We start from the raw sequence: 115,343 nt of genomic DNA on the forward strand, positions 1-115,343 counted from the left end.
AAAAGCGGTATTAAGACGCCGAGTTCAAGAAGCACCAGGCGCGCCTTCACTTGAAGAAAATATCGTCACCTTTGGTGACTACCAACTCAATCTGGCAACGCGTGAAATGCGAAATGGCGATACCAATATGCCATTAACTAGCGGTGAATTTGCCGTTTTAAAAGCACTTGTTCAACATCCGCGTGAACCTTTATCTCGTGATAAGTTAATGAACCTTGCACGCGGCCGTGATTATTCTGCCCTAGAACGCAGTATCGACGTTCAAGTGTCGCGTTTGCGAAGAATGTTAGAAGACGATCCTGCCAAACCACGCTACATACAAACGGTTTGGGGTTTGGGTTATGTGTTTGTTCCTGACGGGCAAAAAGTGGCATAGTTGAGCCAGTATTTTAATAAGGTATCCTGATGAAGTTAATGCCGCGCAGTGCATTTGGCCAAACTGTATCGTTAATCGGTGTGTTGTTGTTGGTCAATCAAATTGTCGCTTATGCCTCGATGGCTATTTACATCATTCAACCGAGCTCACAGCAAATTAACCAGTTACTGGCAAAACAAATTCGCGTCGTTTTTATTGATATTAAAGACGTGGTGATGAGCCCGCAAATGGCGCAGGCATTTCATCGAGAAACGGGTATTGGTGTTTATCGCGAACACGAAGCTATGCAGTTGGGGTTAGCCAATGCTGACTATTACCCTTATCGCTCGATGGAAATGAGTAAACTACTCAATGGCCCTGCCGAAGTGCGGATTTCTCAAGGCGAAGAATACCTGTTTTGGATCAGACCGCCACAAGCGCCATCACTCTGGGTAAAAATACCATTATCTGGGCTAGAAGAAGCAAACCTGTTGCCATTGATTGTGGTCTTGATGGTGATCGGTGGTATGAGTGTGGTCGGTGGTTGGCTGTTTGTTCGGCAACTCAATAGGCCTTTGCGGGCACTTCAGCGGGCGGCAAATCAAGTGGGTAGAGGTGAATTTCCCGAGCCTCTAGAAGCACAGGGAACGAGTGAAGTTGTTGCCGTGACGCATGCGTTTAATCATATGTCTAAGGGCATTAAACGCTTGGAAGAAGATCGCAACTTATTAATGGCGGGGATTTCTCATGATTTGCGAACGCCGCTCACGAGAATTCGTCTTGCAACAGAAATGATGTCCGATCAAGAGTCCTTCTTAAAGGAAGGTATCGAAAGCGATATCGAGGATATGAATAATATTATCGATCAGTTTATTGATTATATCCGCCACGATACACTAGACAAACGCGAGCTTGCCAATGTTAATGAACTCGTCGATGAAGTGGTGCTAGCTGAGCGTATTTCAGGTCGTGAGTTTGTTGTAAATCTGGCGCAAACCCCGTTGGTGCCAATCAAGTACATCGCTATCAAACGCGCTTTAGTCAACTTAGTACAAAATGCACTGCGTTATACTCAAGGTACCATCTATATCTCTACCCGTTATGATAAAGTAGCCAAAATGGTCGCGATCGATGTCGAAGATGAAGGCGAGGGCATGAACCCAGAGGATATTGAGCTGTTATTTAAACCGTTTACCCAAGGTGACAAAGCGCGCGGTACAGAAGGTTCAGGTTTGGGTTTGGCAATTATCAAACGTATTGTTGATTCTCACGGTGGCCAAATTACGCTAGCCAATCGCCAACAAGGTGGCTTACAAGCGACAATAAAACTGCCGATAAAATAGTTAGTAGACAGAGTCGCGAGTTTAACTAGAAACAAAAAAGCCGCATAATGCGGCTTTTTGTCTTTAACAGGTGTGTCTTATAACTGAGGGCCAGCAGACACTAATGATTGACCGTGCTGCGTATCAGTAAACTTCTCAAAGTTATTAACGAAACGCCCTGCTAAGTCTTTAGCTTTGCTTTCCCAATCTGCCGCGTTGTCATAAGTGTTACGCGGATCAAGAATGTTGCTATCACAGTCGTGTAATGCTGTAGGTACGCTTAAGTTAAACATTGGCAGTTCAACCATTTCGGCATGCTCGATTGAACCGTCTAAAATGGCATCGATAATAGCGCGGGTATCTTTAATTGAGATACGTTTGCCTGAGCCATTCCAACCAGTATTTACTAAGTATGCTTCTGCACCAGCCGCTTCCATACGCTTGCGTAGAACGTCAGCGTATTGTGTTGGATGTAAGCTTAAGAACGCCGCACCGAAACAGCTAGAAAATGTTGGTGTCGGTTCAGTAATACCGCGCTCAGTACCGGCTAATTTAGCCGTGAAGCCAGATAAGAAATAGTACTCAGTTTGCTCAGGTGTTAGCTTGGCAACTGGCGGTAACACACCGAAGGCATCGGCTGTTAAGAAGATTACTTTCTTGGCATGGCCGGCGCGAGATACTGGCTTAACAATGTTTTCAATGTGGTGAATTGGGTAAGAAACACGGGTGTTTTCTGTTTTTGAGTTGTCGTCAAAATCAATTTTGCCGTTTTCATCTACTGTCACGTTTTCTAGTAACGCATCGCGACGAATAGCGTTGTAAATGTCTGGCTCGTTTTCTTTTGAAAGATTGATTGTTTTTGCGTAACAACCACCTTCAAAATTGAATACGCCATTGTCGTCCCAACCGTGCTCATCATCACCAATTAATTCGCGCTTAGGATCGGTAGAAAGTGTCGTTTTACCCGTACCTGATAAACCGAAGAATACGGCTACATCGCCATCTTTACCTACGTTTGCACTACAGTGCATTGAGGCAATACCTTTCAGTGGTAACAAGTAGTTCATCATTGAGAACATACCTTTTTTCATCTCACCACCGTACCACGTACCACCGATTAACTGCATTTTTTCAGTTAAGTTAAACGCAACAAAGTTTTCTGAGTTTAAGCCTTGTTCTTGCCAGTTAGGGTTCGTTGTTTTGGCACCATTCATAACAACGAAGTCTGGCTCGTAGTTTTCTAACTCTGCGTCAGTTGGGCGAATGAACATATTTTTTACGAAGTGAGCTTGCCAAGCAACCTCAGTGATAAAGCGAACTTTTAAACGCGTATCTTCGTTTGCGCCACAGAAAGTATCAACAACGAATAAACGCTTGCCAGATAATTGAGTAACCACTAAATCTTTTAAACTAGCCCAAGTTTCAGGTGTCATTGGCTTGTTATCGTTTTTGCCTTGATCTGCCCACCATACTGTGTCGCGTGTTACGTCATCGCGAACAATGTATTTATCTTTTGGTGAGCGACCAGTAAAAATACCGGTGTCAACTGAAACAGCGCCGAGCTCTGTAACATAACCTTTGTCATAACCTTCGAGGCTAGATTTCGTTTCTTCTTCAAACAATAAATCGTAAGACGGATTGTAAACAACCTCAGATACGTTGGTGATGCCGTATTGAGTTAAATCAATCGTTTTTGCCACAGTTGACATAGTTCATACTCTCCAATGGGTATAAATAAAAGTAATGGTTATGTTCCAGAGATTTCTAATCTCTCTGAGGGCGCCAATTCTAGGGGATTATTTGTTAAAAAAAAAGCAATAATTTTTTGTGACTGAAAGTTTTCATCTTTTACAACAAAGTTTGCTTGATTTGCATATTTTTGTATGTAAAAAAACTACAAACTGAATAATTTTACTTGAAATTCTAATTTCAGAAAGTGCTCAAATGACAAGGCTTGAGAAATAAAAAAGGACGCAAAAAGCGCCCTTTATGCAAAATGAGTGAATAACTAATGTTTTTTGTCACTAAAGTATTGAGCAAAGTGGCTTTGATCAAAACGATAAGTTGTTAAACAAAAGTCACAGTTTGTCGTGATTTCGCCTTGTTCAGCTAAGATATCTGCGATCTCTTCTTGACCGAGTTGACTGATCGCCGTTAAGACCTTTTCTTCAGAACAAGAGCAGCGGAACTTAACCGTTTGTGGTTCAAAGATTCGCACTTCTTCTTGATGATATAAGCGATAAAGTAACTCGTGCGCCTCTAGTGAGAAAATTTCATCTTGCTTAATGGTTTGAGTTAACTGACACAAGTGGTTGTAATCAGCTAACTGTTGTTCTTTATCTTCGCTATCGGGTAATAGCTGCACTAATGCGCCCGCAGCTTTGCCCTGCTCAATATCGGTAAATAACCACACAGACGTAGGAATTTGATCTGAGGTTTCAAAATAATTCGCTAAGCAATCGGCTAAGGTATCTTTTTCTAATGCGACAATCCCCTGATATGGCTCACCCGCTTTCGGGCGAATGGTGATCACCATAGTGCCTTTGCCTATCAGCGCCTTTAAGCCTGTGGCTTGAGTTGTTTGTGCTAGCTTGGCAACACCGCGCATATTTTGTTGGTCATCGCCATTGATCGCTAAATAACTTACTGGCCCATCACCTTGTAACTGCACAGTAATTTCACCTTCAAATTTTAAGGTTGCGGTGAGTAAACAGGTTGCCGATAACATTTCACCTAACAAGGCTTTTACACCCGCAGGATAGTTGTGGTCTGCAATAATGTCTTGATAGGTCTTTTCTAATTGCACTAGCTCGCCACGAGCGTGCATGTTGTCGAATAAATAACGGTGTAAAACGTCTTGCGTTGACATAACGGCTATATCCTGTCTTTCAATTGTCGAATTTGTCGACGTTGCTTTTTATCGGGTTTGGTTTCACTTGCGGGGCTAAATAATATCCCCTGTTTGCGAGCAAGTGCGTTATCTTCTCGCGTTTTTATACTTGCGTCAGTTTCTTGGTATAAGGTTTGGGCAAATGTTGCATTACTTCGCTTATCGGCGAGTGCAACGATGATCACTTCTCTTTCATCATAGCCTTGGCGTATTCTTACTTTGTCGCCAATCGCTACGTTTTTGCCTGATTTAGTGCGTTGGCCATTATAAAACACTTTACCGCCATCGATCATTTGTTTGGCAATCGCACGGGTTTTATAAAACCGCGCTGCCCACAACCATTTATCGAGGCGAGTCGGTGTATTTTCAATGGCGTTATTGGGATTATTTTTAGCCATAAATCCTCATGTCGAAATTTGTTAATATTGCTGTCACTTTGTTTTGATACACTCGAAATAATCGTTAATAGGTGCTTGTTGATACGTAAAACGTCAAGTATTATCAAAGCGGCATAAAGACAATAAATATGAACTATTATAAGAAATGTCACTCCAACAAACCATTAAACCTTTATTATCTGCATTTGAAAAAGTGCCACAGAAAACACTTGCTAATGTCATTAGTGGTGCCTTGTTGGTCTACATTGCTTTTGTCTTTGCCAAAATGACTTGGCAGTTGGTGCCAAATGACACTACCACTAATCAATTGCCCGTAGCCAAATCATATAGCACTGCACAGTCGTCTGATGCTGCTGTCGATGTTGGTAGTATTAAAGCGCTAAACTTGTTTGGTCAATTTAATCGCCAAGATGAAAAGCCGAAAGTGGTTGAAGTACAAGATGCACCGCAAACTCGCCTCAATTTAACCCTTACAGGCGTGGTTGCCAGTAGTGATGAGCGTTATGCCTCAGCAATAATTGAAAGCGGTGGTAGTCAATATACTTATGGCATCGGCGATAAAATTGAAAAAACAAGGGCAACTTTAGAGCAAGTATACAGTGATCGAGTTTTGATTAAACAGTCGGGCACACTGGAAACACTGATGCTCGATGGTGTTAAATACAACAAAACGCCGGCGTCAGCAACACGCCCATCAGCGCCAGTTCGCAAACCATCAAGGCAAGCAGGCCAAGTCATTGATCAACGTGAGAATCAAGCACTCGCCGAACAAGCAACGGTGTTAAAGCAAGACTTAACAAAAGATCCTGCAAAAATTGTCGACTATTTGACCATTGCACCACAGCGCCAAGGTGGCCAATTACTTGGCTATCGTTTGAATCCAGGGAAAAACCCTGAATTTTTTAAATCATCAGGCCTGCGCCCAGGTGATATTGCCGTACAGATGAACGGCTTAGACTTAACCTCGCCACAAGAAGCGAGTGATGCTTTAAAAGCATTGAGAACAGAATCAGAAATCACCTTGCTCGTCGACCGAGGCGGTGAATTAACTGAAATTCTATTTAGTATTAATTGATTTCAAGAAAAGGATTAGATCAATGCGCACAGCTAATCGCGCAAGTTTGTTAAAAGCTATGGCCTGTTCGGCACTGACTGCAATTTCAGTAAGTGCGGTATCATTGAGTTTGCCGTTACAAGCAGCAGAGCCGACCACGTTTTCGCCAAACTTTAGAAATACCAAAATAACTGAATTTATTAATACCGTTGGCAAAAACTTGCAAAAAACCATGATCGTCGACCCACAAGTTAAAGGGACGGTCAATGTTCGCAGTTATGATTTACTGACCGAAGAGCAATATTACCAGTTTTTCCTTAATGTCCTTGAAGTCCACGGTTTCTCTGCTGTCGAAATGGACAACAATATCGTTAAAATCATTCGCCAAAAAGATGCCAAAAGTTCATCAATACCGGTTGTTGATGAAGTTAATGCCGGCATGGGTGATGAAATGATCACGCGTGTGGTTGAAGTGAAAAATGTTACCGTGCGTGAACTAGTGCCATTGCTGCGTCAGTTAAATGACCAAGCCAGTGGTGGTAACGTGACCAACTACGACCCAGCTAATGTCATTATGATCACAGGCACAGCTGCTGTGGTTAATCGCATCGTTAAAATCATTGAAAAAGTTGACAAAGCCGGTGACCAAGACGTCCAGATTATTCGCTTACAGCATGCCTCTGCTGGCGATATGGTACGCATTATTGAATCGATGAATAAGGTTACTGCAAGTAAAGCGGCTTCAACGCCGACTTTCCTGATCCCAAAAATTGTCGCGGACGACAGAACAAATAGCGTCATTATTTCTGGTGAAGTGAAAGCGCGTGATCGCGTGGTTAAATTGGTTCAGCGTTTAGACGCTGAACTTGAAACTAACGGCAACACCCGCGTCTATTATTTAAAGTATGCCAAAGCTGAAGATATAGTGCCCGTTTTAAAAGGCGTTAGTGAGTCAATTGAGGCTGATGAAAATGCCAGTAAGTCAACCACTAGTCGTTCGGGTAAAAAGCGCAATATTTCAATCGAAGCACATGCTGATACCAATACTGTCGTCATTACTGCCCAGCAAGACATGTTGCGTTCACTAGAAGCGGTTATTCGTCAATTAGACGTTAGACGTGCTCAGGTATTAGTTGAAGCGATTATCGTCGAAGTCTTCGAAGCAGATGGCATCAACTTAGGTGTTCAGTGGTATACCGAAGAGGGTGGCTTTACTCAGTTTAATAATGGTCCTGCAACCATCTCACAAGTTGCCGCAGGTGTTGAGGCTGCTCAGTCTACCCCAGGTAAATACACGCCACCCGTTTTACACCCAGATACCGGTAATATTATTTCTCCAGGTGTCCAAGAGCCTGATATTAAAGGTGATTACTCATTGTTAGCCCAAGCGTTAGGCTCTGTTAGTGGTATGATGTTTGGTATTATGAAAGACGATTGGGGCGCTATAATTCAAGCGGTCAGCACTGACACCAATTCAAACATCTTAGCAACACCAAGTATTACAACGTTAGATAACGAAGAAGCCTACTTTATTGTCGGTCAAGAAGTACCAATCATTACTGGCTCAACAACGGGGAATAATAACGACAACCCGTTTCAAACCGTTGATCGACAAGAAGTTGGTATTAAGCTCAAAGTAACCCCGCAAGTCAATGAAGGCTCTGGTGTTCAACTAACCATTGAGCAAGAGGTTTCATCGGTTAGCGGTGCCACGGGAGTTGATATTGCAATCAACAAACGCGAAATAAAAACAACCGTTATGGCTGATCACGGCGATACTGTAATTTTAGGTGGTTTAATTGACGAAGACGTTCAAGAAAGTCAGCAAAAAGTGCCGTTATTAGGTGATATTCCACTTATTGGTCATCTGTTTAAATCGACCGGTAACACTGTCCGCAAACGCAATTTAATGGTGTTCTTACGTCCAACAATTCTTCGTGATGGCGACAGCATGAATGAAGTGACTAAGAACAAATACAACTTCATGCGAGCGCAGGAAATTTTGCAGCGTGAAAAAGGGCTGTCTTTAATGGATGACGAAAAGCTACCATTACTCCAAAAGTGGGAAGAGCAAGATAAACTGACCTTGCCACCGTCGTTTGACGAATATATGGAAGACAAAGCGCAAGAAAAAGCCGCAGATAAGAAAAAGCAATAGGTGTTGAGATATGAGTGATACATCACAGCCAACACCTGATGAAGAGTTAGCAGCGATTGAGCAAAGTGTTGAGGCCTTTAGCGATGATGGCGAATTTTCTGAGTCAGTCGAGCTAGCAGATGCTCATCAGATTACCTATCGTTTGCCGTTTGGTTTTGCCAAACGAAATAGTGTTTTGGTTAAACAGCAAGCAACAGGGTTTGAAGTCTACTGTTTGGCGCAAACAAAAGTCAACGTGCTCAATGAAGTGCGTCGCGTGTTAAAGCAGCCTTTTGTTATCCACTATTTGTCAGCTGATGAGTTTGAGGCAATGTTGACACAGGCTTACCAACGAGACTCTTCTGAAGCACAGCAAATGATGGAAGATATTGGCAATGAAGTCGATTTGTATTCATTAGCCGACGAAGTAGGCGAAACGCAAGACTTATTGGAAAATGAGGATGATGCCCCGATCATCAAAATGATCAATGCTATGCTCTCAGAAGCGATAAAAGAGAACGCCTCTGATATTCATATTGAAACCTTTGAATCGAGCTTGCAAATTCGTTTCCGCGTAGATGGTGTCTTACGTGAAGTCCTTAAACCGAATCGCAAATTGGCGTCTTTATTGGTCTCGCGTATCAAGGTTATGGCCAAGCTCGATATTGCCGAAAAGCGCATTCCACAAGATGGTCGTATTTCGTTGCGAATTGCTGGTCGCGCGGTAGATGTTCGTGTATCAACTATGCCTACAGGGCACGGTGAGCGTGTAGTGCTGCGTTTGTTAGACAAAAATGCTGCGCGCCTAGATTTACAAGATTTAGGTATGACGGATAAAAACCGCGCCTTATTCTCAGAACTCATCGACAAGCCTCACGGTATTATTTTGGTAACCGGCCCAACGGGCTCGGGTAAATCAACCACCTTGTATGCTGGCTTGAGCCAAATTGATTCGCGCGAGCGCAATGTTTTAACCGTTGAAGATCCCATTGAATTTGCCATTGAAGGCATTGGTCAAACGCAAGTAAACACGAAAGTAGATATGACTTTTGCGCGTGGCTTACGCGCGATACTACGTCAAGATCCCGATGTTGTTATGGTCGGTGAAATTCGTGACTTAGAAACGGCGCAAATAGGTGTGCAGGCCAGTTTAACGGGGCACTTAGTGTTATCAACGCTACATACCAATACCGCCGCCGGTGCGATTACTCGCATGGAAGATATGGGCGTTGAGCCATTCTTACTCTCCTCGAGTTTACTCGGTGTGTTAGCGCAACGTCTTGTTCGTACCTTGTGCCCTGAGTGTCGAGAAAGCCATCAGCCTGATAGTGAAGAGCGCAAACTTCTGCAGTTAGCAGATAATGATCAACGACCCATCTATCGTGCCACAGGTTGCAGTGAGTGCAACTTTAAAGGGTTTAAAGGTCGAACCGGTATCCATGAATTACTGGTTGTCGACGATAGAGCGAGAGAGCTGATTCACAATGGGCAAGGTGAGCAAGCGATAGAAAAACACATTCGCAAAACCACGCCAAGTATTCGTCAAGACGGCTTTGAAAAAGTGATGGCGGGTATAACCACCATCGAAGAAGTTTTGCGCGTCACTCGAGAAGATTAACCGTACGTTATGGCAGCATTCGATTACCAAGCGGTTGATAGTCGCGGGAAAAATAAAAAAGGCGTATTGGAAGGCGATAGCGCGAAACAAGTGCGCGGCTTATTGCGAGAGCAGGGGTTAATCCCGCTTGAAGTAACTCCAGTACTTGATAAAGCCAAAACCAGTGATACCAAAACACGCTTTAGCCGTGGCAAAATATCGGCTAGTGACTTAGCCTTGATCACCCGTCAATTATCAACGTTAGTTGAATCGGGCTTACCCATTGAAGAATCCTTGGTTGCTGTTGCGCAGCAGTGCGACAAAAATAGAATAAAAAGTATGATCATGGCGGTCCGAACTAAGGTCACCGAAGGTTATAGTTTGGCGGAAAGTATGGCGGAATATCCGCAAATTTTTAATCGTTTGTTCCGCGCCATGGTAGCCGCCGGTGAAAAGTCAGGTCATCTCGATAAAGTGCTCAGTCGCTTAGCGGATTACACCGAGCAGCGTCAGCAAATGCGTTCTGCGTTAATCCAAGCGCTAGTCTATCCGATTATTATGACGGTGATCGCCATTTCAGTTATTGCCATATTACTCACCTATGTGGTGCCAGATATCGTTGGCCAGTTTGAGCATATGGGGCAGAATCTGCCGAGTACGACTCAGTTTTTGATCGCATCAAGTGACTTCTTACGCGATTATGGCTTAGTCATAATACTGCTGATCTTCGCGAGTATTTTCGTCTTTGGGCAACTCATGAAAAAGCCAACAATTCGATTAAAAGTACACGAAAAACTGCTTACCTTGCCGTTTGTTGGTCGAGTTGCTAAAGGGATCAACACTGCCCGATTTGCGCGGACACTGAGTATTTTAACGGCCTCGGCAGTGCCGCTATTAGAGAGTATGCGTATTGCGGGTGAAGTGTTAGACAATTTATATATTAAACAAAAAATCAAAGAAGCAGGCGATAAGGTCCGCGAAGGTACGAGTTTGCGCGTTTCTTTAGAGCAAACGAAATTATTTCCGCCCATGATGTTACATATGATAGCTAGTGGTGAAAAAAGCGGACAGCTCGAGCATATGCTTGGTCGTGCTGCCGATAACCAAGATCGAGACTTTGAAGCCTTGGTCAATATTTCGTTAAAGGCGTTTGAGCCAGCATTGATGGTCACGATGGCCGGTATCGTACTATTTATTGTACTGGCGATTTTACAACCAATCTTACAATTAAATACTATGATCGGCGGCTAATAACTTGCTAATTTAGTTAAGCCTTATAAATCAGACATAGTGATTAAAGATTTACTAGCATAGAGGATGTTATGAAAGTTAAAAACTCTCCGAAAAAAGTCCAAGGTTTTACCTTGTTAGAAGTGATGGTCGTTATCGTTATCTTAGGTATTTTAGCTAGCTTAGTCGTACCTAATTTAATGGGTAGCCAAGAGCGTGCAAATATTCAAAAAGCAGTGTCTGATATCACTGCCTTAGAAACCTCGCTGAGCATGTACAAAATGGATAATTACAACTACCCAACGACTGAGCAAGGTTTAGAAGCATTGGTGTCTCAAACCGATGTTGATCCTGTGCCTCGCCGTTTTCCTGAAGGTGGTTATGTCAAGCGTTTACCGAAAGATCCATGGGGTAATGATTACCAATTACTAAATCCAGGTGAGCGCGGTACAATTGACGTATTTTCTGTCGGCCCAGACGGCGAAGCAGGCACTGACGACGATATCGGCAACTGGAATTTAGGTGATTACCAGTAATGCGCAAGAGACAATCACAATCTAAATCAACGGGGTTTACTCTGATTGAAGTCATGCTTGTGATTGTCTTAATTGGCATTTTTGTTACCACTGTCCAATTTAACTTCTTATCTAATAAGCCTGAAAAGCAACTCGAGCAGCAGGCGCAAAAGTTCTACGCCTTGTTCACACTCGCTGCTGAATACGCTTTGCTGAACAATATCGAATTGGGCATTCTCTTTACCAAAAATAGTTATCAATTCGTCGGTTTTGACGGCAGCGACTGGGTTGCTATCCCCGAGCAAGAGCAACTGCGCTTGATTGAGCTACCAGAAGAAATGCAGTTAACACTCAAGCTCGATGATTTGCCGCTTGACGATGGTCCATTGTTATTTGATCCCAAAGCCTTAATGCCAGAAGAAGATGATTTTCGAGCACAGGAAAAACCACCAACACCTCAGGTTTTTATCTTATCTGGTGGCGATATTAGCCCTTTTGCACTGACCTTTGCTTTTGATCCGACTGCCGATATTGATTTTGAGCCATACTACCGTGTAACAGGCTTATACAGTTTACCTATTACGCTTGAGGGGCCATTGACCAATGATGGCTAAATCCTCAGGCTTTACCCTAATCGAAGTGTTATTAGCGATGGCGCTGTTTGCTATTGCCGGCGTTGCCTTGCTAGGTACTGCAGGTAACAGTAGTGGAAATTTGCTGTATCTACAGCAGAAAACCTATGCTAATTGGGTCGCATCAAACCAATTGACGGAAGCTGTACTCAGTGAGCAATGGCCACCACAAAATAATAAGAAGGGTAAGCTAGAATTAGCCAAGCGCGATTGGTTTTGGCAACAAAAAGTCTTAAAGACCACGGATAATAATTTACGCGCGATTATTATCGAAGTTCGTTTAAAAGAAAACGACGAACTACCCAGTGCTAGCATGATGACCTACGTAGCGAAGCCAAGCAAATGAAGCTAGCGTATTATCAATCCACAGGTCAAGCACAACGCAGAGGCCAACGAGGTTTTACTTTACTTGAATTGTTGCTAGCGATGGCAATTTTCGCCTTGGTGAGTTTAGCCGGCTTGTCGGTGTTCGATACCGTGCGCAATTCTGATGAACTCACCAAGCGATCATTAAAAGAGTTAAATCAGCTGCAAACACTGTTCTTGTTAATGGAGCGGGATTTTACCCAAATAGCGCGCCGCCACGTGCGATTAGATGGCAACGAGTCGAGCGAAAACTTTATTCACACCCAATCGCTGAACTTCGCAAGCCAAACCGATGCGATTGCGTTTGTCCGTCATGGCTGGACTAACCCAAACCTTGTGATTGCCCGCAGTTCACTGCAGTCGGTCGCTTACCGCGTTGAAAATAGCACGCTTGAGCGTTTGTACTTTAACCATGTCGATGCAGTACCGGGTGAAGTGCCTAAAGTTCGTCAGTTACTCAGTGATGTTTCCGACCTGCGGTTTAAGTTTTACTATCAAAACAAATGGCAAGAAAGTGCACCTAAAGGCAGTTTACCTAAAGCTATTGAGGTCGAGATTGTTAGTGAACAACTAGGCACTATTAGCCGAAAATTTTTAGTCGCTGGCGATGAGAGCAGCACGAGTAGCGGGGAGGATAACTAATGTCAGCCCCTGCCTTTAAGCGCCAACAAGGTGTCGTGTTAATTTCTGTGTTGTTGATTATCGCGCTGGCGACCATTGTCGCTAGTCAAATGAGCAATCGCATTATGGGGCAACTTCAAAGGGCATCGAATATCGAGGTTAACCAGCAGGCCTATTGGTATGCGATGGGCGCAGAAGCATTTGCTAAACGAGTTATTGAAACCGTGGTTGATCAAGATCCTGATTTTATCAACTTGTCGCAAATTTGGGCGCAAGGAGAGACCACTTATCCGGTAGACAATGGTCAAATTGTCGGTGAAATTAGTGATCTACAGGCATGCTTTAACTTAAACGCCTTGCGTCCTTTAGCTGATGATAGTGATAATAATGAAAAGTCAGTCCAGCGTTTGGGGTTTGAGCGCCTATTAGTGAATTTAGCCATGGAAGATGTCGATCAATTTACTGCCGAATATATGGTCGATGCACTGATTGATTGGCTAGATGAAAACTCGAGTATTGTGAGCGCTGGCGGCGCAGAAGATAATGACTATGCTGGTCGTGAATTTCCATATTTAGCAGCCAATCATTATTTAGCCGATATTTCTGAGTTACGCGTTATTGAGCACTTTACGATGTCGGCTATCAATCAATTAAAAGATTATGTCTGCGTATTGCCCAATACTAATTTACACAAGCTCAATGTGAATACGATTAGCGAAGAACACGCTGTGCTGCTGCAATCATTCTTGGATATTTCATTAGAAGATGCCCAAGAGATCATTAGCGAGCGCGGTGAATCAGGTTTTGAAAAAATTGATGATGTGTTAGCGTTGCAGGTACTAACTAACGCAAAGTTAACAAGCCAAGAGAAAGAGCAACTCACGGTCGATAGTGATTACTTTCAATTATCTAGTCGTGCCAGTTTTAATAATAGCTTCTTTACGTTAGTGTCTACCTTAAAAGTTGAAAACAATAAACGGGTCGATGTGATACGAAGAAGTGTAGGGAAAAATTAATAGTGGAAACCTTATATATCAGATTGGGGAGTCAGGTACAGGACTCGATATCTTGGTTGGTTTACTCAACCCGTGAACAAGCCATTATTGCCAGTGGCGAACTGCCAGATGCCAATGCTTTGCATGAACTATCACCTAAAGCAGCCGAGCGCAAAGTGGTGGTTTTTGTCAACGCAAGTGATGTCAGTTTGCACGCGCTTAAAGTACCAGCAAAATCACAAAGAGCTATGCACCAAGCTGCGCCATATATGGTTGAAGAGTTATTAGCACAAGACGTTGAAACCATGTTTTTTGCTTATGGTCAGTTGCCTGACGATGCAGCGGGACACAATTGTTATCTCGCCGGTGTTGCTCGCAGCCAAATGGCGCTTTGGCAAACTTGGTTATCTGCGGCAGAAATCACTACTGATACTATGATACCCGACGCCCTTGCCTTACCTTTTGAGCAAGACAAGTGGAGCTTGATCAGCATTGGCGAACAAGTGTTAATTAAACAAAGCGCTTGGCAGGCAATGACACTAGATCAGCAAACTTTTGATCACGCTTTAAGCCTATGGCAGCAAGATGAGAGTTTAACGCTAGCAACTTATTCACCGTTTGCTTTTACCGAGCAAGCAACAGCGTGTGCAATTGAGCCTCAGCAAGAGGAGTTACCGTTAGCATTACTAGCTCAACATGCTAACCATGCCGCTGTAAACTTATTACAAGGCGAATATCAAGTTAAATTGAAAAAGTCGAATAGCAAGCAGCACTGGTTGATTGCTGCGAGCTTAGCTGGTGTCGCGCTTATCGCTCACCTTTCGTATACCGCGATCACGTTATACCAAGTACAGCAAGAGCAACAAGCAACTGAGCAAACGATTATTGCGACCTACAAAAAAGCGTTTCCAGAAGCCAAACGAGTTAGCGTGGCAACCGTTCGTTCACAAATGAATCGCAAATTGGCAGAGCTCGGTGAAGGTGGTCAGGATGCGAGCTTTTTAAGGTTACTCGATAAAATTGAACCGGCGTTCGCCCGAGTACCTCAAATCAAGCCTGAATCTGTTAAATACGACGGCAAGCGCAACGAGTTGCGATTAACCGCTGTGGCACAAAATTATCAAGCCTTCGATCAGTTTAAGGCGGCTTTGGAAGCACTTAACTTGGAGGTTGACATTGGTTCTCAAAACAACCAAGGTCAGCAAGTCGTTGGCTCAATGAGTATTAAGGGATAACGATGAAAGAAAAATGGCAGGCACTACAGCCTCGGGAGCAACAATTAGTTGCCTTAATGACGATCGTTATGGCGATATTTTTATTTGTCACATTAATTTGGCAACCATTGCACAACAATTTAGCACAGAGCCAACAGAAGTTATCTCGTCAACAAGAGTTACTGGTGTGGCTACAAGATAAAACGGCACTTTATCAGCAAAGTATTGGACAAAGTAGCAATCGCCCTTCAACCGGCAGTTTATCGAGTATTACAAACCGCAGCGCGGCAAAGTTTCAAATTACCATAACGCGAATCCAACCAACAGGTGATGATTTACAAGTATGGATAGATGAAGTGAGCTTTGACAGTTTAATGGATTGGTTAGCTACGTTGTCGGCTTCTGAAGGTATCCGTGTCAAAGGCATAGACCTTGCCAATAGTGATACCAGTGGTGTTGTTAAAGTGCGCAGATTACAATTAGGGAAGCGTTAACAGAGATGAAAAAGTGGTTGGGATTTAGTCTTATTTTTATTGTTTGTTATCTTGCTTTCCTGTTAGCTACAGCACCGGCGAGTTTGATTTTAAATCAGGTGAAGTTACCCAGTAATGTGGTTATTCAAGGGGTCTCTGGCTCGATTTGGCACGCGAAAGCGAAAACGGTTTACGCGCAAAATGTGGTGATTCATCAAGTGAGTGCCAAACTTGATTGGCTTTCACTATTGAGTTTTAATCCGCGTCTTAATGTCAGTTTTGGCGACGACTTATTACCCGGCCCCGAAGGCTACTTAACGATGACTATGCAAGGTGGTTTGCTTCATATCGATAATGCCAACGCGATGTTATCGGCAGATATTATCGCACAGCAACTGCCTTTGCCGATTCCGATGACGGCTCAAGGTATCGTTGAATTAGATATCGTTAATTATCAGCAGGGTGCACCATTGTGCCAAGCACTCACGGGCCAAGTGACTTGGCGTCAAGCAAAAATCAATGCCTTAGATGAAAACGTTACCTTAGGTCGCATCAATGGTGACTTGAGATGTGATCAAGGTGCAATCGCGTTAGAGATCAAGCCAGATAATCAACTGGGGCTGTCATATAACGCTTTTGTTGGTGCAAACTTAAAAGTATCGGGCAATGGTTATTTGCAACCGGGTGATAACTTTCCAGCACAATTGCGCGGTGTTTTACCTTTCTTAGGTTCGCCAGATCGCCAAGGTCGCTATCGTTTAAGGCTGTAGCTTAAGATACGGGATTAGCGTTCACCTGATCTAATAATACTGAAAAATCATCAATAGCCGGAAACTGACTAATCTTCCGGCTATTTTTTTTGCTATCAGGATTGGCAACCGCGAGTAAATGCTTAATACCAAAGGTTTTGGCAGAGCGAAGGATCTCGAGGTTGTCATCGACAAATAAAGTACTCTCGCAATCAAATGGTTGCTTTGCTTGCAATCTTTGCCACAAGACTTGTTGCTCTTTGGTCGCGCCAAAATCGTGAGTTGAATAAAGCTTATCAAAATAGCGATCAAGCGACGTGCGTTCAATTTTTAACGACAGGCTTTGGGGATGAGCATTGGTCACTAAAATGACTTCGCGACCAGTATTTCGCAAGCTAGTAAGAAAGTCGTGAGCATCGTCACGCAATTGAATTAAGTGCTGTACTTCGCGTTTGAGTTCGGTAATCGGCAATTGCGTTTGTTCAGCCCAGTAGTCTAAGCAATACCAAGCGATAGTCCCCGATACTTGCTCATAGTGAGCGGTTAATTCAGTTTGGGCTTGTTCAAAGGAAATCTGCTTTTGCTCGGCATAGCGTTTGGGTAAATGTTCTAGCCAAAAATGATTGTCATAATGCAAATCGAGTATTGTGCCATCCATATCGAGTAACACAGTTTTGATTTCTGACCATTCAAGCATAGATTTATTCCTAAAAAACAATTTATGATAGACATTATATCGAACATGTTCATTGAGTGTGGCATATTCTTATAAGAACAGATCATTAGCTGGATGTTATGACGAAAAATAAAACACTGCCAACCATTACCGATACCGAACAACTTGTGCAAACACGGTTTTTCGCTGTTGAGCAACTCGCTCTGACTTTTTCTAATGGCGAGAAACGCCTTTATGAGCGAATGAAAGGGGGTGGCCGAGGTGCAGTTATGGTTGTGCCTTTTAAAGATCCTGAAACCGTTTATCTCGTTAGAGAGTATTGTGCAGGTACCCATAGCTATGAGCTAGGTTTTCCAAAAGGATTGATCGATCCGGGCGAGCTCGCTGAAGAATCGGCAAACCGAGAACTCAAAGAAGAAATTGGTTATGGTGCTAAAGCATTTGAACATATCCAGCAGGTCATGTTAGCGCCGGCATTTTTTAACGCTAAAATGGATATATTTATTGCCAATCAGCTTTATCCGGAGCAGTTAGTTGGCGATGAACCAGAGCCTTTAGAGTTAGTCGAGTGGCCGATTGCTGATTACCACGCTTTATTGGCACAACCCGATTTTAACGAAGCCAGAAGTATAGCCGCACTAATGCTCGTCGTTGATCGGCTAAGGGGGGCTAATGAGTAACGAAAAATACCTAACGATAGCCATTGAAACCGCGAAAAAAGCCGGCAAGGAAATCTTAGGCTACTACAACAAAGGCGACTTTACTGCAGAAATCAAAGATGACAATAGCCCGGTAACAAGTGCTGATATTGCGGCAAACAACACCATTATCGATTGTTTGAAGACATTAACGCCTGATATTCCTATTGTCTCGGAAGAAACCTCTGCTGCCGACATAGCTAAACGCAAGCATTGGACTAAATATTGGTTACTTGACCCGATTGATGGCACAGGCGAATTTATTTTGGGTAGTGGCGACTTTGCGGTAAATATTGCTTTAGTGGAAAATAATTGGCCAACCATTGGCGTGATCCACGCACCCGATCACCAATTAACTTATTTTAGTCAAAAAGGAGCTGGCGCCTATAAAGAAAACACGGAATCGGCAAAGCAAATTTTTGTTAATCCCTATCAAGTGGATAAACCAATCAAGGTGGCGATTAGCCGCCGCCAAGAGCTGAGCTTGATGGGCCAATATTTAAATAAAGCCTACAATTATGAATATGTCGCCTTAGGTAGTTGCTCACTAAAAAACTGCCTGATTGCAGAAGGTGGTGCCGATTGCTACTTGCGCATAGGCCCTACGGGTGAATGGGATACCGGTGCTAGCCAAAGTATTTTAGAAGAAGCCGGTGGTACCATTGTTAGTAGTAACTTTGAGTCGCTTAGCTATAATCAGCGTGACACCCTAATGAATCCCGATTTTATTGGTTTAGGCGATCAACAATTTCCATGGCGTGACATCGTAATCCCACATGTTGCTAGCCGAAAATTATAAGGACATATGATGCGTTTAAAATTTGTTATGACGAAGTTAATAACGACAAGCTTGTTTATTTCCCACTTATTTTTTGCCAATACGGCTTTGGCTAACTGGCAGGTAGATCAAGATAAATCTGATTTGCACTTTGTTTCGGTAAAGAAAAATACCATAGGTGAAGTGCACCATTTTGACCAGTTTTCAGGTATGGTTTCAACTCAAGGCGATGTTAAATTTGACGTTGCACTGGCAAGTGTTAATACCGGCATTGCTATTCGCGATGAGCGTATGCAGGTGTTTTTATTCGAAACAGATAAGTTTAGCCAAGCGAGCTTTAGCGGTAAGGTTGATGCTAAAGCATTAGCTAATCTGACTGCAGGTGGTGCAGGCAAGCTAGCACTGAGTGGTGAGTTGTCGCTACACGGTCAGTCACAAGCGTTTAATCTGATGGTCAACGTAGTTAAGTTAAATAACGGTGATCTGATGGTCAGCAATATAGCGCCTATGGTGATCCAAGCAGAGCAGTTCGCGCTCACCAATGGCATCCTCAAATTGCAGGAGCTAGCCGGTCTGCCAAGCATAAGTACTGTGGTACCCGTTAACTTTAGTTTTTACCTGAGTAACCTGAACTAGTCACTTATTTTATTACTGCGCTTGCGCTTGAATTTGCTGGTATTTATCAGCTGGCACTATATTAACGGTTTCGTGCAGTTGCGAATAAACTAGAATCGCCGTTTTGTCCTTGAGTTGTCGCTTTACCGCGGCAACTTTCTCTTCGAGGCTAACATCGTATAAGCCATAGTCGGTGCCTTCTTGTAATACGTGAGCTTCAACGATGTTATTGAGGATATCTTCTGATAACGTCTCTAATGGAATGATCATAAATGTTCCGATAAAAAGGCTGGAATGCGTTGCTCTAACCAAAAAATAGGTTTTAAAGGATTATTACCACTAATAAAACCGACATGCCCGCCTTTTTTACTGACTTCAAAGCGAATGTTTTTCGGCAGGTTTTCAGGGATATCAACAATATCGCGATGGCTTAAAAACGGGTCGTCTTGCGCGTGGATGATTAAACAAGGCTTGGTGATTTTGGCCAAAAATTGCTTGCCACTTGATTGTTGATAGTAATCTATTGCGTTTTTAAAGCCGTTAATCGGGCCGGTGACATAATCGTCAAATTGCCAAATCGAACGCAGTGATTTTATTTTATCGACACAAAGTTCGGGTAATTTTTTTGCTTGCACTTTCGCTATAGTGCTGTTTTTAAGCATGTTGAGTAGATAGTTCTCGTAGACTTTGGAAAAACCACTACTGATACGCTTGCTGCAACTTGCTAAATCAAGTGGTGCACAAATAACACTTGCTGCCTTATATGGCGAGCAATTGGTTTCTCCCAAGTATTTTACCGTGACATTACCGCCGAGCGAAAAGCCAATAAGTGCTTTTGGGTTCAATGGGTAAGTTTGTCCAAGCCACTGACTAAAGCTATGAATGTCTTTAGTATCGCCACTGTGGTACGAAGCGCCGAAACGATTTTGCTGCTCGCCACAGCCGCGAAAATGCATCAGGACACCGTGCCAACCTTTGGCAGCAATGGCTTGCAGCATCCCTTTGGCGTAATGGCTGTCTTTTGACCCTTCAAGGCCATGTAAAATAACAATAATCGGCGTGTTGGACTGAACTGCAGGTTTACTAGTCCAGGCGAGCTCGACAAAGTCGCCATCTGGCGTGGGAAACTGTTCGCTGATCAATGAAATTTGCTGATGGCGTTTGAAATACTTCGCTAACATAGTTTGGCTATGGGCGTTGGGTAGCCACCATGCGGGCTTAAATTGACTAGCTGAAATCACAATCGGTAATGTTGGAATAATGTTGATCAGTGTTGTCGATATTATCTAGTAATTTGGCGGGCTTAAACAAGTAAAATTACTCATCTAGACCAATTGATTAATAAATAATCCCTTGCGTGCTTCCTCTTCTTTTTTGGTGGTAATCGTTGTTTGCAGTAACGTATCGAGCTTAGCTTGCTCACTAACTGCTTGTGCGATATCAGTATCTAAAATTCTCGAACGCGAATCTGAAAGATTTACGACAGATGTTTGATAAGTAGACACTTGGCTAGCCAAAGCATTGCTTGCTGCGCCGGTTTCACTTGCCGAGGTTGACACTGTTGATAGCGCCGATTCAATGGCCGCTTGGCTCGCGGCAGGATCGCTGGCATCTAAGCCAGTTAAAAAGTCGTCTTGGCCGAGCGCTTCACTGGCAAGGGCATTTACCTCGTTTGCTATTTGGCTAAACTCGTCCTGTATCGCACCTTGATCGGCGAGGGGATTGCCTGCTTGAACGGCGAGCACACTGGCGCGTTGCAAGCTATCGGTAATCGAAGAAAACTGAGCGCTTTGGACATTGTTGAGGTTGATTTGATCTTGTGCGTTAACACTTAACTGGGTGTTACCATTAATCTGGCTTGTTAAGCGATTGGTAATTTGCAGGCCGGCAGGGTCGTCGGCAGCGTCGTTAATTCGCTTACCTGAGGCGAGTTGCTCTTGCTTTTCATCTTTCTTCTCAGTTAAGCGATTAAGCGTGTTAATGCTTGAAGAAGAGGTGTTGATTGTTAATGGCATCATTAGCTCCTGCGACAACAAATGTTTAGTCGTGCTATTGAGTATAGCAAAAGTGTTGTCGCACGTAGCTGATGAGTAGGTTGCTTAACCTAAGTTACTAATAACTAAAACAGTTGTATGTTTATTAATTGTTTTCTTCAATGTTTTTCATGAAGAAATAAACGTAGTAAGCACAAATTAACAAGACAATTGCTAAACCGCCGAAAGAAAATAAAACGACAGGATCATTTAATAGCATTTGAAAAAAGTTCATGAGAAAGCTCCTTATTTACTAACTACAAACATTGTAAATAAGGAGCAAATTAAGAAGTGTGATACAGATCAAATAGTCGTGAATAAGGTGCTAAATATTCTATAGTGCGCGCTGGGCTTTTAGCTCTTGTTGGTGCTTGATCTGGCGGCGCTTACGCTCAACATCTTCACGTACTTGCTTGATTTGGCTTTCATTGAGCTGGCGTTGATCCATTTCGGCACTGGTTATTGCATCTTTATAGCCACTATGTGCGGCCATTAAATTCCAGAAATAAGACATTTTTACATCGCGTGGTACGCCTTTGCCCTCGTAGTACATCAAGGCTAAATTAAATTGAGCTAACACGTAGTTTTCATTGGCTGCTTGCTCATACCACCAAACCGCTTTAGCTTCGTTTTTACGCACGCCTTCACCGTTGGCGTACATCACACCTAAATTAAATTTAGCAGCGACTAAGCCTTTGTTGGCGGCGCGCTCCATTAATTTAAATGCGGTGGTTAGATCTTTTTGGGTCATTTTCCCTTCAGAGTACATCAATGACAGCTGAAACAATGAATCAGGGTAGTTTTGTTCTGCAGCTAAGGTGAATAACTCAAAGGCCTTACCCGCATCTTTTGGTACTCCCCAGCCATTGAGGTATATTTCCCCCATCTGATGCTGTGCAGGCGCATAGCCTTCAGCAACCAAGGGCTCAAATTCAGCAATTGCTTGGTGAAATTGACCTTTGTTGAGTTTTGATACGCCGGCCTCATAATCGGCAGCGTGCAGTGGGCTTGTTACCATAGCGAGTAACAGCAATGATTTTATAAGTGTTTTCATAATCAGCCTCGACAGCTAGTTTCTTGTTGTTAGTTTAGCAAGTGTTTGCTAAATACACCGAATTTGTTTGTAAATCCTTATGTCCCAGACATGATGTCTTCAATTTGCTCGGCGAGTTCTAGCCACAGCATTTCGTGCTCTTCTATATCGGCTTTTAAACTTGCTTGTTGTTTTAGTAGTTTACTGAGTTTTTCTTTATTTTCAGCATTATAGAGAGAAGTGTCGCTTAGTGATAGCTCTATTTCGGCTAATTCATTTTGCCACTTTTGGGTCTCTTTCTCGAGCTTGTCGGCCTGCTTTTTCAGCGGTGCTGCTTGTTGTCTTAACTGGGCTTGAGCTTGGCGCTGGGCTTTTTTATCAACACTAACTGACGTTTCTTTTTTATTGCTTTGTAGCGCCGTTTTTTTATCGTCGTTCAACCATTGTTGATAATCATCAATATCGCCTGAAAAAGGCGCTGCTTGACCATTGGCGACAATATAGAACTCGTCGACACACGATTCTAATAAATAGCGATCATGCGCTATCAGGATAATCGCACCATTAAATTCTTGTAGGGCTAAAACCAATGCTTGACGCATCTCTAAATCTAAATGGTTGGTTGGCTCATCGAGCAACAAAAGTTGCGGTTTTTCAAGCACAATTAGCGCTAATACCAAGCGGGCTTTTTCACCGCCAGACATGGTGGCGACATCGCTAAGTGCTTGCTCGCCTTGAAAACCAAAACTGCCTAAATGGGTTCTCGCTTGTAATTCCGTCATATCTTTGTGAACGCGCAAAATATGCTCAACACCATTGGAACCGTGATGAAGTTGCTCAAGTTGATGCTGAGAAAAGTAACCAATTTTGAGCTCTTGTGCCTGATGACGAGTACCACAAAGGATTGGAATATCACCGGCAAGTGACTTAATTAGTGTTGACTTACCTGCGCCGTTTCGGCCGAGTAAACCAATTCGGCTGCCTGGAACTAAGGTTAACTTAGCCTTCTCGATGATCACAGTATCGCTACCATAGCCGCAGTCAGCTTCGTCAATCGACAATAACGGATAGGGCATGTGGTCAGGTTGTTTGAAATGAAAAGTAAACTGACTATCGACATGTGCCGGTGCCAAGTCAGGCAGTTTTTGTAAACGTTTTAAGCGACTTTGCGCCTGTTTGGCTTTACTGGCTTTAGCGCGAAAACGATCAACAAATGCTGTGAGGTGAGCAACTTCTTTTTGTTGTTTTTGATATTGCGCTTCTTGCTGCGCTAATTGCTCAGCACGTTGGCGCTCAAAACTCGTGTAATTACCTGCGTATAATTTGGCTTTTTGATGCTCGAAGTGAAGAATTTGGCCAACAACATCGTCGAGAAAATCACGATCGTGGGAAATTAACACCAAAGTACCATCAAAGCGTTTTAGCCAGCGTTGTAGCCAAATAACGGCATCTAAATCCAAGTGGTTTGTCGGCTCGTCGAGTAGCAAAAGATCAGCACGTGAAATGAGTGCTTGGGCTAAGTTTAGCCGCATCCGCCAACCACCTGAAAAGTCTTTAACCGGTGTCGCAAGTTGATGCTGTTCAAACCCTAAACCATGGAGTAATTCGCCAGCTCTTGCTGGCAAGCTATAACCGTTAATCGTATCGATTTGATTGATGATTAACGCTTCTTTACTGCCGTTGTTGAGTTCACGCGCTTGGGCTAATTCGTTTTCAAGTTGACGAAATTCAACATCGCCGTCGATAACATAATCGAGTGCTGATTGCTCTAGCGCTGGGGTTTCTTGTTTAACTGTTGCTATTTTCCACTGGCTTGGCAGCGTAAGATCGCCAGCTTCTGGTTGTAGTTGACCCAAAAGTGCAGCAAAAAATGAGGATTTACCACAGCCATTAGCGCCAACTAAGCCAACCTTGTGTTTTGGGTGGATAGTGAAGCTTGCATCGGTGATCAGATTTTTGGTACCGCGATCAAGCGTGAGTTGGCTAGCATTAATCAATGGATTTCCTTAAAAAAGCTATTTCAATTGGTATTAATACTATTGTCGCTTTTACCCGTAGGGTTATTCAAGGTAAAATCGACACTCTGGCAAATTAATTACCAGTTTCAAAAGACGAAAGAGACAATTGTGAAAAAACGATTTATTGCAGGCGCCATCTGCCCAAAATGTAAAGCGATGGACACCATGGCTTTAACCAAAGAAAACAATATTGAAAAAGTAACGTGTGTCAGTTGCGGAGAGCAAATGGTGCAGCCTGAAGCACACGTAGAAAAAGCAACCCGTGAAAATGAGCAAATGATCGGTATTTTTACGCCAGAGTAGCGAAAAAATCGCCACTGCCGAACGGTGGTATCGGGGATCTCCCAAAGGCGACTCAGGCTTAAATAACTCGTCATTCCCGAATGTTGTTATCGGGAATCTGCTGAAAGTGGCGAAAGGCTATTGATTAGAAAGAAAATCGAGGCTAATCTCATCCAGCTTTCCAGCTTTCCAGCTTTCCAGCTTTCCAGCTTTCCAACCTTCCAACCTTCCAACTTTCAAACATACCAAGATTAATAATGTGGCGGTGGTGGCTCGTCTTCTGGGCGCGCCATAATACTACTGTTGCTATTCGACTTAATCCGCTGAGCAATGAGTTTCATATGCTCTTTTAACTCTGCAATATCTTTCTGATGTACGGCAAGCTCATGATTTAATTGCTCTATTACATCATCTTGAAACGCGTTACGCGCTTCTAAAGCATCAATTCGCGCTTCGAGCTGCGCTATGTGGTCTAAGTGGTTGGTCATTAGGTGTATGTTCGTCTGTGAGTGGCAGCGCTTAGGGTTCAAATAACCAGCGTTCTGCATAGCCTGCCGAGCTTTCGGTAATAATCACATTATTATCGCTAAAAGCGGCGGCGTAAACAACAGCGCCAGCTGGGCGAATGTCTTTTCTCGGCGTTACTCGCCATGAGCTCAATCGCTTACCACTAGCGATATCCCAAACACTTACCTTGCGCGAAGGCGCACCAGTAAGTAACTGCTTACCATCAGGGGAGAAGCTAATAGTACTAAAGATCTCTTGGCGGTTAGTATATTTCAATGAGCTGATTTTCTCGCCGGTTTTTAAGTCCCAAATATGGGCATCTTTTTTACTATCTGCGCTAAAAGCAAAGCGACCTTTTGGATCTAGTGCCACTTTCGTCACGCGTGAAGGATGATTGAAACGATAAATAACTTGGCCTGATAGTGTGTCCCAGACATAAGCAACAAAGTCATTTGAGCCCGACATAGCGACACGACCATTAGGTAGCATGTCTACCGAGTTGATTTTTTCTTGATGGCCTAAAAACTCTAGGCGACGACCGCTTGCAAGCGTAATGTGGACAACTTTATTGTTCGATTGGCCAACCAATAGATAGTTACCATTGTTGGCAATGGCAACGTCGCGAATATTAGATTCACTAATCTGCCAAAAGCCTTCAGATTGCCCGGTGGCTAAGTTCCAAAGCGAAAAGTTCTCCCGGCTTGCGGTGATTGCATGTGAATTATTGTCGGCAATATCAATGGCTAACACGAGGTTGTCACTAGAGTTTTGCTGTTGTGACCAAGTGTACTTTAACGCGTTGTTTTTAAGATCCCAGACACTAATGCCATGATGGATTGATGAGACAACAGACAGCGAAGCATCGTTTGAGATGTCTGCGTCATAAGCGCCTTCAACAGCGTGTTGCCATTGAGTGAGTGGCTGCTTGTTAACATCTTGGCAGGCGAGTAAAAGTGATGAAATAATCACCAGTTTTAATGTTCTGAAACACTTATTGCGAAAGCACAACATATTAATACTTTTTTATCCTTTTGTTTCTCGTTAGTATAAGGTGTTTTTCACTATATAGATCAAGATATTTATCGTGATACTTGAGGAATTTCTTCAAGCAAGCGGTTTAAACGGAGAATTCGATGAAATTATTAAAACCTACCCTAGTTGCGGTAGCTCTTGTATCAGTTTTAGGCTGTCAGCAGGAAGCAAAGCAAGAAGCACCTGCTAAAGTTGTGCTAGAAACTGAAATTCAAAAACAAGCTTACGGCTTAGGTGCGTCAATCGGTATGTACATGGAGCGTAACTTAGAAGAGCACCAACGTTTAGGCTTAGCGCTTGATAAGCAGTTGATCATCGATGGTTTTGTTGAAAGCATCAATGGCGAGTCACAAATCGCAAAAGAAGATATTCAAGGTTTGTTAATGGCTTTAGACCAAGAAATGAAAGCCAAGCAAACAGAAATGGCACAAGTTGAAGCGGAAAAGAGCTTAGCAGAAGGCCAAAAATACTTAGATGAAAATGCTAAGCGCGAGGGCGTTCAAGTAACTGATTCTGGTATTCAGTACGAAGTGTTAGTCGCAGCAGAAGGTGATAAGCCGCTAGCAGAAGATACCGTTGTAGTGCACTACAAAGGTACTTTCTTAAACGGTGAAACGTTTGATAGCTCATACGAGCGAGGCCAACCAGCGGTATTCCCATTAAATCGCGTCATTCCAGGTTGGACTGAAGGTGTGCAATTAATGTCAGTTGGTTCTAAGTACAAGTTTACAATTCCTTCAGACTTAGCATACGGCCCACAAGGTAACCCACCGCGTATCCCGGGTAACTCAGTATTAGAGTTTGAAATTGAATTATTAGAAATCCAAAAAGCACAAGCGCCTGTTGAAGTAGGTGCAGGCGAATAATTATTTATTCTTAAGCTAGAGTTAAAAGCCAGTCATCGACTGGCTTTTTTGTCTCTGCAGGATAGTCTAGAGGCTTTGCGCTAAGATATTGGCCAAGCGCTGAGCTGCTTTTTGTACTTGCTGTTCAGCAATCGCTACGTGTTTATCTTGATAAGTCTTATCAATAACTACCGATTTGTCATTGGTTTGGCATTCACCATTGTTGGTATGGCAGTAATTAAACGATTCACTTCTCACTAGTGCAAAACTTTCATCAGCCCATTGCCAAACAAATTCAGCCCGCCACGGTGAGGCTAAGTCATAGTTTAAGTTGTCGCTAAGTTGTTGCGCATACGCTGATATTGAAAGTTTCTTGCTCATGATCAGGCACTCGTCCCAATACCAATGTAGATTTTTACACCTGCCTGCCGGTAGCGAGCTATCGTATTTTACTCGCGTTTTGTTACCACCTAGATCACTGGCGAAACTAACGTGCAAAGGTTGGTGTAAATCTGCTAGCCAGTGACTTAAAAATAGCGCGGCTTGCGCTCTTTCTAAACTCGTTTGACTCGTCATTAATTTCTTTTGGTGATGGATAATACCTTTGGCAACACAGTTTTGTTGGCAGTCGTCAGCCGTGATTTTCTGATCGTCGCGGCTGGTATTTAAATAATGCCAAGGTTTGTATTTATCATATTTCTTAAAACGTTTAATTTTGTCTGGCCAATTACAGGCTTGGGCAAAAGTAACGGGTTTATGACCGCGAACAAGTAATTGCTTTTCGTGCTGTGGCAATGCTTGTACTAAATCATTTAATTGCAGTTGTTGGGTTTTGGGCAAAGCATCAAAGGCCATCTGGCAAACCAGTTCATGGCCATAGCCACCAAAAGCTATCGCTTTGTTGGCTAACATTAAAGATATAACAATGAGTATTATTTTTTCATAGCTGACTCTTATGGGCAAGGGTATGGGCGTGTTGCTCCCAATTTTGACCGTCAAACTTAACTATGGTCATTTTTTTAGGCTGTGAATCTAAACAACGAACGTTAACATCGACACCATCAGGGTTTGAGCGAGGAATATAAAATGGCTTAATACCACAGTGTTTACAAAAGGTGTGCTTGGCTACGCCAGTATTAAACGTATATGTGGTGATGTCATCTTGACCGGTTAACAACGTGAAGTGTTGCTTTGGTACAATAAGGTGCAAAAAGCCGACTTTATTACACATCGAGCAATTGCAATCTTCCACTTCAATTTCTTCTGGCGCTTCAACTTCAAAGGTCACGGCTTTACAGTGACAGCTTCCTTGGTATTTCATGATAGTGACTTGTCTTGGGGATCCCAAAGTGATTATTTGAAAGATATCGGCAAAAAGCAATGGCTAAAATTGCTTCAAGCTTAATGATGAGGAAAAAGGAGGAAAAGATAGGGAAATAAAAAGGCCTTACAAAAGTAAGGCCCGAAATGCTCGCTGTGTGGTCTAGTTATAATCTAGCTTCTTGTTTGTTGTTCTTTACTAGCGCAGATATTTTATAACAAAGCGTTTTCTGCATAGCAACAAGTTTATTAGAGCATTTATACCACGACTGTTTTCGTACGAAAGTCAATGGCGCTCTAGGCTAGCGCACGGTTACTGGTTAACCACTAGGGCGGTAAAAAATTAATTTACCTAGCTTTTGACCTGCCTCATAGCACTTAGATTTAGACAATGATAGAATGCGCCCCATAAAATTTTAGAGAGCTAGATCTTAATGACTGAATTAAAAAACGATACGTATTTGCGCGCGTTGTTGCGTGAACCTGTTGATTACACGCCAGTTTGGATGATGCGCCAAGCAGGTCGCTATTTACCAGAATACAAAGCAACCCGTGCGCAAGCAGGTGATTTTATGTCACTATGTCGCAATACCGAGTTGGCAACTGAAGTGACTATTCAGCCATTAAGACGTTTCGATTTAGACGCAGCGATTTTATTTAGCGATATTTTAACTATTCCTGATGCTATGGGCTTAGGCTTGTACTTTGAAACGGGTGAAGGGCCAAAATTTGAACGTCCAATTACCTGCAAAGCTGACGTTGATAAAATTGGCTTGCCAGATCCAGAAGGTGAGCTTAAATACGTAATGGACGCAGTGCGCTCAATTCGCAAAGCCTTAGATGGCAAAGTACCGTTAATTGGTTTCTCTGGTAGCCCATGGACACTAGCGACCTATATGGTTGAAGGTGGCAGTTCAAAAGCCTTCACTAAAATTAAAAAGATGATGTTTGCCGAGCCGCAAACGTTACATTTGTTATTAGACAAGTTAGCTGATTCAGTCATTGAGTACTTAAACGCGCAAATTGCTGCTGGTGCTCAATCAGTCATGGTGTTTGATACTTGGGGTGGCGTGTTATCTCCACGTGATTACAACGACTTTTCACTGCAATACATGGCGAAAATTGTCGACGGCTTAAAGCGTGAAAACGAGGGCCGTAAAGTGCCAGTGACGTTATTCACTAAAAACGGCGGCATGTGGTTAGAGAAAATTGCTGCCACTGGCTGTGATGGTGTTGGTCTAGATTGGACAATCGATATTGAAAATGCAGTCGCGCGTGTAGGTGATAAAGTGGCATTACAGGGCAATATGGATCCGTCAATGCTTTACGCACCGAAAGAGCGTATAGAACAAGAAGTGGCGAAAATATTAGCCGGCTTTGGTGACAAAGGTACTGGCCATGTCTTTAACTTAGGTCATGGTATTCACCCTGATGTGAATCCAGAACACGCCGGTCATTTCATTGAAGCGGTACATCGTTTAAGTAAGCCGTATCACAAGTAAGTTTTACGGCTAAGTCAGTTAACTTACTGAGATAAATGTAAATGGGGTCAACGCGATAAACGCTGACCCCATTTTTTGTTGCTTGCTAACCACTTGTAGTAAAGGGGAGGGTTAGCGAGCGACAACTTACCGTTATGCTACGTTCGATTCCATAGTCATCAACGAAGCGTTACCACCAGCTGCTGTTGTATCAACCGTAATAGTTTTTTCCGTCACTAATCGATGCACTAAACCTTGGTTCGTATAGGCGGTGATTAATGGCAAAATAGCGCCTGCACGAGCAGCTATTGCTTCGCCAGCAAACGGTTTTAATTGTGAGCCGTTATCAACTACTGCACCGGCCAATTCAGGTGCTGCTAATACGTTGGCAACTTGGTTTAATTCAACAAAATCAAACGCGCCATGGGTAATGCCAATTTGTTTTAATAACTTGGCAATCGTCTGTGTTTCTTGGCTAAACATTGGGTCAACCACCGCAATTACACAGTTACCTGTTGCTAACGCACTAACCAGTGAAGTTAACCAGAAGCTAAATGGCGTGTCTTTGCAACGTAAACAAGCGAGCGTGCCGCGGGCTTCAAGGTGCAAGGTGTTTGATTCACCCGTTGGTCCTGGCAACTGTGTTGGCTTGGCTAAGGTTTTTTCAATAAACGCTAATTGTTGATGGCTTGCGCTTAACGCTTGCTCAATTTCTTGGTCTTGCGCCAAAATCACTTTGTTTGAAGCAAGTTGTGCAAGTAATTGGCGTAAAATCGACGTTCGGCTGTTTAATGAGCTAAATTGCCAAGCAAGTTCAGCGTATTTCGCCTGATTAACCATTGCCCATGTTTTGCTTGCGCTAGTTTGGTCGATTTGGAATAACTCCGTTAATTGTGCTTTATCAGCATCGCTGATTTCAACGCTAACTGACGGTAAGTTATCTTTCACTAAGCGCGTTAAGTACATTGGGCCACCTGCTTTCGGGCCAGTACCCGATAACCCGCGTCCACCAAATGGTTGTACGCCAACAACGGCACCAATCATGTTGCGGTTAACGTAAACATTACCCGCACGTGAGCGAGCTGCTAAGTATTCACTTTTCGCTTCGATACGCGTGTGAATACCCATGGTTAAGCCAAAACCTGTACCATTAATTTGATCGATTACTTGCTCCAGTTCGTGGGCTTTGTAGCGAATCACGTGAACACAAGGGCCAAACACTTCTTTGTGTAAAACCGATAGATTATCGATTTCATAGAGGCGCGGTACAAAGAAGTTGTGGTCGACATCGTCGCCAAGTTTTGGCGCGTCACAGGCGTAGTGTAAGGTTCCGCGAGTTTCTAAATACTCAACGTGTTCATTCAGTGCACTTAAGGCTTTTTTATCGATTACTGGGCCAACATCGGTTGAGAAAAATGCTGGGTCGCCAACCGTCAACTCTGCCATCGCGCCTTTGATCATCTCGATAATTTTATCAGCAACGTCATCTTGTAAAAATAAAACGCGCAATGCCGAACAGCGTTGACCAGCACTTTGGAAACCTGAGGCGACTACGTCATCAACCACTTGTTCAGGTAAAGCCGTTGAATCAACAACCATACAGTTTTGACCGCCTGTTTCAGCGATTAATGGCACCGGGTCGCCGTGGCGCTCAGCAAGTTTACGTGAAATCCAGCTACCTGTTTCAGTTGAACCGGTAAACATGACCGCTTGAATGCGCTCGTCTGGCACAATGTTCTCACCAACGACACGACCACGGGCAATCACTGGCTCTACAACACTTGCTGGCAATCCACATTCATGCATTAATTCAATGGTGCGCAGGGCAACTAAACTCGTTTGCTCAGCAGGTTTCGCGACCACTGTGTTACCAACGACAATTGCGGCAGCAACTTGACCTAAGAAAATCGCTAGTGGGAAGTTCCACGGGCTAATACACAGTACTACACCGCGGGCGACAAACTTTTCATCTTGCATCAGCTCTTGTGCTTTAGCCGCGTAGTAGCGACAAAAATCTACCGCTTCACGTACTTCAGCGACACCATCAGGAATGGTTTTTCCGGCTTCTTTGGTACAAAGTGCGATAAGCTCGTCAATGTGCTCTTCAAGTTTATCTGCTGTTTTATTTAAAATCTCAGCGCGATCTGCTACCGAGGTTTTCGACCAACTCGCAAAGGCGTTGTCAGCGCGTTCAACTAATGCCTTCATTTCTTGTTCATTGGCGTGCTTAATGTAACCAATAATTTCACCATTATTGGCTGGGTTAGTCACTGGCTCGGCACCGTCAACTGCTTCAGTAGCTTTTAATTGCTCAACCGTTGCGTTCATCTTGTCGCGCATTTTAGTCACGGCATCAACGTCGGTTAAATCAATACCTTTTGAGTTAGCGCGCTCGCTACCGTATAACTCAACTGATTGAGGGATTTGTGGGTTGTACTTATTAATCCAGCCTTTAACGGTATCAACCGGATCAGCCAGTAAAGATTCAACTGGAATAGTTTCATCAACGATATTGTTAACGAAAGAGCTGTTGGCACCGTTTTCTAATAGACGACGAACGAGGTAAGCGAGGAGATCTGAATGTTCACCAACTGGCGCGTATACGCGACAAGGAACATTTTTACCTGTGACAACTTGGTCAAATAAAGATTCACCCATACCGTGTAAGCGTTGGAATTCAAAGCCTTCAAGATCTTTTGCCATCTCTAAAATAGTGGCAACGGTATAGGCGTTATGGGTCGCAAATTGCGGGTAGATGGTGTCGCGGTAGCTCAAGAGCTTTTTCGCACAAGCTTGGTATGACACGTCAGTTGACGGTTTGCGAGAAAATACTGGGAAATCGTTGTAACCTTCTACTTGGCTATCTTTAATCTCGCTATCCCAGTACGCGCCTTTTACTAGGCGCACCATCATTTGACGGCCAACTTTTTGGGTTAATTCTCGAACCCACTCAATGACAAATAAGCCGCGTTTTTGATAGGCCTGTACGGCGATACCAAAACCGTCCCAGCCATCTAAATCACTGTCGGTAAATACGGCTTCAATGATATCGAGGGAAATATCTAAGCGGTTTGCTTCTTCAGCATCAACGGTAAAGCCAATGTTGTATGCTTTGGCAGCTAGGGCGAGTTTTTTCAAACGAGGAATTAATTCATTGATCACGCGTTCGCGATGCGAGAATTCATACTTAGGGTGGATCGCCGATAGTTTAATTGAAATCCCTGGGCTTTTTTGCGGGCCTTTGTTTTGTGCCGCTCTACCGATGGCATCAATTGCCGTCATGTAGCTGTCGAAGTAGCGGTCGGCATCTTTCATAGTGCGCGCGCCTTCACCTAGCATATCGTAAGAATAGGTGTAACCTTTTGCTTCAGTTTCACGGGCGCGTTCTATTGCACCATCAATGGTGTGACCCATAACAAATTGAGTACCCATGATTTTCATTGCAAAACGCACAGCCTTGCGAATGACTGGCTCACCTAAGCGGCCAACGGTGCGTTTTAACAGGTTAAATTGCAGCTTTTTCTTCTCATCTGAATAGTTAACTAGTTTGCCAGTAAACAACAGACCCCATGATGAAGCGTTTACAAACAACGAGTCACTATTGCCAATATGTGAGCTCCAGTCGCCATTGGCGAGCTTATCACGAATTAGGCTGTCAGCTGTTGATTTATCGGGTACACGCAATAAGGCTTCGGCTAAACACATCAACACGACACCTTCTTCAGTAGAAAGTGAGAACTCGTTTAATAAGGCATCAACACCACCTTTACCTACTTGGTCGATTCGGATGTTTTCAACCAAAATACGGGCGTAATCCCATGCTCTTGATTTTGCGTCTACTGAAATTTCAGCAATAGGCAGTAAATTTTCAAGTACTTTGTTTTCGTCGGCGCGATAGTGATCGCGAATGGTTTGACGAATTTGGCTAGTCGCCGTTAGTGAACCTTCAAATAACATAAATTTACCTGTTTTTGTGCAATAAAACGTAAAAAAATTGATACCGCATTTTAATGAAATAGATACAGAATGTGTTGGTTTATTCTCGATTTTTACGGTATTTTGTACGGTATAAATAAAATAACACCGTAGAAAGTACTGAATATATGAGTGATAAATCACGGCCACTTGATCGTATCGATCTAACAATTTTAGACACTTTGCAAAAAGATGGTCGAATTTCGAACGTAGAATTAGCGAAAAAAGTCAACTTAAGTGCTAGTCCCTGCTTAGAGCGAGTGAAGCGATTAGAAAATGAAGGTTATATTGAGCGTTACGGCGCGTTTTTGTCGGCTGCGATGCTCAAATATGGCATGACGGCATTTATTCAAGTGACCTTAGATAGAACGACAGCTGATGTCTTTAATCATTTTCGCGATGAGGTTGTTAAAATTAAAGAAGTCGCTGAATGTCATATGGTAGCCGGTGGTTTTGATTACTTACTCAAACTGCGCTTTGAAAATATGGCCGCCTATCGCGAGGTGCTCGGCATTATTGTTGAGCTACCTGCAGTTTCACAAACGCACACCTATGTTGTGATGGAAGAAGTGAAGAAAGATGCCGGGATCCCGATTACCCTCAGAACTCAGCAAAAGCCTAGTAAAGCTAGCGTTTTGTCTCGAGCACCTATATAGTGCCTATGATCAATTAAGGATTTAAAAACAATGCACAAAAGAACAATTTTCGCTGCAACATTGGCAGCACTTTTTTCTCTTACTGCTTGCACTGAAAAGTCTTCACAACCACAGCAAGTAGAAGTTAACCCTGAAAATATTAAAGCACATATTACTTTTCTTGCTGACGACACGTTAAAAGGTCGTGATACCGGTAGTGAAGGATATCAAATTGCCGCAAATTACGTGAAATCACACTTTAAGCAAATGGGCTTAAAACCTCGTGGTGAATTTGACAGTTATGAGCAGCAAGTGACGTTCCGCAAAGCATTTTTAGAGCCGGAATCAGCGAAGATGATCGTTGAAAATGCTGGTCAAACGACTGAAATCACTATGCCTGACCAGTTTTTCATCTCAGGTTCAGCGCTCCACACTGACTCAATGGTAACAGCAGAAACGGTATTTGTTGGCTACGGCGTGGTATCTGAAGAATTTGGTTATAACGATTACCAAGATTTAGACGTTGAAGGAAAAATTGTTGTTGCGTTAACTGGTCGCCCTGCTGATTTACCATCAGAAGAAGGTGCCCACATTGGTTCAGGTAGCGAGAAAGTTCGTCATGCTGCGGAGCGCGGTGCAGTAGGTTATATCACGTTACATACACCGAAACGCGATAAAGTGCGCGCGTATGCCACTTCGGCAAAATACGCTAATGGTCCGCGTTACAGCTGGTTAGATAACAATGGCAAGCCATATGGCAAATTTGACGAGATCAAAGGCGGTGGTTACTTGCACTTTGATCACGCCGACGCGCTATTTGAGGGTGCCTCTATGACAGCCGAGCAAGTCTTTAGCGCAGATTCAGCCGATGAAAAAATCAGTGGTTTTGCATTGAATGCCAAAGTTACCCTAGCAGCCAAAACTCGCCATGAAGAGATTACGAGCCCGAATCTGATTGGAGTACTAGAAGGTAGTGATCCAACATTAAAAGATGAATTTGTCGTCTTTAGTGCCCACTTAGATCACATTGGTATGTCTAGCCACGGCGATCACGAAGATAACATTAACAATGGTGCGTTAGACAATGCTTCAGGTGTTTCAATTTTATTAGAAACGGCACGTATGCTGTCGATGCAAGCAGAAAAACCAAAGCGCTCAGTATTGTTTGTTGTTGTAACAGGTGAAGAGAAAGGCTTATTGGGCTCTAGTTACTTTGCGCAAAACCCTACGGTACCTGTGATGAACATGGTGGCTAACGTGAACTTAGATATGCCGTTAATCTTATACCCATTTGCCGACGTTATCGCTTTTGGTTCAACGCACTCAACTTTAGGGCCTATTGTTGAACGCGCGGCGGCTAAAATTGATATTAGTTTAAGTGAAGACCCAATGCCTGAACAGGCGTTGTTTACTCGCAGTGACCACTATAGTTTCGTAAAAGCTGGTATTCCGTCAGTTTTCTTAATGACCGGCTTTCAATCAAAAGATCCAAACGTCAATGGTGGTGAAATCTTTAAAGACTTCTTGAAAAACCACTACCACCAACACAGTGATCAAACTGATCTGCCGATCCGTTACGATGTCGCGGCCGAATTTGCCAAGGTGAATATGATGATTGGTTTAGAGATTGCGAATCAACAAGATAGACCTAAATGGAATGACGGTGACTTCTTCGGAAAAACCTTTGCCCAGTAGTGTGTTTTAATTACAAGCAAAGTTGATTTATTAAGAAGCGTTTAGTGCAAACTAAGCGCTTTTTTTATGTTATATCGAGCTAGGTAAATATTTAATTTTCTTGGTATAACGCCTTTGAATAGATTTGAGTTCAAGATACACTGAGAAAAATTTTGCCAGAGATAATAATAATGAATGCGCAGCAGTATGCCGAACAAGCCAATGGCTCTTTTGCTCTCCCCGACGCCTGCTTTAAAGTGAAAGCCTTAATGGAAGATGAATCGTCAGTTATTGAAGATTTTGCCAATGTTATTAGCGTTGATCCCTCAATGACTTCGCGGTTATTAAAAATAGCGAATAGTGCGGTTTATAGTTTTAGTGGTGAAATTAGTACGATTTCACGCGCCATCACCATTATTGGTACGCAAGCTATCTACAATATGATGTTAGTTGATGTCGCGGCGAGTGCCTTTAAGCACTTTGAAAACCAAGCGATAGATCTCAAGCGCTTTTGGCGCAGTTCAGTGTATTGTGCCTTGGTGTCAAAAAATTTAGCAGTTAAAGCGGGTATTCGCGATATCGAGCGTTTATTCGTTGCCGGTTTATTGCAAAACTTTGGTGAGTTAATTGTTGCCAAGGAAACCCCTGAAATTGCTCAAAAAGCGGAAAAGTATACGCAGAAGGCGCTTCCATGGGCAATCCAGCGACACTATCTCGGTTTTACTTATACGGATATAACCGCAGAGTTATTATCAATGTGGCAAATTCCAGAAAAAATTATTCTGCCGATTCGCCATTTCAATCAAGCAAAGGATATTCAAATTAATAAGGATGTAAAGGTACTGTACCTTGCGTCACGCCTAGCTTTAGTTGATAGTCACCCGGAAATCTACCCCTATGATGAAACGGTTGACGAGCAAATGTGTAAAGCCTTAGGGGTGACTAATGACGATCTTGATCAAGCTGCCCAATATGCAGCAAATGAAGCACAAGAGATCTTAAATATTATGAATGCTAAATTCTTTTAACGATTTTCACCCATGAATGAAGTGGTAATAAAGCAATTTATTATCACTTTTTTGTTAAGCAAATATTTCTTTTTTGAGTAAAAACTTCTTTAATTTCAAGGTGGTTATCCCGGTTACTCGTGTAGTTGCACCGAATTCTATACAGTTTGGCTAGAAACTATACAGCTCGGGGGCAGACAGCGCTTTAAATCCTTGCTAGCATCATTGACCTCAAAACGATAAATGAGCGTGTCGAACCTTACAAAAACAATAATCTTGAAAGCTCAACATGCCAGACTCAAAAATAATTATTACAATGAAGGAAATCTATGAGCGCAAACAGAGAACATTTTAGCTCGCGTATAGGCTTTATTTTAGCTGCTGCGGGCTCAGCAGTTGGTATCGGTAATCTGGTTGGTTTTCCCGTCAACGCGGCAAAAAATGGCGGCGGCGCATTCTTGCTAATCTACGCGATTTTTGTCTTCTTAATCTGCTTACCCGTGATGATGGCTGAAATGGCGATGGGCCGTAAGTCGCAAAAAGAGCCCGTTGGTGCCTTTAAATCACTAGGAGGCGAGAGCAAGCTTTGGACCTTTGCCGGTTTGCTAGGTGTGATCACGCCGTTTATGATCGGGGTGTTTTACATGGTGATAACCGTGTGGCTATTTGGTTACTTGGTCATGATCATCGGCGGCGATCTAGAATATCTGGCTAATCCAGCCTCATTTGGTGCATTTATTAATAGTGGCTGGGTCTTTTTAGCCTTAGCTGTTGTCGCTGGTATTGTAAACTTTATTTTATTAGCTGGGGTAAAAGACGGTATTGAGAAGGCCGCAAAAATACTGATGCCTTCTTTATTTATGATGTTGGTAGCCTTGGTTATTTTTGTTTTATTTCAAGATAACGCCATGGCTGGTGTTGAATTCTTTATTGTCCCTGAGTTTGATAAGATCACACCGTCAGTTGTTAATGGTGCCTTGTCACAAGCTTTTTTCTCGTTATCACTTGGCATGGGTATCTTAATTACCTATGGCTCATACATTGATAGACGTACCGATATTGTTGGCTCGGCAAAACTTGTCGCGATTACTGATACAGCAGTTGCTTTTACTGCGGGTTTAATGATCCTACCAGCTGTATTCTCATTTAATCCAGACGTAAATCCTGCAGAATTGAGTGATAGTTCAGTAAGTTTAATCTTTACTTTCTTACCGAAAATTTTCTTAGCGTTACAAGTTTCTATCGGTTATGTCGGGGCTAGTATTGTTGCTGGCGCGTTTTTCTTACTGGTATTTTTCGCTGCGATCACATCACTCGTGTCGATTATCGAAGTACCTGTGTCTTACATGGTAACAGAGAAGAATTTTAGCCGTAAAAAATCGCTAGTTGTTTTACTTGCAACGGCTGGTTTGTTAACGCTATGTGCAACCGTATCATTTGGTATGGTAGCGTTCTTTACTGAATTTACGACATACGCTAATGGCCCTAAATCACTCTTTGATGTGATTTACGACATCTTCTACGACACAATTTTACCACTTAACGGTTTACTCGTGTGTTTGTTTGTAAGTTACCGCTGGAAGAAAGCGAAGTTGAGTGAAGAATTAGCCGAAGGGTGCCAAGATTACCGTGGCTCATTAGGTGAAAAATACATTAATTTTGCTTTGAGTACGTTTATTCCAGTTATTTTACTTGGTATTTTCCTCAACACAGTCGCTGTTAAGTTCTTTGGCACTAGCTTATTTGGCTTCTAGTCGCTTGATTGATATAAGTTCTAACTGAATTTAAAGCCGTGCAATGTTATGATTGCGCGGCTTTTTTCTTGGTGTACGTATTATAATGATTGAATTTATCCGCTGGCACGACTTATCGCAAACGCAACGCCTGTTTCACGGTCGAGGGCATGCTTATCAAGGCTACGAACATGTTAATGTTGATTGGTTCGCCCCCGTTGCCTTGATTACCTTGTACAAGGAAGAAGATGCTAGCTTCTTGATGCCGATAGCTCACTATCTGATGACCAACCTCAGTGGCTGCCAGTCGGTTCAGGTTCAATATCGCTGTCGTCCTATGGCACCACGCAAGGTGTTGCTAGGTGAAGATATAACTGAAACTGTTGTGCAAGAGCACACTCGAAAATATCAAGTTCGCTTTGGCCGTTCGCAAAACCATGGTCTGTTTTTGGATATGGTTAATGGTCGCGATTGGCTCGCGCAACACGCTCGACATAAAAAAGTACTGAACTTGTTTTCTTATACCTGTGCGTTTTCTGTTGCGGCTATTCAAGGTGGTGCAAGCGAGGTGGTAAACGTCGATTTAAGTAAGGCGTCACTGGCTGTTGGCCGCGAGAATCACAAGCTCAATCAGCAAGATTTAACTAAGGTTAAGTTCCAAGGTATTGATATTTTTAAATCCTTTGGTCGGTTAAAAAAGCTCGGGCCGTTTGATATTTTGGTGTGTGATCCGCCGTCGTTTCAAAAGGGCAGTGTTAATATTCAACGCGACTACGGTAAAATTATTCGTCGATTACCTGATTTTATGGCGTCAGGTGCAGATTTATTGCTGTGTTTAAACTCTCCCGATCTCGACGAAGCGTTTTTAAAAGCACAAGTTGCGGAGCATTGCTCGGATTGTCAATTTATCGAACAGCTAGATAACCCTGAGGTGTTTAAAGAAGCACATCAGGGCAAAGGCTTGAAAGTTTTACACTATAAATTTAAACCGAGTTCAGTGTAGTTACTGAAGTACCACGCGAGCCGCTAGAGTGATCAGCACAGCACCGGTGACTTTATCGACAATATGGCTGTTGTTTTTTAACGTGGTAATGATGTTGCCACGGGTAAGGGCGAATGTAACTAAACAATACCAAGTCGCGTCGATTAGCCCTACGGTACTCGTCATGATAATTTTTTGCTCAATACTGGCGTTAGCATCGATAAACTGGCTAAATAAGGCGATAAAAAATATCGCTAGCTTGGGGTTTAAAAAGGCGATTAAAAAACCATCTCGCCAACCGTTCACCTCAAGGTTTTGATCAATTGCCTCGTCTTTTACTACCCGTTTACTGGCAAGTAGCGCCTTAACACCTAAATAAACGAGAAACGCTGCACCGCCATATTGCAAGATTGAAAATAGTACTGGCAAATTGACGATTAACAAGCCTAAGCCGGCGATACAAGCCGCAGCATAAATAGCAACACCTAAACCGTGGCTAATCGCTGTTGCGTAACCTTGTTTGGCACCACCAGCAATGGTGTTTTTGATGACCAATGCCAAGCTTGGCCCAGGCGATAACGCACCTAACAAACAGACAACAACTAATGATAGCCACAAGTGAAATTCCATTATTTTTCGCTCTCAATTACTTTTATAAAACTGGCAAATCTTGGCATATCTCGTGACGTTTTACCAAAGTATTTGTAAATAATCTGGCTACCGATGGGCGGTGGTGAGCGGCGCTCGTCATTGGAAAAACCGCTGCCGATTTTAAATATTTTACCGCTTGCGTCTTGGACTTTTAAAGCGCCTAGCATGCCTTGGAATTTGCCATTGCCCGGCAGATGTTCAACAACCATCGCAGTTTCGGTATCGAAAGGCTTTAATTTGAGTAAGTGATCGACCCGCTTAGCTTGGTATTTCGCTGATTCAAGGTGGAGCATTAGCCCTTCACCCTGTTGTTCAATAACTTGATTAAAAGCGCTAATCAATGCCTGTTGATTGGCTACCTTAAATTGTTTCACACACCGGATGGTGGTGTGCTGTAGCTGCCGACAAAGCTGACGCATAGCGTTAACCCGCTCGCTAAACTCACCGCCGTGCTCAGGTAAATCAAATAAGTAAAAACGGATGTTTTGCCAGCATGGCTTGATAGCGGAACTTCGAATACAGCCACTGGTGAAATCAAACTGATTGCGTCCGAGCCAAAGCTCGCCATCTAGAGCGATTGGCGGCCAACCTTGAGTGTAGTTTTTAGGTGTTTGTATTTGATGTCCTTGACGAGTTTGCAGGCTGTAGCCATTCCAATAGCCTCGGACACCGTCGAGTTTTTCACTGACATAATAGCGACTGATATCTTGTGGTGGCGTGGTTAAGGCACTGGCATGTTGAAGCGCTGGTAGCTGATTGGCGTGGCTGAGGGTTGTGATCAGCAATAATAGGGCAATTACCCATAGATTTATTTGTTTTTTCATTTGAACATTCCTTGTTCTTCATCTAAGCCTATAACATAGCACTACTTACTGTAGTGGCAAAATTACAAAATTGCGAATATCGAAAACTTCAAGGAAGAAGGTGAGAACATGGAAAAGCATTGGATAAGTGCGGTTGTGGTTATTGTAGGTTTTACCTTTACAAGCTATTCACTCGAAGCCAAAACACATTGCCAACAGGCAAAAGCTAAGCATCAAGCGATCCAATATAAATTGCGTCAAGGTGGTAAGGGGCAGTCAGTTGAAAAGCTCCGCGCTAGAGAGCGAAGTGCTTGGCAAAAGTGGTGGCAATGCCAACAAAGTGGCGCAAAGCCTGCAAGCAAAAAAGCCACTAAAAAGCGAAAATCAGCGGCTAATAACCATCAGCAGCGTAAAGTCAGCAAGTCAAAGCGCGCTGCTAAATCTCAAATAACTCCACCACCGGTATTTCATCGCAACCAAAGCTTGAAATTACGCGGTGCTTTTAGTGGTGCCAAGCAACAAGCGTGGTTAGATCATTACCAAAAACCGAAAAAATGTATTCAGCCAACATCCATGCAGGTGTTTGCCTACTGTATTGAGCACGCGAGAGAGCAGCAAGCAATCTTTAGCCAACAATATGATGAAAATCACTAATAATCGGTGGTTTTATCAATGTATAACAGTTGGTCTTTATACAAGTAATTGAAAAATAGCCTTTTTTGTTATGGCGCAAAGGTTGCAACTTTGGCTGATTATTAACACCATCTTAGCTAAGGATTATATAATGAAAAAAATGGCTGTTACGTTAATTGGTAGTACACTAACCTTAATCGGTGCGATATTTATTTTGCTACCGGGGCCTGCTTTTCTCTTTTTACCTGTCGGATTAGCTTTGCTTAGCTTGGAGTACCCATGGGCGAAAATATGGCTCAAAAAAACACAGCGTTTAATGAGAGCGTCAGCTGTGAAGTTGGATGCTTGGATTGGGCAATTAAGAAGGCGTTGAGACAGCGGGCGTCTACATCGCCTCGATTATTACATTGATGAAAAAGCGTTACTAATGATGCCGTATTTTTGTTGCTACGGCATCTTTGATTTAGCGCTTCTAGTTACTTTTGGTAGGCTTGTTTGATGGTTTTATATTCGTCAACAACGGCGCCAATCGTGTCATCACAGTATGGGCGCAAGCCACTTAACATCATGTATTTTTTACCGTGGCCAATGACTTTGCCGTTAGCCGTTAAATCAAAGGCCAGACAGGCGCTACCGCGCTTGCCATCAATTGTCAGTGTATTCTGATCTGTTACCAACTCAATGTTGTCGCCTTCGAAACTATCTAGCGCTAATGTCATGCGTTCATACATAACCATAGGGCGCGATGGGTTGATCATCACTTGGTGTTGTTGCATTAACTTGACCAAGATATGTGGGAAAGTGTGACCAGAAAATTCAACATAGGCTTTCGTTAACTGATCGATAAACGCTTGGTCAGTTGTTTTATCACCATCAGCTTTTATCTGCAGGTATTCTTTATCTTTATCGTCTGTAACACACGCTGCTTGGTTGATTTCTTTCGGGAAATTAAGCGCGATATTATCTGTTACCATACCGCTAAAGGTAAATTCCATTTGTTGATACAGTCCCGCTTTTGCAAGCGTGATGGCAAATAGTAGGTCACCAGGTACACAAAAGCGCTTAGCGTCGGTGTTGTGAATTGGGTTAAAATCGTCGGCTACTTCTTTGGCGAAACGGCTAGCTTGCTCGCGAGAAAAAACGACTTGATCATTTACTTGTGTGTAAAACTGGCTAATTAACATGAAACTTTGGTTATACAACTAAAACGGCGGAAAATTTTATCAGTAATCTTTTCTATAGCGAATAGAAAACAAAGCCGACCAGTAATATTAATCTTATTTTATCAGGGCTTCTTTGGCCTGTTTGGTAAGTTGTTTAATCGCATACTCACGTTTTGCTGCACTAGATTTATCGGGGTGGCTTTCACTAAAAACGAGTTTTACCGGGCGTCGTGCACGGGTGTATTTTGCGCCTTTTTTATTATCGCCATTGTGCTCTTTTAATCGCCGAGTTAAATCAGTAGTAATACCGCCGTATAGGGAGTTGTCGGCGCATCGAACAAAATAAACGAACCAAGTTGGTTGTGAAATTTTCATAGCAGTGAATGTGTTTACAGGCTAGCTTAGCAGATGAATATTTCCTAAAATACCACATAATCAAAGACTAACTAAACATACAATATGATAGGACCAGGCCCAATCGCAAAAATGACTTCCCACCTTGATAACCAAGGAGGTGTGCAGTATCAATTGCCTATCGGTGATCAGTTGCTCTCTTTAAATGAGCTTATTGGCAAGCCTTTAACGCTTACTTTTCACAACAAAATAACCTGTAATCACTGTGGTAAGGCTACACGTAAAAGTTACTCACAGGGTTTCTGCTTTCCCTGTATGCAAAAACTGGCAAAGTGTGACATGTGTATTATGAAGCCAGAAACGTGTCATTTTGATCAGGGAACTTGTCGTGAGCCACAGTGGGGTGAGGCCAACTGCATGATAAAACATTATGTTTATTTAGCGAATACCTCAGGTTTAAAAGTTGGCATTACTCGACATACGCAAATTCCGACGCGCTGGATTGATCAGGGCGCGACTCAGGCGCTGCCGTTATTCGCGGTACATACTCGCCTGCAATCGGGATTGGTCGAAGTTGAGCTAGCCAAGCATATCGCTGACAAAACTAATTGGCGTGCTATGCTCAAAGGTGACGGTGAGGAAGTTGATTTAAAAGCCAAAGCAAAAGAGTTATTACCACTGATTAACGAGGCTATCGAAGCTTTACGCCGCAGATTTGGAGCGGATGCGATTGAATTACTCGATGAACAACCGATCAGTTTATCTTTTCCTGTCGAGCAGTATTTAAACAAAATTAACTCATTCAATTTTGATAAAACCCCAACGGTTAAAGGGATTTTGCAGGGTATTAAAGGACAATACCTGATTTTTGATACGGGCGTTATTAATATGCGGAAGTTTACTTCTTATCACGTAAGTGCAGAAGTGATTGAAGACTGATTGATAATAGCTATACTTAAAACTGTTGATTAACCAAGTTATTGATTTGGTTTCTATCTAAATGATTAAACACGTAGACTTTTAGGGGTATGTTTAATGGATGCAAAGGCATATGCGGAACAAGCAAGCGAAATCTTTGTATTGTCTGATTCCTTTATCAGAATTAAAGATCTGATAGATGATGAGTCGTCGACAATCGATGATATTGCTGATGTCATACTCCTTGACCCTGCATTATCGGCAACTGTGTTAAAGCTTGCCAACAGTTCATTTTTTAATTATCCAGGTAAAATCGATACCATATCTAAAGCTGTTTTAGTGCTAGGTATCACAGAAGTGTACAACTTAGTGATCGCTCACTTTACGGCTAAAGCGTTTGAAAAAATTGATGCAGATGCTGAATATCTGACCCAGTTTTGGGAAAAAAGTGTCGACTGCGCTTTAATCATTAAACAATTAGCATTACAGCTTAATGTTCCTCGAGGCGAGCGTTTATTCATATTGGGGTTACTACACAACTTAGGTGAGTTGGTGGTTAAGCAAATATCCCCTGAAAAGATTGTTGATATTTATGAAGATTTGCAAATATACCCTTGGCTACGAGAGCAAGAAACACTTAACTTTACGTTTGGTGAGTGCACCGCTCATCTACTACAGTGTTGGCAGTTGCCAATCAGTTTAATAGAGCCTATTAAGAAGCAAGATCAGCACAAAGACGATTACAGTATTAATGATGTTAACTTGTTGTATGTTGCTAAGCGCGTGATGGCCAAAAACACATATTTCCCCAACATGTTTTACCAAGAAGTCGTCAACGAAGAGTTATACGAAGCGATGGGGTTAGATAAATCGGCGTTTGATGAAGCGCTGAAAGTATGTGATTTGGAGCGTTTTGATGTATTAGCGATACTCAACCCGGGTGCAGCAATGATTTACTAATAAACCCCGGTTCGGGTTACCCCAATTGAAATAAATTTTTTTCTAGTTAAGGCAGCATGTAGCTGCCTTTTTTATGCCTAAAGTTTGTGCAACCAGGCTTTTTGATAGCACCAACATGGTGCGTAGTCAGTGGTTTTATATTGTTTTGTTTGTTTAACTTATTGTTTTTAAATGTTTTTAATATCTGGCACAGGGTTTGTAACAGGATATAAAAAAACACTTGTAGGGGAAATAACATGAAACTTGTCAGTGCGATCATAAAGCCATTTAAGCTTGATGATGTAAGAGAAGCCATTTCAGAGGTTGGCGTAGAAGGTTTAACGGTTAGCGAAGTTAAAGGTTTCGGACGTCAAAAAGGTCATACCGAACTATATCGTGGTGCCGAGTACCAAGTTGACTTTTTACCAAAAGTTAAACTTGAAGTAGCGGTGAATGAAGATGTGGTAGAGCGCTTAGTTGAAGCAATCAGTAAAGCTGCTTACACAGGTAAAATTGGCGATGGTAAAATTTTCGTCTACGACCTTCAACAAGCAGTACGAATTCGCACCGGCGAATTAGATACACAAGCTATATAACAATAAGGGGATTAATGATGGAAGAGTTAGCAACAGTATCAACCACGGTGACGGAGCTTCGTTTCGCCCTAGATACGTTTTACTTTTTAATTTCGGGTGCACTTGTTATGTGGATGGCAGCAGGTTTTGCCATGTTAGAAGCAGGCTTAGTGCGCTCTAAGAACACCACAGAAATATTAACTAAAAATATTTGTTTATACTCAATTGCTTGTGTCATGTTCTTACTTGTTGGTTACAACATCATGTACGTAGATAACGCAGAAGGCGGTATTATTCCTAGCCTTGGTGCGTTAATCGGCACGCAGGCAGCAGATGCAGATCACTCACTAGAATCAGATTTCTTCTTCCAAGTAGTATTCGTTGCAACTGCTATGTCAATTGTTTCTGGCGCCGTAGCTGAGCGCATGAAGTTATGGGCATTCTTAGTATTTACTGTCGTATTAACTGGTTTTATTTACCCGTTAGAAGGCTACTGGACTTGGGGTGGCGGTTTCCTTTCAGAAGCTGGTTTTAGTGACTTTGCCGGTTCTGGTATTGTGCACATGGCGGGTGCCGCTGCAGCACTAGCTGGTGTATTGCTACTAGGTGCTCGTAAAGGTAAATACGGTGCAAACGGTCAAGTGTTCCCAATTCCTGGATCAAATATGCCATTGGCAACTTTAGGTACATTCATTTTATGGATGGGTTGGTTCGGCTTTAACGGTGGCTCTCAGTTAATGGTGTCTGACGCTGAAAACGCTACTGCTGTTGGTAAAATTTTCTTAAACACAAATGCAGCGGCAGCAGCAGGTGCAGTAGCAGCATTATTACTAAACAAAGCGGTTTGGGGTAAAGCTGACTTAACCATGATCTTAAACGGTGCTTTAGCGGGCTTGGTTGCGATTACTGCAGACCCACTTTCACCATCACCATTATTTGCCTCATTAATTGGCGCATTAGCTGGTGTATTAGTTGTATTCTCTATTGTTGGCTTTGACAAAGTGAAGATTGACGATCCAGTAGGTGCTATTTCTGTTCACGGTGTTGTAGGTTTCTTCGGTGTGATGATCGTACCATTTAGCAATGCAGACGCTAGTTTTGGTAGCCAATTATACGGCGCATTAGTTATCTTCGGTTGGGTATTTGTCGCAAGCTTAGTCGTTTGGACTATCTTGAAGAAAACTATGGGGATTCGCGTTAGCGATGAAGATGAATACAACGGTGTTGATAAGTCAGACTGTGGTATTGAAGCTTACCCAGAGTTCGTATCGGTTAACAGTTAATTACCAACTCTTTAATAAAAAGCGACTTAGGTCGCTTTTTTTGTTACTACTCGAGGAAAAAATCAACACCGCTAGTGTCAAGAAACTAAATATGTGTAAAATAACTCGTTATTGGATTGTCTTAATTTAGGTTTAGAGCATGGCAAGAGAGCAATTTGGAATTTGTGCGGAGCCAAGTTTACATGGCTATTATTTACTATTTAATGTTGTCGACGATGATAACGCCTACTTGAGACAAGCGCTTAGCCGGATGCCTGAGTTATTCGACAATTATGCCGACCGTTTTTCCGAGGCTAATTTAACTGGCGTAATCGCTATTGGTTCTGGTTATTGGGATGAATTACACCCAGAGGCGAGGCCAAATCAATTGACTAGCTTTCCTAGTATGGACAACGAAGATCGCATTGCGCCGTCAACCAGTTTTGACTTATATATTGAGATTCGCAGTGATCGCGCCGATGTCAATCATATTGTCAGTAGTAAAGTGTGCGAACTCCTTGGTTCAAGTGTTGAGTTGATTGAACAAGTTCGTGGCTTTAGATTTCTCGATGGTCGTGATTTAACTGGCTTTGTTGACGGCACTGAAAACCCTAAAGGCTTCCATCGTCGCGAGGTTGCTCTGGTGAGTAATGAGCAAGATGAAACATTTGCCGGCGGCAGCTATCTGCATATTCAGCGCTATCGTCATAATATGAAACTATGGCAAACCATTGAGACGAAAGAGCAAGAAGATGTCATTGGTCGAACCAAAATGGATAACATTGAACACACGGCAGATGAAATTCATCCTTGTGCCCATATCAAACGCGTCAACCTTAAAGATGACGAGGGCAAAAGCATGGAAATATTGCGTCAAAGCATGCCTTATGGTGATATGAAGGTCCAAGGCTTGTTCTTTGTTTCTTATTGCAATAACCCAAACCACTTTAAACTGATGTTAGAAAAAATGGTTCACTGTGATGGGGAAGGGCACTTCGATCACTTATTGCAATTTACGCAAGCAGAAACTGGCTGTGCTTTTTTTGCGCCTAGTTTGAACTTTTTAAAATCACTGGCTTAAAATCTGTCTGTATCTCTTAAAGAATAACCTGACTTAACGACTGAAATTGGGTCGTTAAGTCAGATGATTTTTATCTAAGATAAGTTTTTAGAGAATAACTCTTCTAATTTAGTGATGGTATTTGAAATCTCACTGACATCGGTAGGTGCGATAAAAATCGTATCATCACCGGCTATAGTACCTAGTACACCATCACGTTTACTCAAGCTGTCTAATAATCTTGCAATTAATTGTGCTGCGCCAGGGCTTGTGCGAATAATGATCATAACGTTGTTGTGTTCAATATCGAGCACTAATTGTTTTAGCGGGCTTTTTGCCGTAGGTACACCGAGTTCAGCAGGTAAACAATAAACCATTTCTTGGCGTGCGTTACGTGTGCGCACCGCACCAAACTTACTTAACATCCTAGACACTTTTGATTGGCTGATATTATCAAAGCCCTGTGACTTTAACGCATCGACAATATCGCTTTGAGAGCCAAACTGCTCCTGCTTTAATAACTCTTTAAATGCTTGCACTAAGGCTTCTTGTTTTTGTTGAACTGTCATGATTTTTTTCTGTGTTTTGTCATACCAAAGTCTTATGGGGTATTTAGCCATATTACGGTATCTTTTGCCAGTAAAAGCCATGTTGTAAACAAACAAACGACTTTCATAAAGCGCATTATTGATTGTTTTTTCGTGGTATATACTATATCTTTTGTGCACGAAAATTTTACGTAAATACTCAAATTTTGGAGAGTCCCAATGAAAGTAGCTGTTTTAGGCGCAGCTGGCGGTATCGGCCAAGCGTTATCTTTACTATTAAAAACTCAATTACCAGCTGGCTCAGACTTAGCGTTATATGACGTTGCTCCTGTAGTTCCTGGTGTAGCAGTAGATTTAAGCCACATCCCAACGGCGGTTAACGTGAAAGGTTACGGTGCTGACGATTTAGCGCCTGCACTAGACGGCGCTGACATTGTAATTATCCCTGCTGGTATGCCGCGTAAGCCTGGTATGGATCGCGCTGACTTATTCAATGTTAACGCTGGTATCATTAAAACATTAGCTGAAGGCATTGTAGCTAACTGTCCTAAAGCGTTAGTTGGTGTTATCACTAACCCAGTAAACGGCACTGTACCAATCGTGGCTGAAGTATTCAAAAAAGCAGGTACATACGAAGCGAACCGCGTATTTGGTGTAACAACACTTGACGTTATCCGCTCTGAAGCTTTCATTGCTGAATTAAAAGGTGTTGACGTAGCATCAGTTAAAGTTCCTGTTATTGGTGGTCACTCAGGTACTACGATTTTACCTCTTCTTTCACAAGTTGAAGGTGTTGAGTTTACAGAAGAAGAAGTTGCTGCATTAACCCCGCGTATCCAAAATGCGGGTACTGAAGTTGTAAATGCAAAAGCTGGTGGCGGTTCTGCTACTTTATCAATGGGTGCTGCTGCTGCACGTTTCACTATGTCTTTAATCAAAGGCTTACAAGGTGAAGACGTTGTTGATTACGCATACGTAGCTGTTGAAAATGGCGATGCTGAGTACTTCGCTCACCCAGTGCGTTTAGGTAAAAACGGCGTTGAAGAAATCTTATCTTACGGTGAGTTAAGCGCGTTTGAGCAAAAAGCGAAAGAAGACATGCTTGCTACATTAAACAAAGACATCCAAGAAGGCGTTGATTTTATCAACGGCTAATCTTGCCAAGTCGATGAAAAAGCCGCAATAGCGGCTTTTTTTATGCCTGATTGTCAGCCTTAGACTGCTTGTCAATTAAGTGCTAATCTAGCCAGAGGTGTGAAACATTAAGGGACTAAGATGGCAAAGTACATAAACTTTATTTTGGCGGCGATTGTGGTATTGCTTGGCTATAGCAATTATCAGCAAGGCAACAAGATTGCCGAGCTCTATGAAAAAAATGCATCGCTCAATGCGCAACTCAATCAACAAGTGACCAACGAAGGTCCAGGGCAAACATCTGGCCACAATTTGGCAACGGCGTTAACTCAGCAAAATACTCATGCAACTCATGACAATTCATCATCAACAGTTGAACCTGATAGTGCGACAGGGTTAACGGATTCATCAGAGTACCAAGACGCCGATAATAGCTCGGTAGCCGAACTTGCGGCGTCTGATGAAGTAAAAGAGGTGATGCAATCAGACTACATGAAGCAACAAATTAAGTATCAATTGAAAAACCAGTTACCGCCGCTTTATGACGAATTATTTGAGCAGTTACAATTAGATGATGAGCAGCGTAAATTACTACTCGATCTACTCGTTGAAGACAAATTTGAAGCGACTCAATTTGCGATGGCATTCGCATATAACCGTGGAGAAGCTCTTGAGAACATTGAAGAGTATCAATCAAGTGATGAATATAAGCAAAACGTCGAAGCGTTAATCGGCACCGATGGCATGAGTGTGTTAACTCAATATGAAGAAACGTTACCCGTTAGACAAGAAATGATGATGCTTAACGCACAGATGCCGGCTGACCAGTCGCTTTCCAAAGCGCAAATCTCAATGATGATTGATTCGGTCAGCCAAGTAAGAAAGTCTGACACCTTTCAAGATAACAAAACCATGATGGCACTCGTCAAAGAAGGTAATATCGAAGAGGCTCGGATGATGCTTCTAGAAAAGCAACAGGCGACACTTGAGCAATCTGCCAATATTTTATCGGCGCACCAACAGGCGAGCTATCAAAGCTACCTTGATCAACAGCTTGAAATGCAACTTGTTAGCTTGAAAATGATGGTTAAGATGTAGAGGTTAACAGCTGAAATAGACTCATAAGGGGCATCAAATCAATGCCCCTTGTTTATTAATCTCTATTTAAGCTGAGCGGTTTGCTGCGATATGCGCTAACGCGATTAAGGCTTGTTTGTGCTCAGAGTCAGGCAAAATATCAAGGGCTTTAATCGCTCTATCAGCTTCTATTTCTGCTTGCTTTTGGGTATAGGCTAATGAACCTGTTTCAGCCATGGCAGCTAAAATTTCATCTAAATGGTCCATGCCTGTGCAATGTTCGATGGCATCGGCAATGAGTTGCTTTTGTTGTGCATTACCATTTGCCATGGCGTATAACAGGGGTAATGTCGGTTTGCCTTCGGCTAAATCATCACCAACATTTTTACCCATTTCTTTGGCGTCTGCGGTGTAATCCATAATGTCGTCAACTAATTGAAAAGCGGTGCCTAAATGTTTACCGTAATCAGCCATAGCATTTTCGACAGCTTCGCTTTGATTCGAAACAACCGCTGCTAATCGGGTGGCAGCTTCAAATAACTTGGCCGTTTTGCAATAAATCACTTCCATGTAACTGGCTTCAGTAGTAGAAGGATCGTTACAGTTCATTAATTGTAATACTTCACCTTCTGCAACGATATTAGTGGCATCTGAAAGGATCTTCATGATCTTCATGTTATCAAGGCCAACCATCATCTGAAATGAACGGGTATAAAGGAAGTCGCCAACCAGTACACTGGCGCTATTGCCAAATAAGGCATTAGCGGTTTCTTTACCTCGGCGCATCATAGATTCATCAACCACGTCATCGTGTAACAAGGTGGCGGTGTGAATAAATTCAATGATCGCGGCGATCGAAATATGATCCTTTCCTTGGTATTCGAGTGCACGTGCAGCCAAAACAGACAACATTGGACGCATACGCTTGCCACCTGAATTAACAATATAAATTCCCAATTGGTTAATTAAGGCAACATCAGATTGAAGTTGTTGGTAAATGAGATCGTTAACACTTGACATGTCATCTTGGGCAAGTGCTTGTATTTGTTTAATTTCCATTCCAGGTGATCGCGCTTTAAAACAGCAAAGTTGAGCAGATTATATCGGCCAAGTTTACACGAAAAATCAACTAAAAGAACCGTTCAAATCACCTGATAAAAAAAATACAGAAAACATGAGATTTATACTTGCGATCATTGAATCCTTCGCGTAGAATTCGCGCCCTATATTTTTAAATTTAAAGCGTCTTATTTGTACAAGAAAGACGCAGTACGGAGTAGCTATGTACGCGGTATTCCAAAGTGGTGGTAAACAGCACCGTGTGACTGAAGGCCAAGTTGTTCGCTTAGAAAAGTTAGAACTTGAAGTTGGTTCATCAGTAGATTTCGATAACGTTTTAATGATCGCTGACGGCGAGAACATCAATGTAGGCGCGCCTTACATTGCTGGCGGTAAAGTAACAGCTGAAGTTGTTGCTCAAGGTCGTGCAGACAAAGTTAAAATCGTTAAATTCAAACGTCGTAAGCATTCACGCAAACAAGCGGGCCATCGCCAATGGTTCACTGAAGTGAAGATTACTGGTATTAACGGCTAATTTTAGGAGCATTTAAAGATGGCACATAAGAAGGCAGCAGGTAGTACCAAAAACGGTCGTGATTCAGAAAGTAAGCGCTTAGGTGTTAAGCGTTTTGGTGGTGAGTCTGTATTAGCAGGTAACATCATCGTTCGTCAACGTGGTACTAAATTCCACGCTGGTACTAACATGGGTATCGGTAAAGACCACACATTATTTGCTTTAGCTGACGGTAAAGTTCAGTTTGAAGTAAAAGGTCCTAAGAACCGTAAATTCGTTAGTATCGTAGCTGAATAAGTTTCGACACTAATTGAAAAACCCCGCGGTTGAGCGGGGTTTTTTTTTACCTACAAAAAGTAAAGTCGATATCAATTGTCTTAATTCTACCGACATTAGAATCAATACAATTGATATCAAAACAAATGCCTACAAAGATCTTTTTAACGAAATCATTAAGATCATTTATAATAGGTAGATGCGTTAAGTTTGGAGTGTCTTAAAAGACCATGAAGTTTGTTGATGAAGTTGAAATCAGAGTAGAAGCTGGTGATGGCGGTAACGGTATCGTAAGTTTTCGTCGTGAAAAATATATCGAGTTTGGTGGTCCAAACGGCGGTGACGGCGGCGATGGTGGTGACGTTTACTTAATTGCTGATGAAGGCTTGAATACCCTTATCGATTATCGATTTGAACGCTTTCATCGTGCAAAACGCGGTGAGAATGGCGGTAGCCGAGATATGACAGGTAAAAGCGCTAGCGCACTTTACTTAAAAGTGCCTGTTGGTACACGTGCAATTGACGTTGATACTGGCGAACAAATTGGCGATTTAACTAAACACAAACAAACGCTTATGGTCGCCAAAGGTGGTTGGCACGGCTTGGGTAATACCCGTTTTAAAAGCTCAACTAACCGAGCGCCTCGTCAATGTACAAAAGGCACACCCGGTGAAATTCGCAACTTGCGCTTAGAGTTATTATTACTTGCCGATGTTGGCTTGTTAGGTTTACCTAATGCCGGTAAATCCACCTTAATTCGCAGCGTATCTGCTGCTAAACCGAAAGTTGCTGACTACCCGTTCACTACCTTAGTGCCTAACTTAGGTGTTGTCCGTTTAGACTCTCAGCGCAGCTTTGTTATTGCGGATATTCCAGGTTTAATTGAAGGTGCCGCTGACGGTGCAGGTTTAGGGACTAAGTTCTTGCGTCACTTAGAGCGCTGCCGAATTTTACTACACGTGATTGACGTGATGCCCATTGACGGTAGTGATCCGGTCGAGAATGCTAAAACCATTATCAATGAGTTAGAAGAGCACTCTCCAAAACTTGCGGCAAAACCGCGTTGGTTAGTACTTAACAAGCTTGATTTAATGCTCGAAGATGAAGCACAAGAGGTCAAGGAGCGCATTGTTAATGAACTTAATTGGGATGGTGAAGTACACTGTATTTCAGCGTTTAGCAAAATTGGCACGGATGAATTAGTTTCTGACTTGATGAACTTTATAGAGACGCTACCTAACGAGCTCGAAGAAGAGCAAGAAGAGGAGTCTGTTGAGTTTAAGTGGGATACTTATCACGAAGAAACAATCGCAGATTATGACGACGACCTCGACGACGAGGATTGGGATGAAGACGACTACGATGTCGAAGTAGAGTATCGTAAATAGCCCAAGAAAAGTTTAATTCCGAGGCGCAATGACTTAGGTTATTGCGCCTTTTTGATTTATAGTGCTTCTGTTACTATGCCTAACAATTTCAAATAAAGAGCTTTAAAGATGACGACATTATCAATGATTGTTGCCCATGCTGATAATCGCATTATTGGTAAAGATAACGATATGCCTTGGCATTTGCCGGCCGATTTAGCCTACTTTAAGAAAACGACACTGGGCAAACCCGTGATCATGGGCAGAAAAACCTATGATTCCATTGGGCGCGCACTACCTGGGCGGCAAAACATTGTTATTTCCCGTGATCCTACGCTAACCATAAACGGTGTGGATGTTGTACAAAGTGTAGATCAAGCGCTCGCGTTGGCTAGTGGTGTTGAAGAAATTATGGTGATCGGTGGTGGCGCAATTTATCAGCACTGCATGCCTAAAGCAGACAAATTATACATCACTCATATTGACGCCAACATTGATGGTGATACCCAGTTTCCCGAGTACGATTTAGTCAACGATTGGCAGCTACTAAGCTCTGAAACACGACAGCCAGATGAAAAGAACGCGTATATGCTTCGATTTAATGTTTATCAGCGTCGCTGAGCTCGTCAGAAAAGTGATAATTTCACAAATTTACTTGATGTACGACTGCATGGATGCAGGAGGTAGAGCGACTCAGGAGACAAAGCCGAGAATGACTACACCTGCATAAATTTCTTTTATTCTAACTTCCCTGACGTAGCTCAGTGTCGGTCAAATATTTATTTCAATTGGTAAAAGAGTGGCATAACTTAAGGTTATGCCATTTTCTTTTTAAAGCGCCATTCATGGCCTTGTTCAGGACTATGTGGGATCATGGTTGATAAGATCAGTGAGCAGGCGGCAAAGCCAGCACCAACATAAAATACTAACGAGCTGTCAACTATCCAAACAGCACCTAAAATAGCAGGGATCACAACGGCAGCAATATGGTTGATTGAAAAGCTCACGCCAGCGGTTGCCGCAATATCTTCCGGTCGGGCAATTTTTTGGAAATAGGTTTTAATCGCAATCGCTAATGCGAAAAATAGGTGATCAACGACATACAGCACGGCTGCGGCCATCCCGCTATCTACTAAACCATAAGCGATAAATAAAATCATCAGGCCAACGTATTCAAAAATGAGGACATTGCGCTCGCCAACTTTGCCTATAACCTTGCCTATTCGTGCGGCAAACAGCCAGTTAAACACGTAGTTGATTAAAAACAGTGCACTAATTTCAGCGACACTATAATTGAATTTCTCAACCATTAAAAAGCCGGCAAACACGACGAATATTTGTCGACGCGCCCCACTGAAAAACGTTAAGGCATAGAACAACCAGTAATCTTTTCGCAGAATTAGCTTTTTGTCTTGGCTATGTGGCTGTTCAAATTGATCGAAGGCAAAGTACATCAGCAGTGCCATAATCAACGCAAAAAAACCAAATAAAGCATAAGTTGCTTGATAATCCCAGCCAGCATACTCCATCAATAACCAAACACTGCCATAGGCAAGTAATGAGCCGACAGATTTTGCTGATAATAATCGCCCCATAAAATGAGCAGTTTTATCTTTATCAATCCACTGTAAGGTAAGTGATTGGTTGACGGTTTCAAAATAGTGAAAGCCAGTCGACATCAGTAGTGTGGTTAAATAGAGCCCATAAGTTGTTGGAAAATAGCCTGTTAGCGCAACGCCTAGCGCTGTAACTGCAAGTGACAAAATAGCGAGCTTTTGCTCTTTGATAAACAAAAGTAGATAAACAGCAGTAAATGCCAAGAAGCCAGGAATCTCTCGAATACTCTGTAATATACCGATTTCTTTACCCGTAAAGCTTGCACGCTCAATAACAAAGTTATTGAGTAACACCATCCAAACCGAAAAGACTAAAGGCATAGTAAAGGCCATAGCCATTAGTAGTACTTCTGGTTGGTTATACTTGTTCGCTAATTTCATTATCAAATACCTAAAAATAAAAAAGGCTGGATTCCCCAACCTTTTTTGTAATCTATGCGCTTTAACGCTTTAACGCTTTAACGCTTTAACGCCTTCTAGTCATACAGCCCTAGCGCCTTATCGCTTTCTAGCATTACAGCCATAAAGCATTATCGCCTTCTAGCCTTACAACTTAAATTCTTGTACCGACTGTTGTAACTCCTCAGCTAAGCGGGCAACTTCTGAACTTGAGGCAGCGGTTTGCTGAGAGCCTGCCGTGGTTTGTTCGGCAATAGCTACAATCGATTCAAGGTTCTCGCTAATCTCGTGAGCAACAACGCTTTGTTCTTCTGCCGCTGTCGCAATTTGACTTGAGCGGTCGTAGGCTTCGTGAACGGCATGAGTAATCGTTTCAAGCGCTTTGTCAGCCATTTCTGATTGCTCAACACAGTTAACTGCTTGGGCTTTACCTGTTTCCATCACAGATACTGCTTTTTCGGCACCGGTTTGTAGCGCTTCAATCATGTTTTGAATTTCTTGAGTCGACTCTTGGGTACGGCTTGCGAGCGTGCGCACTTCGTCTGCTACAACCGCGAATCCGCGACCCTGTTCACCTGCACGAGCTGCTTCGATCGCCGCGTTAAGTGCAAGTAAGTTAGTTTGCTCAGCAATACCGCGAATAACATCTAAGATACCGCCAATTGACGCGCTGTCTTGTTGTAATTTGTTGATAACTTGAGATGCAGATTCAACTTCAGCGGCAAGTGCTTCAATCGTTTCACGGTTTTTATCAGAAATACCTTTAACGCGCTCAGCTTCATCATCAGCTTGCTTAATTTCACCTAGGGCATCGTTAGCACTTGATAATACGCTTTGAGAGGTTGAGCTCATTTCCGTTGTTGCTGAAGCGGCTTGTTCAACTTGATTGCGCTGCTCTTCAATCGCGGTTGTGCTTTGTGCCGTTACCGCTGACGTTTGCTCTGCCGCGGCGGCTAATTGTGTCGAACGACTCACAATACCTTGAATGAGTGTGCGTAGGCTATCTATGAGCAAGTTACAGTTGCGGGCTAAAGTCGCAAACTCATCCTTGCCGCTATCATCGAGCTTACGTGATAAGTCACCTGAGGCAACCACTTGTAAGATATCGTTTACTTGACGTAGTGGACGAGTAATACTGATCAAGGTAAAGAATGAAATGACCACGGCTAAAGCGAGCGATACCAGCATAATACCAATTGACTGCATAGAGCCAGAGCTAACGGCTTTTTCAACGCGTTTGGCTGCGTTTGATGCGGTTTTGTTAGCGAGTTCGACTTGGGCCTCGAGAATCTCGTTGGCTTTAGCGATTAGTACTTCAGATTCTTTCAACTGTGCTACGGCATCGGCTTGCGTCGCCAATTGACCATTTTTTACCGCACTAATAGCGTCTGATTGACCGATTAACTCAGCGATTTCATTAACCAAATCATTGAGCTCCTCGGCAATATCGTCAACACCTGCTGCTATTAAGTTATCACTAATATAACGTGTTTGGTCTAGTACCTCATTACGAGAACTCGTGAACTCACGGTCTAGAAACTCAACCGTTTGTGCTGACTTGGTATCGCGATATTCGTAAGCAGAGGCAACAATCGCATTTAGCCTTGACTCTAATGCCTCACCAGCCGCAATCGATGGTGCTAAGGCGGTGTCAGCTAATTCGTGATCGGCTAAATCTAATAAGATTGTTGCCGCATCGTCTGCTCTTTCTTCAAGAATGTCAACTTGGTCGGTTAGTTGGGCGGTTAATCTGATATTTTCCGAGCGCGAGTTAAATACTTTGTCACTAGTTGTTTGTATTGCTTTAAATGCCTCTTCGGCAGCTTTTACGCTGGTCACGAGTTTAGGCTCTTTAGCAACTGTTGCCTTTAAGCTTTTGAGAGTCTGGGTGAATTCTACTTCAATTTCATCAAACTCTGCTTTATTCGCGTTTAATGCTTCAAGTTCACTTTGGTAAAACGCTTTAAGCGTCACATTACCCATTTGGGCAATTGCCGTTGCTAATTGATTACTTCCTTTCAATGTTGGCGTGGCAAGCTCGTTTTGTTGTTTGGTCGAGTCACTAATCGTATTTAAATTCATGATCGACATTGAACTTGTGATGATGAGTAGGAGAGATAAAATGGTAAAACCACCAATTATTTTCTGCGCTACGGTTAATTTCATAGATACCACCAATTTTAAATGCTAACTCAGTGAAGGATATTGTTTTTCTCTAAATTACCTTATCGGTTAGAAAGAGAAAAAATTTAGAGCTTTTTGCAGATTATAACAAGTGCTGTAACTTTTACACCTTTAGTTACAAAAAGAATGTGTAAAAGCGTCAATTGTTTTAAATGTGTGAATTTTCAGTGAATAGGGTTTTATCGTCGTAATTGAGCATCGTTAGATAGTTTCCCCAAACACAACCTGTATCAAGGGCGATAATATGGGGGTTGTTAGTTTTTCCCATTAACGCTGCCCAGTGACCAAAATACCAATAATATGACGCTTGTTCTTTTGTCATCAGATTAAACCAAGGCTGAACATTTTTTGGTGCGTCTTTGGGGGATGATTTACAAGCAAACTCTAAACTACCATCAGCATAACAAAATCGCATACGCGTATAGGCATTGATGGTGTAGCGGAAACGGTCGGTTTTGGTTTTCACGTCACACCAATTGTTCGGCGCATTGCCATACATGCGCTCAAGCCATTTTATGCGAGACTTACCGCGAATCTTTTTCTCAGCAAAAGCGGCGTTGGCTAAGGCTTCTTCGAGCGTCCATTGTGGTGAGATACCTGCGTGGCTGAGATAGGATTTGCCGTCAGGTAAAGGCAGAAGCAGTGGAAATTGAGCCAGCCATTCAATGATATTACCAATGTGTTTACTGGTGAGTAAGCTATCGAGGTTATCAGATTTCTTGGCCTTTTTAAGGCCGTGATAAATCGCCATTAAATGTAGATCATGATTACCGAGTACGGTGTTAAAACTCGTGCCTAAGCTTTGTAAAAACACAATAGTTGCTAAAGAGTTACTACCTCTTGCGACTAAATCACCAGCGGCCCAAAGTTGATCTTTTTTAGGGTCAAACTCAACCCGTTCGAGCAAGCTTTGCAGTTCACTGTAACAACCTTGAATGTCACCCACGAGATACAACGCCATAAATCGTTAAACCTCGTTAGTTGATAATGTTTGGCATTGCCAAGGTAAAGACCTTAATGGGCGCCTTAACCTGTTTACCATCTTGTTGGACAAAAATATAAAAGCCTTCCATGGTGCCCATCGGGCTTTTTAAAATACAGCCACTAGTGTAGGTGTATGTTTGTTGGGGTTGTAAGATAGGTTGTTGACCGACCACGCCATCGCCCTCAACGGTGCTGGTTTCACCAATCGAGTCGGTAATTAACCACGAGCGTGAGAGCAATTGCGCGCTTTGCTCGCCATTATTGGTTATGGTGATGGTGTAGGTAAACATATAGCGTTGATCATCAATCAACGATTGTTCAGGCATAAAACGCGTCTCTACCTGAACACTAATTGATTGGGTTGTTTCCATCTCGAGCATAGTGATTAAGCTTGCTTTTGTTTTGTCACGATATTAGCTAATGTGATGTATTGATCAATCGTTAGATTTTCTGGTCTGAGTGTTGGATCAATGTTGTTATCGATTAACGTTTGCTCATCGAGTAACTTCTTAAAGCTGTTGCGAATTGTTTTTCTGCGCTGATTAAAAGCCGTGACGCAAACGTGGTTGAGATCTTCTAAGTTGTCTACTGGATTTGCAATTTCGCGGTGTGGAATCAACCTAACAATGGCGGAATCAACTTTGGGCGCTGGTTTAAACGCTTCTGGGCCTATTTCCATCACCGGTAATACTTGGCATTGGTATTGAGTCATAATCGATAAGCGACCATAGGCTTTGGTGTTTGGCGATGCAGCCATGCGATCAACAACTTCTTTTTGCAGCATAAAGTGCATGTCTTTAACACTATCTTTAAAGCTTAGCAGGTGAAAAATCAGTGGCGTTGAAATGTTATATGGCAAGTTACCAAAAATGCGCAAAGGCTTTTCATCATCGGCTAGTTGATGAAAATCGAATTTAAGTGCGTCGATTTCATGGATGGTTAATTTGGGTGCTAAAAATGGATGATGGCGCAAGCGCTCAGCTAGATCGCGGTCTAACTCAACAACACTCAAATGGCCAGCGCGATCAACGACTGGCTCAGTTAATGCGCCAAGGCCTGGGCCAATCTCTACTAAATTTTCACCTGGCTCTGGATTAATCGCATCAACGATACGTGAAATAATGGCATCGTTGTGGAGGAAGTTTTGACCAAAGCGTTTTTTGGCCTGGTGACCTAAGTGACTATTTTTACTCATGACTTATTTTGACTTAATAAAATGGCGCTATTGATCGCTTGGATGAAACTACCGCTATCAGCTTGATTGGTACCGGCTAAATCTAATGCGGTACCGTGGTCAACTGACGTACGGATAAATGGAAGCCCGAGCGTGATATTTACCGATTGGCCAAAGCCTTTGTATTTTAATACGGGTAAGCCTTGATCGTGATACATCGATAAAATTGCGTCGGCATCGGTTAAATATTTTTGTTGGAAAATAGTGTCAGCTGGCAGTGGCCCAATAATGTTAATACCTTCTTGTCGCAACATGTCGAATGTTGGATTCATCACTTCTATTTCTTCTTTGCCTAAGTGGCCATCTTCACCTGCGTGCGGGTTAATACCACAGGCGTATATTTTCGGTACTGCGATGCCAAATTTAGTTTGTAAATCGTGATGTAATATACGAGTGACCTTACTCAAGCGCTCTGGCGTTATTGCTTTAGAAACGTAAGCCAACGGTATGTGAGTTGTCACTAGTGCCACGCGCAAACCTTCGGTCGCTAACATCATCACAACATCGCTACAGTTAGCTTGCATAGCAAAATATTCGGTATGGCCACTAAAGGCGATGCCGGCTTGATTAATCAAGCCTTTGTGAACAGGCCCTGTGACCACCGCGGCAAATTCGCCAGAGATATTTTTTTCACTAGCGATACGCAAGGTTTCAACAACATAATGGCCATTGTTGGGGTTAAGCTCTCCGGCACGACAAACGTCACCTAGTGCGACATCGAGTACTGTTATGGTTCCAGCTGGTGTTGCGGCATTATTCGTCTCGTCATAGTCAACGAGCGATATCGGCATATTGAGCAGTGCTGCTCGTTCAATCAGTAATTGCTTCGATGCAACAACGACTAGCTGCACCGGCCAAGCCTGTTGTGCAATATTTACCACTAAGTCAGGACCAATACCTGCTGGCTCTCCTGGGGTAATGGCAATTCTTTGGCTCATTTATAAGTCCTGCTCGAAAATTTCTATAAAGGCTTGGTCACGTGTTTCTTTGATCCAACGTGCGCTCTCCATACCAAATTTTCGGTTGTATATTAATTGATACGCTTTGTTTTCGTTTATTTGCGCTGTGGCATCTAACATTCTGCGACCAGTGAGTTGGGTAATATGCCAACCAAATGAAGATCGGAAAGGTTTACTGTATTCATCTATTTCCAAGCTAGCAAGCATATCTCTAAAGGCAGGGTCGTATTTGTTTGGATCTGACCAACCTAAGTCACCACCGCGCACTGATGTCGGGCCTTCTGAGTGCTCCTTAGCGAGCTCAGCGAAATCAGCTTCACCAGCGGCAATTTGGTCTAAAAAGCCTTGTAACATTTCTTCTGCCTTGGCATCACTGAGGATAATAGTTGGTTTGATCAAGATGTGACGAGCGCGCACTTCTTCAACTTCAACCACTTCACGACCGCGAATATCGAGGATTTTAACAATACTAAAACCAAGGCCAGTGCGAATAGGGCCAAATATATCGCCTTTCTTGTTGCCTTCAATCACTTCAGCAAATAACGTTGGTAACTCATTAATGGTTTTCCAGCCTAAGCTACCACCGTCAAGCGCGTTTGAATCACCTGATGAGGCGATGGCGATACGACCGAAATCGGAGCCTTCATTTAATAGTTCGATAACTTTTTCGGCACGCTCTTTAGCGGCGTTTAAGTCGGCTTGAGTTGGCTCCGGTGGAAACTCGATAAGAATGTGGCCAATATTGTACTCTTCATTTTGACTCGTTTGTTCTTTCATTGTTTCTAGTAAATTATTGACTTCTTGTGCTGAAATATTGATGCGGCGACGAACACTTGCACGTCTAACTTCACCGATAATCAATTCTTTCCTCACGCTTTCGCGGTAACTTTCATAGCTCATGCCATCGTTGACAATGACTTGGCGAAATTGCGCTAACGACATATTGTTTGATTGGGCTAAATTGGTAATCGTTTCATCAAGTTGAGCATCACTAACTTGCACACCCATACGCTCACCTAGCTGTAAAATAAGGCTTTCGTTGATGAGCTTATCCATCACTTGGACGCGAAGCGCTTTATCTGATGGCAACGCTTGATTTTTTTGTGCTGCTTGCGCCTTGATATTAGCAATCAGCTCGGTAACTTCTGACTCAAGGACTACGCCTGAGTCAACAATGGCCGCAATGCGGTCTAATTCTTGTTCTGCACTGTAGCTCACAGAAGGGCTTAATGCACTGATACTCAATAGTGCAACTGCGAATAAGCTTTTTAGAGGTAATAAAGTTTTCATTAAATTTCTTTCTAGTTAATTTTTAAGAAAATATGGTTTTTTGTAGCCAAAGATACTCGAATTTAACATATCTTGTGCTGCTGCAGATGACTTCTTGCCACTAAGGCCGGTAATCACTAACTGTAACACAAAGCCGCTGTCGAATGTTTTACGGTTTTGGTTGTCAATGTCGTTGTCATCAATTGTGGTATTAATATGTCGATGATATGCCAGTCTAACAGCCCAGCAACAGCTTTCATATTGAACACCTAAATAACTTTCAAGGCTGCGATTTTCTCTCATATCTTGAGTTACGCGGCCAACCACTTGCCAATTTTGACCAACTTGGGTCGTACCGAGCAATGAAAGTTGCTCCAATGTTTGTGTTGAGACATTGCGAATGTAACGATGGTTCAATTGAATTGTATGTTTTCTATTGGGGAGATAGTCAATACTAAATTGGCTTTTGTTCGTTTGGTCATCGTGCGTATCGTATTGGATATCACCACTAAACTGCCATTGTTGATTGAGTTGAAAGAAAACGTCTGCCGCTAAAGCCGAGGTTTCTTCATCAACAATTAAACCCCTGTTATCCGTTGTTTTGCCTGCGTCAAAGTAATTGATTTGGCCGACACTGGCACGAAAGATCTCATTCGATTGTGGGTCTAAAATGCGAGAAGTTAAACCCCATGAAAGTTGGTTAGCAGCAGCAATTCGGTCTAAGCCACTATAACGTCGATCGCGAAATAGGCCGTCGTAGTCATCTTGCAACGGCGCTGAGTCATAGATGCCGATATCGCTTTGATCTTGGTCTCCGACATATAAATATTGTAGCTGAGGCTCTAGCGTTTGGGTGTAACCGTCTTTGCTCATTGCGCGATCAAAGTAGATACCACCGTGGACGCGAGCTTTCGGCAGAGAGCGACTAACCGACTCGCTCAACTTACTGTCTCTGGCTAGGTTGTCTTGTTTGTAATTGGTTTGCAGGACTTTAAACTCAGAATTGAGAAAGTATGCAGGTGTCGCAATCGGAAATGTCATGCCGGCTTCAACGTGATACCGATCTGCCTCAGGCATAGTGCTGTCTTGGTTAGTAAACCGCGATACTTCCGAATACAGTTCGAACACGCCATTAAAACTCGACAAATCAAAAGCACCGTCAAATTCGATTTGAGGTAGTGTTCTATAACTTTGAATATGGTTACCTAAAACTTCGAAATCCTGAACTTTAGCGGTTAGTTGCCAATCTTTGGCAAAATAGGCAAGCTCACTGATTTGATATAAGTAGGCATCTGAAGAGTTGTAGTGTTTACTGCCAATATCAACTAAATAGTTGTCATCACTAATGGTGGTGTAATCGACATAAACCCGAAAATTGTCATCAAAGGTACCAAAGTGTTGAATACGGCCCAAATAGCGAGATTTTTCACCTGCTCGCCCTGTTAAGGCTTTATCTCTATTGAGGTATTCAAAGTTTACTTGGCCGCGCTGTTCATCGTGTAAGTAACGAAATTCAGAGTTAAGTAAGACACCGCGCTTTGACATGTAATGTGGTGTAAAGGTGGCGTCCATATTTGGCGCAATGTTCCAGTAAAATGGTGCTTCAACTTCTACACCTACATTACTTGATGACCCCACTTTGGGGTACAAAAAGCCTGTTTTTCGTTTATTGGTTACCGGAAAGTTAAAATAAGGGACATAGAGTAAAGGTACGTCGAATACTCTAACCACTGCGTTGTATACTTCGCCAACGTTATCTTCTTCAGAGATGTAGATTTTCCCTGCCGAGATTTGCCAATCGGGAGATTCGCCTAAACAGGTGGTGTATGTTGAATCAATTAAACTTAATGAACCATCGGCATTGATGTGAATAATACCAGCACCGCCATGCCCCGGGTTCGAGCTTAATTGATAAGATGCCTGACTCAATGTAGTGCTTTGGTTTTGTTTATCGGCGTTTAAGTGCTCAGCAAAAACGTTAACACCATCACTTTGAAAGTGGATACTACCTGAGGCATCAAGGCTTGAGGTTTCACGGTTAAACGCTAATGAATCGGCTTTAATTGACTGACCGTTTTGACTCATAATGACATTGCCATCAAACTTAGCTATGCGGTTTTTTTCGATATAGGCTTGATTTGATGTGATTTGAATAAAGTCTTGAGGCAACATATCTGTCGCTTCCATCACTTTTGCGTATGATGGAATAGGGCATGTTAAGTCTTCTGCTTGTTCGGTAGTGTTTGCTGCGTGAGAAAAACTTGAGAAAAATACACAGCTAAACGCCCATTTTAAGAAACGGTGACAGAGCATCTAATGTCCGAAATAATGTTTAATTTAGGGTTATAGTTATAATTTTTGGATTATAACACGAGTTTCTTGGTATCTTAGAACAATTTTTACGGCTTTGTTAACCCTGTTAGTTAACCCGACTACTAATCCATTATTAACTCAGCTACTAACTCAATAAAGGAAGTAATCGCTCGTGGCGACCCAACGCAGTGTTTTATTAAAACGCTGGCTAATTAGTCAGTTAGAAAAGTTATCTGTTCAACCCATTTCACCTAACGGCATTTTAATGACAGCATTAACGGGTGACGCAGGTTTTCGCCAATATTTTCGGGTACAAGGTGGGCAGAATCGAACCTTTATCTTAGTGGATGCGCCACCTAAACTTTCAAATAATCAAGGCTTTGTCGACGTCACTGGGTTGTTAACACAACACAACGTTAACGTACCTAACGTATTGAGCTTTGACGCACCTAATGGCTTTTTGTTACTTGAAGATTTAGGCGACCAGCAGTTTTTTGATGTCTTAGCCCAGGATAACTTGCTCAACTGGTATCACCAAGCTATTGATCAACTGATTAAAATTACCGCCATTGATCCGCAGGCGTTGCCAGTCACATTACCCGACTATGATGACGCGTTTGTCTTAACTGAGTTAACCATTTTCAGCCAGTGGTTGATTGATGCCTATTTAGATATTCATTTAACAAGCGAGCAGCAACAGCAATTAACGGCTTGTTTTGATGTGCTGATTGCCAACGTCAATCAGCAACCCAAAGTTGTCATGCATCGAGACTTTCACAGTCGAAATTTAATGGTATGCGACAACCAAATTGCGGTCATTGACTATCAAGATGCGGTCGTGGGGGCACTGACCTACGATATCGTGTCACTTTTACGCGATTGCTACAAAAAGCTCTCGCCGTTACACGTTAGCCAATTATTTGAATATTTTATTGAGCAAGCGTCATCTCATCCCAATCTTGCGGCTAAGCTTGAAGGCGTTGAACCACAGCAACTCAAACGTTGGTTTGATTTGATGGGGCTGCAACGTCATATTAAAGCCAGCGGTATTTTTGCTCGATTATCACTGCGTGATAACAAACACGGCTATCTTAACGATATTCCTCTAACGCTTGAATATATTGTTGAGGTGAGTGCTCACTACTGTGAATTGGTTTGGCTTGGTGACTTTGTTGAGCAATATGTGCAACCAGCATTACAGGAGAAGTTGAGATGAAAGCGATGATACTCGCTGCGGGTAAAGGCGAGCGAATGCGGCCACTAACCGAAACTTGTCCTAAGCCAATGCTTAAGGTCAATGGTAAGCCATTACTTGAACACCACATCATCCAATTAAAAAATGCTGGTATTACCGACATTGTGATTAATCATGCTTGGTATGGTGAGGTGATTGTCGACTATTTTGGCAATGGTCAAGCATGGCAGGTGAGCATTGAATATAGCGCTGAAGCCGTTGGCGAGTTGGAAACCGCTGGCGGGATCATTAAAGCATTGCCCTTATTGGACGATGAGCCGTTCGTGTTAGTCAACGGTGATGTTTATTGCCAGCTCGATTATCAACAGTTACCTCAAATGCTTTCAGGGCTTGCGCATTTGTGTTTGGTTGAAAATCCTGAGCACAATCTGACAGGAGATTTTGGCTTAAATGATCAACGGGTGATGTTACCATCTGATGCTAGCGACGCAACTTATACCTACTCGGGGATAGCCGTTTTATCGCCTTCGTTATTTAAAGACTACCTTAATCATCACGGCCCACTTCCTTTAGGTCCGCTCCTAAAAGCAGCGAGTGAACAAGGTTTGGTTAGTGGACAACTCATTGATCATCATTGGACAGACGTTGGCACGCCCGAACGATTAGCGCTATTGAATCAGCAACTTCAACAAAACCAACAACAGGCAGAAAAATAAATGAAAGTATGGGGCAAAGTCTTTGGCTTTTTATTTGGTTTGATGCTGTCAAAGCATATTTTTGGTGCCTTGCTTGGCCTGTGGCTAGGTCATGCCTTTGATAGGCGTCGAACACTAAACTTTCACTTTCAATCGACCGATGAAGAGTTAAATTCACAAGCGGCATTTTTATATACGACGTTTTCAGTAATGGGCTATGTTGCCAAAGCTAAAGGCCGCGTCAATGAGCATGAAATCAAATTTGCAAGCCAATACATGGATAAAATTGGCTTAAAAGGCGAGCTCCGTCAGCAAGCACAAGATGCCTTTCGCGAGGGAAAATTAGCAGGTTTTCCGCTAGAGCAACGGATTGAAAAATTTAAACAAAGTTGTCATGGTCGAAGTGACTTAATGTTAATGTTTCTCGAAATTCAAATTCAGTTGGCCTTTGCCGATGGTAAACTAACCATTGAAGAGCGAGAAGCACTGGGTAATATCGCGAGCCTACTCGGCATCTCAAATCGCGAGCTCAACCGTTTACTCGACATGATCAGTGCGGGTGCACAATTTCATTCAAACCAGCAAAGCCGTGGTAGTCAGTCATCACGTAAACAACAACTCGCCAATGCTTATAAGTTACTCGGGGTTGAACCGTCAGCTGACAAACACACCATAAAAAAAGCGCATCGCAAGTTGATGTCACAACATCACCCTGACAAATTAGTTGCCAAAGGACTGCCGCCTGAAATGATGAACGAAGCAAAAAACAAAGCCCAAGACATTCAAGCTGCCTATGATTTGATCATGGCACAATTGTAACGGGATATTAGCTTTGGGGTCAGAGTCAAATGACTCTGACCCCAAAACGTTGAGGATAAATTTTGACCAATAAACTACATTTTTTACCATACACCGCTGATATGATTGAGCCAGTAATTGCGCTTTATCAACAAACCTTTGCCGATGCTGAAGGTGAAGCAGAGGGCAAGAATATTGGTGGGTTAGTTCGCAGCATGCTTACCACCACGGGAGCTGACGATTTGTTTGGCTTTGTTGCCATGCTAAACGATAATTATGTTGGTGCTATTTTATTTACTAGAATGTGCTTTGAAATACCGGTTAACAGCTTTATTTTATCGCCGGTTGCCGTGAGTACTAAGGTTCAAAAACAAGGGATTGGTCAGCAGTTAATTAACCACGGTATCGGTCAGTTGGCTGAGCAAGGCGCAGAGTTGTTGCTTACCTATGGCGATCCAAACTATTACAGCAAAGTGGGTTTTGAACCGATAACCGAACAACAGATTAAAGCACCACAGCCCATGTCTTTTCCGCATGGCTGGTTAGGCCAAAGTTTGGTTGCAGAAACGGTACCGAGTATCTCCGGTGATAGTCGCTGTGTTGACGCACTTAATAAGCCAGAATATTGGTAAGCTGACGCTATATACCTGGCTTTTTTACTCGCTCTTTTTTACCAAGCCGTTTATTACCAGACTATTTTTACCTGCCTATTTTTTACCAAACTTTTTTTTACCAGCCTAGAGAAGCGAGCCAGCCTCTAATAGCTCCTAGTAGTGCTTTATTTGGGTAGTAGCCGGTTTCAAAGTTATTGATTTGATATTGGCGATATTCAACTTTTAAATTTCGGGTGCTTTCTTGTTTTCTCAATAACATACTATGAGCGACATTTTGGTTGTCGTGTTTGAGAAATAAATCGAGTGTAGGAATATCGTTTTCACTGAGTTGGCGAGCAAACTGTTGATTGTTTTCTGGTGTTAGTTGGTAGGCACTAAGCATGATAAAAGCTTGCGGCTGCGGCAACTTACTTTCACTGAACAAGCGGGTTAGAAAGCCAGCATTATTGCCGGCAGAAACAATCAAAATAGCCCCTTGCTGCTTCTGTGCTTGTTCAATTACGCGAGTCATTAACGCTTGCAATTGCTGCAAATAATCATCGATAACCGCTTTGTTTTCACTCTCTCGGGTTTGCGCTTCAAGTGCAGTTGATGGGTAACCGTCAGGCATGGCTAAAGGCTGAATACTCAAGGTCGAATAGCCCATATCAGGCATTGTTTTGGCTAAGTAAGCAAGGTGTTGGCTTGGTGAAATAAAGTCGTGCCAGTCGGGTAATAAAATCACCACCCCTTTGTTAATCGGTGTATTGCTTTTTTGCGCTAATAAAGCATAACTTTGTGTGCCAACTAATACTTCAGAGACCTTGGTTAAATAGTGCTTGATATCTTTTTGTTGTTGCTCAAAGTAATCAGGCGCTGGTACGAGTTTTACCTCATTCGGCTGACTTGCGCTATTTGACTCTTGTTGCGCAAGCGCTGAAAAACAGACAAATAAAAGCAAACTCAGGAAACACAAGGTCATGCTGAATGAATTTACGTTGATAAATCTTGCTTGCAGGTTATTGGTCATCGTTTCAAAACTCAATCACTTTAGTTAAGTCATCGGATTAATTGGTTAAAACTTTACTAAAATAATGCCTCTTTAATTGCCAGATTAAAATGGGCAGTCAGCTTTTAGTGCGATTTTCTCATTTGTGACCGGATGAAAAAACTCAATGGTAAATGCGTGTAATTGCAGGCGTTCACTGAGTGATAATGCTTGATCATGAGCGTAGAGGCGATCACCTAAAATTGGGTGCTCAAGCGATAACATGTGCACCCTCAATTGATGTGAGCGCCCAGTAATTGGCGTTAATTCAACTAAGGTGGTTTCTTCTTCTTTGGCTAACACTTGGTATTGCGTGGTAGAAGGTTTACCGTGTTCGTGACAGACCTTTTGCTTTGGCCTATTTGGCCAGTCGCAAATAAGCGGTAGGTTGATTTCACCCTGTTGTTCTTTTACTTGGCCATAAACCCGAGCGCGATATTTCTTGCCAACTTTGCGCTTTTCGAACTGTTGTTGAATATGCACGTGTGCCGGTTTATTTAATGCCATGATCACTAAGCCTGAGGTTGCCATATCTAGCCGATGGACGATAGTCGCCGTTGGCAAAACCGATTTTACGCGATTTTCTAGGCAGTCTTGGTGCTCAGGCAAACGCCCAGGCACCGTTAGTAAACCGCTGTTTTTGTTTAGCACCACTAAGTCATCATCTTGATAGACAATATCGAGATAGGGTGTCATTGGTGGGCGATAAATAAAGTCTGGGTTGGCGACCATATTACTATTGCCCAGCCACAATTAAGCGAATAGCTTCAAATTTCAACATAGCATGATCAATATAATGTGCTAATTGCACTTGCTGCTCTTTTATGAACGCTAATTCTTGATCGCGAACATTCGGGTTAATTTTGGCTAACGCCGATAAGCGCTGGTACTCTTGGGTTAACGATTCGGTCATTAACGCTTGGGCTTTGGCCTGAATATTAGCGACTTGAGTTTCGGCGTGGTTTTCAGCAGCAACAACTAATGGCGTAACTTGCGATTTAAGTGCTTTAACAAGTTGTAAGGCGACCTGTTTTTTCACCGGAGATAATTGCTTGTCAAAGACATTTGACGGCACTTTATCTGCTAAGTCGTTACCGTTTTTATCAACTAAAATACGAATTGGCGTAGTTGGTAAGTAACGCGGCAATTGCAACTGACTTGGCGCGGTCGCTTCTACGGTAAATAAACACTCAAGGAAAAACGTACCGGCTGGAATAGCGGGGTTTTTCAAAATACCAATACTTGAATTACCAATGTCATCAGACAGAATTAAATCCATCGAGCCACGCACCATTGGGTGGTCCCAAGTCAGCAGCTGGTAATCTTCACAAGCAAGTGCCGTTTGGCGATCAAAGGTGATTGTGGTGCCATCTTCCGGCAAGTTCGGGAAGTTCGCATTAAGCATATGCTCTGTTGGTTGCAAGGCAATGGCGTTATCGGCTTTATCGTCTTGTTGAATGTTAAAAACATCGAAAACGTTAAACATAAAGCTCGGCAACTCGATATCGTCATCTTGATCTTCGATCAGCTCAACCAGTTGTTGCGCACGCCCTTGGCCTGAAGAGTTTAACTCGAGCAGCTTATCGCGGCCGGCTTCTAGATCGGCTTTAATTTCAAGGTGTTTGGCATGGCTATCGCTAATAAACTGATCCGCATGAGTTGATTGCCAATTTGCGGTCAGGGCAAGCTGAGTGAGTGTTTCGCCGTATTGATCATACACCGCTCGGCCGGTAACACAGGTGTGTTCGAAGGCATCAAGCCCTTGGTGATACCATTTAAATAGCAAGGATTGCGCAGATTGCTCAAAGTACGGCACGTGGAGTTTAATGGTTTGTGTTTGACCAATGCGATCTAAGCGGCCAATGCGTTGCTCGAGTAAATCAGGGTTAGACGGTAAATCAAACAAGACTAAGTGATGAGCGAACTGGAAGTTACGGCCTTCACTGCCAATTTCTGAGCACAATAAAACTTGGGCTGAGTCTTCTTCTTGCGCGAAATATGCCGCAGCGCGGTCGCGCTCGATAATCGATAAACCTTCGTGAAATACCGCTGCGCGCATGCCTTCTTTCACGCGCAGTGCGGTTTCTAAATCGATCGCCGTTTGCGCGTGAGCACAAATCACCAGCACTTTTTCTTTGCCAAGTGATTTGAGTAAATCAATTAAAAAATCAACGCGTGGGTCGATCTCAAACCAAGGGTAATCGTGGTGATCTAAGGCAAATAAACGCTCAGGTGTATTGAGCCATTGGCTTTGCGGAGACTGCTTTAAAGTTTCTACGTCAGCTGATTGAATGTACTCAACGATTTTATCTTGGTAATCGTCAGGCATCGCTAGCGGTGTTGCTAACAACTTACGCTCTGGAAAGCCTTTGATGGTATTGCGTGAGTTTCTAAATAAAATACGGCCCGTGCCATGGCGATCAAGTAACTGTTTTACCAAACTTTGACGAGCTTCTACGCGCTCTTCGCCATCGCTGTTCGCCAGCAACAATTGATCGGAAACGTCGCTTTCCTTTAATAGTGCAGATAGGGTGCTGATATCATCAGCAAACAGTTCATCTTCACTAAGTAGTTTGTTGGCACTTTGCGCAACTTCTTGGTAATGGCTTTCTTCTTCAACAAATTTAGCGTAATTAAAGAAACGATCAGGATCGAGTAGTCGCAAACGCGCGAAGTGGCTTTCGTGGCCGAGTTGATCAGGCGTTGCCGTTAACAGTAATACGCCCGGAATCGTTTGCGCTAATTGCTCAACACATTGATATTCCAAACTTGGCTTTTCAGGCTGCCAATTGAGGTGGTGCGCTTCATCAACCACCATTAAGTCCCATTCTTCAGCGATAATCGCTTCATACCATTGTGGGTTTTGGCAGACAAAGTCTAAGTTAACTAACACGAGTTGCTCGGTGCTAAATGGATTTTCTTCGCCCGACTCAACACAGCGCTCTTCGTCAAAAATGCTAAAGGCAAGGTTAAAGCGGCGCAACATTTCTACTAGCCATTGGTGCATTAATGGCTCGGGTACAATAACGAGTACACGGCTTGCTCGGCCACTGACTAATTGTTGGTGAATAATAAGACCTGCTTCAATGGTTTTACCTAAACCCACTTCATCAGCCAGTAACACACGTGGTGCGAAGCGCTTACCGACTTCTTCGGCGATGTATAATTGATGAGGAATTAAACTGACACGGCCGCCAACTAAACCCGATAAATGTGATTGTTGCTGTTCAAATTGTTTATTTAAACAGTTTTTTCTCAGTTGAAACCAGTCAAGGCGATCGACTTGGCCATTGAGCAGGCGATCATGTGGCTTATTGAACTTGATAAAGTGATCGATCATCACTTCTTTTAAGCTCGCACTTTCTTGGGTATCAACGCGAATGCCGTGATAGGTCAATAATGCATTTTGCTCTTCAATGCGCTCGACTTTGAGTTGCCAGCCTTCATGACTCGGAATAAGGTCACCTTCGTTAAAGATTACTCGGGTTAGCGGGGCGTCGGCTTTGGCGTATTGGCGAGAGTCGCCGGTGGCGGTAAATACTATCGTAACAAAGCGGTTTTCTACTGCGGTTACTGTGCCTAAACCTTGTTCTGATTCGCTATCACTTATCCAGCGTTGGCCGAGTTGAAATGACATTAAGTCGAGTCTCCTAATCATTAGCTCAAAAAATGGCGCGCTATATTACCGTTAATCATAGTGCTAATCATTAAAAAAATCTTTTTAATAGCCAATTTTTAAGGGAATTTAACGGCGAGACCAAGAGAGTGCGCGAAGACTGAAAAAACTTGCAGATTAATTAACCAGTTTGCCAGTTAACTATGACAAGTCAATGACCTTTTGAGGCAGTATAAAAATAAATTTAAAATCGCCAAATTTTGCTTGTAACGGCGATCACTTAGTGCGAGAGTGGAGTTGAGGTTACTCAATTTAACTTGTCCGTTCGCAAATAGATGGGACATTTTTAGCCGACCTTAACCATCTGTTTAGCGTTCTCATGTAGAAGGATGTGCTATGGCAGATGACAAAATTATTTACGTACTCGACACCAATATATTACTTCACGAACCTTTCGCTTTCCTTTCCTTTAAAGAGCACAACGTCGTTATCCCGATGACGGTGCTTGAAGAACTTGATTCAATCAAAGATCGCAATAAAGATGTCAGTCGCGATGCTCGAGTCGCTATTCGAGCGCTAGAAGACACCCTAGCTAATGCCACGCCAGAGCAAATCGTCGAAGGGGTATCACTTGAAATGGTTGGCGGCGAAGGTGAACCAACCGGCACCTTGGCAATTTTTAACGACTACGCCCTTGAAAAAGACAGCTCTAAAGTGTCAACAATTCACTCGAGTAAGTTGTCTTTTAATGAGAACGATAACCGCATTATTAGCGCAGCCTTGTATTTACAATCTACCAAACAGCACAAAAAAGTCGTGTTGGTTACTAAAGACATTAATATGCGGCTGAAAGCTAAAGGCGCAGGGTTAAACTTTGTCGAAGACTATCGCACCGACCAACTGATTGATGATATTCAGTTTCTAACTAAAGGTTATCACCAGTTTGAGGGAGATTTTTGGCAGCAGGTAAAAGACTGCGAAAGTGAAACCATTGGCCGAACAACTACTCATTATGTCGATAAAGCGCTGATCAAAAATGCTTATATGAATGAGTATATTATTGATGAAACCGAGCACTTTGCCGGTAAAGTGACAGGCTGGGATGACGAACGGGTAGCCATTCAAGATGTCTCACGTGAGCGCTTAATGGGAAAAACTGCATGGGGCATTAGCCCGAAAAACGTGTATCAAGGTATGGCGATGGACGCCTTGTTAGATCCTAATATCGATTTAGTCATCCTCACTGGCCCCGCTGGCTGTGGTAAAACGTTACTCGCGTTAGCAAGTGCCCTTGAGCAAGTGATTGAACGCGGTTTATACGACAAGGTCATTGTTACTCGATCAACCCCTGAAATCGCTGAGTCAATTGGCTTTTTACCTGGTACGGAAGAAGAAAAAATGGCACCTTGGCTAGCCGCTATTACCGACTCTTTAGAAGTGCTACACAAACAAGATGAAAGCATGAGTGGCAGCTTAAATTACATTATGGAAAAGGCCAATATTCAGTTTAAATCGGTCAACTTTATGCGTGGTCGCAGTATTCAAAATGCATTTGTGATTTTAGATGAATGTCAAAATTTAACGGCGTCGCAATTAAAAACCATTATTACCCGTTGCGGTGAGGGAACCAAATTAGTTTGCTCGGGTAATTTAGCGCAAATAGACAGCAACTACTTAACGGCATTAACGTCAGGTTTAACTTATATTGTCGAGCGGTTTAAAGACTTCCCTGGCAGCAGTACGATTAACCTCAATGGCGTGGTGAGAAGTCGCTTAGCCTCGTTTGCCGAGGAGAATCTATAGTCGTTATTGTTTAAATGTAACTATCACAGGTATTTAGAAATCAGCAGGGGTGAGTCGCTCAGTATATTAATGACAAGGATACTACCCCTTTCCTAATACATTTAACTTTATGTTTTTATGCGAAATTAGTTGTTTTTTACATTTTGTTTACATAATGTTTAGGCATGAATGTTTTATGCGTTGATGACTTTTAAAAGGATTTTTATGAAGCACGTATTTCTTATCTCAACTCTGATCTTTTCATCTTCATCTTTTGCTTTTTCGCTCGATAGTCAACAAGAAGTGCAGGCATTTGCCTGTGAAGATTGTAATGAAATAGCTGCTAGAAGCATAGCTGTTGCCAATGCCCCCAGTAATAGTTGTAATATTTTCCGCAATGGTCGCTCGGCCAGCTATTGCGAACCCATTGCTAAACAAATTTTGATACCTGTTCACAAAACTAGAGATATATTTAAGTTTATTGTAACAACGCAAATAGATGCCCAAAATCGCCCATATGTTACGGCAAGGTCTTTTCCAATAACTCCGAATCAATCTGAGGTAATGCATCAGTACCTTGAGTTCAATGATGATCTCATGGTTGCAATTAGCGAAGCAAATATTAGTAGTAGTGAACTATTCCCTAAACCAGATTTTGTGATGAGTAAAAGTGCGCAAGGAACGGGAAGCAACGACAGTACTTGTGATAGTCACCCTACTGCGTTTTTATCTAGTCCAGAAAATCAACAGGCTATTAGCAGTGATATAGGTAATAAATTGAGCACTGCTTTTCGCGGTAATACTGCTGCCGATTTAACACATGAAAGATTGACAAGTGGCGGTGGTATTTCGCTTGGTCAAGGCGCAGCTGGCATAGATATTAGTTTTTCATACCTCAATAGAAATTTGTTGGTTTTTAGAGGCGATGATTTTGACAATCGACTTGCGTTTAATGTTCACTTGGGTAGTGATCCACTGCGCGATAATCACGTTGTTTTTAGCCTTGAGTTAAACAAAGGCTGGACAAAAATAGACGGATTCAAATATGGCGAGTTATTTGGCGGTGGCGCAATTGATCTATCGGGTGTACTGGTTTCAAATTGCTTGATTGACTTTTTAACAAAAGAGGGTGACTCCGGTAATGAACCCCCAACCACAGGAGGTGGTACTGGCAGCTTATCTGATCCCTTTTACGGCTTTGATGCTTTAAACAACAATGACCCTTTAAACTTTTGCCGGTATAACAAAACCGTCAAAACATGTTCCACGACTGAAGATGGCAACACTTCATGTACTTCGTCGAGAATAACGTGGATAAACAAGTGCGGTTTAGTGAATTAAATATTCCTGGCTTAGTTAGCCTGTGCTGTTATCGCCTGAGCAATGTCTGAGCACAGGCGAATGTGACTCATTAACTTAAAATTAGGGATGCGAGTTTACCAATGTTCAGCACTGGCATTTTGCCAGTCAGCCAACCACGATTGTGGGATATCTTCACCTGCTATTAAACAGTTTTGCGCGACACTCGGGTGGAGTGTTTCGTAATCAGTGGTGGTTGAGCTATCAATCCGGCGGTTGATGTGCTGCCGCTCGAGCTGATCCAAGCGATTGATGCCGCATGCGCCGAGTAATTCGGCCAAGTGGTGAATGGTTTTGTTGTGATAGTTTTTCACCCGTGTGCTTTTATTCTCAACGTCGAGAAATTGATATCGGGCAGGATCTTGAGTGGCAATACCCGTTGGGCATTTATCGGTATTACATGTCCGCGATTGAATGCAGCCTAGTGCGAACATCATGCCGCGAGCTGAGTTTACGGCATCTGCACCAAGGGCGATGATTTTGGCCATGTGAAATGCTGAGATTATCTTGCCTGAGGCAATAAGTTTTGTTTGCTCTCGTACACCAATGGCACGTAAAACGTCATCAACAAAGATAATTGCATCTAGTAGCGGCGTGCCAACGGCATTGGTAAACTCAATTGGCGCAGCGCCGGTGCCACCTTCTGAGCCATCAATCGTTATAAAGTCTGGCGTGATCTTGGTTGCTAACATAGCTTTGGCAATAGCAAAAAATTCAGCTTTTTTACCGAGACATAATTTAAAGCCGATTGGCTTGCCGCCTGAAAGTTGCCTGAGTGTATCAACAAATAAGAGTAATTCTTTGGGCGAACTAAAGGCAGAATGCGCCGCCGGCGAAATCACATCTTGCCCCATAGGTACGTGGCGAATATCGGCGATCTCTTGAGTGAGCTTTTGTGCAGGTAAAATACCGCCGTGGCCGGGTTTTGCTCCTTGCGACAACTTAATTTCAATCATTTTGATAGCATTGTGCTTGGCTTTTTCACTAAATTTGACTTCATCAAATTCACCATCTTCAGTTCGGCAACCAAAATAGCCGGTACCGATTTGCCAAATAATATCGCCACCGTATTTTAGGTGATAGGGGCTTAACCCACCTTCGCCGGTATTGTGAGCAAAGCCACCCGCTTTTGCGCCCTTGTTGAGGGCCATAATGGCATTTTTACTCAGGGCGCCATAGCTCATCGCTGATATATTGAGCGGTGAGGCGAGATAAGGCTTGCGGCAAGCGGCATTGCCAAACTGCACTGTCAGGTCACTGCTTGAAGTCGCACAAGGAGATAGTGAGTGGTTGATCCATTCATAGCTTGACCGATAAACATCAAACTGGGTGCCAAAAGGCCGAGTATCGGTTTGCCCTTTTGCTCTTTGATAAACCAGCGAGCGATACTCGCGATTAAACGGACGGCCGTTGATATTAGACTCAACAAAATACTGTTGTATTTCTGGGCGTATACTTTCAAATAAATAACGAAAATGACCTATGACTGGATAAATATTTAAGATGGTGTGCTGCTTCTGGCTAATATCGTATAGGGCAAGTAGTAATAGTGGCAGTGAAATGATTAATAGTTGATGCCATTGAAGAGCTACTATCAGCGCGTTAAGCCCGAGCACAATGCCAATAATTAGATTTCTTACCCTCACTTTATCATCCTTTTACTGAGTTGTTATTGTCTTAGTCAACTGAACTATAACACGCACTATAACGCTTCTTGATGTGATCGTCATGTTGTTCAGTATTTAGCTATGCCGTGTCGAGGGCGCTCAAAAAAGCTGTGACTTGATTAATAACCTGAACAAATAAAGCGAACACAACAATCGCTTTAATTAATTTTATTAATTAAGATGGTTGGCGCATGATTAATGTCAGCAACAAGACAGGAGAATTTCTATGGCATTAATCAAACAATTTATTACTCGCTTGCACAAACCTCAAGCAAATGAACAGCAGTCAGTGTGTAACTACGCAAACAACTATTACGGCGATAGAGTGTGTGTGGCAAAAGCTAAAACCGATAAGAGCTAAGGCGTGTTAAACTTACGGGCGGGCAAGCACAGTTAAAAGTGGCTTGCCATAACGCCAATTACTATTTTTGACAATTACATACCTAAAATAAAAGGAAAATCGGAAAGCACGCTATCAACACTATTGGTTTGGTAACAGCCCGGTCGTTTAGTACATTGGGTAGTTGGTAAACGTGAACCCAATGATGTTTCTCTTCCTCGGTATGTCAACAAGTTTTCTGTTAGCCGCACTTCTAATGGCGGAGCGGTTATCGTGATAGTTTCCATGTTGTCAGAAGGCCAAGACAAATTACCATTCTGATCTGTAATCAAAGGCGTTTTATTAACTAACTTGTCTAGCCTTGGGAATTGATCCAATGACAATGATGGTTTGGCTTTAATCATGTCGATAACATTTGGCATATCAGGGTGTTGATGTTGGTATGCTTTGGCAAGGTATTGATCGGCTTTTTTGAGATCTTGCATGCCAAAAGAGTCGCTAAGATAAGCTATCGCCAAGATAAAATCAGCTTGTTGGTATCCTTTTCTTGCGGCTTTAGTTAGGTAGTAAATACCTTTATCGATATCGCGTATTGGGCTTTGTGTGATGTACATTAACCCTGCTTTAAAGCTTGCAGATATACTGCCATCCTTTACCGCTTTTTTGTAGTAGCGTAGCGCCTTGTCTTTGTTTTGTTCTACGCCATATCCGTGTTCGTAAAATTGCCCTAGTGTACTCATGGCTTCTGGGTGCCCTCGCAATGCTGCGGACTTGTAGTTTTGGTAAAGCGACTGGCACTGAGCAGTATTGCAAGCCGTTATTGTCTTACTCATTGCAAATACAGAAATTGCATATTAGAAAATAGTTAAAGCTAATTTTATCATCTTCACTCCATTGATTTTAAATCATAATTTCTCAGTATAGGGGGGGGGAGATGAGTTTGCAAACTTATCTATTTGTTAAGGGTTTTATTGACTGTAGCGCGTTAAGCATTCGTTTAATTCTTGTGAGCTTTAATGTTATATTGGCTATCTGCTATCGCTAAAGTATTCAATCTAGTGTCCAAACAAGATAAAAAAACTCGCTTATTTCAACGCTATAACCGTTTAGTGTTTACGGTTTTTGTTCTTGTGGTGTTACTGGCGATTGTTATTTCAGTTTCTCGCTACTACAGTGCAGTGGAAGAACACCAAGTTCGTCGTTTCAATCAATTTACCAGTAATACTCAGTTACTCAATCAACGACTCAAGCTCGGTATTAGCACCATCGATAATTTATCTGAACTGGCGCAATACCACTTAAAAAATCATGCGCTTACGTTAGCTCCTTTGCCCCGTCTGGTTAATGATAACGACGGCTTTTACTTGGACATTATTCACTTTGACGATAAAACCTTGATCAATAACTTAACGGGTCAAGGCCGTGTTGAAGAGTTATCTGAGCCCATTTTGAATGAAATTAAAATGACTCAGCAGATAAGCCCCGCTTTTGCCAGTGCAGTAAATACCATCCCTGAGGTGTCTTGGCTGTATTATTTGTCAAACCGACAGTTTATCAGTATCTACCCTTGGGTAGATAAAGAGCAGTGGCGATTTAATCAAAACTTGTTGACCAGTGAACATTACGCCGCGCTAAAACAATTAGCACAAGATGAGCTGTACTGGTCTAAACCCTATATCGATACCGCTGGCACGGGAGCTAGTTTCTCGCTGGGCGCTGGGGTTTATAACCAGTCGCGCTTTATGGGGGCGCTAGTTTTAGACTTTAATTTAAATAAGTTCGCTGATTACTTGGCGAGAAACCCAGTAGAAAACGCCAATGTTGTGGTGATCAATAACCATCAGCAGTTGATGATTTCCTACCCTAAGGCCAACATTAACGAGCAAAAACTGCTTGGTTGGCATGAAGTTGTGCCGACTCAATTGCGTGAGTTGACCTTAGCGCAAATCGACCAACTTGGCCCTTATTTTAAGTATCAGGGGTGGTGGGTCGAGGTTGTTGAGTTATCGGCTAATGGCTGGAGTGTTATTCAGTATCAGCCATATCAGCACTTTATTGCGCCGATTATTAAAAATAGTATTACTACATTTATCTGGAGTATCGGAACACTCTTTGTTGTGGTGTTGGTTATTTACTTACTAACCCTTGGCAGTTTTATTAGACCAACCAAAAGTTTCGTGCAACACATCGAAAATACCGCCAAAGGCGATCCAGGTAAAGAGCAGCCGCCATTGGGCTGGCATTATTGGTATCAATTGGTTGAAAATATTTTCGGCCAAAACCGTTCCTTGATGCAGCAGCTCAAAGATCACAATTTAGAGCTCGATAAGCGCGTAGCCGAGCAAACTAGTGCTTTACGGGCTAAGAGCGAACAACATCAACGCGATTTTGCCCAATTAGAATCCATTGTTAATGCCATTCCTGAGCTTATTATTTTCACCGACCCCAAAGGCTTGATTATCGGGGTTAATCAAGCCTTTAAGAAATTTGTGGGGGTTGAAGACGATACCTTTTTGGGCGAGCGTGCAGCTGATATGTTGCCTAAGGCTATTGCTCAGGTATTAGAGCACTTTGTTCACCTGACTAAACAAGGCAATGATAGCCCGTCGAATATTCGCAATGTTGAAGTTAACGAAAAACATTTTGATATCTACTGCGGTTATGTATTTGGCGATGAAAAATCGATCTTGGGTAGTGTTTTTATTATTCGTGATATTACGCAACAATATGCTTCTGAAATTGCCTTAATGAATGCTAAGGAGCACGCGGAAGAGGCGAACAAAGCAAAAAGTCAATTTTTGGCGAATATGAGTCACGAGATTCGCACGCCAATTAATGCGATAGACGGCATGATGTCGGTTTTAGAAAGCACGTCACTTACGCCACTGCAATTACAATACATTACGACCGCTCAATCAGCCTCATCATCCTTGCTTCGGCTAGTTGACGAGTTACTCGATTTAGCTAAGGTTGAATCGGGTAATATGCAACTGTATTACGGCAATCATTCGCTAGATCAAATTATTGAACAAGCCGTACAATTTAATTTAAGCCGAGCTAAGCAAAAAGGCCTCGATTTTGTTATTGAGCTTTCACCAAGTTTGCCTGCAATGGTGAAAACAGACGAGGGACGGCTTGTTCAAGTGCTCAATAATATTCTCAACAATGCGGTCAAGTTTACCCATCAAGGTCAAATTAAACTTTACGTAAATACCTACCTCAAGTCAGCGCATCAAACAAAAACTAAAGTGCGTTTTGCCATTTCAGATACCGGTATTGGCATTAAGCCCGAAGCGCAAAAAGAGTTGTTTAATGCCTTCACTCAAGCCGATGAATCGATGACTCGCGAGTACGGTGGTACTGGGCTAGGTTTAGCTATTTGCCAACAAATTGTAAAGTTAATGGGCGGCAATATTGAAATTAAATCAACGCTTGGCCAAGGCAGTGAATTTAGTTTTGAATTAACGTTTGAAGAGGTCAGTTATCACCCGTCGCTCGACCATCAAATCAAGCTAGTTAGCCTCAATACTCAGATGAGTGATAACGCGTTAGCTAGTATCAATCACCTTGGGGTTGATGTGATCAATGTCGAGCGTGTCGATGACTTTACATGCCTTGATAGCAATGTTGTTATTGTGATCGACACTCAACACGTTGATCACCAAAAGCTATTCGAGCAACTGGCTGATTTTAGTCGCCATCACCGTCAGCATTGGCAGCATGTTAAAGCCATTGGCGTTTTGTTACCAAGTAACTCAAACCAAATCAGCGCGATTGAGCAACAAGTGATGTCATTCAAAATGCCTTATGCGTTTATCGAGCAACCTATTTACCGCTCGACTTTACTATCGCTTTGCCAGCTAGGTATTGAGCAACAAGAACAACAGGCAAATGAACGCGAAAAAAACAAAGTAGATACTAATCAATCGTTAGAAAATAAGTCTGTCTTGTTAGTAGAAGATAACGTCGTTAACCAGATGGTTGCTAAACAGTTATTGGCAACAATGGGTGTTAATGTAACGCTTGCCGAAAACGGTCAGCAAGCTGTAGATATGGTACAGCAACAAGCCTTCGATTTGGTGTTGATGGATATTCAGATGCCAGTGATGGATGGCTTAACCGCGACGAAAAAAATTCGCGAACAGGCAAGGTTTAGCAACTTACCCATTATCGCGATGACGGCTCATGCAAGGGAAGAAGATCGTCAGAAAAGCTATCAAGCGGGCATGAACATGCATATTGCTAAACCTGTCACGGCCCAAATATTAAAGCAAGGTATGCTCGAGGCGCTAAATTTGAGCCATCAGGTGAACTAATTGCGTTGCACTAAGTATCAGTTTCAGCAAGCTCTTGAACATTGATATCACTGGCTTGCTCTTGATAGTGAAACTTTTCTACTGAATAGAGCCCAGCGTCGATAGCTTGCTCGGAGCTCAACGCGATTTCGCCGAGCGGATATTGAGCGGGGCCAGTCGGTTCGCCTAACACATAGGTAATACCTTCGTGAGTCATTGTTTTATCACCAGGTTCCGCCGGTGCATTGATCCCCATCAAGGCATGACCATCAATAAATACCATGATCATCTCAATACGCGGCATTAGGCTTCTCAACAACGCGGCACTTAAGGTTACTTTTGAATCACAATCCCCCTGGTTTTGATACAGCAGTTGTAATGGCGGAACAAAGCCTGCGCCGGCCGAGGTTTGTCTAGATACTAACGGCGAGTAGGGAATTGATTGAATAAACTGTAATGTGTAATCGGTCACCAAGCGTATATTTCGCAGCTCTACTGTCGCTAATATTTGCGGTTTTAATGCCTTAAGAAGGGGAGCGGATTGCCTAGCGATCTCAACGTGATTAGGCTTAATGCCGAGTTCTCCGTCATAACGGGTAAACACGTGGTAAAACCTTTCGGCTAAATACTGCTCGCGCATCTCTTTGGCTAATTGATTGAGCTGTACTTGCCCTGCGTTAAGCGCTTCTTCATCGGGTGAAGATAAACTCAGGCTAATATGACCTTGTTCACGTGATATCTCTAGGTTTACCCCATCAACCGGATCTGCTCGCCACGCTTTCACCGTTTTTTTGAGGATAGCTTTTTGGGCGATCGGCGAGTTGTAAGCTCTAAAATTTCTAAATGGCTTGAAAAAGCTTTCACTGGTTTCGGTAAAGCTTAACTGTTGCTTTTGTTGTTGAATATCGTGCCAAGTAAAGCTTAGTGAGACTGAGCCTTCGCTGTGCTTTTTAGTGAAATTTAACTGCTGAGCATAGGCTTGCGTGGTTAAAAAAGTGCTACTGATGGCGATTGCCGAAGTTAAAGCAAATGTCACTATGCTCAAATTTATTTGATTGACAATAAAACTCATAATATTCGCCTAAACTCTTGATAAACCTTACGCTAGTTACCGATTGCCACTTGTGTTGTATTCACGATAGTAAGGCTTGATCGGATAGATTGCTACTTATTGCTTTACATTTTCAAACATTTGTTTATATTTAAACAGTTGTTTTAATCGTATGTTTAATATTTTGAGGAGCCTCTCATGGCAGACTATCAAGCCCCTTTGAAGGACATGAGCTTTTTACTTCACGATGTGTTTGATGTAACAAGTTTGTGGCAATCACTTCCAAATATAGCAGATCACGTTGATCCTGAGACGGCAGATGCTATTTTGCAAGAGTGTGCGAAAATTGCAGAACAAGAAATCGCGCCATTATCTCAACCTGGTCATGAAACTGGCGTCAAATTTGACAATGGCAAAGTAACGACTGCGCCCGGTTACAAAGAAGCATTCCAAACCTATGCTGAAGGTGGTTGGACTGGCCTAGGTGGTGATATTGAATACGGCGGTATGGGCATGCCGAAGATGATCACCGCTTTACACGAAGAAATGCTTTGTGCAGCAGACATTTCGTTTTCACTATACCCAGGCTTAACAGCCGGTGCAGGGCTTTCAATAGTTAAACACGCCAGTGAAGAATTAAAACAGCGTTACTTAACACGCATGTATGCCGGTGAGTGGGCGGGCTCAATGTGTTTAACTGAATCGCATTCTGGTACCGATTTAGGCATGATCCGCACTAAAGCCGTACCACAAGAGGATGGTTCATACAAAATCACGGGTGAGAAAATCTTCATTACCGGTGGTGAGCACGACTTAACTGAAAATATCGTTCATTTAGTACTTGCTAAACTCCCTGATGCACCTGCTGGTCCACGTGGTATTTCACTGTTTTTAGTACCTAAAGTTTTAGTTAATGACGACGAAACATTAGGTGAGCCAAACAATGTTAAGTGTGGCTCAATCGAGCACAAAATGGGGATTAACGCCTCAGCAACTTGTGTAATGAACTTTGACAACGCAACCGGTTATCTCGTAGGTGAGATCAACAAAGGTTTAGCGTGTATGTTTACCATGATGAACTTTGAACGTATTGGTGTTGGTATCCAAGGTATTGGCGCGGCTGAGCGTTCATACCAAAACGCTTTAGAGTACGCCAAAGATCGTTTGCAAGGTCGTTCATTATCAGGTGCTAAATCACCAGAAAAGCCAGCAGACTCAATTATGGTTCACGGTGATGTTCGCCGCATGTTATTAAACATGAAGGCCTCTAACGAGGGCTCTCGTGCACTTTCAACTTACATCTCGATGAAGCTTGATATTGCAACTTACGGTGAAGGTGAAGAAAAAGCTAAAGCTGACGCATTAGTTGCGCTAATGACACCTATTGCTAAAGCATTCTTTACTGACTTAGGTTTTGAAAGCACGGTTGCTGGCCAACAAGTTTTTGGCGGCCACGGCTTTATCCGCGAATGGGGTCAAGAGCAACTCGTGCGCGACTGTCGTATTGCCCAAATTTACGAGGGTACTAATGGCGTTCAAGCAATGGATTTATTGGCGCGTAAAGTGGCAGGCTCAAAAGGTGAAATGTTCACAGTATTTGCCGATGAAGTTAAAGCCTATATCGCTAGAACGACAGCAGATAACATGCAAGAATTTATCGCTCCATTAGCTACAGCATTAGAAGAGTTAGAAACATTAACTAGAGATGTTCTCGCTAAAGCGGCAAGTAACCCTGAAGAGTTAGGTACATCGGCCAACGATTACTTGCATGTCTTTGGCTACACAGCGATGGCTTACGTGTGGGCATTAATGGCTGAAAAGTCGCTTGAAAAAGTTGAACAAGACGATTTTTACGTGGCAAAAATTAAAACAGCCCGTTATTACTTCAAGCGTTTATTACCAAGAACTCAGTCGCTAATTGCGGCAATTAACGCTGGTAGTGATGTGTTATTCGACATTGAAGATGAGTTGTTTTAGCGCTATCGATTGTTGTTAATCAATGAAAAAGCTCGCTTGGTTGCGAGCTTTTTCATTTTCAGTCTATAATAAATTTGACCGCCAGTAATACGATGTTCATCGTTGGCGAGAACAATGCAGGGAAGCAAAAAATCGAAAAGGAATTAGCCTAGTCTACGGCCGTTCGTGATATCCCTGCGTAATACAACATATATGTTAGGGATTATTATGAAAAAACTCACTTCTTTTATCGGCGCTACGCTTGTTGCGCTTTCTTCTGTTGTTACGTTCACAACGAGTGCACAAGGTGTTAGCGATAGTCAAGTTTATCAATTGTTAGATAAATCGGGTTCAACGCGTGCGATAGAAAGCATACCGATGCAAATGCAGGCTATGGGTCAGCAATTATCGTTGACCGCCAAAGATCAGCAAGAACATCAAGAATTCATGGAGCTTTTAGTCAACTCGATGAATACCGACGAAATGCTTTCACAAATGCTAGCAAGTATTAAAAAGAGTATGACGTCTGAGGATATTGAGGACGTATTGGCTTGGCTCAATAGTGACATTGGTGAACGCGTTGTAACGGCAGAGTTGAAATCGGCAGAGCCAGAATTTCAACAAGAATTTATGATGTATGCCGCTCAGTTACAATCAACACCGCCATCTCAAGCGCGCAAACAAGTGATTATGGATTTAGTTGAAAAATCACAAATGGTTGACCAAGGTATGAACTTAATTACCGGTATCATCAAAAACATGTTTGATGCAGTTAAGTCAAAAACACCAGAAGATCAGGAGTTAGCAAGTACCTTAGATAGCCAGTTAGACATGATGACTCGCAGCTTACGTCCTGCGATTGAACAACAAATGATTTTAACCTCATATTATATTTACCAAGATATTAGCAACGAAGATATCGCTACTTATACGAGCTTTTTCGAACAACCGACAGGGAAGAAATATATCACTTCGATGTATGATGCGGTGGGGGTTGCTATGTCGTCGTGGGGAACAAATTTGATGACCGACATTGTAGCAAAATACGACCAAGACTCTGAAAGCACAGAGTAAACCACTCAAAATCAAATGTTTTTACCATTTATTAGTAAGGCCTCTGAAACATAGAGGCCTTACTTTTTTAGCTATTAACTCTTTTTTAGCCTTTACCCCATTTCAGCTTACATTTATACGCCCAATTTAAACAGGTGTTTAAAAAATTTGATTTTCCAAGTTATTCAAGGCACACTCAAGCAGCTATTATTACATCCATAACAAATATTTTGTTCAGAAAGCACCTTTAAGGTGAAGGAGAGGAAGGCATGTTATTTCAAGGCAAAAGCCTTACTGCCGAATTACTTGCTGACGGTATTGTTGAAATGCAATTCAACGCCGAAGGTTCAGTCAACAAATTCGATCAGGCAACATTTGAAGAGTTCGTTAAAGTTATCGACGCGATCAAAAACTGTAACGAAGCAAAAGGTGTATTAGTTACATCGGGTAAGTCAACATTTATCGTTGGTGCTGACATTACTGAGTTCTTAGAGACATTCAAACGCCCAGAAGAAGAGTTAGTACCTTGGGTTAAAAACGCGTCAGACATCTTCGACGCATTTGAAGATTTAGAATTACCAACAATCGCTGCGGTTAACGGTTTTGCTTTAGGCGGCGGTTGTGAAATGATTTTATCGTGTGATTTTCGTATCGCTGACACCACTGCATCAATCGGTTTACCAGAAGTTAAGCTAGGCTTAATGCCGGGTTTTGGTGGTACCGTTCGTTTACCTCGTCTGATTGGTGCAGACAACGCTGTTGAGTGGATGTCTACGGGTAAGCCACACAAGCCAGAGCAAGCACTTAAAGTGGGTGTATTAGATTCAGTCGTTGCTCCTGAAATGCTTAAAGAAGGCGCTATTTCAATCCTTAAACAAGCGATTGACGGCAAGTTAGATTGGCGCGCAAAACGTCAACCTAAGCTAGAAGCATTAAAGCTTAGCCCAACTGAAAAAGTAATGACGTTCAATACCTGTAAAGGCATGATCGCTGCACAAGCAGGTAAACACTACCCAGCACCTATGGTGATGGTAAGCTCAATTGAAGCAGCGTGTGATTTAGATCGCGCTGGCGCAATGGCCATCGAAAACCAAGGTTTTGCTAAGCTTGCAAAAACTGATGCGGCAACGGCTCAAATCGGCTTATTCTTATCTGATCAAGTGATCAAAGGTAAAGCGAAGAAAGCAGGTAAAATTGCCACTAAAGCAATTAACAAAGCTGCGGTATTAGGTGCAGGTATTATGGGTGGCGGTATCGCTTACCAATCAGCATACAAAGGCACGCCAATTGTCATGAAAGACATCGCAGATAGCGCATTAGATTTAGGTTTAACAACGGCTGCTGGCCTGTTAGTGAAACAAGTCGAACGCGGTCGCATGAAACCTGCAAAAATGGCCGGCGTATTAAATGCGATTACGCCAACATTAAGCTACGACAATGTTAAAGGCGTAGATATTGTTGTTGAAGCCGTTGTTGAAAACCCGAAAGTTAAAGGCATCGTTTTAGCTGAAGTTGAAGGTGTGGTTGCCGAAGATGCAGTTGTCACTTCAAATACATCAACGATTTCTATCGATTTACTTGCCGAAAGCGTTAAGCGCAAAGACAAATTCTGTGGCATGCACTTCTTCAACCCAGTGCACAAAATGCCATTAGTAGAAGTTATTCGCGGTAAAGAAACGTCAGACGAAACTGTTGCTGCCGTTGTTGCCTACGCAGCGAAAATGGGTAAATCACCTATCGTGGTTAACGACTGCCCTGGTTTCTACGTAAACCGTGTGTTGTTCCCTTACTTCGCTGGTTTTAGCCACCTTGTTAAAGAAGGTGCTGACTTTACCGCTGTTGATAAAGTGATGGAAAAGCAATTCGGTTGGCCAATGGGCCCAGCATACTTACTCGACGTAGTAGGTATCGACACAGCGGATCACTGTACTGGTGTGATGTCTAACGGTTTCCCTACGCGCATGCAAAAAATCGACGATGATCCAGTGAGTAAAATGTACGCAAACGAGCGCTTTGGTCAGAAAAACGGTAAAGGTTTCTACGACTACGGCACTGACAAGCGTGGAAAGCCAACGAAAGCGCCTTCAGAAACCGCTTACGAGTTAATTGGCAATGCTCAGCACACTGATTTCTCTGCTGATGAAATTATCGCGCGTCTTATGATCCCTATGGTGAATGAAGTTGTTCGCTGTTTAGAAGAAGGTATCGTTGATACAGCAGCTGAAGCCGATATGGGCTTAATTTACGGTTTAGGTTTCCCTCCGTTCCGCGGTGGTCCAATTCGTTACTTAGAAACTGTCGGTATTGCTAATTTCATTGAAATGGCAGACAAATACGCTCACTTAGGTGAGATTTACCAAGTAACAGACGGTATGCGTGAAATGGCAGCTTCTGGCAAGTCATACTTCACCACAGACGTTAAAACAGCTTAAGCCGAGGAAAGAAAAATGAAAGAAGTCGTAATTGTCGATTGTATTCGTACCCCAATGGGTCGCTCTAAGGCTGGTGTTTTCCGTAACGTACGTGCCGAAGCCTTATCAGCTCACTTAATGCAGCAATTAATTGTTCGCAACCCGAATTTAGATCCTGCATTAATTGAAGACATTATCTGGGGTAATGTTAAGCAAACTAAAGAGCAAGGTTTTAACATTGCTCGTAACGCTCAGTTGTTAACTGACATTCCAAAATCTACTGGTGCAGTCACGGTTAACCGCTTATGTGGTTCTTCAATGCAAGCACTTCACGATGCCACTACGAACATCATGGCTGGTCAAGGTGACGTATTCATGATTGGTGGTGTTGAGCACATGGGTCACGTACCTATGATGTACGATGTAGATTTCGACCCAGCATTAAGCAAGTACATTTCACGTGCTGCCGGTAACATGGGCTTAACGGCTGAGTTATTAGGCCGCCAACACGGTGTAACTCGTGAGCAACAAGACGCTTTTGGTGCGCGCTCTCACCAACGTGCACACGCAGCGACTGTTGAAGGTCGTTGGGCTAATGAAATTGTAGCTACACCAGGTCATGACGCTAACGGCATTTTAACCATGATTGAGCACGATGAAGTTATTCGCCCTGAAACTACAGCTGAATCACTTGCGGGTTTACGCCCAGTATTTGACCCTGTCAACGGTACGGTAACTGCGGGTACATCTTCAGCATTATCTGACGGTGCATCAGCAATGTTAGTGATGTCTGCTGACAAAGCGAAAGAGTTAGGTTTAACACCTCGCGTTAAAATTCGCGGTATTGGTGTTGCCGGTTGCGATCCATCAACTATGGGTTACGGTCCTGTACCAGCAACGAAAAAAGCACTTAAACGCGCAGGCTTATCATTAGAAGATATCGAATTAGCTGAGTTTAACGAAGCGTTCGCTGCTCAAGCGTTATCATGTGTTCGCGCGTTAGGCTTAGAAGACAAGATGGATGATATGATCAACCTTAACGGTGGTGCGATTGCCTTGGGCCATCCATTAGGTTGTTCAGGTGCACGTATTTCAACGACATTAGTTAACTTAATGGAAGCGAAAGATGTCAACTTAGGCCTAGCAACTATGTGTATTGGTCTGGGTCAAGGTATTGCAACCGTGTTTGAGCGTTGCTAATGACTGGCGCTAGAAGTGTTAATTTGGTGTTTTCACCTTAGCTAACACGACTGGACAATGGATAAGAGCTACTTAGGTAGCTCTTTTTTTTGCCAAATATTCGTGATAAAGTTTTTTTACCAGTATGGAAGGTTTAAAGTTGATGCGATTTGGATTGGGTATTTTAGTCATTGGAGTAATTGGCGCTGCTAGTTATTTTTCTTTGACAAAACAACAGCCGCAAGCGCTACGCCCCACAATGAGCTCAGTACCATTGAGCTCACCTTCGATGGATAAAAACGAGCCAGCTCTAACGCCGTCTCAGATCCAAAAGCCGTCAAATAAAGTGTTGCAAGATAGCCCTGAGAGCTTCGAAAAACTTCTTGCCGATTTATCTCCTGTTGAGCAAGCAACTTACCTAAAACTTAATAACATGGTTTTTGGCGTATTGGATTTTTCTACGCAAGCTCAGTTCGACAAATTGAAAGCTAATGGCTTGCCATCATTGCTCGATATTGATTACGTCTCAAGTCACTCTAGAGGAGATATTATTGAAGCGTTAATGAGTGAGGAAGGTATTGCCAATTTTGCTACAGAGCACCCCTCGCTTAATTATCACGCGGTTAAGATGTTAAATTTGGTTGAATCAATCAGTGAACTCACCGCTGTCGTAAACTACTATTTTCCCGAATATCAACTCGGAGAGCAGCTTCCAGCTCGCAAATTTTGGCCTGATGGTGAATATCCTGAGCAATATATTGCTGCTATCAACTCGTCAATTTGGTCTTTCGCGATAACAAGAGAAACTACCGCCCTTGAGACATTGCTCCACGCGCGCTATAAACAACTGATACCGAACAAGCAAGATGACTATGCTGAGCAAGTGGTCGGCTATTTAGCAAAAGCCAGTTGGCAACTCGGTGATCACGAGGTAATAGAACACTATGTTGCTGCGCAATACCCAAAGCACTTGTTAATTTATCAAGGCAAGCTAGCTGAGTTCTTGGCCAAAGATACAAAATAACAGCTTAGCCTAGTGTCTTATTAAAAAGTCACACCAAAACTAGCACCGAAAATGGCAAGTTGTTCACCATCAACAAAGTCGACGGCAATCATAGGTGCTATTTTTATATTCTCTACGAAAAAGTCGTAATTTACCGATACGCGATAGACGTTTTCACGGCCGCTGTTTTCGTTGTGAATTTTCTCTTTGCCATAACCCAGGCCTAGCCATACTTTATCTACCGGGCTATATAGAGCGGATATAACGTAGGTTTCTATACGGTCACCATCATGAGCTCCATCGACGGTTTCCCATACAAAACTCGTTGCCCATTGATGATTGAATTCATACGCATACTCTAGGCCGTAACTTGCATAGGTGCGCTTATCTGTGCGCAAACCACCAATAAACACCCCGAAAGCATGCTTATTGTTTGCGTGAGCATGGAGATCAGTATTTACATGAGTGTTGGCCGTGTGTGTCGTTGATTCATTAGCCCACGAGGTTGTACTAACAATCAATAACACTAGTGAATAGGCAATCTTTTTCAGCATAATTTTCAATCTATAGTTTATTGCAAAGAGTGTCAGTTATTTTCTGCGAATAAGGTAGCCAATTAATGTGGTATTTTTATCACAAATTGTTACCGCAACTTGACACCAAATATTTATTTCAATGGGTATAACTATAGACAAATATTATTGAACCTATTAAACGATCACCATAATTGCGGCTATTGCGATGAGAAATAAGGCAACCAAGTCCTTTTGAGGCGGACGCTCTTTTAAAATAAATATCGAGATCAGCATCATAAAAAATATTTCGATTTGGCCCAAGGTTTTTACTAGCGGTACGGTTTGCAAGGACATAGCGCTAAACCACCCCAAAGATCCCAAAAAGCTCGCTATTGAAGTATAGGTCACTTTCTTTTTATGGATTGCCATCAAGCGTAGCTCATTGCTATTTTTGACCAGTAAATAACTTACAAGTAAGACGGTTTGTAAAGAAATAACCAGAAATAAAACCCAGGCAGCGCGGTGAGGAAAGGGCAGGTGTAATGCCAGTGTTGCTTCGCGGACCCAAAGCGATGTTAGCGCAAAGGCTGTTGAACAGGCTAAACCAATAGCCACAGTTTTAAGCGACAATTCGGTTATTTTATTAGGGGTAGATAACATCATGATGGCGATAGCCCCTAACATGACACCAAGCCAACCGAACTGAGTTAGTTGAGTGCCAAAAAATAACACACCCAAAAAGGCGGCTACCGGCGCCTCACATTTTGCCAAGCCAGCACCAATGGCAAAGTTTTTTTGTTTGAAAAGCACGACCATTAGCGCCGTTGCGATAATTTGCATCACGGCAGCCGAGCAAATGAAAAAAATCGCTGTTGCCGAAAACGACGGCAATTCTGTTGGGTTAAGTTGATGTATTACGACTAAGTAAACGAGTGCTAGCGGGCTTGCCCATAAAAATCGAGCAAGCGTTACCCCAGAAACAGATAAATGGGCGCTGAGTTGACTTTGTAAAGCATTGCGACCCGCCTGACAAAACGCGGCAAAGCAGGTGAAGAATACCCATAGCATGGTTATCTAAGACTCTGTGTTGTGTGATAATAAACCACTTCCATATTGTCGAAACCGACTTCCTTATAGGTATCGGTTTTTTGATAGCTCATGCCGAGCTTTTTCATGATATTGATTGAGCCGTTATTGTCTATTTCTGCCATCGCGCTAAACTTTTCGACATCTGGATTTTGAGCCTGTAATGCACGCATAACCGCCATCGCAGCTTCTGTGCCATAGCCCTTACCCCACGACTTTTTAAAAAATCGCCAACCTAGCTCTAAATTGTTTTCTTCGGTTGGTTTTTCATCGTTAAAAAATTCTGTTGGGCGCACCAAAATCCAACCCAAATACTCATTATTAGCTAACGTTTCAACCATCCAAAGTCCCCAACCTTTATCTGGATTCGCGTAAGCCTGAAGTCGGGGAATAAAGCGGTTATGAATGTCATCCCAAGTTGATACCTTACCACCATTAATGTATTTCATTACTTCAGGATCTTGATCTAAATCGAAAAGTTGCTGTTTGTGCGCAGGCGTCATAAAGGTGAACGTTAAACGTTCTGAATTTGGGACAGTGATCATGGTCATTCCTTGTTCATTATTATCTGGTAGATACTTTTAGAAAACTAAAAGGCTGTAATGCTAGAAGGTAATAGTTTTAGTAAGGCTAGAAAGCTAAAAGGCTGTAATGCTATAAGGTAATAACCACAGAGCACTACAGCCTTCAATGTCTTACTTTCGAGCGTTTAAGCCTTCAAGCGTTATCGCTTTTTCTATGCTAAAGAGTCTTGTAATGGCGGAACCACTTGCTTTTTACGACTCATAATACCGTCAATCCATACTTTGCCATCAACTGATGCCGCGCCGTAGGCTTTTTCGGTTAAGTCGTCGTTGTTGCTCACAACTAAGACTTCAGAGCCTTCTTTCATGATGTCCGTTAGCACTAATAAAACACTGTGGTAGTCACCTTCAGCTTTCAATGCCGCGATATCGGCTTGTAAATCAGCTTTCATGTCGTCAACTAGGCTCAGGTTAATCAGCTCTAACTGGCCAATACCTACTTTATTGCCGTGCATATTGAAATCTTTAAAGTCACGCATCACTAAATCACGTACTGGGGTACCAGCAACGGCTGATTTCACTTCAAACATTTCCATGCCTAACGCTTTGTAATCTTCAATGCCTGCAATCTCAGCTAATGCTTCAACACACTTAATGTCAGCAGTAGTGCAGGTTGGTGATTTGAAAATAACCGTATCTGATAAGATTGCACACATCATAGCGCCAGCAATATTTTTCGGAATTTCAACACCGTGGAAATCGTACATCATTTTGATGATGGTGTTAGTACAACCTACTGGACGAATCCAACACTCTAATGGTGTAGATGTGGTAATGTCGCCAAGTTTGTGGTGATCGATAATCCCTAAAACTGTTGTTTCATCGATATCGTCTGGACCTTGAATGCGGTCAGAGTGATCAACAACGTAAATGCCGTCAGTGTCAGCAAAAGTCATTTTTAGCTCTGGTTGCTCAAAACCAAACTTGTCTAAAATGAATAATGTTTCAGGTGACAATTCACCTAAACGCGCTGGTTTAACGTCTTCACCCGTTTGGGTTTTTAAGTACGATAAAGCGATTGCTGAACAAATTGAATCTGAATCAGGCACTTTGTGTCCTACAGCGTAAGCTGACATATTTTATATCTCCGAGCGTATAAAGTGTAATGGCGCGTATTCTAGCAAAAAAAATAGGATCAGAGTAAATATTACACTGACCTATTTTTGATAAACAAGTACGTTTTGCCCTATCTAGTATGACAATTTACTTGTTTTTCCCCAGAAAACTTTATAAGCGAAAATTGTGTAGCCAATTATCATTGGCAATACAATTATTGAGCCGATGAAAATTATCATTAATGAATCACGTGCACTTGCTGCTTGGTAGATGTCGAGCTGCATTGGTACTATGTAAGGAAAGTAACTATAGGCTAAACCTGCAAAACAGAGTAAGAAAACACATACACCACAAGCAAATGGATACCAGCATCCTAAATCATGTTCAAAAGGCACCTTTTTCAAATAAATGTGCGTTGTGACAAACATGAAGCCAAATAAAATAGTTAAAGGTACAAGTAAGATCACTTGTGGGAAGCTCAACCACTTTTCCATTACCGAAGTGTCAAACAGTAAGTTAGCAATCGATACTCCGATAATGCCAATTGCCAGAAAAATATTGGCAATAATAGCCCATTTAGCAGCGCGTTTTTGCAATTTTCCTTCACTTTTCATTACTAGCCATGTAGCACCAATAAAGCTGTAGGCTGCTGTTACGCAAATAGCTGATAACAAACAAAAAGCGAGGGCGAATGTTGAGTCGCTAAAACCAGTTACGTAACGGCCAAGCATATAGCCTTGGCAAAGCGTTGCTATTAATGATCCGGTTTTAAATGCTAAATCCCATTGTGCTTTATTTTTACTTGGTGCTTTTGTCCTGAAATCAAAAGAAACACCGCGTAAGATTAAACCAGCAAGCATGAGAGCCGTAGGTAAATAGAGCGCTTGAAAAATAATCGAATGTGCTTTTGGAAAAGCAATTAATATCAAGCCTATAGCGAGAACTAACCAGGTTTCATTTGCATCCCAAAATGGGCCAATTGAATAAATCATACTGTCTCGTTGTGACTGACTATCAAGAGGCAGTAATACTCCTACCCCTAAATCATAACCGTCTAAAATCGCATATACGACTAAAGACAAGCAGGTTAAAGCAATAAAGACGACAGGTAGCCAATCTACAGTAACGTCATTCATGTTAACTCTCCATCGCTGGTTGATTGTTATCTAGTATTGGTGATGTAGTTGTTGATTGACTTCCCTGTTCTAACTTAACAGCTCTATCGGCCATCACATAAAGCGTCCTGACGTAAGCAATAAGTAGAAAGACATATAGTGAAATATACAGTGTAAGTGACAATGCGATGTGCTCAGCGGGTGTGCTTGTGACAGCATCTTTTGTTTTTAAAACCCCAGTAACTAAATATGGCTGTCGACCAATTTCGGTTACATACCAGCCAGCTAATGTCGCAAGCCAACCAGAGAACGTCATCACAACTAGCAATCGTAAAGACCAAGTAGGGTATTGTTTTTTAATGACAAACAAATAACTACAAAGCCAGGCGCAGAGTAGCATCGCCATACCAATACCTACCATGATACGAAAGCTAAAGAATACGGGTGCAACCGGCGGATGCTCTCCAATAAACTCGTTGAGTCCTTGTATTTCACCATGTTGGTCATGCGTTAATATGAGGCTAGCCATGTAGGGAATCGCCACTTCAAAATGATTCTCTCTCGTTTTTTCATCAGGAATAGCGAATAGTAAAAGTGGTGCTCCTTTTTCTGTTTCCCATACACCTTCCATTGCTGCAACTTTAGCTGGCTGATGTTTGAAGGTGTTTAAACCATGTAAGTCACCAACAAAAATTTGTATAGGGATGATGATGGCCGCAAACAAAACTGAAAAGTTAAGGGCATACTTCACAGAATTTTTATTATCACCTTTGAGAAGTCGATACGCTGATATACCCGAGATTAAAAAGGCTGCGGTTAATGCAGAGGCAAGTACCATATGAGCCAACCGGTAGGGCATTGACGGATTAAATACGACATCAAACCAACTTGTTACATAAGCAACACCATCGCGCATTTCAAACCCCGCAGGTGTTTGCATCCAAGAGTCTAAAGCTAATATCCAAAATGCGGATAAACTCGTACCAATGGCGACCAGTAAAGTAGCTAATGTGTGGACACGGTTTGAAACTCTGTCCATACCAAATAACATGATTGATAAGAATGAGGCTTCAAGGAAGAAAGCGGTTAATACTTCATAGCCTAATAAGGGCCCAGCGATATTACCGACGGTTTCCATGTAACCAGGCCAGTTAGTACCAAACTGGAAAGACATAGTGATTCCACTCACAACGCCAATAGCAAAGGTTAAAGCAAATATTCTGACCCAAAAACGATAAACTTTGAGCCAGCTTTGGTCTTGGGTTTGGTTAAATCGAATTTTGAAAAAAAGCAATATCCAACAAAGCGCAATATTGATTGTCGGAAATAGGATGTGAAAGCTAATGTTGGCAGCGAATTGGATCCGTGACAGTATTAAGCTCATTTCATAGGGGGTATTAAAAAACGCTAACATCGCCACCTCCAAGGTGGATTAACTAAGAAACTAAGACTTTAATAGCTTGTCTTTGACGTCGAGTATTTTGCTGATACCCTCGCCAAGTTTTAACAAAGCAGACAACTTTTCAGAAGACATATTTTGCAGCTCATTTGACCACAAGATAATCATTTCCATGAGGTCGTGCATTTCTTGAATACGTTTTTGTGCGTATTGGTCAGCTTCGTTGCTTGGCTCAGACATCAAGGCATCGCGCAATGTTGTTAAGGTCGGATCGAGTTCACGTTTACGACGTTCAACAACAAGTGTTCTTGCTATTTCCCAAACATCGTTAGGAGCGGAAAAATACTCTTTGCGATCCCCCTGGATATGCTGAAGCCTAATGAGGTTCCAAGCCTTTAGCTCTTTTAAACCCATCGACACATTAGAGCGCGAAATCTGTAACGCTTCGCTAATTTGATCGGCATTTAATGGTTCTTCAGTGAGAACAATAAGTGCATACATTTGGCCTAATGTTCGATTTAAGCCCCAGCGAGAGCCCATTTCACCAAAGTGTAGGATCAGTGATTGTGTTATTTGAGTTGTCTTCATTTTTGTTGTTTCTGAATTTTCAGTAATTTCTGAAAATTGTAAAGCTTATTTGATTTATGTCAACAAAATGCGAGGATTTTTTGATGTTTTTTTGATCTGCTATGTTTAAAACGCTGATAAGGGAATTGGCAGACATAAAAAAAGGCTAACGAATATTATCGTTAGCCCTTTGTATTTTTTGACTTGAAGTTACTTATAGTAAGATAAACACTTATCAACTTCGTTGCGAGAACCCATAATCACTTCAACGCGTTGGTGAATATCAGTTGGCTCTATATCCATGATTGGGCCTTGGCTGGTCATTGCTTTACCACCGGCTTGTTCAACTAAGAAGCTCATAGGATTGGCTTCATACATCAAGCGTAATTTATACGGCTTTTCAGGGTTTTTGCTATCAGCTGGATAGGTGAAAATACCGCCTCGCGTTAATACGCGGTGAATGTCACCCACCATCGCGGCAATCCAACGCATATTAAAGTATTCACCACGTGGGCCGGATTCACCGGCAACTAAATCACCAATGTAGTCTTGCATTGGTTGTTCCCAAAACTGTTGGTTTGACATGTTAATGGCAAATTCACGGGTATCTGCTGGTACTTGTACGTTGCGCTCTACTAATAAGTAGCCACCGTGGGTTCTGTCTAAGACATAAAAATGCGTGCCGCTGCCCGTTGTCATCACTAGCATGGTTGATGGGCCGTACAATACATAACCTGCACATACTTGTTTGCGCCCTGCTTGCTTAAATTGGTCAGGATCGTCTGCGGCTAACTCTGGAATAGCTTCGTGAATTGAGAAAATCGTGCCGATTAATGAGTTGATATCGATATTTGAGCTGCCATCAAGTGGGTCAAATGAAACGATAAACTTGCCATCTTCTTCACCGGCTACTGAGGTGTCTTCTTCTTCTGAAGAAATGGCTTTAACAAAGCCTGATTCTAATAAGATATCTTTGATTAATTCATTGGCGACAACGTCGAGCTTTTTTTGAACTTCACCTTGAATGTTTTCATCAAGTGTTGAGCCCATTAAGCCGCCCAACTGGGCTTGGCTAACCCTAAAAGAAATTTCTTTAGTTGCTGCAAGGATGGTTTTAATTAAAGAGATCAAATCTAGAGGAACATTATCTTCACGTAATGCTGGGGCTAGTCGTTGCATCTTGGTACCTAATTGCCGTAGAGTGATGTAAATTTAGCTCGGTAAATTTGCGTGTTATTTAAAATGATCAAATCTACTGAAAGCTTTCAAAAAAAATTACAAAAAATTATACATCAATTTAGTGGTCGATTTCAGTAAAATAATAGGGAAACACATGAAATTTATTCGTCTATTTGCGTTGCTGTTCAGTGTCTTGGCATTGAATGTAAATGCGGAAACTTCTTTTAGTGACTTTGTTAACGGCAAAGAGCACCACCAAGGTTATTTTGATTTTTATGTCGATAACACCACCGGTCAAGTTTATCTGGCTATTGATAACTTCGACCAAGAGTTTTTGTTTCAAAGTAGTTTACCGAAAGGGGTTGGTTCCAATGATATCGGCTTAGATCGCGGCCAATTGGGCGATACCCGCATTGTGAAATTTGAGCGGGTTGGCGACAAGGTGTTCTTAAGGCAAGTAAATACTTACTACCGAGCAAACTCAACTAATGATCTCGAGCGCCAAGCGATTGAAGAAGCGTTTGCCAGTTCGGTGATTTGGGGCTTTAAAGTGGCTCAAGCTGGTGAAGGTGTTGTACTGATCGACTATACCCCATTTTTGATTTCAGATATCCACCAAGTCGCTAACCGATTATCGCAAACTAAACAGGGCAGCTTTAAAGCAGATAAAACTCGCAGTGGTTTTTATGCTAAACGCTCAAAAGCATTTCCAAAAAATACGGAATTAGAAGCAACCGTGACCTTTGTGGGCAAAGGCACAGGTGAGTATATTCGCTCGGTTTCACCTGAGCCAAATGCCGTCAGTGTTAATATGCATCACTCGTTAATTGAATTGCCTGACGACGGTTATAAACCGCGTGATTTTCATCCATATAGTGGCTTTTGGTCAGTCGCGCACGCTGACTATGCCTCAGCGATTGAGGAAGACATGATCAAGCGTGTTATCCCTCGTCACCGATTAGCAAAGCAAAACCCTAATGCGGAGTATAGTGAAGCAGTTGAACCTATTGTTTACTACCTTGATGCAGGTGTGCCTGAGCCAATTAAAAGTGCGTTAATTGATGGTGCCATGTGGTGGGATCAAGCTTTTGCAGCCGCTGGTTATAAAAACGCATTCCAAGTGAAAATGTTGCCACCAGAAGCCGATCCGATGGACGTGCGCTATAACGTTATTCAATGGGTGCATCGCGCTACCCGTGGTTGGTCTTACGGCGCCTCGGTTATTGATCCTCGCACCGGTGAAATTTTAAAAGGCCATGTTACGTTAGGGTCTTTGCGCGTGCGCCAAGATTATTTGATTGCGCTTGGCTTAACGTCACCATTTAACAGCGAAAATACTGATACCACGCCAATGAAAGAGATGGCTTTAGCGCGTATTCGTCAATTATCCGCTCATGAAGTTGGTCACACGTTAGGGATCGCTCACAACTTTGCTGCCAGTGTTAATAATCGCGCTTCGGTAATGGATTATCCGCATCCGTTAGTGATGCTAAAAGACGGTGAAATTGATTTATCACAAGCTTACGATAATAAAATTGGCGAGTGGGATAAATTTGTTATCGCCTATGGCTATGGTGATTATGATCAGGCACAAGAAGCAAGTGCACTTACTGCGCTAATTGAACAGGCACAAGCTAAGGGATTACAGTATATCTCTGATCCTGATGCCCGTCCTCGCTCTGGTGGTCATGCAACTGCTCACTTGTGGGATAATGGCGCGAGTGCTGTTGATGAGCTTAATCGAATGATGAAAGTTCGTGAACACGCGCTAAATCATCTAGGTATTAATTCAATTGCCAACGGCACGCCATTATCTGAAATAGAACAAGTGTTAGTACCTATTTATAACTTTCATCGTTTCCAAGTAGAAGCCGCGGTTAAGCTCGTTGCTGGCGTTCATTACCACTATGAAGTTAAAGGTGAACAGCAAGTCAAAGGGGTGAGCCAAGTGGATGGTGAGAATCAGTTAGCAGCGGTTAATGCTTTGCTAGCGACATTAGATGCCCAAACATTAACTTTGCCTGAGTCGTTAATTAAATTAATTCCGCCCAAAGCATATGGCTATAGCCGCAATCGCGAAAGCTTTACGTCAAATACTGGACTAACCTTCGACCCAGTAACAGCGGCGCAAGCCAATGCAAAACACACCATAAGCTTGTTGTTAGAACAGGGGCGATTAGCGCGTCTTGCCCAACATCATATGTTTGATAGCTCGGTGCCAAGTATTGATAAGCTATTCTCGATGTTATTAGCTCAAACACTCAAACAAAAGCCTGATACGGGTTTATCTGTGCTAGTTCAACAGCGCATCAACCAAGAAGTGGTTGAGCAATTACTCACACTTTGGCACAGCCCAACAACTGTGATTGAAGTAAAAGCGCACGTCTATCAGACGTTAAACAGCTTGGTTAAGTGGTTAGACGACAAACAAGGTGATCGCAAGTACAAAGCGATGTCGGCACAATTTACTTTGCTTAGTATGATGATTAAGTCGAGCCTAGAAAATAATACACGCATTCAAGAGGCTAATTCACTGCGTTTGCCGCCAGGTTCGCCGATTGGTCAGTAACTTTTGACATGAAAAAACGGCATGACGGGAAGGGAAGTCATGCCGCATACCTATCGTGTTTTGATGGGTATTAAACTTTACTCGGTGTTGGTGCAACTGCGGGTGACACCCGTCTTTTGGGTTTCGCCAACACAACGATATTGCCCACCATAATGGCGCTAAAGCCGATCACGGTATAAATGTTCCATTCAAAACCCTCAAAGAGTGTTGAAATTAACACCGCCACCGCGGGAAACATAATGGTTGAGTATGACGCTTTATGTGCCCCGATGTTATTGAGCAACGTTAGGTAGCAACCAAAGGCGATAACTGAGCCAAAAAGTGATAAATAAACTAGCGACAATAAATATTCTGGCTTAGTTGAAAAGGTAAATGATGTACCTTGCACTAGTGCGACGATTGCCATAAAAATTGTGCCATAAAGCATCCCCCAAGCGTTTGATTGAACAACCGGTAATTGCCTTTTCTGGTTAACCATTGAAATCATATTACCCGCCGAAGCGCTAAGGGTTGCAATTAGCGAAAAACCTAAGCCAATCAATGTGGTATCGCTGAGCGAAAGGTGTGCTATTTGCGGCCAAAATAAGACCGTGATGCCCATTAAGCCAATCGCTCCTCCAAGATATGTTTGACTCGAAATATCGGTTTTAAACCAAATTCGCGAGTTGATAATGTTAAACAACATAATGCTTGAAAATGCGATGCATGCTAACGCTGAATTAATATAACCTTGCGCTAAATAAAGAAAGTAATAGTTAGTGCCAAAGAGCGCGATACCAAAAACTGCCAATTGAATATGTTGATCAAGGCGTAAGCTCAAATCGAGCTTTTTCCATTTACAAAAGAGAAACAAGGTTGCTGAGGCTAAGCCGAATCGATATACCACTGAAACTTCAGGCGCGACATCGCCGAGTTGAAAGTTAATGGCGATCCAAGTCGAGCCCCAAATCAGCACTGTGATGATATATAGCGCGGTATTATTCATTACTTTACTCTCCTTTGTCTGTGCTGTGTAGCATTGAGCTAACCGATCGGGATTCATAGCGTTAGGTGATCAAGTTATTGCATAGGTTATAGAACTTTTGTTTTAATAACATATACAAAAAATGAAAAATGAGACCTATACAGTTTGCAGTTGCTTGATCGTGATTCCAATGCCTTTTTATATCAACAAGTTATCGACTTTGTTGAGCATCAATATCAACAAGGTTTATTAAAACCTGGTGATAAGCTACCGAGCTTGCGCAAGTTAAGTCAGCAGTTTGGGATTAGCGTACCAACGGTAAAACAAGCCTATATCGAGCTAGAAAGAAGAGGACAAGTACAGGCTAGGCCGCAATCGGGCTACTATGTTAAAGCCGCTTCTGCTAAAAAGCTTTTACCGATGCGCAATAAATGGGCAAGTACCAATCCGGTTGAGGTTAATTGTCGCAGTTTAATCGAACAAGTGTACGATGCTATTCACATGCCTAATACCGTTTCATTGGGGATCTCCAATCCGATTAGTGCCCAAGCACCGGATAAAACACTTGCGCGATTAATGCGTAAGGTACTCTCTCAAGTATCAGCAAAAGCCGTGAGCTATGGACCGGTCAATGGTGATCAAAAGTTGCGGATGCAGGTGGCATATCGCTATCAGGAGCAAGGTGTTAAGGTTAACTATGAGGATATAGTGATTACCTGTGGCGCACAGGAAGCGATATCAATAGCGTTGCAATGTGTCGCTAAAAAAGGCGATGTTATTGCGATAGAGTCACCTTGTTACTTTGGTATTATTGAGTTGATTGAAACGCTTGGTATGAAGGCTGTTGAAATTTATACCTGCCCAGAACAAGGTATTTGTTTAGAAGAACTTGAGCAAAGTATTAATGAACATCAAATAAAAGCTTGTGTGTTTTCAACCGCTATAAATAATCCACTAGGGTCGAAAATGCCTGACGAAAAACGGGCGCAACTAGTCAAACTAATTGAGCGTTATCAAGTGCCGTTAATCGAAGATGATGTGTATGGTGAGCTATATTTTTCTGGCGAGCGGCCAAAACCAGCACAACTTTTTTCACAGCAAGGTTTAGTGATGACTTGCTCGTCGTTTTCAAAAACTGCAGCGCCAGGTTATCGCGTAGGCTATTTATTACCGGGCATATTTGAAGAGCAAGCGAAGCGAATTAAGCGCGCTCATTCATGCTCAACTGCGATGTTACCGCAATGGACATTAACTGAGTATGTTTTGTCAGGCGATTACGATCGCCATTTACTGACCTTGCGCAAAAAACTCATGTATAATTGCGAGCGCATGCGTTGTGCAATCGGACAATACTTTCCGAAAGATGTGTGCATTAGCCAACCTCAAGGGGGCAGCGTATTGTGGGTTCGTTGTTCATCAAAAATAAATACCAGTGACTTTTTTCACCAAGCAATTGAAGCTGGTGTAAGCTTTGCGCCAGGGATGATTTTTTCACCATCGGGTAAGTACCACAATTACATGCGGCTCAGCTACGGTGTTGTTTGGGATGACCACATTGAGCAGGCAATAAAAACACTCGGTGATATTGTTCACCTTCACTATCAGAAATATCAGTTGATTTAACATGGCAAAAGCTGGCGAAAACTCGCTGAAAAGTTTAATTTTTCTGCTCGCAAGCATAATGGCGATGTCGCCGTTGGCTATCGATTTATATTTACCGGCAATGCCGGTAATGGCGAGCGAGTTAGCAACCACTATGCCGGTGATGCAAAACACCTTAAGCATTTATTTACTTGGTTACGCTTGTGGTTTGGTTTTATTTGGGCCTTTGTCAGATATTCGACCAAGGCGCACTATGGTGATCATGGGGATTAGTGGCTTTTTGGTTTGTAGCTTTGCCCAAATATTTTGCCAAACCATTGAGCTATTTTTTGTTTTACGCTTTGTTCAGGCCTTTATCATTTCAAGTGCGTTAGTGGTTATTCCAGCAACGATAAAGGAATATTACGGCGTTAATACGGCAAAAGGTTTGTCGTATGTTTCGATGGTAATGATGCTCGCGCCAATGATAGCGCCAGCCATTGGCAGTATCTTGTTGGCGGTAAGTGGTTGGCAGTTGATTTTTATTGCCTTAACAGCCTATGCCTTAACTATGTTGGGCCTGGTTATCAGATTTATGCCAGAGAAAAAGCAACGGCAAGTACAACCGCAATCGCTGGCTTTTTTTAGGCGTTATCACTTGGTCTTTAGCCGCCAAAAAGCGCGGGTAGATCTGATGACTTCAATGGCGGTGTCACTCGCCTTTTTTGCTTATATTACAGCGATTCCGTTTGTTTATTTATCGGTATATCAAACCAGTGAATTTACTTTTAGTGCGCTATTTGGCTCGGCGGTTTTCGCCTTGATGACCGCACACTTCATTAATACCCGACTAGTTGGTAAAGTCGGTTCACGTGCTATGCTCAATGGCGGTTTATTGGTCGCCCTGATTTTCTCAACCGCGCTAGTCCTAGTAACGGTAAGCCGTGCACCGATTAGTTGGTTTGTTACAGCGCTACTGCCATTGATGGGGAGTTTATCGATTATTGCAGCTAATGCCGATGCCTTAGTGTATTCGCGATTTAAACAACATCTAGGTACTGCAACCGCAGTGATTGGCGTATTAAGGTTTGGCGTTGGTGCTTTGGCTGGACCGATCATGGCGTTTTTTCACAATGGCAGTGCTACCGTATTTGCCGCTTTGATGTTTAGTTGTATCGCGCTTATTGTCTTATTTCAATTGCCGGCGAACTTAAAGCGCATGAGATATCGGCATACACAGCAAGTTTTTAAACAAAAGCTAAAAGCACAGGGTTAGTCAGCTGTCGCAAGCAAATTCTCTTGGCCTTTGAGTTTTGCTTGATGCTCACGCCACGCACGCATTTTGGCGTTGTAATCATCCCAAACACAGGGATTACAAGCGCCACCACCACAACAATCGTCATCAGCTGGCTGAGTGGGTTTTTCGATAATACCTTCTTGATTCGACATGACTACAACCTTTCTAATTCAACTTGTGTAGCATATAAAAAAATGGGGTCAGAGTAAATTTACTCTGACCCCATTTAAGTTCGCTACTAACAATTACTCTTGCTCAGCGAGTTTCTTTTCTAGATAGTGAATGTTTGCACCACCACTGACGAAACCTTCGTCATTGAGAATATCTTTGTGCAGTGCAATATTGGTTTTAATACCGTCAACCACTAACTCATTGAGTGCATTACGCATACGTGCAATCGCGACATCACGGTTATCACCATAAGTAATTAACTTACCAACCATTGAATCGTAATACGGTGGAACGGTGTAATCGGCGTAAATGTGAGAATCCCAACGAATACCCATGCCACCTGCAGGGTGGAAACGGGTGATTTTACCCGGCGAAGGGATAAAAGTACGTGGATCTTCGGCATTGATACGACATTCAATCGCGTGACCAGAAATCTTAATGTCATCTTGGGTGTAAGATAACGGTTGACCAGCAGCTACGCGCAGTTGCTCTTTGATCAAATCAACACCAGTGATCATCTCGGTTACTGGGTGTTCAACCTGAATACGGGTGTTCATTTCAATGAAGTAAAACTCGCCGTTTTCATACAAGAATTCGAACGTACCAGCACCGCGGTAATCGATTTCAAGACACGCTCGGCAACAACGCTCACCAATTTGCTTGCGCATTTCCGGTGTAATACCCGGTGCTGGTGCTTCTTCAACCACTTTTTGGTGACGACGTTGCATTGAGCAGTCACGTTCACCTAAGTGAATCGCACCACCTTGGCCGTCTGCGATCACTTGAATTTCAACGTGACGTGGGTTTTCTAGGAATTTCTCCATATAAACCATGTCATTGTTGAATGCAGCACGCGCTTCTGACTTAGTTAATTGGATTGCTTCGAGTAGCTCACTTTCTTGACGAACTACGCGCATACCGCGACCACCGCCACCACCTGAGGCTTTAATGATCACAGGGTAGCCAATGCGCTTACCATGGGCTAAGTTTAGCTCAGCATCATCAGTTAATGGCCCATCAGAACCTGGCACACAAGGTACGCCCGCTTGTTTCATCGCGCGAATAGCGGCCACTTTATCACCCATAATGCGAATGCTTTCCGCTTTCGGGCCAATAAATGTAAAGCCTGATTGTTCTACTTGCTCAGCAAAATCAGCGTTTTCTGCAAGAAAGCCGTAACCAGGGTGAATGGCGGTCGCATTAGTCACTTCAGCTGCCGTGATAATACTTGGAATATCTAAGTAGCTTTCTGTTGCTGGTGCTTTACCAATACAGATGGTTTCATCTGCTAACAACACGTGTTTTAAGTTGCGGTCGGCTGTTGAGTGTACCGCTACTGTTTTTATGCCAAGCTCTTTACACGCGCGTAAAATGCGAAGTGCAATTTCACCGCGATTGGCAATAACAACTTTTTCTAACATGGAATTACCCTCAGTGTTGGGCTTATTCAATGACGAATAGCGGTTGATCGAATTCAATAGCGTCTTCGTTTTTCGCTAAAATTTCTTTGATAACACCAGACTTATCTGCTTCGATTTGGTTCATCATTTTCATTGCTTCAACGATACATAACGTGTCGCCAGCGTTGACGTGTTGGCCAACTTCAACAAATGGTGCTGCATCAGGAGATGCTGCTGAGTAGAAAGTACCAACCATAGGAGAACGAACAATGTGACCGGTTGGTGCCGCAGGAGCGCTTGCCGCTTCTGGTGCCGGTGCTGCCGATGCTGCAGGTGCAGCCGCTGGAGCCTGCATAACTGGTGCAGCTTGCATAACAGGTTGTGCCATTGCAATGCCGCCTTTATTGATGCGAATTGATTCTTCACCTTCTGAAATTTCAATTTCGCTAATGCCTGATTCTTCAACCAGCTCGATTAATTTCTTAATTTTACGAATATCCATTGGAACACCTTTGTTAGTTTTGTTTGGTTTTCTGCGTTGTTAGGAAGTTTACTGCATAGGTTAATGCAAATTCGTAGCCCTGATGACCAAGACCACAAATAACACCCTGAGCAACGTCAGATAAATATGATTGATGCCTAAACGATTCACGGGCGTGCACGTTAGACAGGTGAACTTCAACAAACGGAATATCAACCGAAAGTAAAGCATCACGCAACGCAACACTGGTATGAGTTAAGGCAGCAGGATTAATAATAATAAAGTCAACTTGGTTGAAACTGTTGTGGATTGCATCGATTAAGACATGCTCAGCGTTCGACTGAACATGGCTAAGTGACACATTCATCGCCTGAGCTTTGTCTGTTAATTGTTCGATAATGTCAGTTAGTGATAATGCACCGTATATTGTCGGTTCGCGTTTACCTAGCATGTTTAGGTTTGGCCCGTTTATCACTAAAATCTTTGATTTTGCATTCATCGTTAGCTATTTTTCATCAAGTTGAAGGTAAATCCATCATTGCATAGATCTTAATGGGTTTACAGTTTCTCTGTTGTTAATTTTTGTTATTCTGTAATTTTAGCTACACATTATAGTGTTTTCGCAGAAATTAGCAGTAAAATACTGGTCTGATGACGTTGATGTAAGAAAAGCGAGCATTTTTTTTTAAATCAGCTACACTTAACGCTAATTATTACAAGCGGTAAGTGGCTATAATATCAGCAACTTACTGAATTTGAGGCCTTATAGGAAGCGGTGCATAAGCGCTATGAAAAGTAAGGGACTAACGATTAAATATTTTAGCCTTTTTATGTTGCTAATTGGGTTGGTGTTTTCTACTCGAGTATCAGCAATTCATATCATTTCCCACGCGTCGATTGAGACCAAGCAACTGTCAACCGCTCAATTGCGACGTATTTACACAATGAGACAAACAACTTGGCCCAATGGCCAGACTATTGTTGTGTTCACGTTACCTAGCTCACATCCTGTTCACCAAGAGTTCACTAAAACAGAGTTGAAAATATTTCCCTATCAACTCGATAAAATGTGGATAAAGTTAACCTTCTCTGGCCTTGCTAAACCACCGATAAAGGTGAATTCGGTCGAGGAGTTGATAGAAGCCGTTCGAAAAACACCCGGTTCGATAGGTTATATCGATGACAACGCAGAGATTGATGGGCTAAATATAATTGCAAAGGAGGCACAGTAATGGTGAAAGTATTAGGCAAATTATTCGCTATTGGGGCGAGTTTGATGTGGTCAGTTTCCAGTGTCGCCGCCGATGACCTTCAGTGGCATGGCTTTGTTTCTCAAGGGCTAATTCAAGCAGAAGACTCAACCTATATTAATGATGATGGCGATATTTCACCTGAATTGACTGAAGTAGGGCTCAACTTTTCATACCAAATTTCGCAGCGCTTAAGATTAGCTGCACAAGGTGTATACATCAATGGTGGTAATCGCTATAACGAAGGTGCTCGTGTTGATTATTTGATGTTAGACTGGCACGCCTATAGCGATGAAAACGACAATACCAATATTTATATCGGGCAAATTAAAAACTATACCTACCTCTATTCTAGTGTCCGAGATGTTCCTATGGCTAGGCCTTCCATTTTGCTTCCTCAAGGTATGTATTTCGATGCCACGCGTGACTTAAGTGTCGGCGGCGCGGGCGCTTATATCAATCATAAACACGACTCCCAGTATTACGGAAGTATCGACTTTAATTTATCATCGAGTCGCTCTGAAATTTCAAGTAAACAGCGTCGTATTATGCTAGGCGATCAAGCAAATGGTGATTTAGATCACGAGTTTGATTTGCAATCGAGTGTATATTGGCAGCCTTATGGTGTTTCGCCGTGGCGTTTTGGCATGGGCTTTTTAACGGGTGAATTTAACTATCACGCGGGCGAGCAAGATGTTTTTAGCGACGGCAAGCTGATTTTGCAACGCTATACTGCAAACGTTAATTACGAAGGTGAACGTTGGCAATTTAGTGGTGAGATCATGCAAGAGCGATTTCGGCTAGAAGATTTATATTTCGCCGGCTCGTTACTTGATAGGTTTAGTCAAGGTATCTATGGACAGGCGAGGTATCAATTGACTGATGAACTAACATTGTTAGGTCGCGTTGAACGCTTTTACGGCAATAAAGATGATCGCAATGGCGATGATCTTGAAGCGGGTAGTGGTGGTTTAGTCCCTCATTATTTCGCTTTTCAACATACTACAACGTTGGGTGTAAGTTATGATTTTATGCCTAATTTACGTCTGCAATTGGAAAATCATTGGGTACAAGGTACAGCGCGCTTAACCCCAATAATTTTTCCAGATCCTGTAAATAACAACAAAAAGAACTGGCAGGTTTGGGCATTGCAATTAATGTATTGGTTCTAAGATGAAAAAGTTTTATGTCAGTGTTTCTTTTAAACTAATTTCAGTATTAGTTGGCACTTTGCTGTGTATTAGTTTGTTTTACTCATGGCTCTCATTTGTCAAGCTTGAATCCGATTACGCTCAACACCAAGAAGAGGCGTTAGAACAAGGGCGAAACTTTTTCGATATGCAGTCGTTGCAACTTGTTCAAAAGCTACAAATGTTAGTTGAGTGGTTTAGTGATCCAAGTTTATCCAGTCAATATCAAAACTTTCATGAATTAGGTCAAACCTTGCAGCTACATTTTGAGCAAATTCAACTGCATTTAGATATCGAGGACATTTGGCTTGTTCAAGATGATCAAATTAGCTTTAAGACCTCACCAATAGCAAGCGATATTTTACAAATCAGTCAACAGGTTCAATTAAAGCAAGAACCCGTTTCGAAAATTTTGTGTGATCGACAATGCTTTCAAACAGTTGGCTTGCCGATTATGAATCAGCATGGCGAAGTGGCATCGATTGTTATCAAGGCTAACATGAGTGATACGCTGTTAGCGTTTAATCAACTGCTTGGCAGTGAGGTTTCGGTTTTACGGATCCCTCACCATGGTTCTTTGAACGATGCCGAGGTACTGTTAACGTCTAACCAGCCGATAGTCGACTATGTGAAGACCTTAAACCTCGACCCTTCGAGTATTGATAGTACAATGACTCAAGGCCTTAATTTTTCCTTCCAAGAACGTTTCTATTTGATTAATTTTCTGTCTCTAACGTCAAATGAAAAAGGCTTTTATAGCCTTATTTTAATCGAGGACTTAAGCCAATACACCACCGAAAGTGAGCTTTACCGCAATCAATTCCTCGCCGCGGTTATTGCATTCTTTATCGTTGTGAGCATCGTGGTATACATGATTTCACGAACATTTACTGAGCGTCTAGTGACCTTAGCTAGTTACCTGCCGTTACTTGCTAAAAAGCAATTCACAGAATTTCGCAAAGCAGAATTTAAGCGCAATAACTGGTTTAGTGATGAGCTCGACACCGTGATTGAATCGGCCACTATGCTAAGTTATCAACTTGAAAAGCTTAATTTAAAAGTGACCCTGAAAACTAACGAACTAGAAAATATTGCGATGTACGATTTACTTACTGGCTTGCCAAATCGCAATATGCTGAATTTTGAATTAAAGAAAAGCCTCGCTAAATTGAGATACAGTGATCAAGGCTTTGCGCTATTGTTCTTGGATTTAGACGACTTTAAAAAGGTCAATGATAGTTATGGTCACAGTGAAGGTGACAAACTATTGGTGGAGGCAGCTAAACGGCTTAATGCGTGTGCTCGTAGCATTGATGTAGTTTGCCGATTCGGTGGTGACGAGTTTGTCATTATTCTAAGCCAATTAAACAGCCAAGAAGAAGGGATGACCCTCGCTCAAGAGTTTCTCAAGCAGTTTAAATCAGCTATTAAGTTAGATGAAAACCTCTTTTATGTGTCGACGAGTTTGGGTTTGGTTTACTGTACCGACCACGAAGCCACCGCTGATGATTTAATTTCTAGTGCCGATATCGCCATGTATGAAGCGAAGATGAATGGTGGCGATCAATGTTTTGCCTACGACCCTGCTATGTATCAACGTGTTGCACACCGAGTGATGATGGAAAACGATGTGCGAACGGCTTTGTTAGAGCATCAATTTAGTTTGGCCCTACAGCCACAAATTGAAGCAAACACTAACCGATTTATTGGCTTTGAAGCACTGTTGCGTTGGAAACACCCAGAGCGCGGTATGATCTCGCCTGATGACTTCATTCCCGTATTAGAAAACTCGGAACAAATGGTCGAGCTTGGTTACTGGGTGGTAAGACGCTGCTTTGAATTAGTCCGCAACTTTATTAAGTTGGGCTATGAAGATATTAGAGTAGCGATTAATTTATCGGCAAATCAGTTCTTAGATCCTAATTTAGTGTCATTTCTTACTAATCTATTAGAAGCCTATGAACTGGATGCTAAGCATTTTGAACTGGAACTCACCGAGCAAACGCTGGTTGAAGATATTGATAATGCGATAGCCGTAATGGTGACACTACGTGAGTCTGGTTTTAGTTTTGCCATCGATGACTTTGGTACGGGTTATTCGTCACTTGCCTACTTGAAGCGCATGCCTGTCGATATTATAAAAATCGATAAGAGTTTTGTTTTTGGTATGTTAGAAAATAATGCCGATTATCAAATTATCATGTCGACTATTGCGATGGTTAAAAGCTTGGACTTAAAAGTGGTCGCCGAAGGTGTTGAAACGAGTGCGCAAATGCGCAGCTTAGCAGAGAATGGCTGTGACTATTTTCAAGGTTATTATTTTTCAAAGCCCGTGCCGGAAGATGAAATTGTTGACTATATTCAGGAGCAATTTCGCCATGGCATTTGGAATAATGCCGATGTCTACCAGTAGAACTTATCCGGCGGTTAAGTTAGAGCAATTAACGGCTATATGATAGCAAACCTTTGAACTTACTCTTTCTCGATCTGCAATAAAAAAGGCTGATATGGATGACATATCAGCCTTTGTTTTAACCATAGTTTTTTATACCAATTGAAATAAATATTTGACCGACTCAGAGCTACGTCAGGGAAGTTAGAATAAAAGAAATTTATGCAGGTGTAGTCAATCTACATCAAGTAAATTTGTGAAATTATCACTTTTCTGACGAGCTCCCAAGGGCGAGTTTAAAAGACTTTTATACTTCGTTACTGATTTTGATAAGGGAATAACCATTATCGGCATTCAAAGCCTTGTCTAAAAGCCTTTTAAATCTCGCTGAGTGAGCAAATATTTAATTCACTTGGTATTAATATCTATTTAAACAATTCAAATCATCAAAACAGGTGACTAAGCGCTTTGTCATACTCTGCTCAGCATGTTTTAACCAAGCGCGCGGATCGTAGTATTTTTTGTTTGGTTTATCATCACCATCAGGGTTACCAATTTGGCCTTGTAAGTAACCTTGGTTGTCATCGTAATAGTTTTTCACGCCTTCCCAGGTTGCCCATTGGGTGTCGGTGTCGATATTCATTTTTATCACGCCGTAATCAATAGCATCGCGAATATCTGATAACTCGGAGCCAGAACCGCCGTGAAAGACAAAGTTTAATGGCTTTTTAGCTAAGCCAAATTTCTCTTCCACATAGTGTTGTGAGTTGTGCAAGATCATTGGGGTCAATTTAACATTGCCCGGCTTATAAACACCGTGGACATTACCAAATGACGCGGCAATGGTGAAGTCTTCTGATACTGCGTTAAGTACTTCATAAGCGTAAGCAACATCTTCAGGTTGCGTGTATAGCGCACTGCTATCAAGGTGTGAATTATCCACGCCGTCTTCTTCACCGCCAGTGCAACCGAGTTCGATTTCTAAGGTCATGCCCATTTTAGTCATACGCGCGAGGTAGTCGCGACAAGTTTCGACGTTCTCTTGTAAAGGCTCAACCGATAAGTCAATCATGTGCGAGCTAAATAGCGGCTTACCTGTTGCCTTAAAATGAGCTTCACTAGCTTCTAGCATGCCGTCGATCCAAGGCAGTAATTCACGCGCCGCATGATCGGTGTGTAAAATCACCGGTATACCGTAATACTTGGCAACTTGATGGACATAGTGAGCTGCGGCAATCGCACCCGCAACTGCAGCATCGTTGCCCGATAAGCCAACACTCTTACCTAGAAAAAAGCTCGCGCCACCATGAGATAACTGAATAATAATCGGTGAGTTAACTTCTTTTGCGGCAGCTAATGTCGCATTGATTGAGTGGCTACCAATCACGTTAACTGCAGGGTAAGCAAAGTTATTCGCTTTGGCGTAATCAAGTAAAGTTTTAACGTCTTTTTGCGTTGCAACACCTGGGGCAACAAGCGTAGATAAGCGTTCCATGAAAGTCCTTATATGTGAAAAGTTTGCGCGTGTTTTTCTACATTATGACACCGTTTTTGTTCAAGCCAAAATTTTGCAATGTAAACTCACATTTTTATGCTCAATTGGTTACTAGAGCTAAAGTAAAACGATGTGATAAAATCGCGGCTATAACTCCTAGGATTATGATCTTCGATGAACAACTGGCAGTCATTTATTGATAACGAGAAACAACAGCCTTATCTTGCCGATACATTAACTTATATTGCACACCGACGCGCTCAGGGCGTTAAGATTTACCCCAGTGATAGCGATTTGTTTAACGCCTTTAACTTAACGCCGTATCAAGCGGTGAAAGTGGTGATCATTGGCCAAGATCCGTATCACGGTGAGGGGCAAGCACATGGCTTGAGTTTTTCCGTACAAAAGGACGTAAAAATTCCCCCTTCGTTAGTCAATATGTATAAAGAGTTGGCGACAGATATTGAAGGCTTTGAAATTCCTGAGCACGGTGACTTAACCGATTGGGCGAAACAAGGCGTACTATTGCTTAATACCGTGCTTAGTGTTGAGCAGGGGCAGGCGCACTCGCATAAAGATTTAGGTTGGGAGACCTTTACCGATAAAGTGGTTGAACAACTCAATGATCGTGAACAACCTATGATCTTTATTTTGTGGGGGGCGCATGCGAAAAAGAAAGGTAAAAAAATTAATCGAGAAAAGCATGTCGTTATTGAAGGGCCACATCCTTCACCACTTTCCGCTTATCGCGGTTTTTTTGGTTGTCGCCATTTTTCGAAAGCTAATCAATGCCTAGTTGATTTAGGGTTAACGCCGATCGACTGGCAGGTATAGAATTACTTTCGTCACTCCGGCGAGGCCATCTTTTTTCGTCACTCCGGCGAGGCCATCTTTTTTCGTCACTTCGGTGAAGCCATCTTTTTCGTCACTCCGGCGAAGGCCGGAGTCTCAAATCGATACAAGAGATCCCGGCTAACAACATGCCGGGATGACGAGGTGTTAGTCAGTAGCACGTAAACTGGCTAAAAAGTTATTACAAAAACGTTTTCAAGTGCGCGGTAAATTCATCAGCGCCCATAAAGCCGGTTACTCTTTGTTTGCTCAATTCATTGCCTTGTAAATCAAAGAACAAAATTGATGGCAAGCCGAATACGTCGAAATGCTCCATAAGCTCAATACTTGCGTCACTGCCGGTATCGGTTAAATCAATTTGAATTAACACAGTATTTGCCAACGCTTGTTGCACATTAGCTTTCGGAAAGGTGTACTCTTCAAATTCTTTACAGGCAATACACCAGTCGGCGTACAAATCGAGCATCACGGTTTGCCCTTGGCTATTGGCCTTGGCGATTTCCTCGTTTAACTCGGCTAAGTTGTTAACAAAGATAAAAGCTTTATGCTCAACTTGCCCTTGGCTATGAGGTACTTGCGGGCTTGGCGAAATAATATGATAGAGCTTGGTTGCGCCAAAGAACAGCATCAAGAAAATCACCAGACTGCGTACGCCGTAACCAAAGGTCTTTTGCGTTTGTGAATTGGCAACATAAAAATAAGTTGCACTAGCTAACAGTAATAACGCCCATAACGCTTCGCTGATTTGCGCAGGAAGGAATCGCTCCAATAAGAAAATGGGGACAGCTAGTAGTAACAAGCCGAAGATATTTTTAATGACATTCATCCAGTTACCCGCTTTTGGCAGAATCTTACCGCCTGAGCTACCTAAAACGAGTAAGGGTAAGCCCATGCCTAAGCTCAGGGCATATAGTGCACTTGCGCCGGTAATAATGTCACCACTTTCGGCGATAAAGATTAATGCGCCGGTTAGTGGCGCCGTTGTGCATGGTGAAG

Annotated in this window: 108 protein-coding genes (2 of these 108 running past the window's edge); 58 read left to right on the forward strand and 50 right to left on the reverse strand. The window is 42.5% G+C overall.

Annotated elements, in window-relative coordinates:
• Both ompR and envZ read left to right on the forward strand, forming a co-directional pair.
• On the forward strand, positions 1-376 hold the 3' portion of the coding sequence (gene ompR / locus LP316_RS04585; RefSeq protein WP_193022903.1) for a two-component system response regulator OmpR. 350 nt of this gene lie to the left of the window's left edge; the window shows 376 of its 726 coding nt (coding positions 351-726); the start codon falls outside the window, past its left edge; it ends in the stop codon at positions 374-376.
• Between the two features lie 29 nt (positions 377-405).
• Positions 406-1,698: a two-component system sensor histidine kinase EnvZ gene (envZ, locus tag LP316_RS04590; RefSeq protein WP_193022904.1), complete on the forward strand. Its 1,293-nt coding sequence runs from the start codon at positions 406-408 to the stop codon at positions 1,696-1,698.
• Positions 1,699-1,775: 77 nt separating this feature from the next.
• Here the strand turns inward: envZ and pckA are convergent, their stop codons facing one another.
• The 3 genes from pckA to LP316_RS04605 form a co-directional block, all read right to left on the reverse strand.
• Positions 1,776-3,386, reverse strand: a complete 1,611-nt coding sequence (gene pckA / locus LP316_RS04595; RefSeq protein ID WP_193022905.1) for a phosphoenolpyruvate carboxykinase (ATP) — start codon at positions 3,384-3,386, stop codon at positions 1,776-1,778.
• 299 nt (positions 3,387-3,685) lie between these two features.
• The gene (gene hslO, locus LP316_RS04600; protein WP_193022906.1) at positions 3,686-4,546 is read right to left on the reverse strand and encodes an Hsp33 family molecular chaperone HslO; all 861 of its coding nucleotides are present in this window, start codon (positions 4,544-4,546) and stop codon (positions 3,686-3,688) included.
• 5 nt (positions 4,547-4,551) lie between these two features.
• On the reverse strand, positions 4,552-4,965 hold the full coding sequence (locus LP316_RS04605; RefSeq protein ID WP_193022907.1) for an RNA-binding S4 domain-containing protein: 414 nt from the start codon (positions 4,963-4,965) through the stop codon (positions 4,552-4,554).
• A gap of 145 nt (positions 4,966-5,110) precedes the next feature.
• Between LP316_RS04605 and gspC the strand changes: the two genes are divergently transcribed.
• The 12 genes from gspC to LP316_RS04665 all read left to right on the forward strand — a co-directional run bounded on the left by gspC (position 5,111) and on the right by LP316_RS04665 (position 16,569).
• Positions 5,111-6,040 (forward strand): type II secretion system protein GspC, encoded by a 930-nt coding sequence (gspC, locus tag LP316_RS04610; protein ID WP_193022908.1) that lies wholly within the window; start codon positions 5,111-5,113, stop codon positions 6,038-6,040.
• Positions 6,041-6,062: 22 nt separating this feature from the next.
• Positions 6,063-8,177, forward strand: coding sequence for a type II secretion system secretin GspD (gspD, locus tag LP316_RS04615; RefSeq protein ID WP_226960803.1), 2,115 nt, complete (start codon positions 6,063-6,065; stop codon positions 8,175-8,177).
• Between the two features lie 10 nt (positions 8,178-8,187).
• Positions 8,188-9,774 (forward strand): type II secretion system ATPase GspE, encoded by a 1,587-nt coding sequence (gene gspE, locus LP316_RS04620; protein ID WP_193022909.1) that lies wholly within the window; start codon positions 8,188-8,190, stop codon positions 9,772-9,774.
• Positions 9,775-9,783: 9 nt separating this feature from the next.
• On the forward strand, positions 9,784-11,004 hold the full coding sequence (gspF, locus tag LP316_RS04625; RefSeq protein ID WP_193022910.1) for a type II secretion system inner membrane protein GspF: 1,221 nt from the start codon (positions 9,784-9,786) through the stop codon (positions 11,002-11,004).
• 71 nt (positions 11,005-11,075) lie between these two features.
• The gene (gene gspG, locus LP316_RS04630) at positions 11,076-11,519 is read left to right on the forward strand and encodes a type II secretion system major pseudopilin GspG (protein ID WP_193022911.1); all 444 of its coding nucleotides are present in this window, start codon (positions 11,076-11,078) and stop codon (positions 11,517-11,519) included.
• Positions 11,519-12,112 (forward strand): type II secretion system minor pseudopilin GspH, encoded by a 594-nt coding sequence (gene gspH, locus LP316_RS04635; RefSeq protein WP_193022912.1) that lies wholly within the window; start codon positions 11,519-11,521, stop codon positions 12,110-12,112. Before gspG ends, gspH begins: the two co-directional genes overlap by 1 nt.
• Entirely contained in the window at positions 12,102-12,476 is a 375-nt protein-coding gene (gene gspI, locus LP316_RS04640) for a type II secretion system minor pseudopilin GspI (RefSeq protein WP_193022913.1), read from the forward strand. The genes gspH and gspI overlap by 11 nt, the downstream gene beginning before the upstream one ends.
• Complete coding sequence (gspJ, locus tag LP316_RS04645; RefSeq protein ID WP_193022914.1) at positions 12,473-13,138, forward strand: type II secretion system minor pseudopilin GspJ; 666 nt, start codon at positions 12,473-12,475, stop codon at positions 13,136-13,138. Before gspI ends, gspJ begins: the two co-directional genes overlap by 4 nt.
• Positions 13,138-14,133, forward strand: coding sequence for a type II secretion system minor pseudopilin GspK (gene gspK, locus LP316_RS04650; RefSeq protein ID WP_193022915.1), 996 nt, complete (start codon positions 13,138-13,140; stop codon positions 14,131-14,133). The genes gspJ and gspK overlap by 1 nt, the downstream gene beginning before the upstream one ends.
• Positions 14,134-14,135: 2 nt before the next feature.
• A complete protein-coding gene (gene gspL / locus LP316_RS04655; protein ID WP_193022916.1) occupies positions 14,136-15,347 on the forward strand; it encodes a type II secretion system protein GspL in 1,212 nt (403 codons plus the stop codon).
• A 2-nt stretch (positions 15,348-15,349) separates the two neighbouring features.
• The gene (gene gspM / locus LP316_RS04660; protein ID WP_193022917.1) at positions 15,350-15,820 is read left to right on the forward strand and encodes a type II secretion system protein GspM; all 471 of its coding nucleotides are present in this window, start codon (positions 15,350-15,352) and stop codon (positions 15,818-15,820) included.
• A gap of 5 nt (positions 15,821-15,825) precedes the next feature.
• Positions 15,826-16,569 carry a type II secretion system protein N gene (locus tag LP316_RS04665; protein ID WP_193022918.1) on the forward strand — a complete coding sequence of 248 codons (744 nt, stop codon included), beginning with the start codon at positions 15,826-15,828 and terminating at the stop codon, positions 16,567-16,569.
• 1 nt (position 16,570) lies between these two features.
• Here LP316_RS04665 and yrfG read toward each other — a convergent pair whose 3' ends face one another.
• Positions 16,571-17,245 carry a GMP/IMP nucleotidase gene (yrfG, locus tag LP316_RS04670; protein ID WP_193022919.1) on the reverse strand — a complete coding sequence of 225 codons (675 nt, stop codon included), beginning with the start codon at positions 17,243-17,245 and terminating at the stop codon, positions 16,571-16,573.
• Positions 17,246-17,343: 98 nt separating this feature from the next.
• On the opposite strand from yrfG, the gene nudE reads away from it, so the two are divergent.
• Genes nudE through LP316_RS04685 form a run of 3 tightly spaced genes read left to right on the forward strand, consistent with a single transcriptional unit; the run spans position 17,344 to position 19,336 of the window.
• Positions 17,344-17,904 carry an ADP compounds hydrolase NudE gene (gene nudE, locus LP316_RS04675; RefSeq protein WP_193022920.1) on the forward strand — a complete coding sequence of 187 codons (561 nt, stop codon included), beginning with the start codon at positions 17,344-17,346 and terminating at the stop codon, positions 17,902-17,904.
• Complete coding sequence (cysQ, locus tag LP316_RS04680) at positions 17,897-18,721, forward strand: 3'(2'),5'-bisphosphate nucleotidase CysQ (protein WP_193022921.1); 825 nt, start codon at positions 17,897-17,899, stop codon at positions 18,719-18,721. Before nudE ends, cysQ begins: the two co-directional genes overlap by 8 nt.
• Before the next feature lie 27 nt (positions 18,722-18,748).
• Complete coding sequence (locus tag LP316_RS04685; RefSeq protein ID WP_193022922.1) at positions 18,749-19,336, forward strand: YceI family protein; 588 nt, start codon at positions 18,749-18,751, stop codon at positions 19,334-19,336.
• 12 nt (positions 19,337-19,348) lie between these two features.
• On the opposite strand, the gene LP316_RS04690 is transcribed toward LP316_RS04685, so the two are convergent.
• The 6 genes from LP316_RS04690 to LP316_RS04710 form a co-directional block, all read right to left on the reverse strand.
• Positions 19,349-19,585, reverse strand: coding sequence for a YheU family protein (locus LP316_RS04690; RefSeq protein WP_193022923.1), 237 nt, complete (start codon positions 19,583-19,585; stop codon positions 19,349-19,351).
• Positions 19,582-20,556, reverse strand: a complete 975-nt coding sequence (locus LP316_RS04695) for a hydrolase (protein ID WP_193022924.1) — start codon at positions 20,554-20,556, stop codon at positions 19,582-19,584. Before LP316_RS04695 ends, LP316_RS04690 begins: the two co-directional genes overlap by 4 nt.
• Positions 20,557-20,640: 84 nt before the next feature.
• Positions 20,641-21,330, reverse strand: a complete 690-nt coding sequence (locus LP316_RS04700; protein WP_193022925.1) for a flagellin — start codon at positions 21,328-21,330, stop codon at positions 20,641-20,643.
• 124 nt (positions 21,331-21,454) lie between these two features.
• Entirely contained in the window at positions 21,455-21,583 is a 129-nt protein-coding gene (locus LP316_RS16065) for a hypothetical protein (protein WP_264298966.1), read from the reverse strand.
• Between the two features lie 99 nt (positions 21,584-21,682).
• Positions 21,683-22,402: a tetratricopeptide repeat protein gene (locus tag LP316_RS04705; RefSeq protein ID WP_193022926.1), complete on the reverse strand. Its 720-nt coding sequence runs from the start codon at positions 22,400-22,402 to the stop codon at positions 21,683-21,685.
• Between the two features lie 77 nt (positions 22,403-22,479).
• Positions 22,480-24,378 (reverse strand): ATP-binding cassette domain-containing protein, encoded by a 1,899-nt coding sequence (locus LP316_RS04710; RefSeq protein WP_193022927.1) that lies wholly within the window; start codon positions 24,376-24,378, stop codon positions 22,480-22,482.
• 129 nt (positions 24,379-24,507) lie between these two features.
• On the opposite strand from LP316_RS04710, the gene LP316_RS04715 reads away from it, so the two are divergent.
• Complete coding sequence (locus LP316_RS04715) at positions 24,508-24,702, forward strand: YheV family putative zinc ribbon protein (protein WP_193022928.1); 195 nt, start codon at positions 24,508-24,510, stop codon at positions 24,700-24,702.
• A gap of 230 nt (positions 24,703-24,932) precedes the next feature.
• Here LP316_RS04715 and LP316_RS04720 read toward each other — a convergent pair whose 3' ends face one another.
• A complete protein-coding gene (locus LP316_RS04720) occupies positions 24,933-25,169 on the reverse strand; it encodes a SlyX family protein (protein WP_193022929.1) in 237 nt (78 codons plus the stop codon).
• A gap of 31 nt (positions 25,170-25,200) precedes the next feature.
• Positions 25,201-26,199, reverse strand: a complete 999-nt coding sequence (locus LP316_RS04725) for a WD40 repeat domain-containing protein (protein WP_193022930.1) — start codon at positions 26,197-26,199, stop codon at positions 25,201-25,203.
• A gap of 122 nt (positions 26,200-26,321) precedes the next feature.
• On the opposite strand from LP316_RS04725, the gene LP316_RS04730 reads away from it, so the two are divergent.
• Positions 26,322-27,086 carry an FKBP-type peptidyl-prolyl cis-trans isomerase gene (locus tag LP316_RS04730; protein ID WP_193022931.1) on the forward strand — a complete coding sequence of 255 codons (765 nt, stop codon included), beginning with the start codon at positions 26,322-26,324 and terminating at the stop codon, positions 27,084-27,086.
• A 66-nt stretch (positions 27,087-27,152) separates the two neighbouring features.
• Here the strand turns inward: LP316_RS04730 and LP316_RS04735 are convergent, their stop codons facing one another.
• Together LP316_RS04735 and LP316_RS04740 are read right to left on the reverse strand one after the other, a co-directional pair.
• Positions 27,153-27,977, reverse strand: a complete 825-nt coding sequence (locus tag LP316_RS04735) for a S1/P1 nuclease (protein ID WP_193022932.1) — start codon at positions 27,975-27,977, stop codon at positions 27,153-27,155.
• 28 nt (positions 27,978-28,005) lie between these two features.
• Positions 28,006-28,386 (reverse strand): GFA family protein, encoded by a 381-nt coding sequence (locus LP316_RS04740; RefSeq protein ID WP_193022933.1) that lies wholly within the window; start codon positions 28,384-28,386, stop codon positions 28,006-28,008.
• A 433-nt stretch (positions 28,387-28,819) separates the two neighbouring features.
• Here LP316_RS04740 and hemE point away from each other — a divergent pair, with 433 nt between their 5' ends.
• The gene (gene hemE / locus LP316_RS04745) at positions 28,820-29,887 is read left to right on the forward strand and encodes a uroporphyrinogen decarboxylase (RefSeq protein WP_193022934.1); all 1,068 of its coding nucleotides are present in this window, start codon (positions 28,820-28,822) and stop codon (positions 29,885-29,887) included.
• A gap of 132 nt (positions 29,888-30,019) precedes the next feature.
• Here hemE and putA read toward each other — a convergent pair whose 3' ends face one another.
• Positions 30,020-33,823, reverse strand: a complete 3,804-nt coding sequence (gene putA / locus LP316_RS04750) for a bifunctional proline dehydrogenase/L-glutamate gamma-semialdehyde dehydrogenase PutA (RefSeq protein WP_193022935.1) — start codon at positions 33,821-33,823, stop codon at positions 30,020-30,022.
• A gap of 146 nt (positions 33,824-33,969) precedes the next feature.
• Between putA and LP316_RS04755 the strand changes: the two genes are divergently transcribed.
• The 5 genes from LP316_RS04755 (at position 33,970) to LP316_RS04775 (ending at position 39,893) form a co-directional block, all read left to right on the forward strand.
• Entirely contained in the window at positions 33,970-34,497 is a 528-nt protein-coding gene (locus LP316_RS04755) for a winged helix-turn-helix transcriptional regulator (RefSeq protein WP_193022936.1), read from the forward strand.
• A gap of 30 nt (positions 34,498-34,527) precedes the next feature.
• Complete coding sequence (locus LP316_RS04760) at positions 34,528-36,171, forward strand: M28 family metallopeptidase (RefSeq protein WP_193022937.1); 1,644 nt, start codon at positions 34,528-34,530, stop codon at positions 36,169-36,171.
• Between the two features lie 170 nt (positions 36,172-36,341).
• A complete protein-coding gene (locus tag LP316_RS04765) occupies positions 36,342-37,178 on the forward strand; it encodes an HDOD domain-containing protein (RefSeq protein WP_193022938.1) in 837 nt (278 codons plus the stop codon).
• A gap of 308 nt (positions 37,179-37,486) precedes the next feature.
• Positions 37,487-38,911, forward strand: a complete 1,425-nt coding sequence (locus LP316_RS04770; protein WP_193022939.1) for a sodium-dependent transporter — start codon at positions 37,487-37,489, stop codon at positions 38,909-38,911.
• 85 nt (positions 38,912-38,996) lie between these two features.
• On the forward strand, positions 38,997-39,893 hold the full coding sequence (locus tag LP316_RS04775) for a class I SAM-dependent methyltransferase (protein ID WP_193022940.1): 897 nt from the start codon (positions 38,997-38,999) through the stop codon (positions 39,891-39,893).
• Here the strand turns inward: LP316_RS04775 and LP316_RS04780 are convergent, their stop codons facing one another.
• Together LP316_RS04780 and LP316_RS04785 are read right to left on the reverse strand one after the other, a co-directional pair.
• Entirely contained in the window at positions 39,894-40,502 is a 609-nt protein-coding gene (locus LP316_RS04780) for a LysE family translocator (protein WP_193022941.1), read from the reverse strand.
• The gene (locus LP316_RS04785) at positions 40,502-41,347 is read right to left on the reverse strand and encodes a DNA ligase (RefSeq protein WP_193022942.1); all 846 of its coding nucleotides are present in this window, start codon (positions 41,345-41,347) and stop codon (positions 40,502-40,504) included. Before LP316_RS04785 ends, LP316_RS04780 begins: the two co-directional genes overlap by 1 nt.
• 108 nt (positions 41,348-41,455) lie before the next feature.
• Between LP316_RS04785 and LP316_RS04790 the strand changes: the two genes are divergently transcribed.
• Both LP316_RS04790 and LP316_RS04795 read left to right on the forward strand, forming a co-directional pair.
• Positions 41,456-41,980: a hypothetical protein gene (locus LP316_RS04790; protein WP_193022943.1), complete on the forward strand. Its 525-nt coding sequence runs from the start codon at positions 41,456-41,458 to the stop codon at positions 41,978-41,980.
• Between the two features lie 130 nt (positions 41,981-42,110).
• The gene (locus tag LP316_RS04795) at positions 42,111-42,332 is read left to right on the forward strand and encodes a PGPGW domain-containing protein (RefSeq protein ID WP_319020974.1); all 222 of its coding nucleotides are present in this window, start codon (positions 42,111-42,113) and stop codon (positions 42,330-42,332) included.
• A 103-nt stretch (positions 42,333-42,435) separates the two neighbouring features.
• Here LP316_RS04795 and LP316_RS04800 read toward each other — a convergent pair whose 3' ends face one another.
• Positions 42,436-43,143 carry a DUF3581 family protein gene (locus tag LP316_RS04800; protein WP_193022944.1) on the reverse strand — a complete coding sequence of 236 codons (708 nt, stop codon included), beginning with the start codon at positions 43,141-43,143 and terminating at the stop codon, positions 42,436-42,438.
• Positions 43,144-43,236: 93 nt separating this feature from the next.
• Complete coding sequence (locus LP316_RS04805; protein ID WP_193022945.1) at positions 43,237-43,497, reverse strand: GIY-YIG nuclease family protein; 261 nt, start codon at positions 43,495-43,497, stop codon at positions 43,237-43,239.
• A gap of 84 nt (positions 43,498-43,581) precedes the next feature.
• Between LP316_RS04805 and LP316_RS04810 the strand changes: the two genes are divergently transcribed.
• The 5 genes from LP316_RS04810 (at position 43,582) to LP316_RS04830 (ending at position 48,251) form a co-directional block, all read left to right on the forward strand.
• Positions 43,582-44,415 (forward strand): DUF2797 domain-containing protein, encoded by an 834-nt coding sequence (locus LP316_RS04810; protein ID WP_193022946.1) that lies wholly within the window; start codon positions 43,582-43,584, stop codon positions 44,413-44,415.
• A gap of 96 nt (positions 44,416-44,511) precedes the next feature.
• On the forward strand, positions 44,512-45,354 hold the full coding sequence (locus LP316_RS04815) for an HDOD domain-containing protein (protein WP_193022947.1): 843 nt from the start codon (positions 44,512-44,514) through the stop codon (positions 45,352-45,354).
• A gap of 236 nt (positions 45,355-45,590) precedes the next feature.
• A complete protein-coding gene (glnK, locus tag LP316_RS04820; protein WP_193022948.1) occupies positions 45,591-45,929 on the forward strand; it encodes a P-II family nitrogen regulator in 339 nt (112 codons plus the stop codon).
• 17 nt (positions 45,930-45,946) lie between these two features.
• Positions 45,947-47,191 carry an ammonium transporter gene (locus tag LP316_RS04825; RefSeq protein WP_193022949.1) on the forward strand — a complete coding sequence of 415 codons (1,245 nt, stop codon included), beginning with the start codon at positions 45,947-45,949 and terminating at the stop codon, positions 47,189-47,191.
• A gap of 139 nt (positions 47,192-47,330) precedes the next feature.
• Positions 47,331-48,251 carry a Dyp-type peroxidase gene (locus LP316_RS04830; protein WP_193022950.1) on the forward strand — a complete coding sequence of 307 codons (921 nt, stop codon included), beginning with the start codon at positions 47,331-47,333 and terminating at the stop codon, positions 48,249-48,251.
• A 74-nt stretch (positions 48,252-48,325) separates the two neighbouring features.
• Here LP316_RS04830 and argR read toward each other — a convergent pair whose 3' ends face one another.
• The gene (gene argR / locus LP316_RS04835; RefSeq protein ID WP_193022951.1) at positions 48,326-48,799 is read right to left on the reverse strand and encodes a transcriptional regulator ArgR; all 474 of its coding nucleotides are present in this window, start codon (positions 48,797-48,799) and stop codon (positions 48,326-48,328) included.
• 198 nt (positions 48,800-48,997) lie between these two features.
• Between argR and mdh the strand changes: the two genes are divergently transcribed.
• Together mdh and LP316_RS04845 are read left to right on the forward strand one after the other, a co-directional pair.
• On the forward strand, positions 48,998-49,933 hold the full coding sequence (gene mdh, locus LP316_RS04840) for a malate dehydrogenase (protein ID WP_193022952.1): 936 nt from the start codon (positions 48,998-49,000) through the stop codon (positions 49,931-49,933).
• A gap of 120 nt (positions 49,934-50,053) precedes the next feature.
• The gene (locus LP316_RS04845) at positions 50,054-51,010 is read left to right on the forward strand and encodes a hypothetical protein (RefSeq protein WP_193022953.1); all 957 of its coding nucleotides are present in this window, start codon (positions 50,054-50,056) and stop codon (positions 51,008-51,010) included.
• A gap of 66 nt (positions 51,011-51,076) precedes the next feature.
• On the opposite strand, the gene ispB is transcribed toward LP316_RS04845, so the two are convergent.
• The gene (ispB, locus tag LP316_RS04850; protein WP_193022954.1) at positions 51,077-52,048 is read right to left on the reverse strand and encodes an octaprenyl diphosphate synthase; all 972 of its coding nucleotides are present in this window, start codon (positions 52,046-52,048) and stop codon (positions 51,077-51,079) included.
• Between the two features lie 223 nt (positions 52,049-52,271).
• On the opposite strand from ispB, the gene rplU reads away from it, so the two are divergent.
• The 4 genes from rplU (at position 52,272) to folA (ending at position 54,826) form a co-directional block, all read left to right on the forward strand.
• Positions 52,272-52,583, forward strand: a complete 312-nt coding sequence (gene rplU, locus LP316_RS04855) for a 50S ribosomal protein L21 (RefSeq protein ID WP_193022955.1) — start codon at positions 52,272-52,274, stop codon at positions 52,581-52,583.
• 18 nt (positions 52,584-52,601) lie between these two features.
• Positions 52,602-52,859: a 50S ribosomal protein L27 gene (gene rpmA, locus LP316_RS04860; RefSeq protein WP_193022956.1), complete on the forward strand. Its 258-nt coding sequence runs from the start codon at positions 52,602-52,604 to the stop codon at positions 52,857-52,859.
• 209 nt (positions 52,860-53,068) lie between these two features.
• On the forward strand, positions 53,069-54,226 hold the full coding sequence (gene cgtA / locus LP316_RS04865; RefSeq protein WP_193022957.1) for an Obg family GTPase CgtA: 1,158 nt from the start codon (positions 53,069-53,071) through the stop codon (positions 54,224-54,226).
• Between the two features lie 108 nt (positions 54,227-54,334).
• Positions 54,335-54,826 (forward strand): type 3 dihydrofolate reductase, encoded by a 492-nt coding sequence (folA, locus tag LP316_RS04870; RefSeq protein WP_193022958.1) that lies wholly within the window; start codon positions 54,335-54,337, stop codon positions 54,824-54,826.
• Between the two features lie 194 nt (positions 54,827-55,020).
• Here folA and LP316_RS04875 read toward each other — a convergent pair whose 3' ends face one another.
• The 8 genes from LP316_RS04875 to lptD form a co-directional block, all read right to left on the reverse strand.
• Positions 55,021-56,202, reverse strand: a complete 1,182-nt coding sequence (locus tag LP316_RS04875) for an MFS transporter (RefSeq protein WP_226960804.1) — start codon at positions 56,200-56,202, stop codon at positions 55,021-55,023.
• A 165-nt stretch (positions 56,203-56,367) separates the two neighbouring features.
• Positions 56,368-58,386: a methyl-accepting chemotaxis protein gene (locus tag LP316_RS04880; protein WP_193022959.1), complete on the reverse strand. Its 2,019-nt coding sequence runs from the start codon at positions 58,384-58,386 to the stop codon at positions 56,368-56,370.
• 166 nt (positions 58,387-58,552) lie between these two features.
• Entirely contained in the window at positions 58,553-59,365 is an 813-nt protein-coding gene (locus LP316_RS04885) for a symmetrical bis(5'-nucleosyl)-tetraphosphatase (RefSeq protein ID WP_193022960.1), read from the reverse strand.
• 16 nt (positions 59,366-59,381) lie between these two features.
• On the reverse strand, positions 59,382-59,759 hold the full coding sequence (apaG, locus tag LP316_RS04890; RefSeq protein ID WP_193022961.1) for a Co2+/Mg2+ efflux protein ApaG: 378 nt from the start codon (positions 59,757-59,759) through the stop codon (positions 59,382-59,384).
• Between the two features lie 14 nt (positions 59,760-59,773).
• The gene (gene rsmA / locus LP316_RS04895; RefSeq protein ID WP_193022962.1) at positions 59,774-60,583 is read right to left on the reverse strand and encodes a 16S rRNA (adenine(1518)-N(6)/adenine(1519)-N(6))-dimethyltransferase RsmA; all 810 of its coding nucleotides are present in this window, start codon (positions 60,581-60,583) and stop codon (positions 59,774-59,776) included.
• Positions 60,580-61,560, reverse strand: a complete 981-nt coding sequence (gene pdxA, locus LP316_RS04900; RefSeq protein ID WP_193022963.1) for a 4-hydroxythreonine-4-phosphate dehydrogenase PdxA — start codon at positions 61,558-61,560, stop codon at positions 60,580-60,582. The genes rsmA and pdxA overlap by 4 nt, the downstream gene beginning before the upstream one ends.
• The gene (gene surA, locus LP316_RS04905; RefSeq protein ID WP_193022964.1) at positions 61,561-62,871 is read right to left on the reverse strand and encodes a peptidylprolyl isomerase SurA; all 1,311 of its coding nucleotides are present in this window, start codon (positions 62,869-62,871) and stop codon (positions 61,561-61,563) included.
• Between the two features lie 15 nt (positions 62,872-62,886).
• Positions 62,887-65,163, reverse strand: a complete 2,277-nt coding sequence (lptD, locus tag LP316_RS04910) for an LPS assembly protein LptD (RefSeq protein ID WP_193022965.1) — start codon at positions 65,161-65,163, stop codon at positions 62,887-62,889.
• A 172-nt stretch (positions 65,164-65,335) separates the two neighbouring features.
• Between lptD and LP316_RS04915 the strand changes: the two genes are divergently transcribed.
• The 4 genes from LP316_RS04915 (at position 65,336) to LP316_RS04930 (ending at position 68,483) form a co-directional block, all read left to right on the forward strand.
• A complete protein-coding gene (locus LP316_RS04915; RefSeq protein ID WP_193022966.1) occupies positions 65,336-66,379 on the forward strand; it encodes an aminoglycoside phosphotransferase family protein in 1,044 nt (347 codons plus the stop codon).
• Positions 66,376-67,074, forward strand: coding sequence for an N-acetylmuramate alpha-1-phosphate uridylyltransferase MurU (murU, locus tag LP316_RS04920; RefSeq protein ID WP_193022967.1), 699 nt, complete (start codon positions 66,376-66,378; stop codon positions 67,072-67,074). The genes LP316_RS04915 and murU overlap by 4 nt, the downstream gene beginning before the upstream one ends.
• Positions 67,075-67,872, forward strand: coding sequence for a co-chaperone DjlA (djlA, locus tag LP316_RS04925; protein WP_193022968.1), 798 nt, complete (start codon positions 67,075-67,077; stop codon positions 67,870-67,872).
• A gap of 62 nt (positions 67,873-67,934) precedes the next feature.
• Positions 67,935-68,483 carry a GNAT family N-acetyltransferase gene (locus LP316_RS04930; protein ID WP_226960805.1) on the forward strand — a complete coding sequence of 183 codons (549 nt, stop codon included), beginning with the start codon at positions 67,935-67,937 and terminating at the stop codon, positions 68,481-68,483.
• Between the two features lie 97 nt (positions 68,484-68,580).
• On the opposite strand, the gene LP316_RS04935 is transcribed toward LP316_RS04930, so the two are convergent.
• The 3 genes from LP316_RS04935 to rapA all read right to left on the reverse strand — a co-directional run bounded on the left by LP316_RS04935 (position 68,581) and on the right by rapA (position 73,129).
• Positions 68,581-69,474 carry a DUF3530 family protein gene (locus tag LP316_RS04935; protein WP_193022969.1) on the reverse strand — a complete coding sequence of 298 codons (894 nt, stop codon included), beginning with the start codon at positions 69,472-69,474 and terminating at the stop codon, positions 68,581-68,583.
• An 84-nt stretch (positions 69,475-69,558) separates the two neighbouring features.
• Positions 69,559-70,224, reverse strand: a complete 666-nt coding sequence (locus LP316_RS04940; protein WP_193022970.1) for an RluA family pseudouridine synthase — start codon at positions 70,222-70,224, stop codon at positions 69,559-69,561.
• Positions 70,225-70,228: 4 nt separating this feature from the next.
• The gene (gene rapA / locus LP316_RS04945) at positions 70,229-73,129 is read right to left on the reverse strand and encodes an RNA polymerase-associated protein RapA (protein WP_193022971.1); all 2,901 of its coding nucleotides are present in this window, start codon (positions 73,127-73,129) and stop codon (positions 70,229-70,231) included.
• 375 nt (positions 73,130-73,504) lie between these two features.
• On the opposite strand from rapA, the gene LP316_RS04950 reads away from it, so the two are divergent.
• A complete protein-coding gene (locus LP316_RS04950) occupies positions 73,505-74,911 on the forward strand; it encodes a PhoH family protein (RefSeq protein WP_193022972.1) in 1,407 nt (468 codons plus the stop codon).
• 204 nt (positions 74,912-75,115) lie between these two features.
• A complete protein-coding gene (locus tag LP316_RS04955) occupies positions 75,116-76,231 on the forward strand; it encodes a hypothetical protein (protein ID WP_193022973.1) in 1,116 nt (371 codons plus the stop codon).
• 95 nt (positions 76,232-76,326) lie between these two features.
• On the opposite strand, the gene LP316_RS04960 is transcribed toward LP316_RS04955, so the two are convergent.
• Positions 76,327-77,895 carry an FMN-binding glutamate synthase family protein gene (locus tag LP316_RS04960; protein WP_193022974.1) on the reverse strand — a complete coding sequence of 523 codons (1,569 nt, stop codon included), beginning with the start codon at positions 77,893-77,895 and terminating at the stop codon, positions 76,327-76,329.
• Positions 77,896-78,142: 247 nt separating this feature from the next.
• On the opposite strand from LP316_RS04960, the gene LP316_RS16070 reads away from it, so the two are divergent.
• A complete protein-coding gene (locus LP316_RS16070; protein ID WP_264298967.1) occupies positions 78,143-78,277 on the forward strand; it encodes a hypothetical protein in 135 nt (44 codons plus the stop codon).
• Positions 78,278-78,351: 74 nt separating this feature from the next.
• Here the strand turns inward: LP316_RS16070 and LP316_RS04965 are convergent, their stop codons facing one another.
• Entirely contained in the window at positions 78,352-79,089 is a 738-nt protein-coding gene (locus LP316_RS04965) for a tetratricopeptide repeat protein (RefSeq protein ID WP_193022975.1), read from the reverse strand.
• Positions 79,090-79,272: 183 nt separating this feature from the next.
• On the opposite strand from LP316_RS04965, the gene LP316_RS04970 reads away from it, so the two are divergent.
• Positions 79,273-82,572 (forward strand): response regulator, encoded by a 3,300-nt coding sequence (locus LP316_RS04970; RefSeq protein ID WP_193022976.1) that lies wholly within the window; start codon positions 79,273-79,275, stop codon positions 82,570-82,572.
• 10 nt (positions 82,573-82,582) lie between these two features.
• On the opposite strand, the gene LP316_RS04975 is transcribed toward LP316_RS04970, so the two are convergent.
• On the reverse strand, positions 82,583-83,623 hold the full coding sequence (locus LP316_RS04975) for a hypothetical protein (protein ID WP_193022977.1): 1,041 nt from the start codon (positions 83,621-83,623) through the stop codon (positions 82,583-82,585).
• 177 nt (positions 83,624-83,800) lie between these two features.
• On the opposite strand from LP316_RS04975, the gene LP316_RS04980 reads away from it, so the two are divergent.
• The 5 genes from LP316_RS04980 to LP316_RS05000 all read left to right on the forward strand — a co-directional run bounded on the left by LP316_RS04980 (position 83,801) and on the right by LP316_RS05000 (position 91,225).
• The gene (locus LP316_RS04980; protein WP_193022978.1) at positions 83,801-85,579 is read left to right on the forward strand and encodes an acyl-CoA dehydrogenase C-terminal domain-containing protein; all 1,779 of its coding nucleotides are present in this window, start codon (positions 83,801-83,803) and stop codon (positions 85,577-85,579) included.
• A 207-nt stretch (positions 85,580-85,786) separates the two neighbouring features.
• Entirely contained in the window at positions 85,787-86,632 is an 846-nt protein-coding gene (locus tag LP316_RS04985) for a DUF2059 domain-containing protein (RefSeq protein WP_193022979.1), read from the forward strand.
• Positions 86,633-86,880: 248 nt separating this feature from the next.
• Entirely contained in the window at positions 86,881-89,043 is a 2,163-nt protein-coding gene (gene fadB / locus LP316_RS04990; RefSeq protein ID WP_193022980.1) for a fatty acid oxidation complex subunit alpha FadB, read from the forward strand.
• A 15-nt stretch (positions 89,044-89,058) separates the two neighbouring features.
• Positions 89,059-90,222 (forward strand): acetyl-CoA C-acyltransferase FadA, encoded by a 1,164-nt coding sequence (fadA, locus tag LP316_RS04995; RefSeq protein ID WP_193022981.1) that lies wholly within the window; start codon positions 89,059-89,061, stop codon positions 90,220-90,222.
• A 142-nt stretch (positions 90,223-90,364) separates the two neighbouring features.
• The gene (locus tag LP316_RS05000; protein ID WP_193022982.1) at positions 90,365-91,225 is read left to right on the forward strand and encodes a hypothetical protein; all 861 of its coding nucleotides are present in this window, start codon (positions 90,365-90,367) and stop codon (positions 91,223-91,225) included.
• Between the two features lie 20 nt (positions 91,226-91,245).
• On the opposite strand, the gene LP316_RS05005 is transcribed toward LP316_RS05000, so the two are convergent.
• The 8 genes from LP316_RS05005 to LP316_RS05040 form a co-directional block, all read right to left on the reverse strand.
• Positions 91,246-91,758: a hypothetical protein gene (locus tag LP316_RS05005; RefSeq protein ID WP_193022983.1), complete on the reverse strand. Its 513-nt coding sequence runs from the start codon at positions 91,756-91,758 to the stop codon at positions 91,246-91,248.
• Positions 91,759-91,914: 156 nt separating this feature from the next.
• Positions 91,915-92,787 (reverse strand): DMT family transporter, encoded by an 873-nt coding sequence (locus LP316_RS05010; protein ID WP_193022984.1) that lies wholly within the window; start codon positions 92,785-92,787, stop codon positions 91,915-91,917.
• Between the two features lie 2 nt (positions 92,788-92,789).
• A complete protein-coding gene (locus tag LP316_RS05015) occupies positions 92,790-93,350 on the reverse strand; it encodes a GNAT family N-acetyltransferase (protein ID WP_226960806.1) in 561 nt (186 codons plus the stop codon).
• Positions 93,351-93,541: 191 nt separating this feature from the next.
• Positions 93,542-94,465 (reverse strand): manganese-dependent inorganic pyrophosphatase, encoded by a 924-nt coding sequence (locus LP316_RS05020; RefSeq protein WP_193022985.1) that lies wholly within the window; start codon positions 94,463-94,465, stop codon positions 93,542-93,544.
• Between the two features lie 114 nt (positions 94,466-94,579).
• Positions 94,580-95,581 carry a cytochrome d ubiquinol oxidase subunit II gene (locus LP316_RS05025; protein ID WP_193022986.1) on the reverse strand — a complete coding sequence of 334 codons (1,002 nt, stop codon included), beginning with the start codon at positions 95,579-95,581 and terminating at the stop codon, positions 94,580-94,582.
• A 1-nt stretch (position 95,582) separates the two neighbouring features.
• Positions 95,583-96,974 (reverse strand): cytochrome ubiquinol oxidase subunit I, encoded by a 1,392-nt coding sequence (locus tag LP316_RS05030; protein ID WP_226960807.1) that lies wholly within the window; start codon positions 96,972-96,974, stop codon positions 95,583-95,585.
• A 30-nt stretch (positions 96,975-97,004) separates the two neighbouring features.
• Positions 97,005-97,547, reverse strand: a complete 543-nt coding sequence (locus LP316_RS05035) for a GbsR/MarR family transcriptional regulator (RefSeq protein ID WP_193022987.1) — start codon at positions 97,545-97,547, stop codon at positions 97,005-97,007.
• 189 nt (positions 97,548-97,736) lie between these two features.
• Complete coding sequence (locus LP316_RS05040) at positions 97,737-98,705, reverse strand: class 1 fructose-bisphosphatase (protein ID WP_193022988.1); 969 nt, start codon at positions 98,703-98,705, stop codon at positions 97,737-97,739.
• Positions 98,706-98,859: 154 nt separating this feature from the next.
• On the opposite strand from LP316_RS05040, the gene LP316_RS05045 reads away from it, so the two are divergent.
• Positions 98,860-101,274, forward strand: coding sequence for a zinc-dependent metalloprotease (locus tag LP316_RS05045; protein ID WP_193022989.1), 2,415 nt, complete (start codon positions 98,860-98,862; stop codon positions 101,272-101,274).
• A 70-nt stretch (positions 101,275-101,344) separates the two neighbouring features.
• On the opposite strand, the gene LP316_RS05050 is transcribed toward LP316_RS05045, so the two are convergent.
• Entirely contained in the window at positions 101,345-102,259 is a 915-nt protein-coding gene (locus tag LP316_RS05050) for a DMT family transporter (RefSeq protein ID WP_193022990.1), read from the reverse strand.
• 144 nt (positions 102,260-102,403) lie between these two features.
• Between LP316_RS05050 and LP316_RS05055 the strand changes: the two genes are divergently transcribed.
• Positions 102,404-103,861, forward strand: coding sequence for a PLP-dependent aminotransferase family protein (locus tag LP316_RS05055; RefSeq protein WP_193022991.1), 1,458 nt, complete (start codon positions 102,404-102,406; stop codon positions 103,859-103,861).
• Position 103,862: 1 nt separating this feature from the next.
• Entirely contained in the window at positions 103,863-105,095 is a 1,233-nt protein-coding gene (locus LP316_RS05060) for a multidrug effflux MFS transporter (RefSeq protein WP_193022992.1), read from the forward strand.
• Here the strand turns inward: LP316_RS05060 and LP316_RS05065 are convergent.
• From LP316_RS05065 to aroQ, 4 genes are all read right to left on the reverse strand, one after another.
• Positions 105,092-105,268, reverse strand: coding sequence for an oxidoreductase-like domain-containing protein (locus LP316_RS05065; RefSeq protein ID WP_193022993.1), 177 nt, complete (start codon positions 105,266-105,268; stop codon positions 105,092-105,094). The genes LP316_RS05060 and LP316_RS05065 overlap by 4 nt on opposite strands.
• 93 nt (positions 105,269-105,361) lie before the next feature.
• Positions 105,362-106,708, reverse strand: a complete 1,347-nt coding sequence (gene accC, locus LP316_RS05070) for an acetyl-CoA carboxylase biotin carboxylase subunit (RefSeq protein ID WP_193022994.1) — start codon at positions 106,706-106,708, stop codon at positions 105,362-105,364.
• Positions 106,709-106,730: 22 nt separating this feature from the next.
• On the reverse strand, positions 106,731-107,189 hold the full coding sequence (gene accB / locus LP316_RS05075; RefSeq protein WP_193022995.1) for an acetyl-CoA carboxylase biotin carboxyl carrier protein: 459 nt from the start codon (positions 107,187-107,189) through the stop codon (positions 106,731-106,733).
• 13 nt (positions 107,190-107,202) lie between these two features.
• The gene (aroQ, locus tag LP316_RS05080; protein WP_193022996.1) at positions 107,203-107,667 is read right to left on the reverse strand and encodes a type II 3-dehydroquinate dehydratase; all 465 of its coding nucleotides are present in this window, start codon (positions 107,665-107,667) and stop codon (positions 107,203-107,205) included.
• A 445-nt stretch (positions 107,668-108,112) separates the two neighbouring features.
• On the opposite strand from aroQ, the gene LP316_RS05085 reads away from it, so the two are divergent.
• From LP316_RS05085 to LP316_RS05095, 3 genes are read left to right on the forward strand one after another with little or no spacing between them, the layout of a single operon-like run.
• Positions 108,113-108,400 carry a hypothetical protein gene (locus LP316_RS05085; RefSeq protein WP_226960808.1) on the forward strand — a complete coding sequence of 96 codons (288 nt, stop codon included), beginning with the start codon at positions 108,113-108,115 and terminating at the stop codon, positions 108,398-108,400.
• Entirely contained in the window at positions 108,400-109,590 is a 1,191-nt protein-coding gene (locus LP316_RS05090; RefSeq protein ID WP_193022998.1) for a hypothetical protein, read from the forward strand. The genes LP316_RS05085 and LP316_RS05090 overlap by 1 nt, the downstream gene beginning before the upstream one ends.
• Before the next feature lies 1 nt (position 109,591).
• Positions 109,592-112,021 (forward strand): bifunctional diguanylate cyclase/phosphodiesterase, encoded by a 2,430-nt coding sequence (locus LP316_RS05095; RefSeq protein WP_193023000.1) that lies wholly within the window; start codon positions 109,592-109,594, stop codon positions 112,019-112,021.
• A gap of 397 nt (positions 112,022-112,418) precedes the next feature.
• Here the strand turns inward: LP316_RS05095 and fbaA are convergent, their stop codons facing one another.
• Complete coding sequence (fbaA, locus tag LP316_RS05100; RefSeq protein WP_193023002.1) at positions 112,419-113,495, reverse strand: class II fructose-bisphosphate aldolase; 1,077 nt, start codon at positions 113,493-113,495, stop codon at positions 112,419-112,421.
• Positions 113,496-113,669: 174 nt separating this feature from the next.
• On the opposite strand from fbaA, the gene ung reads away from it, so the two are divergent.
• The gene (gene ung / locus LP316_RS05105) at positions 113,670-114,329 is read left to right on the forward strand and encodes a uracil-DNA glycosylase (RefSeq protein WP_193023004.1); all 660 of its coding nucleotides are present in this window, start codon (positions 113,670-113,672) and stop codon (positions 114,327-114,329) included.
• A gap of 199 nt (positions 114,330-114,528) precedes the next feature.
• Here the strand turns inward: ung and LP316_RS05110 are convergent, their stop codons facing one another.
• A protein-coding gene (locus LP316_RS05110; RefSeq protein WP_193023006.1) for a protein-disulfide reductase DsbD crosses the window boundary here: on the reverse strand, positions 114,529-115,343 show its final stretch. 1,006 nt of this gene lie beyond the right edge of the window; only the last 815 of its 1,821 coding nucleotides appear in the window; its start codon lies beyond the right edge, outside the window; its stop codon occupies positions 114,529-114,531.

It is taken from the genome of Thalassotalea sp. LPB0316, from assembly GCF_014898095.1.
In the GTDB taxonomy this organism is placed as follows: Bacteria; Pseudomonadota; Gammaproteobacteria; order Enterobacterales; family Alteromonadaceae; genus Thalassotalea_G.

Excerpts from the sequence above, each read along its gene's own strand:
- envZ (WP_193022904.1), top strand. The coding sequence starts at position 406 with ATGAAGTTAATGCCGCGCAGTGCATTTGGCCAAACTGTATCGTTAATC.
- pckA (WP_193022905.1), bottom strand. The coding sequence starts at position 3,386 with ATGTCAACTGTGGCAAAAACGATTGATTTAACTCAATACGGCATCACC.
- hslO (WP_193022906.1), bottom strand. The coding sequence starts at position 4,546 with ATGTCAACGCAAGACGTTTTACACCGTTATTTATTCGACAACATGCAC.
- LP316_RS04605 (WP_193022907.1), bottom strand. The coding sequence starts at position 4,965 with ATGGCTAAAAATAATCCCAATAACGCCATTGAAAATACACCGACTCGC.
- gspC (WP_193022908.1), top strand. The coding sequence starts at position 5,111 with ATGTCACTCCAACAAACCATTAAACCTTTATTATCTGCATTTGAAAAA.
- gspD (WP_226960803.1), top strand. The coding sequence starts at position 6,063 with ATGCGCACAGCTAATCGCGCAAGTTTGTTAAAAGCTATGGCCTGTTCG.
- gspE (WP_193022909.1), top strand. The coding sequence starts at position 8,188 with ATGAGTGATACATCACAGCCAACACCTGATGAAGAGTTAGCAGCGATT.
- gspF (WP_193022910.1), top strand. The coding sequence starts at position 9,784 with ATGGCAGCATTCGATTACCAAGCGGTTGATAGTCGCGGGAAAAATAAA.
- gspG (WP_193022911.1), top strand. The coding sequence starts at position 11,076 with ATGAAAGTTAAAAACTCTCCGAAAAAAGTCCAAGGTTTTACCTTGTTA.
- gspH (WP_193022912.1), top strand. The coding sequence starts at position 11,519 with ATGCGCAAGAGACAATCACAATCTAAATCAACGGGGTTTACTCTGATT.
- gspI (WP_193022913.1), top strand. The coding sequence starts at position 12,102 with ATGATGGCTAAATCCTCAGGCTTTACCCTAATCGAAGTGTTATTAGCG.
- gspJ (WP_193022914.1), top strand. The coding sequence starts at position 12,473 with ATGAAGCTAGCGTATTATCAATCCACAGGTCAAGCACAACGCAGAGGC.
- gspK (WP_193022915.1), top strand. The coding sequence starts at position 13,138 with ATGTCAGCCCCTGCCTTTAAGCGCCAACAAGGTGTCGTGTTAATTTCT.
- gspM (WP_193022917.1), top strand. The coding sequence starts at position 15,350 with ATGAAAGAAAAATGGCAGGCACTACAGCCTCGGGAGCAACAATTAGTT.
- LP316_RS04665 (WP_193022918.1), top strand. The coding sequence starts at position 15,826 with ATGAAAAAGTGGTTGGGATTTAGTCTTATTTTTATTGTTTGTTATCTT.
- yrfG (WP_193022919.1), bottom strand. The coding sequence starts at position 17,245 with ATGCTTGAATGGTCAGAAATCAAAACTGTGTTACTCGATATGGATGGC.
- nudE (WP_193022920.1), top strand. The coding sequence starts at position 17,344 with ATGACGAAAAATAAAACACTGCCAACCATTACCGATACCGAACAACTT.
- cysQ (WP_193022921.1), top strand. The coding sequence starts at position 17,897 with ATGAGTAACGAAAAATACCTAACGATAGCCATTGAAACCGCGAAAAAA.
- LP316_RS04685 (WP_193022922.1), top strand. The coding sequence starts at position 18,749 with ATGACGAAGTTAATAACGACAAGCTTGTTTATTTCCCACTTATTTTTT.
- LP316_RS04690 (WP_193022923.1), bottom strand. The coding sequence starts at position 19,585 with ATGATCATTCCATTAGAGACGTTATCAGAAGATATCCTCAATAACATC.
- LP316_RS04700 (WP_193022925.1), bottom strand. The coding sequence starts at position 21,330 with ATGCCATTAACAATCAACACCTCTTCTTCAAGCATTAACACGCTTAAT.
- LP316_RS16065 (WP_264298966.1), bottom strand. The coding sequence starts at position 21,583 with ATGAACTTTTTTCAAATGCTATTAAATGATCCTGTCGTTTTATTTTCT.
- LP316_RS04705 (WP_193022926.1), bottom strand. The coding sequence starts at position 22,402 with ATGAAAACACTTATAAAATCATTGCTGTTACTCGCTATGGTAACAAGC.
- LP316_RS04720 (WP_193022929.1), bottom strand. The coding sequence starts at position 25,169 with ATGACCAACCACTTAGACCACATAGCGCAGCTCGAAGCGCGAATTGAT.
- LP316_RS04725 (WP_193022930.1), bottom strand. The coding sequence starts at position 26,199 with ATGTTGTGCTTTCGCAATAAGTGTTTCAGAACATTAAAACTGGTGATT.
- LP316_RS04730 (WP_193022931.1), top strand. The coding sequence starts at position 26,322 with ATGAAATTATTAAAACCTACCCTAGTTGCGGTAGCTCTTGTATCAGTT.
- LP316_RS04735 (WP_193022932.1), bottom strand. The coding sequence starts at position 27,977 with ATGTTAGCCAACAAAGCGATAGCTTTTGGTGGCTATGGCCATGAACTG.
- LP316_RS04740 (WP_193022933.1), bottom strand. The coding sequence starts at position 28,386 with ATGAAATACCAAGGAAGCTGTCACTGTAAAGCCGTGACCTTTGAAGTT.
- hemE (WP_193022934.1), top strand. The coding sequence starts at position 28,820 with ATGACTGAATTAAAAAACGATACGTATTTGCGCGCGTTGTTGCGTGAA.
- putA (WP_193022935.1), bottom strand. The coding sequence starts at position 33,823 with ATGTTATTTGAAGGTTCACTAACGGCGACTAGCCAAATTCGTCAAACC.
- LP316_RS04755 (WP_193022936.1), top strand. The coding sequence starts at position 33,970 with ATGAGTGATAAATCACGGCCACTTGATCGTATCGATCTAACAATTTTA.
- LP316_RS04760 (WP_193022937.1), top strand. The coding sequence starts at position 34,528 with ATGCACAAAAGAACAATTTTCGCTGCAACATTGGCAGCACTTTTTTCT.
- LP316_RS04765 (WP_193022938.1), top strand. The coding sequence starts at position 36,342 with ATGAATGCGCAGCAGTATGCCGAACAAGCCAATGGCTCTTTTGCTCTC.
- LP316_RS04770 (WP_193022939.1), top strand. The coding sequence starts at position 37,487 with ATGAGCGCAAACAGAGAACATTTTAGCTCGCGTATAGGCTTTATTTTA.
- LP316_RS04775 (WP_193022940.1), top strand. The coding sequence starts at position 38,997 with ATGATTGAATTTATCCGCTGGCACGACTTATCGCAAACGCAACGCCTG.
- LP316_RS04780 (WP_193022941.1), bottom strand. The coding sequence starts at position 40,502 with ATGGAATTTCACTTGTGGCTATCATTAGTTGTTGTCTGTTTGTTAGGT.
- LP316_RS04785 (WP_193022942.1), bottom strand. The coding sequence starts at position 41,347 with ATGAAAAAACAAATAAATCTATGGGTAATTGCCCTATTATTGCTGATC.
- LP316_RS04790 (WP_193022943.1), top strand. The coding sequence starts at position 41,456 with ATGGAAAAGCATTGGATAAGTGCGGTTGTGGTTATTGTAGGTTTTACC.
- LP316_RS04795 (WP_319020974.1), top strand. The coding sequence starts at position 42,111 with ATGAAAAAAATGGCTGTTACGTTAATTGGTAGTACACTAACCTTAATC.
- LP316_RS04800 (WP_193022944.1), bottom strand. The coding sequence starts at position 43,143 with ATGTTAATTAGCCAGTTTTACACACAAGTAAATGATCAAGTCGTTTTT.
- LP316_RS04805 (WP_193022945.1), bottom strand. The coding sequence starts at position 43,497 with ATGAAAATTTCACAACCAACTTGGTTCGTTTATTTTGTTCGATGCGCC.
- LP316_RS04810 (WP_193022946.1), top strand. The coding sequence starts at position 43,582 with ATGATAGGACCAGGCCCAATCGCAAAAATGACTTCCCACCTTGATAAC.
- LP316_RS04815 (WP_193022947.1), top strand. The coding sequence starts at position 44,512 with ATGGATGCAAAGGCATATGCGGAACAAGCAAGCGAAATCTTTGTATTG.
- glnK (WP_193022948.1), top strand. The coding sequence starts at position 45,591 with ATGAAACTTGTCAGTGCGATCATAAAGCCATTTAAGCTTGATGATGTA.
- LP316_RS04825 (WP_193022949.1), top strand. The coding sequence starts at position 45,947 with ATGGAAGAGTTAGCAACAGTATCAACCACGGTGACGGAGCTTCGTTTC.
- LP316_RS04830 (WP_193022950.1), top strand. The coding sequence starts at position 47,331 with ATGGCAAGAGAGCAATTTGGAATTTGTGCGGAGCCAAGTTTACATGGC.
- argR (WP_193022951.1), bottom strand. The coding sequence starts at position 48,799 with ATGACAGTTCAACAAAAACAAGAAGCCTTAGTGCAAGCATTTAAAGAG.
- mdh (WP_193022952.1), top strand. The coding sequence starts at position 48,998 with ATGAAAGTAGCTGTTTTAGGCGCAGCTGGCGGTATCGGCCAAGCGTTA.
- LP316_RS04845 (WP_193022953.1), top strand. The coding sequence starts at position 50,054 with ATGGCAAAGTACATAAACTTTATTTTGGCGGCGATTGTGGTATTGCTT.
- ispB (WP_193022954.1), bottom strand. The coding sequence starts at position 52,048 with ATGGAAATTAAACAAATACAAGCACTTGCCCAAGATGACATGTCAAGT.
- rplU (WP_193022955.1), top strand. The coding sequence starts at position 52,272 with ATGTACGCGGTATTCCAAAGTGGTGGTAAACAGCACCGTGTGACTGAA.
- rpmA (WP_193022956.1), top strand. The coding sequence starts at position 52,602 with ATGGCACATAAGAAGGCAGCAGGTAGTACCAAAAACGGTCGTGATTCA.
- cgtA (WP_193022957.1), top strand. The coding sequence starts at position 53,069 with ATGAAGTTTGTTGATGAAGTTGAAATCAGAGTAGAAGCTGGTGATGGC.
- folA (WP_193022958.1), top strand. The coding sequence starts at position 54,335 with ATGACGACATTATCAATGATTGTTGCCCATGCTGATAATCGCATTATT.
- LP316_RS04875 (WP_226960804.1), bottom strand. The coding sequence starts at position 56,202 with ATGAAATTAGCGAACAAGTATAACCAACCAGAAGTACTACTAATGGCT.
- LP316_RS04880 (WP_193022959.1), bottom strand. The coding sequence starts at position 58,386 with ATGAAATTAACCGTAGCGCAGAAAATAATTGGTGGTTTTACCATTTTA.
- LP316_RS04885 (WP_193022960.1), bottom strand. The coding sequence starts at position 59,365 with ATGGCGTTGTATCTCGTGGGTGACATTCAAGGTTGTTACAGTGAACTG.
- apaG (WP_193022961.1), bottom strand. The coding sequence starts at position 59,759 with ATGGAAACAACCCAATCAATTAGTGTTCAGGTAGAGACGCGTTTTATG.
- rsmA (WP_193022962.1), bottom strand. The coding sequence starts at position 60,583 with ATGAGTAAAAATAGTCACTTAGGTCACCAGGCCAAAAAACGCTTTGGT.
- pdxA (WP_193022963.1), bottom strand. The coding sequence starts at position 61,560 with ATGAGCCAAAGAATTGCCATTACCCCAGGAGAGCCAGCAGGTATTGGT.
- surA (WP_193022964.1), bottom strand. The coding sequence starts at position 62,871 with ATGAAAACTTTATTACCTCTAAAAAGCTTATTCGCAGTTGCACTATTG.
- lptD (WP_193022965.1), bottom strand. The coding sequence starts at position 65,163 with ATGCTCTGTCACCGTTTCTTAAAATGGGCGTTTAGCTGTGTATTTTTC.
- murU (WP_193022967.1), top strand. The coding sequence starts at position 66,376 with ATGAAAGCGATGATACTCGCTGCGGGTAAAGGCGAGCGAATGCGGCCA.
- djlA (WP_193022968.1), top strand. The coding sequence starts at position 67,075 with ATGAAAGTATGGGGCAAAGTCTTTGGCTTTTTATTTGGTTTGATGCTG.
- LP316_RS04935 (WP_193022969.1), bottom strand. The coding sequence starts at position 69,474 with ATGACCAATAACCTGCAAGCAAGATTTATCAACGTAAATTCATTCAGC.
- LP316_RS04940 (WP_193022970.1), bottom strand. The coding sequence starts at position 70,224 with ATGGTCGCCAACCCAGACTTTATTTATCGCCCACCAATGACACCCTAT.
- rapA (WP_193022971.1), bottom strand. The coding sequence starts at position 73,129 with ATGTCATTTCAACTCGGCCAACGCTGGATAAGTGATAGCGAATCAGAA.
- LP316_RS04950 (WP_193022972.1), top strand. The coding sequence starts at position 73,505 with ATGGCAGATGACAAAATTATTTACGTACTCGACACCAATATATTACTT.
- LP316_RS04955 (WP_193022973.1), top strand. The coding sequence starts at position 75,116 with ATGAAGCACGTATTTCTTATCTCAACTCTGATCTTTTCATCTTCATCT.
- LP316_RS16070 (WP_264298967.1), top strand. The coding sequence starts at position 78,143 with ATGGCATTAATCAAACAATTTATTACTCGCTTGCACAAACCTCAAGCA.
- LP316_RS04965 (WP_193022975.1), bottom strand. The coding sequence starts at position 79,089 with ATGAGTAAGACAATAACGGCTTGCAATACTGCTCAGTGCCAGTCGCTT.
- LP316_RS04970 (WP_193022976.1), top strand. The coding sequence starts at position 79,273 with ATGTTATATTGGCTATCTGCTATCGCTAAAGTATTCAATCTAGTGTCC.
- LP316_RS04975 (WP_193022977.1), bottom strand. The coding sequence starts at position 83,623 with ATGAGTTTTATTGTCAATCAAATAAATTTGAGCATAGTGACATTTGCT.
- LP316_RS04980 (WP_193022978.1), top strand. The coding sequence starts at position 83,801 with ATGGCAGACTATCAAGCCCCTTTGAAGGACATGAGCTTTTTACTTCAC.
- LP316_RS04985 (WP_193022979.1), top strand. The coding sequence starts at position 85,787 with ATGAAAAAACTCACTTCTTTTATCGGCGCTACGCTTGTTGCGCTTTCT.
- fadB (WP_193022980.1), top strand. The coding sequence starts at position 86,881 with ATGTTATTTCAAGGCAAAAGCCTTACTGCCGAATTACTTGCTGACGGT.
- fadA (WP_193022981.1), top strand. The coding sequence starts at position 89,059 with ATGAAAGAAGTCGTAATTGTCGATTGTATTCGTACCCCAATGGGTCGC.
- LP316_RS05000 (WP_193022982.1), top strand. The coding sequence starts at position 90,365 with ATGCGATTTGGATTGGGTATTTTAGTCATTGGAGTAATTGGCGCTGCT.
- LP316_RS05005 (WP_193022983.1), bottom strand. The coding sequence starts at position 91,758 with ATGCTGAAAAAGATTGCCTATTCACTAGTGTTATTGATTGTTAGTACA.
- LP316_RS05010 (WP_193022984.1), bottom strand. The coding sequence starts at position 92,787 with ATGCTATGGGTATTCTTCACCTGCTTTGCCGCGTTTTGTCAGGCGGGT.
- LP316_RS05015 (WP_226960806.1), bottom strand. The coding sequence starts at position 93,350 with ATGATCACTGTCCCAAATTCAGAACGTTTAACGTTCACCTTTATGACG.
- LP316_RS05020 (WP_193022985.1), bottom strand. The coding sequence starts at position 94,465 with ATGTCAGCTTACGCTGTAGGACACAAAGTGCCTGATTCAGATTCAATT.
- LP316_RS05025 (WP_193022986.1), bottom strand. The coding sequence starts at position 95,581 with ATGAATGACGTTACTGTAGATTGGCTACCTGTCGTCTTTATTGCTTTA.
- LP316_RS05030 (WP_226960807.1), bottom strand. The coding sequence starts at position 96,974 with ATGTTAGCGTTTTTTAATACCCCCTATGAAATGAGCTTAATACTGTCA.
- LP316_RS05035 (WP_193022987.1), bottom strand. The coding sequence starts at position 97,547 with ATGAAGACAACTCAAATAACACAATCACTGATCCTACACTTTGGTGAA.
- LP316_RS05040 (WP_193022988.1), bottom strand. The coding sequence starts at position 98,705 with ATGCAACGACTAGCCCCAGCATTACGTGAAGATAATGTTCCTCTAGAT.
- LP316_RS05045 (WP_193022989.1), top strand. The coding sequence starts at position 98,860 with ATGAAATTTATTCGTCTATTTGCGTTGCTGTTCAGTGTCTTGGCATTG.
- LP316_RS05050 (WP_193022990.1), bottom strand. The coding sequence starts at position 102,259 with ATGAATAATACCGCGCTATATATCATCACAGTGCTGATTTGGGGCTCG.
- LP316_RS05060 (WP_193022992.1), top strand. The coding sequence starts at position 103,863 with ATGGCAAAAGCTGGCGAAAACTCGCTGAAAAGTTTAATTTTTCTGCTC.
- LP316_RS05065 (WP_193022993.1), bottom strand. The coding sequence starts at position 105,268 with ATGTCGAATCAAGAAGGTATTATCGAAAAACCCACTCAGCCAGCTGAT.
- accC (WP_193022994.1), bottom strand. The coding sequence starts at position 106,708 with ATGTTAGAAAAAGTTGTTATTGCCAATCGCGGTGAAATTGCACTTCGC.
- accB (WP_193022995.1), bottom strand. The coding sequence starts at position 107,189 with ATGGATATTCGTAAAATTAAGAAATTAATCGAGCTGGTTGAAGAATCA.
- aroQ (WP_193022996.1), bottom strand. The coding sequence starts at position 107,667 with ATGAATGCAAAATCAAAGATTTTAGTGATAAACGGGCCAAACCTAAAC.
- LP316_RS05085 (WP_226960808.1), top strand. The coding sequence starts at position 108,113 with ATGAGACAAACAACTTGGCCCAATGGCCAGACTATTGTTGTGTTCACG.
- LP316_RS05090 (WP_193022998.1), top strand. The coding sequence starts at position 108,400 with ATGGTGAAAGTATTAGGCAAATTATTCGCTATTGGGGCGAGTTTGATG.
- LP316_RS05095 (WP_193023000.1), top strand. The coding sequence starts at position 109,592 with ATGAAAAAGTTTTATGTCAGTGTTTCTTTTAAACTAATTTCAGTATTA.
- fbaA (WP_193023002.1), bottom strand. The coding sequence starts at position 113,495 with ATGGAACGCTTATCTACGCTTGTTGCCCCAGGTGTTGCAACGCAAAAA.
- ung (WP_193023004.1), top strand. The coding sequence starts at position 113,670 with ATGAACAACTGGCAGTCATTTATTGATAACGAGAAACAACAGCCTTAT.